Origin of the sequence: Lysobacter sp. 22409 (assembly GCF_052045105.1) — a bacterium.
GTDB classification, from domain to species: Bacteria; Pseudomonadota; Gammaproteobacteria; order Xanthomonadales; family Xanthomonadaceae; genus Lysobacter; species Lysobacter antibioticus_B.
The window spans coordinates 1-113950 of the sequence record NZ_JBQEOE010000012.1 but is presented as its reverse complement, the minus strand read 5'-3'; the positions used below and the strand labels follow the sequence as shown (position 1 = coordinate 113950).

Sequence of the window (113950 nt, the reverse complement as noted above, 5' to 3'; positions counted from 1 at the left end):
GAGCAGAGCGAGGCCGCTCGCCTGGCCGCGGCCATCCTCGACTGGCGCGATGCCGACACCTTGACCCAACCCGCAGGCGGCGCCGAAGACGCCGACTATGCGTCCGCCGGCCGCCCTTACGGCGCCAAGGATGCCGAATTCGAAAGCGTTGCGGAGTTGGAACAAGTGCTGGGCATGACGCCGGCCTTGTATGCCAAGATCGAGCCGCTGGTCACGGTTTACAGCGGTCGCACGCGCCCGGAGCCGGCGTTCGCAGCGAAGGAAGTATTGGATGCTATGGGAATGAACGGCGCCCAGCTCGTAGAGCAACGGCGCAGAACGCCGCCCGGGTCACAGTTGACGGGTGCGCAAGTCGGCGGCGAACTCGCTGGTCTCGTCGGCGAACGCAGCGGCACCTATAGTATCGACAGCCATGCACGGCTAGCGGATGGCCGTGAATCGGTATTGCGAGTGGTTGTGCGTGCAGGGGGGAGTTCCGTTCCAGGAATGGCCTATACACCGCTGCGTTGGGAGGAGGGAGCTTCGTCACGATGAACTCGCAGGTTGCCGAAAGCCGGTTGGGGGAAAACCGGTTCAGACGTTTAAGCGCGCGCTTCGCACCCGGAGCGGGCGGCTTCTTCTCGTGGTGGGGACGCACCCTGGCCTCGTGGTTGCCGTTGCGCATGCGCCAGGCCTTGGGCGTGGATCGCGGCCGTTTACTGTTGCAGGTCGACGGCGACAGCGTGCACCTGCGTCTGCAGCAGGCCAACGAGGTGCGCGACCTGGCCGTGCTGCCGAGCCTGGCCGATTTGAATGCGCCGGCCGGGGCCATCGCCGCCGATCCGCTGGCGCCGTTGCTGCCGCCGCGTGTCGGCGAATTGCCGCGCTGGCTGCTGTTGCCGCCGGCCGCGAGCCTGCGTCGGCGCCTGACCTTGCCGGCCGCCGCGGCCGACCGCCTGCGCGACGTGGTCGGTTTCGAGATCGACCGCCAGACCCCTTTCACCGCCGACGCCGTCGCCTACGACGCGCGCGTGCTGGCCCGCCGCGACGGCGACGGCCAGCTCGACGCCGAATTGGTGGCGGTGCCGCGCCAGTCGCTGGACCCGCAGCTCGTAGCGATCGGGCCGCTGGCCTCGACCCTGTCCGGGATCGAGGTCGCCGGCGCCGACGGCGTGCCGCTCGGGGTCAACCTGCTGGCGCCGTCGCAGCGCCGTACCCGCAGCGACCCCTTCCGTTACTGGAACCTGGCCCTGGCCGCGGTCGCGCTGTTCGCGCTTGCCGCCGCGATGTGGCAGGTGCTCGAAAACCGCCGCGAGGCCACCCAGACCTTGCAGCAGACCATCGCCAAGAACGCCAGCGCCGCGCGTCAGGCAGCGACCCAGCGCCAGTTGCTGGTCGACTTGATCGACGGCCAGGCCTTCCTCGACCGCACCCGCGCCGCGCGCCCGAGCACGGTCGAGGTGATCGACGAGCTCAGTCGCCGTCTGCCCGATTCGACCTATCTGGAGAAGCTCGCGATCGAGGACGAAAGCCTGCTGATGATCGGCCTGAGCCGCGAGGCCTCGTCGCTGATCGGCAAGTTGCAGGGCACCAAGCTGTGGCGCTCGCCGGCCCTGACCGGCGCGGTCCAGCCCGACCCCGCGACCAGCCGCGACCGTTTCACCCTGACCGCCGAGATCGGCCCGCCCAAGCAGCAGACCCCGGAGGCCGCGCGTGAGCAGTAACTGGCGTACCTGGGCCGCCGACCGCGAGCGCTGGCTCGCACTGGGCCTGCTGTTGGCCGCGCTCGCGATCGCCTATGCGGTGTTGGTCCACCCGTGGTGGACGGTGCCGATGATGGAAGCCGGCGAACAGATCGATAATCTGCAAGAGCGCGAACTGCGCCAGCGCATGGAGCTCAAGCAGGCCCCGCAGATCCGCCTGCGCCTGGAGGAAGTGCGCAAGCAGCAGGCCAGCCGTCCCGGCTTCCTGCCCGAGGCCACCGCCGAACTCGCCACCGCCGGCCTGGTCCAGCGTCTGGAGACCGTGGTGCTGGAGGCCAGCCCCGGCAACCGCAGCTGCGGCATCGTCAATCGCTCGCCCTTGGCCGAACCGCGGCGCGACCGATACGCGCGCGTGGTGGTGCAGGTGCGCTTGCGCTGCGGCGCGCCCGAAACCGCGGCGGTGCTGCATTCGCTCGAAAGCGGCTCGCCGCGCTTGTTCGTCGGCAACCTCAACCTGCTGTCGACGCGCGGCTACTTCGTGCCTGGAACGGCCGGTCCGGCCAACGACGGCGGTCTCGACGTCAGCTTCGATCTGTACGGTTACCTGCGCCCGAGCCCGGCGCCGGCCGCCGCATCCAATGCCAACGCACCGGCGGTGACTTCCAATGCGCCTTGACGACGCCAGCCCGCGCACCTGGCTACTGGCCACCGCCGCCGGGTGGGCGCTGTTGACCTGGGTGCTGGCGCTCGCCGGCATGGGCCGCAGCGTCGATCCGCTCGATGAAGACCCGAGCCTGGTCAAGGCCCTGCCGCAGGTGCGCAAGAGCGCGACCGACGCACTCGGCCCTCTGAGCAAGTACGGCGAAATCGCCGCGCGCCCCTTGTTCGTCGACGACCGCCGGCCCAAGCCCTTCTTCATGCAGGGCAAGGGCGAGGGCGAGAACCAGGCGGCCGCGTTCGACTACCTGCTGACCAGCGTGCTGATCACCCCGCAGTTGTCGATGGCCTTCCTGCAGCCGGCCGACGGCAGCGAGTCGGTGCGGGTCAAGCTGGGCGAGGTGCCCGAGTCGCACCCGGCCTGGCGCCTGACTTCGCTGGAGCCGCGCCGGGCCGTGTTCGAAGGGCCGGAAGGCCGCCGCGAACTCGACCTGCGCGTATTCAACGGCCAGGGCGGCGAACCGCCGACCGCGATCGTCCCGCCGCAGCCCGGCAGCGCGCCGCAACCGGGCGTGCGTCCGGTGCCGCCTCCGCCGATGCCGGTGCCTTCGCCGCAACCGCAATCGCAGACGAACCGGGCTTCCACGGTTTCGCAGGTGCCGCCTGCGCCGCCGCCGCCGGTGCAGAACAAGCCCAACGAAGCCGGACAGACCGACAACAACGCATCCGCGCCGCTCACCGAGCAGGCGCAGATGGAAGCCATCCGCAAGCGGATCGAAGCGCGTCGCGCGCAACTGCGGCAGCAACAAGCCGCTCAACCACCGGCCAACACGCCGTAGAGTGAACGCATGAAGCTACGTCCCCAGCAATACGCCTCTCACGCACTGGTTGCGGCGATCATCGCCTCGCAGCTGGCCTCGTGCGCCAGTGTGATGTCGCCGCGGCTGCATCGCGATGGCGATCCGGCCTCTCTCAAGGGACCTCAGGGCGAGGATGCCCGCGCCCGGTTGGTCCGCGACGGCGTCGTCCAGCAGCCGCTGGAGGGGCAGGCCGACGAGGAAGGTCCGAAGGCGCAGATCCGCCGCGGCACCGGCCAAGTCATCAACCGCAGCGCCGCCGCGGCGCCGCCGCCGGGCCTGGGCGCGACCAACGGCACCGCCACCTTCAACTTCGAAGGCGAGTCGGTGCATGCGGTGGCCAAGGCTATCCTCGGCGACATGCTCGGCCAGAACTATGTGATCGCGCCGGGCGTGCAGGGCACCGTGACCCTGGGCACGCCCAAGCCGGTCAGCGCCGCGGAGGCGCTGAACCTGCTCGAGATGGTGCTGAGCTGGAACAATGCGCGCCTGGTCTACACCGGCGGCCGCTACAACATCGTCCCGTCCGACCAGGCCCTGCCCGGCAACGTCGCGCCGCGCACCGGCTCGGCCACGGCCGCGCGCGGCTTCGAAGTGCGCACGGTGCCGCTGAAGTTCATCTCGGCCACCGAGATGGAAAAGATCCTCAAGCCGTATGCGCGCCCGAACGCGATCGTCACCGTCGACAACTCGCGCAACGTGATCAGCGTCGGCGGCACCCGCGCCGAGCTCGAAAACTACCTGCGCACGATCGAAGTGTTCGACGTCGACTGGCTGTCGGGCATGTCGGTCGGCGTGTTCCCGCTGCAGTCGGGCAAGGCCACCAAGGTCGTCGCCGACCTGGAAAAAGTGTTCGGCGAACAGAGCAAGTCGCCGGTCTCGGGCATGTTCCGCTTCATGCCGCTGGAGGGCGCGAACGCGGTCATGGTGATCACCCCGCAGGCCGATTACCTCGACGACATCAAGGACTGGCTCGACCGCATCGACAGCGCCGGCGACAACGTCCAGTTGTTCACCCTGGAACTGAAATACATCAAAGCCAAGGACCTCGCCGACCGCCTTGCCGAAGTGTACGGCTCCAACCGCAGCGGCAACGGCGGCGGCGACAACGGCCCGCCTTCGCTGATGCCCGGCCTGGAATCGGTCGAGCTGCGCGACAGCGACAACGGCTCCAGCGCCGACATCGGCAAGAGCGGCAGTGACTCGGGCTCCAGCGGCGGCGGCCTCGGCAGCGGCGCATCGCTGGGCTCGCGCCAGTCCGGCAACGGCTCGGTCACCCTCGAGGTCGACGGCGCCAAGGTCGGCGTATCGGCGGTCGAGGAAACCAATTCGATCCTGGTGCGCAGCAGCCCGCAGGCCTGGAAATCGATCCGCGACGTCATCCAGAAGCTCGACGTGATGCCGATGCAGGTGCACATCGAGGCCCAGGTGGCCGAGGTCGAACTCGGCGGCGCGCTCGAATACGGTGTGCAGTGGTTCCTCGACCGCGCCACCATCGACAACGGCTTCGGCGACCTCAACCGCAGCACCAATCCGGCGGTGCCGCCGAAGTGGAGCACGGTTGCGGCGAGCATCGGCGGCGTCAGCGGCAACGGCCTGTCGTGGTCGCTGATCAAGAACAACGCCGCGGCCATCCTCAAGGCCCTGGACTCGGTCACCGACGTGCATATGCTGCAGACGCCGTCGCTGTTGGTGCGCAACAACGCCGAGGGTTCGCTCAACGTCGGCACCAAGATCCCGATCGAATCGGTCTCGGTCAATGCCGGCACCGGCAACAACAACACCGTCAGCCAGGTGCAGTACCTGGACACCGGCGTGATCCTCAAGGTGCGCCCGCGGGTGAGCCGCGACGGCATGGTGTTCATGGACATCGTCCAGGAAGTCAGCTCGGTCGGTCCACGGCTTAACAACAACAGCCCCAACGTCACCGTCAACACCCGCAAGCTCAAGACCGAGGCAGCGGTGCAGAGCGGCGAGACGGTCATGCTGGCCGGCTTGATCAACGACGAAACCCGGCGCAGCTCGGGCGGGCTGCCGGGTCTGAGCCGCATTCCGATAATCGGCGCGGTGTTCGGCTCGCAGAAGTCGGCGACCACGCGTCGCGAAACCATCATCCTGTTGACCCCGACCCTGGTGCGCAACCCGCAGGAGTCGCGCGACCTGACCGACGAATACAGCCGCCGCTTCCGCGCCATGGAGCCTTTGCAGCCCAAGAAGAAGTAAGCCTCGCGCTGCGCAGTGTTTGCATGGGGTCGGCTTGCCGGCCTCATTGCTTTACAGGCCATCGTCGGCTTGCCGGCCCCATTGCTTTGCGGGCCGTCGCCAGCTCGCCGGCCCCATCGCTTTACAGGCCGTCGCCGGCTGCCGGCTCCGGTGTTCTGCAGGCTAGCGCCGCGACCACGCCGTCGTGACCCGGCTTCGGGTCGAATGCATCACACTATGTCCGCCGTCCACGGCCGCCCCGACCAACGCTCCCTGGCCATGCCGGCTGTGGGACCATGCGGCTTCGTGATAGAACCCCGCCATGACTGAATTGCCCATCGTCGTAGTGCCGGTCGGTGCCGACGACGACGCACTCGATGCCTGCCTCGCCGCGCTGGAGCTGTGCACGCCGCCGGGTGCGCGGGTGTGGCTGGCCGACGACGCCCGCGCCGGGCCGCGCGGCTACGCCATCGTCGAGCGCTGGCTCAAGCGCACCGCGCTCAAGGCCGACTACAGCCGCCGTCAGCGCAGCCTGGGCGAGGTCGCGCACCTGGACGAAGTGCTGAGCGTGTGCGGCGACGCCGACGTGGCCGTGCTCGCGCCGGACGCGGTGCCTGCGCCGGGCTGGCTGTCGCGCCTGAGCGCCTGCCTGGCCGCCGACGGCGCCATCGCCTCGGCCACGCCCTGGTGCAACGCCGGCGAAGCCGCGGCCTGGCCGCGGATCGGCGAAATCGCCCCCATGCCGGATGCCGAGGACGCCGAACGCCTGTCGCGGGCCTTGCAGCAGATGCCAGCCCTGCATCCGGAACTGCCGGCCGCGATCGGCCATACCGTGCTGTTGCGCGGCAGCGCCCGCCGCCGCGCCGGCGGCCTCGACGCGGCGAGCTACGGCTCTTGGTATGCGGCCCTGACCGATCTGTCCCTGCGCCTGTCCGGACTGGGCTGGCGCAACGTGTTGTGCGATACCGCCTATGTCGCGCGCGGCGGCGAAGGCCGGCCCAGCGACGGCGACATGGACGCGCTGGCCGCGCGCTGGCCGGACTGGCATGCGCGTCTGGCGAATTTCCTCATGGACGACCCTCTGCGCGAGCTGCGCCAACAACTCGCCGAACGCCTCGAGCGCGTCGGCCCACCGGAACCGCAACGTGATCTCTTTCTCTGACCCCGGCCAGGCGCGCACCGACGCCGGCGAGCGCGCGCCGGCTGTCAACGAGCCTGCTCTCAAGGCGATCGTGGTCACCTACCGCAGCGCGGCGACGATCGACGAATGCCTGAGCCGGCTGCGCAACAGTCTCGGCGTCCGGGCGATCCGCGTCGTCGACAACCAGTCCGACGACGGCACTCTCGACATCGTCCAGCGCCACGCCTCCGCCGACCCGCGCCTGCGCTTCATCGCCAACCCGGACAACCCAGGCTTCTCGGTCGGTTGCAACCAGGGCGCGGCCGACCTGGAGCCGTCGGCGGACGAGGACGACTGGCTGGTATTCGTCAACCCCGACTGCATGGTCGAGCGCGACACCCTGCTGCAACTGCACGCCCTGGCGGCGCCGCTCGGCGAGGCCCTGGTCAGCGCCGACCTGATCAACGAACAGGGCGAGCGCGATGTCGCCGTGCGCCGCCGCGACCCCGATTTCGGCGCGATGCTGGCCGGCCTGCTGCGTCCGTCGGCGGCGCCGAAGATGGCGGTCGCGCCCGACGATGCGCAGCCGTTGCAGTTGGTCGAGGCGACCTCGGGCGCGCTGATGCTGATGCCCAGGCGCCTGTTCGCGCGCATCGGCGGCTTCGACGAAGGCTATCGCCTGCACGCCGAAGACCTCGACCTGTGCCGGCGCGTGCGCGAAGCCGGTGCGATCGTGGCGGTGGCCAATCGCGTCCGCGTCGTGCACGTGCGCGGCGTGTCGAGCCGTTCGCGGCCGTTCTTCGTCGAGTGGCACAAGCATCGCGGCCTGTGGCGCTATTTCCGCAAGTTCGAGGCCTCGCGCCGCAGCGCACTGGTGCGCGCCGGCGTGTTCGCGGCGATCTGGGGGCGCTTTCCGATTGCGGCCTTGCGGGCGTGGTGGCGTTGAGCTGCGGCGCTGTACCTCGCCGTCGTCCACGTTCTGCTTAGCTCCTCTTCAGCACACGCGCGAGGGATGGCGCGACGGCTCTTGAGGCTGCATGTGCCAGGCGAATTCCGTCGCGTGCGCCCTCATCCGCGCGCCGCGCACCTTCTCCCGCAGGCGGGAGGAGGGCAAGGCGAAGCCACAGATCGTGTTCTAGCCCCTCTCCCGCTTGCGGGGTGAGGGGGCGCGTCTGCGAGCCACTGGCTCGCACGGCTCCGAACGCCCGAGCGCTATGCGTCCGGGCCGGGACGGAAGCGCAGTCTGCACGGCCTGCGATGCAACCGTGTCCTCATCCGCGCTGCACACCTTCGACAAGCAGGAGAAGGGAAGGCTGTACCCTCACAACTCCATCAAATCGCGTCCGATCACCAAGCGCCCGGCGAAATACGGCGCGACCGCTGCGCGCCAGACTTCGTCGGTGAGCGATGCATCGCCGCCCGGCACGAAATGGCTCAATACCAGGGTGTTCACGCCGGCTTCGGTTGCGAGGCGGCCGACCTGTTCGGTGGTGGTGTGGCTGTCGAGCAGATGCTGGCGCAGGCGCCCGGCCTGGGCTTCGCTGGCGATCAGGCGTTCCAGCGCGGGCAGGTACATGACCTCGTGCACCAGCATGTCGGCGCCGCGCGCCAGCTCGACCAGGGCCGGCGACGGCCGGGTGTCGCCGGAGAAGACGATCGAGCGGTCCGGGCAGTCGAAGCGGTAGGCGAAGGCCGGCGCCATCGGCGGGTGATCGACCAGGGCCGCGGTCACTTTGACCCGCTCGTCGCGCATCACTACGCCGCCGCGGCGCAGTTCGTGCGGACGAATCAGCGGCGCCAGCGGCGGGCGGCCTTCGTCGGCGATGCGGGTGCGGATGTCCTCGGCGTTGAGCTGCAGGAAGCGCCGGGTCATGCGCACGAGCGGCGGCGGGCCCCAGGTGCCGACCGGCCGGCGCAGGTCGGCGGCCCAGGCCAGCAACAATAGATTGCCGTAGTCGGCGTTGTGGTCGGAATGGTGATGGGTGAGGAAGACCTCGCGGATCGCGCCGAGCGCCAACCCGGCCAGGGCCATCTGGCGGGCGACGCCGTTGCCGCAGTCGACGATGTAGACCGCGTCGTCGACGACCACCGCCTGTGCTGGCGCCGCGCGAAGCGCCTTCGGGGTGGGGCCACCGGCGGTGCCGAGCAGGATCAGGCGCGAGCGTGCGGTCGTGTCCACGGGCGCGGCCAATGCGGCGCGCTGCTTCGGCGCGGCGAGCGCGGAGCGCCAGTTCGGCGCAGCGAGTGCGGAGTGCCAGCTCGGCGCAGCGAGTGCGCCGAGACCCAAGGCGCCGGCGGCGGCAAGAAAGCGTCTGCGGGAGAGGGTGTCGATGGCGGCCATGGCGTCAGCCTAATGCCTGCGGCCCGGGCTCGATCACATCGGCCGGGACGTATCTGGAGCGGCGCTCGCTAGCGGCCTGTGCCGCCAGTCGGAAAATGCAGCGCCGCGCCGCTGCGGGCTTGAACCCGGCCGTATAGTCGGTCGGGCGACCACAGGGGGTCGGTCAGTCGACAGGGAGTCGGTGATGTCTATCTTCAGCAGGTGGTTCGGTACTAAGCCAGACGGTTCGGAAAATGCGGCACCGATGGACCTGGTGACCTTCGCCGAGCGCTACGCCGCGGCGGTGCGCGCGGCCTGGCCCGAGGCCCGGGTCGAGATCGGGCACGGCGCGGCGACCGCCGATACCCGGGTCGACTGGAGCCTGCCGGACGGCTTCAAGGCCACCCATTTCCTCGGCAACAGTTATCTGCGTTATCTCGGCGCGCCGCAGGAGCTCGAAGCGATCTTCGCCGAGCAACTGGCCGGCGCGCGCGCGATCCAACGCGATTTCGTCAGCGGCCCCGAGGCCGCGAATGCGGTGATCCTGCCGGTGCTGAAGACGCGCGGCTGGCACGAGACCGCGCTGCAGCAGGCGCGGTCGTTCGGCAGCGAATCGATGCTGCCCTTCATCGTCGAGCCCTTGGCCGGCGATCTGGTCCTGACCTATGTCGAGGACACGCCGGATTCGATGAGTTTCCTGTCGCCGTCCGAGGCCGAGCGCCGCGGTTTCGACCGCGAGACCTTGTACACCCAGGCGCTCGACAACCTGACCCGTTTCCTGCCCGAACTCGACGTGCAGGGCGGCGGCGGGCGTTATGTCGCCCGGCTCGACCGCAACTACGACGCCAGCATGGTGCTGCTGTTCGACCGCTGGCGCGACCGCATCGAGATCAAGGGCGATCCGGTGTTCGCGATCGCCGCGCGCGACGAGCTGATGCTGTGCGGCAGCGAGGACGACGACAGCGTCGCCTCGTTGCGCGACATCGCCGACGAGATCGCGCTGTCGTCGAGCTACAACCTGTCGCGCGCCTTGTTCATCCACCGCGACGGCGGCCTGCAAGTGTTCGCCAGCTAAGCTCGGTGGCGTAGACGCAGGTTCGGCGCCGGCTCAGCGGTAGCGGTTGATTTCGTCGCGCAGGGATTTCGCCGCCGCAGCCGAGGCGGCGGCATAGTCGTCGCCGTTGGAGGCGTAGAGGATCGCGCGCGAGCTGCTGACCATCAGGCCGGTGCCGTCTGCGGTCTTGGCATTGCTCACCACCGCCTCGACGTCGCCGCCTTGCGCGCCGACGCCGGGTACCAGGAACGGCACCTCGCCGACGATCGCGCGTACTTCGCGCAGCTGCGACGGCCAGGTCGCGCCGACCACGAGCGCGCAATTGCCGTGGCCGTTCCATTCGCGTGCGACCTTCTCGGCGACGTGCTGGTAGAGCGGGCGGCCGGCGACTTCGAGGTCCTGCAGGTCGCCGGCGCCGGGATTGGAGGTGCGGCACAGCACGACCACGCCGCGGTCGGCGCGGTCGAGGAAGGGCTGGACCGAATCGCGGCCGAGATAGGGGTTGGCGGTGACCGCATCGGCGCCGTAGCGGTCGAAGGCTTCGGTGACGTAGTGCTGGGCGGTGCTGCCGATGTCGCCGCGCTTGCTGTCGAGGATCACCGGGATGCCGGGATGGTTCGCGTGCGCGTAGGCGATCAGGCGGGCGAGCGCGTCTTCGGCGCGCAGTGCGGCGAAATGCGCGATCTGCGGCTTGAATGCGCAGGCGTATTCGGCGGTGGCGTCGATGATGTCGCGGTTGAAGGCGAACACCGCATCGGCGTCGCCGGCGAAACGCGCCGGAAACTTCGCCGGCTCGGGATCGAGGCCGACGCAGACGAGAGTGCCGGCCTGTTGCCAGCGTTGACGCAATGCCTGCATGAAGCTCATCGATGCGATTCCTCGTGGTGATGCCGTGCTTGGGTTGGTTGCAAACCCGGCTGTTTCGTTTCTATGTCTGTGCCGGGATTAGCGTCCCGACGCCGCTGTACGCTTATCGATTCCCGATTCCCGATTCCCGATTCCCGGCCCTCAAGTCACGATGATCGGCGCGCCGTGGGTGACCACGACGGTGTGTTCGAACTGCGCGGCATAACCGCGGCGGCAACGCATCGCCCAGCCGTCGTCGCTTTCGTCGACCTGGGTGCAATGGGTGGCCAGGAAGGGTTCGATCGTGATCACCATGCCGTCGTGCAGCCGGCGGGTATCGCGCGGGTCGTAGTAGCCGGGAATGCTGCCGGGCGCCTCGTGCAGCGAACGGCCCACGCCGTGGCTGCCGAGGTTGCGGATTACCCGGAAACCGCGCCGTGCGGCGATGCCTTCGACGGTGCGGCCGATGCTGTTGATCAGGTTGCCGGCGCGCAACTGCGCGATCGCCGCGTCGCGGGCCTCGCGCGTGGCATCGAGCAGGCGCTGTTGCGCTTCGCTGGCGGTACCGACCACGAAGCTGCCGCCGGTATCGGCGAAGTAGCCGTCGAGCTCGGCCGAAACGTCGATGTTGACCAGGTCGCCGTCGCGCAGCACGGTGTCGTCGGGAATGCCGTGGGCGGCGACCGCGTTGATGCTGATGCAGGTCGCGCCGGGGAAATCGTAGGTCAGTGCCGGCGCCGAGCGCGCGCCGGCCGCGCGCATCATCTGCGCGCCGATCGCATCGAGGTCGCGCGACACCGCGCCGGCCACCGCGGCTTCGCGCATGGTCGCCAGAATGCCCGACACCAGCGCGCCCGCGCGGCGCAGCCCTTCGAGTTCGTAAGCTTGTTCGACGGTCATGATGCGCTCCTCGGTCGGTGGGGGAGGCAGGGCGGCGGCGATCGGTCGGTGCGCATCGTTCGTATCGGGCCTCGGCCTCAGGCCAGCGCGCGGACCAGCATCGCCATCGCCGCGCTGGCGACGGTGGTGATCGAGGCGATGATCGCACTGTCCTTGAGGCTGGTGTGCAAAGCCAGCATGAAGGCGGCGACGAACGAGCCCGACAACATGACGAGGATCGCGATCGCAGCGAGACCTTCGAACTGGGTGATGCCGGTGGACAGGCCGAAACTGAGCAGGCCGAAGATCGCCAGCAGCGGCAGCGCTGCGGCCCAGATCACCGCCTTGGCCGCCTCGCTCCAACCTGTTTCCAGGCCGACGGCCTTATCGGCCGCGACCCGCACCACCGCGGTGGTGACCAGGAACCAAGCCGCGAATTTCATCGCCGCCTCGGGCGCGAAGGCGAGAAAGGCGATGAAGCACAGCAGTGGAAGCAGGACGGCAGGCATGTGCGGACCGGTGGGCGTAGTGGCGATGGCGGGTCTGGCCCGGGTTCGCATCGGGCGATAGGTGGGCAAGGCCCGGTCGTCGCGGCGAGAGCGCGAACCCGCGTCCCGTCGTTCCGGCGAATGCCGGCGCCGATCTCGATCTGCGCTGCGCGGGTTTTGCCGCGCAGGCTCGGGACGGGCGAAAACGACGGACGCCCCGTCGTCGGGATCGATGCGGCCAAGCCGCCCGCGCGCTGAGCGCGGGCGGCCCGGAGCCTTACTTCAGCGCCTTGAAGCGCAGGCGGTGCGGACGTGCGCCTTCTTCGCCGAGGCGACGCTTCTTGTCGTCCTCGTATTCGCGGTAGTTGCCCTGGAAGAACTCCACGTGCGAATCGCCTTCGAAGGCGAGGATGTGGGTGGCGATGCGGTCGAGGAACCAGCGGTCATGCGAGATGACCACCGCGCAACCCGGGAACTCCAGCAAGGCGTCTTCGAGCGCGCGCAGGGTTTCGACGTCGAGGTCGTTGGACGGTTCGTCGAGCAGCAGCACGTTGCCGCCCTGCAGCAGGGTCTTGGCCAGGTGCAGACGGCCGCGTTCGCCGCCCGACAGCGAGCCGACCATCTTCTGCTGGTCCTGGCCCTTGAAGTTGAAGCGGCCGATGTAGGCGCGCGACTGGATCTCGACGCCGTTGATGTTGAGGATGTCGGCGCCGCCGGAGACTTCCTGGAAGACGTTGTGGTTGCCTTCGAGCTTGTCGCGGCTCTGGTCGACGTAGGCGATCTTGGTGCTCGGGCCCTTGACGATCTCGCCGGTGTCCGGGGTTTCCTGGCCGGTGATCATCTTGAACAGGGTCGACTTGCCGGCGCCGTTGGGGCCGATGATGCCGACGATCGCGCCCGGCGGAATGATGAAGCTCAAGTCGTCGATGAGCAGGCGGTCGCCGAACGACTTGGAGACGTTCTTGAACTCGATCACCGAATTGCCGAGACGCTCGCCCGGCGGGATGAAGATTTCGTTGGTCTCGTTGCGGCGCTGGTACTCGACCGAGTTGAGTTCCTCGAAGCGGGCCAGACGGGCCTTGCCCTTGCTGCGGCCGCCCTTGGCGTTGCTGCGCACCCACTCGAGTTCCTTGGCCAGCGCCTTCTGGCGCGCCTTCTCGGTGTTTTCTTCCTGCTTCAGGCGCTCGGACTTCTGCTCCAGCCACGCGGTGTAGTTGCCCTTCCACGGAATGCCGCGGCCGCGGTCGAGTTCGAGAATCCACTCGGCGGCGTTTTCGAGGAAGTAGCGATCGTGGGTCACCGCCACCACGGTGCCGGTGTAGCGCGCCAGGAACTGCTCCAGCCATTCGACCGATTCGGCGTCGAGGTGGTTGGTCGGTTCGTCGAGCAGCAGCATGTCGGGCTTTTGCAGCAGCAGCTGGCACAGCGCGACGCGGCGCTTCTCGCCGCCCGACAGCTTGCCGATGATCGCGTCCCACGGCGGCAGGCGCAGCGCGTCGGCGGCGACTTCCAACTGATGCTCGAGCGTGTGCGCGTCGCCCGAGGCGAGGATCGCTTCCAGGCGCTGCTGCTCGGCGGCGAGCTTGTCGAAGTCGGCGCCTTCTTCGGCGTAGGCCTCGTAGATCTTGTCGAGCGCGGCCTGCGCGCTGAGCACGTCGCCGACGCCCACTTCGACCGCTTCGCGCACGGTCTGGGTCGGATCGAGCTGCGGTTCCTGGGCCAGGTAACCGACCTTGATGCCGGTGGCCGGGCGCGCTTCGCCGCTGAAATCGGTATCGACGCCGGCCATGATCTTCAGCACCGTCGACTTGCCCGCGCCGTTGAGGCCGAGCAGACCGATCTTGGCGCCGGGGAAGAACGACAGCGAGATGTCCTTGATGATCTGACGCTTCGGCGGCACGGTCTTGCTGACGCCGTTCATGGTGTAGATGTATTGCATGCGGGCTCCGAAGCATGGACGCGCCGAGCCGGGCCGAGGGATGGCCTGGGGCGGGGCGGGAAACCGCGATTATCCCGCAGGCGCTGGCTGCGTTCCAGCGCGAGGGCCGGCGGGATAGGGCGGGTGTAGCGGGACGGGGAGCCGCCGAGAGCCCGCAGACGAGGCCCGGAAAGGGCCGCTGGGGCTGTACGGCGGCCGGATCGGCGCCTCAGGCGGCCGGCGCCTCGTTGCGGACAGGGCTGGAGAGATCAAAAGCCTTGCCGTGCCTGGGTTCAGCTTCGCCGACGGGGTTACAGCCAGACGATCAGCGCGATGACGCCGGCGACCAGGGCGTACTTGAGCGCGTAATACGTGCCCTTGCTGCGCGCCCGCAAGGCCTTGGTCTTCAGGCGCAGGGCATAGAAATACTTGAACAGGCGGTTGATGCCGCCGGTCTTGTCGCCTTCCATGTTCGGCGATGCGCCCGCGGCGATCAGGTTCTTGGCGATGAACCGGTTCAGGCCGCGCGCCCAGCCCCAGCGCATCGGCCGCTCGATGTCGCAGAACAGGATGATGCGGTTCTGCTCGGAACCGTTCTGGGCCCAGTGGATATAGGTCTCGTCGAACATGGTCCATTCGCCGTCGCGCCAGCTGTAGCGGGTGCCGTCGACGTCGATGAAGCAGGCGTCGTCGTTGGGCGTGTCCAGGCCCAGGTGCAGGCGCAGCGAGCCGGCATAGGGGTCGCGGTGCGGGCGCAGCTCGCCGCCGGGCGGCAGCTCGGTGAACATCGCCGCCTTGACCCCGGGGATCTGCCGCAGCAGCTCGGTGGTGACCGGGCACAGCTCGGCCGCCGAGGGGTGGGCGTCGTCGTACCACTTCAGGTAAAAGCGCTTCCAGCCGCGGCGGAAGAACGAGTTGAAGCCGACGTCGTTGTAGCCGTCGGCGGCCTTGATCTGCTGGATCGCGCGCAGATGCAGGGCTTCGGCGCGGATGTCGCGCCAGCGCGCGCGCAGCGGTTCGAGCTCGGGGAAATGCTGGTCCGGGCTCAGGAAAGCGGTGGTCGGCACGCGCGAGCAGGCGTACATCAGCACGTTGACCGGCGCCATGAAGGTCGAGTGGTCGAGCAATTGGCGGCCAAGACGGTGGCGTACGCGGCCGCGCAGGTGCACGTACACCGCGCTGGCGAGGAACAGGAAAACGAAGACCCATTTCACGATCGGGACATCCAGAAGCAAGGCAGGGGAGGCGGCGGAGCGCGCAGGCTGTATTGTCCGTCGGCGCCGGGGCCGGCGGCAGCCCCGCTTTGGCGGTTGGCCGCCATACGCCCCTAGGCTAACATTTCAAGTCTTACGTCAAGCCCGCCCGCGGATCCACACGGCCCGGCCTGATGCGAGGTTCCCCCTCCCTCCCGTCCGTACTCTCCCCTCCCGAGGCCGCGTAATGTTCCCGAGCCACACCCGTATTGCCGGATTTGACGATGAACTCGCCCAGGCCATCGCCGCCGAGGTCCGTCGCCAGGAAGACCACGTCGAGCTGATCGCCTCGGAAAACTACGCCAGCCCGCGCGTCCTCGAAGCCCAGGGCAGTGTCCTGACCAACAAGTACGCCGAGGGCTATCCGGGCAAGCGCTATTACGGCGGTTGCGAATTCGTCGACATCGCCGAGCAGTTGGCGATCGACCGCGTCAAGGAACTGTTCGGCGCCGACTACGCCAACGTCCAGCCGCATTCGGGCTCGCAGGCCAATCAGGCGGTGTATTTCGCCCTGCTCAACCCGGGCGACACCATCCTCGGCATGAGCCTGGCCCACGGCGGCCACCTCACCCACGGCGCCAAGGTCAATGCCAGCGGCAAGCTGTTCAACGCCGTGCAGTACGGCGTCAACGACCAGGGCCTGATCGATTACGACGAAGTCGAGCGCCTGGCGGTCGAGCACAAGCCGAAGATGGTCGTGGCCGGCTTCAGCGCCTATTCGCAGGTCGTCGACTGGGCGCGTTTCCGCGCCATCGCCGACAAGATCGGCGCCATCCTGTTCGTCGACATGGCCCACGTCGCCGGCCTGATCGCCGCGGGCGTCTACCCGAGCCCGGTGCCGCACGCCCACGTCGTCACCTCGACCACCCACAAGACCCTGCGCGGCCCGCGCGGCGGCATCATCGTTGCGAAGGACCCGTCCGAGGACCTGGTCAAGAAGCTGCAGAGCATCGTCTTCCCGGGCATCCAGGGCGGTCCGCTGATGCACGTGATCGCGGCCAAGGCGGTCGCCTTCAAGGAAGCGCTGGAGCCGGAATTCAAGGAATACCAGGCGCAGGTGGTCAAGAACGCCCAGGCCATGGCCAAGACCATCACCGCGCGCGGCTACAAGATCGTCTCCGGCGGCACCCAGAACCACCTGATGCTGGTCGACATGATCGGCAAGGGCATCACCGGCAAGGACGCGGAAGCCGCGCTCGGCCTGGCCCACATCACGGTCAACAAGAACGCCGTGCCGAACGACCCGCAGAAGCCCTTCGTGACCTCGGGCCTGCGCATCGGCACCCCGGCGGTCACCACCCGCGGCTACAAGGAAGCCGATTGCGTCGCCCTGGCCGAATGGATCTGCGACGTGCTCGATAACCCGAAGGACGAAAAGGTCATTGCCGGGGTACGCGAGAACGTGACCAAGCAGTGCGCCCAGTTCCCGGTGTACGGTTGAAAGCGAGTAACGAGTGATGAAGAGTGAGGAACGAGTAAGAACAACTGCCTCGTGGCTTGTTCTTATCGCAGGTTCAGAGGACAGTGGTCAAACCTTCGGCTTTTCCACTCGTTTCTCACTCCTTTCAACTCATTCCTAGCCCATGCATTGCCCCTTCTGCCAGCACCAGGACACCCGCGTCATCGATTCGCGGGTGTCCGACGACGGCGCGACGATCCGCCGCCGTCGCGTCTGCGAGGCTTGCGGGGAGCGTTTCAGCACGATCGAGACGATCGAACTCAAGCTGCCGGTCATCATCAAGGGCGACGGCCGCCGCGAGGCCTTCGACGCGCGCAAGCTGCGCGCCGGTTTCGACCGCGCCCTGCAGAAGCGGCCGGTCTCGGAAGAACAGATCGAATCGGCGGTACGAGCGGTAGTCCACCAACTGCGCATGACCGCCGAGCGCGAACTCGCTTCGCGCCGGGTCGGCGAGTTCGTCATGGCCGAGCTGCGCAAGCTCGATCACGTCGGCTACGTGCGTTTCGCCTCGGTGTATCGCTCGTTCGAGGACGTCGCCGATTTCCGCGAAGAGCTCGACCGGCTCGAACGCGACATACCGGGCGAGGGGCAACTGCCCTTGCTCGGCGAGGACGAGCCGCGTCCGGACAAGAAGAGGCGCTGAGCGCATCGGCCGACGCGGGCCATTGTTACGCGGCGAAGGGAGTTCGCGCATGTTGAAGGCATACCGATCCGCACTGCCGATGCTCGCCTTGTCGATGCTGGCCTTGCTGCCATGCTGGGCTTTGGCGACCGATCCGATCGAGGAGCGGCAGCGCGCGGCGCTGGCCGGCCACTATTACCTGGAAGGCGCCGACGACGCCGGTTCGGAGCTGGTGCTCGAGCCCGACGGACGTTTCCAATGGAGCCTCAGCTACGGCTTGATGGTCGAGTCGGCCAGCGGCCAGTGGAACGTCGGCGGCAACGGCATCGTGCTGAGCGTGCAAGCGCCCGTGCGCGAGCAGACGGTGTTCTCGCTCGACCAGGTCGTGGCCTGGACGCCGGACGCGCAAAAGCGCCTGGACGAGTTCGCGGTAGAACGGCAAGACGCTTTGATCGAGGAAGCCTGCGGTTACTTGAAGACCTACCGGTCCGGTTCGGAATATGCCGAGTTGCTTGCGGCCAGCTTGCCCGAGGCCGATCCGGCCGATCGCGCGGGCCGCAGCGCCGCCGAAGCCTCGCTGGCGCCGGCGCTGGCGGCGCTCGAACAATCGCGGCTGGCGCTGGAAGCGACGGCTGCGCAGACGAAGCCGAAAGCCTGGCAAGCGCCGCCGCCGAGCAATGCGGCCTCGGCTGCAGCGGCTGCGGCGGGCGCTGAAGAAGACGGCGCAGAACAAGACGGTGCGCTTGAAGACGGCACGCTCGAAGACAGTCAGGTCGCGGCGGATATCGCGGTGCGCACCTATCTGCAGCGGCTCGAGCAAGTCGGCGCACTGCACGCGGCCGCGGGCCGCGCCATGCCGAAGCAGCCCGCTCCGCGATTCGACCGCGAACGCTGCCTCGACCCGGCGGCCAAGGCCGATGGGCGCGGCGGCTATGCGCTCGTGATCGGCGACCCGCAGCGCGGCTACCGGGCCCAGGGGATCGGCGTCGAGTTCGTGTATTCCGACGGCCGCAGCGAGCGCACCGAAACCAGCCCGGGCGGTTGGGCCCTGGCGGTGCGGCGTCCCGGCGTGCGACTCGTCCAGGCGATCCTGCAACCCGCCGACCGTCCGCGCGAAACCCTGGCGCTGGACGAAAGCAAAGGCCGCATTTTCGCGATACGCCTGGACACCGCCGCGGCGATGCCCGCCTCGTTCGAACAACTCATCCTGACCCAGGACGGCGGCGATCTGATCGCACCCCGAATACCCGGCCGTTATGTGCGGCATTGAGTGTCTGCAGGAGGATGCGATGAACGATGGGACCGCCACGCGAGATGGCATCAGGGCCGCGGTCGTGCAGACCGGCGCCGATCGATCCACGCGACGCCGAAGCCCTGCGGGTTACGCCAATGCGCTCGCCGTGATCGCGTGCTTCGCGCTTCCGGCGAGCTCCGCCGTCGCCGCTTGCGAACCGGCCGACGCGGCGCTGGCGGGGGCTTATGCCGGTATCGAAGCGAAGACGGCGCCGCGCCTGCAGTTGAACCGGGACGGCAGCTTCCGCATGCGCGAGGTGCCGATGCCCGGCATGGACGTGGCCGGCTGCTGGCAACGCAGCGAGCAAACCGTCGTGCTGGTGGAGCGCGCGCCCGACAGCGAGAACGGACTCCGGCGCAAGCTGCCGCCGCCGTTGACCGAAGCCGATCTGAACGAGGTGCGAGGCGACGGCATCGGCACCCTGCAGCAGGCCGTCGACGCGGGTCTGCTGCCGCCGGGGGCTTGGTGGGCGCATCGGCCGCGTAGGCCCGGCGAAACGCTGCGGCTGAAGGTTTACGAGCCGCGCTATGGTCTGGCGGTGGGCGATGCCAAGGCCATGCTGCGATTGGCCGATGGCCGAGTGGTCGAGCAAAGCGCAGTGCAGGGCGCCGATGGCGAGTTCGAGTTCGACGCCTTGCCCGCCGACGCCGCGGTGAAGGCGATCGGCGTACGCTTCCCCGAGCAGCCCGATACGCCACGCTGGCTGACGGTGGACGACCCGACCAAGCTGCTGTACCTGATCGAGTTCGACGCGCAGGCCACCGGCGCGGCCGAAGGCGGCGTGATGACGCTGACCGTGCAGGCCGACCGCAGTCTGATCTCCGATTTCCCCGACGCCACCCACTTCAAGCGCGCACCATGACCCCAGCATTCACCGCCATCGATCACCTCCACATGGCCCGCGCGTTGCGTCTGGCCGAGAAAGGCGCCTACACCACCAAGCCCAATCCCATGGTCGGTTGCGTGATCGCGCATGGCGACGAGGTGGTCGGCGAAGGCTGGCACGAGCGCGCCGGCGAGCCGCATGCGGAAGTGCATGCGCTGCGCGCGGCGGGCGAGCGTGCCCGCGGCGCGACCGCCTACGTGACCTTGGAACCCTGCGCCCACACCGGACGCACCGGGCCGTGCAGCGAGGCCTTGATCGGCGCCGGTGTCGCCCGCGTGGTCGCGGCGATGCGCGACCCGTTCCCGCAGGTCGACGGCGCCGGTTTCGCGAAACTGCAGGCGGCCGGCATCGAAGTCGCAAGCGGTTTGATGGAAGCGCAGGCGCGAGCGCTCAATCGCGGCTTCCTGTCGCGCATCGAGCGCGGCCGGCCGTGGTTGCGGGTCAAGCTGGCGACCAGCCTGGATGGGCGCAGCGCGCTCGCCAGCGGCGAATCCAAGTGGATCAGCGGCGAGGCCTCGCGCCTGGACGTGCAGCATTGGCGTGCGCGCGCCGGTGCGATCGTGACCGGCGCCGGTACCGTGCTCGCCGACGATCCCTCGCTGACCGTGCGCCTCGGCGACGACACCGCCTTCGTCGCGCCCTTGCGGGTGGTGCTCGATCCGGGCCTGGCCACGGTCGCGCGCGGCCGTGTGCGCGAAGGCGATGCGCCGACCCTGTACCTGCATGCGCCCGACGCCAAGCCGCCGCGCGGCTTCGCCGCCCAGCATGCGGCGGTGCCGATGCGCGAGGGGCGGATCGACCTGGAAGCGGTGCTCAAGCTGCTCGCCGAGCGCGGCGTCAACGAGATCCAGCTCGAAGCCGGCGCGACCCTGGCCGGCGCCTTCCTCGCCGGCGGTTGGGTCGACGAGGTCCTGCTGTACGTCGCACCGGTCTTGCTCGGCGAGAGCGCACGGCCCTTGTTCGACGGGCTCGGCATCGAGGCGATGAAGGACAAACTGCGCCTCGACCTGGTCGACGTGCGCCGCATCGGCGAGGACACTCGCGTGCTGTTGCAGCCGCGGCAGGGGGGAGCTAGGAACCAGGAGTGAGTAGTGAGGAGTGAGCGCAAGCCCGGGGGCGTCCGTTTTACTCACTTCTGACTTTTCCCTCCTCACTTCCTGCTTCTCTTGGGTGATGCAAGCTCGACGGCGGAAGCCGGGACCGGGCGAAAAGCTCGCCGCGTTTCGGCTCTGCTCACTCCTCATTCCTCACTCCTCACCTCCCATGAATCAAAACGCCTTCAAGGATCATTTCTCCGCGCTCGCCGGCGCCTATGCGGCGGCGCGGCCCGAGTATCCCGAGGCCTTGTTCGACCTGATCGCGGCCCAAGTGCCGGCGACGGCGCGGGTCTGGGAAGCCGGTTGCGGCAGCGGCCAGGCTACGCGCGGCCTGGCCGCGCGCTTCGCCCAGGTCCACGCGACCGAGCCGAGCGCGCAACAGATCGAACAACACTGGGCGCACGACGCGTCCCTGCGCGGCAGCGGCAACGTCAGCCTGGCGATCGAACCGGCCGAGCGCACCGACCAGGCCGACGCCAGCGTGCAGCTGGTCGCGGTCGCGCAGGCGCTGCACTGGTTCGAGCGCGAGCGTTTTTTCGCCGAGTGCGAGCGGGTGTTGGCGCCCGGCGGCGTGCTCGCGGCCTGGGGCTACTGCGATTTCCTGGCTCCGGAAGGCATGGTCGGTGCGGTCGCCGACTTCCGCGAGCAGATCGAGGAGTACTGGCCGCCCGAGCGGGTCCAGATCGAACAGCGTTATGCCGGCTACGAATGGCCGTTCCCGGCCTTGCCGGCGCCGGCGCTGTGGCTGGAGGCGGAGTGGGGGCTGCGGCGGTTTCTCGGTTATTTGAACAGCATGTCGGCGACGGCGCGCTGCCGCGCGGCCACCGGCGAGGACCCGGTCGCGCGTCACGGGCCGGCGCTGTCGGCGGCCTGGGGCGCTTCGGGCGATATACGGACCCTGCAATGGCCGCTGTTCCTGCATTTGCGCCGCAAGCCGGGCTGAACGCCGGGGCGGGAGCGAGGCGGGGAGGCGTGGCGGGCTGCCGAGGCCGGCGCGGTCTGGCGGATGCCGCGGGCAGGGCCGGAAATCCGAGCGTTTCTTACGAGTATGCCTGAAGCCCATGTCGTCCAGGTCCGGCCAGGTCGGGCATGGCCGCAGCGCCATGGGCGGAACACTGCATCCGCAGCCGACCGCGGCGGACAACCGGCCCGGCGCGACCCGGGTGCTAAACTGCGCCCGCCGGTTCGCCGGCGCTTCATTACGTAACGTCTTCAGGGCGGGGCGAAACTCCCCACCGGCGGTAGGCGCGGTTACGCGCGAGCCCGCGAGCGCCTTCGGGCCGCGGTTCCGATTCGGGACCCGGCGCGGAGGGTCAGCAGATCCGGTCCGATGCCGGAGCCGACGGTCACAGTCCGGATGAAAGAAGACGGCTACGCGCGACTCCTCTCGCAAGAGCAGGGAGACCGAACCCGCGGCGACGCCGCGGGTCGTGCGTTGGCCATGCCTTGAGGCGTTTTTCGCTCACCATCATGCGGGAAACGTTTCATGACCCACTTCCATCGCGACACCGCAGCGGCGCTCCGCCAGGAGATCCGCTGATGTTCACCGGCATCATCGAAGGCGTCGGCTCGCTCGCCGCCAGCCAAGACCTCGGCGGCGACGTGCGCCTGCGCATCGCCACCGGCAGCCTCGATTTCAGCGCGCCCAAGCTCGGCGAGAGCATCGCCGTCAACGGCGTCTGCCTGACCGTGATTTCGTTCGACGAACGCTCGTTCGAGGCCGATGCCTCCACCGAGACTTTGTCGCTGACCACGCTCGGCGCGCTCAAGCACGGCGCCATCGTCAACCTCGAGCGGGCGATGCGCCCGACCGATCGCCTCGGCGGGCACATGGTCAGCGGCCACGTCGACGGCGTCGGTGCGGTGCTGAGCGTGCACGAAGACGCACGCGCCCAGCGCTGGCGCTTCCGCGCGCCGGCATCGCTGCTGCGCTACATCGCCAAGAAGGGTTCGATCTGCGTCGACGGCGTCAGCCTGACCGTCAACGGAGTCGACGACGAAGGCTTCGAGGTCGCCTTGATCCCGCACACCGTCGAGCACACCGCGTTCGCGCAGACCGCGGTCGGCGATGCGGTCAACCTGGAAATCGACCTGGTCGCGCGTTACGTCGAGCGCCTGCTCGGCGCCCGCGTCGACACTTCTGCCGCAGGAGCCGCTGCATGAATTTCGCGACCGTCCCCGAATTGCTCGAGGAAATCCGCGCCGGCCGCATGGTCGTGATCGTCGACGACGAAGACCGCGAGAACGAAGGCGACCTGATCATGGCCGCCGAACTGGTGCGCCCGGCCGACATCAACTTCATGGTCACGCATGCGCGCGGGCTGGTGTGTCTGTCGCTGATGCGCGAGCGCTGTCTGCAACTCGGCCTGGGGCCGATGGTGCGCGACAACACTTCCTCGCACCACACCAATTTCACCGTCAGCATCGAGGCCGCCGAAGGCGTGACCACCGGCATCTCGGCCTACGACCGCGCCCACACCGTGCGCACCGCGGTGCGCCCCGATGCCAAGCCCTCCGACCTGGCCCAGCCCGGTCACATCTTTCCGCTGATGTCGCAGCCCGGCGGCGTGCTCAGCCGCGCCGGCCACACCGAGGCGGCGAGCGATCTGGCCCTGCTCGCGGGCCTGGAACCGGCCGGCGTGCTGGTCGAGGTGCTCAACGCCGACGGCAGCATGGCGCGGCGCCCGCAGCTGGAGGCGTTCGCCGCCGAGCACGGGCTCAAGATCGGTTCGATCGAAGAGTTGATTCGCTATCGCCTCGCCACCGAGCACACGGTCGAGCGCGTCGATGCGCGCACCATAGACACCGAGCACGGGCCGTTCCGCCTGCTGAGCTATCGCGACCGCCTGACCCATGCCTTGCACTTCGCCCTGCAGCGCGGCGAGCCCGATGCCGACGTGCCGACGCTGGTGCGCGTGCACATCCAGAACCCGCTCGCCGATGCGCTGCATTGGCGCCGGCCGGACTTCGGTCCGGCGGTCGGCGACGTGCTGGCGGCGATCGCGCGCGAGGGCAGCGGCGCGTTGGTGGTGTTGGCCGATCACGCCGACGCCGACAGCCTGCTGGCGCGGGTGCGCGAGGCCGCACCCGAAGCCGCGCACGATGGCGCCGGCGGCGACGAGGCGGCCCACACCGTCGTGCTGGTGCCGACCCGCGGCCATGCATTAGCCGAGTGGCGCCGCAACGGCGCCGGCGGGCAGATCCTGGCCGACCTCGGCCTGGGCAAGCTGCGTGTGCTCGGCACCCCGCGCCGGCAGATCGGCCTGGCCGGCTTCGGCCTGGAAGTCGTCGAGTACGTCGACATCGCCAAGCTGGGCTGAGGCTTCAGGCCTGGGGCCGGCGGCCGCTCGCGGCGGCCGGCCCATCGCAGGCGTGGATTCCGTGCCGCGCCGGCCCGAGGCAACGGACTTGAGCGTTCCGTCCTCCGGCACCGGCGGCCCCCAGCCGTTAAACTACCCCTTTCGTCCAGCCGATTTCCCCTCATGCCCCATTACGAAGGCGACCTGCGCAGCCCCGAGGGCGCGCGCTACGCCATCATCGCCAGCCGCTGGAACCCGCGCATCACCGACACCCTGGTCGCCGGCGCCCGCAAGACCTTCGCCGAGCACGGCGTCGCCGAGGACGCCATCGACGTGGTCCGCGTCCCCGGCGCCTGGGAATTGCCGGTGGTCGCCGCCCGCTTGGCCGTCGCCGGCCGGCACGCCGCCGTGGTCGCGCTCGGCTGCGTCGTGCGCGGCGATACCCGTCACTACGAACAAGTCGCCGACGGTTGTTCCGACGGCCTGATGCGCGTGTCGCTCGACTACGGCCTGCCGATCGCCAATGGCGTGCTGGCGGTCGAACGTCACGAGGATGCCGAGGCCCGCGCCGGCGGCAATCACGGCAACAAGGGCGAGGAAGCGGCGCTGGCCGCCCTCGAAATGAGCCATCTGCTGGGGCAATTGCCATGAACCGCCGTCGTCAGGATGGAATAGATCCGGTCGCGCGTTCGCGCGCCCGCCGCCGCGCCTTGCAGGCCGTGTACGCCTGGCAGCTGTCGGGTTCCCGGGTCAACGACGTGATCGGCCAGTTCGCCCACGAGCAGGCCCACGAAGTCGCCGACCTCGATTACTTCGAGGACCTGGTGCGCGGCGTCGACAAGCACCAGGAGGAGTTGGACGTCGCCCTGGCGCCGTTCCTCGACCGCGATGTCGAACAGGTCGACCCGATCGAGCGCGCCGCGCTGCGCATCGCTGCTTACGAGCTGCGCCATCGTCTCGATGTGCCGTACCGCGTGGTGATCAACGAGGCGATCGAAACGGTCAAGCGCTTCGGCGCCGAGCACGGCCACACCTACGTCAACGGCGTGCTCGATCATGCCGCCGCCGATTGGCGCGCGACCGAATTCGGGGCGTCGAAGAAGCGCTGATTCCGCACCCATCCGGGCGTCGCCCAGGCGACGCCCGCGCCCGGACGAGAGCGCGATGAGACCGCGATGAGCGCAGCCGAGTTCGACCTGATCGCCCGCATTCGCGCCCGCATCGGCGCCGGCCAGGCGCCGCGCGACGATGTGGTGCTGGGCATCGGCGACGATGCCGCCTTGTTGCAGCCGCCTGCCGGCCAACAATTGGTCGTCGCTACCGATACCCTCAACCGTGGCGTGCATTTCGCCGACGATGCGGCGCCGGCCGGCATCGGCTGGAAGTCGCTGGCGGTGAATCTGTCCGACCTCGCCGCGATGGGCGCGAGCCCGGCCTGGTGCACCTTGTCGCTGTCCTTGCCGGCCGAGCCCGGCTTCGCGACGGAGGCCTTCGTCGATGGTTTTCTCGATGGCTTCGTCGAACTCGCCGCCCGACACCGGGTCGCCCTGGTCGGCGGCGACACTACCCGCGGCCCCTTGTCGGTGTGCGTGACCGTGCTCGGTTTCGTCGAGCCCGGCGCGGCTTTGCGCCGCGATGGTGCGCAGGCCGGCGACGAGGTCTGGGTCACCGGCACGCTCGGCGATGCCGCCGCGGCGCTGGCCTTGGCCGGCATCGCGCCGTACTGCGAATACGAAGTGCGCCGCAACGACGGCGACGCGCACACCGATGCCGAGCGATTGTTCGAACGCCTGCACAGGCCCACACCGCGGGTGAGCGCAGGCCGTGCCTTGTGCGGCCTGGCCCATGCCGGTATCGATGTTTCCGACGGTTTGCTCGCCGACCTCGGCCATGTTTGCGCGGCGTCCGGCGTGGACGCTTGCATCGACGCCGATGCGTTGCCGGTGTCGCGCGCTTTGGCCGCGGCCTGCGCCGGCGACGCCCGCAGGGCCTTGCAACTGAGCGGCGGCGACGATTACGAGCTGTGTTTCACCGCGCCGCCGGCTCGACGCGCGGCGATAGAACAGGCCTTGAGCCGGGTCGATTCGGCGGCGCGGGTGATCGGCCGGATCGAAGCGCGGCAAGCGGGTGCGGAGTGCGCGGTGCGTGTGCACACGAGCGATGGCTCGGTGTGGACACCGGCCCGGAAGGGATACCAACACTTCGCTTGATCGTTCTTCGTTTCTGCGCCGCAGCCGCTGCGCGCCGGGCTGATCATGAGGCGAGTGTGTGACATCGCTCAGGTCGCATTACTAAAAAGTTCAGACCCGCTTAATCGCCCGAGTGCGAGGGTGGCGCACCTTCTCAACCGAGCCTTCGCTCATGCGCCACTCCGCTCCGGAACGCGATCTGCTCACCCTGGAATCGGAGCGAACCGGCGGTGTCGCGACCGGCTTCAATATCGCGTTGGCCCTGGCGATCGGCGCCGTGGCGAGCGGCTGCGGCGCGGTACGTTCGATCGCCGGCATCAACACGATCCAGTTGCAGGACGCCCAGGTCAGCGCGATGGAAACCGACATCGGCCCCGGCGTGAGCACGATCTGCCCGCGCCAGCCGGTGCAGATGCACGTGGCCGTCACCGCACGGCTGGCGCGCGAGCCGGCGCCGGCCGGTTACGAAACCTGGCATGGCGGCACCGGTACCCGCCGCAACGGCATGTTGGATTTCCGCAACTTCGCTTTCTCGAGCGCGCATGGCCGGTTCGACGAGATGGGGTGGTTCACGCCCAATCCCGACGTGCTGGCGAGCGTGGACAGCGGTTTCGCGATATCCACGCGATTGCTGCATCCGCGGGCGCAATTGGCGCAGTCGCGGCATTACCTCGCCGACTACGGTTGCATCGTCAGCGTCGGCACGCCCGGTGGACCGGGTGAGCGAGGTCGCGACGGCAGCAGCGGTTCCGACGGTCGCGACGGCCGCAGCGGCGTCGATGGAGAGCACGGCGATCATGCTCGCGACGGCGACGATGGCGAACACGGCGGTCCGGGCTACGAGGGACCGCAACTGCGCATGTACGCCACCTACGTGAGCACGCGCTCGCATCCGAAGTTGATCGCCGTGCGGGTGACCGGCGATTTCGACGACTTCGTGCTGGCGCCTGCCGACCGTCCGCTGACCTTGGTTGCGGCCGGCGGCCTCGGTGGCGCAGGTGGAAACGGCGGCAGTGGCGGTCGCGGCGGCGATGGCGGCCGGGGCGAAGGCGCGCGGGAGCAAAGCGAGAAGCGCCGCTTCGGTAACAACGGCAACGGCGGTTCCGGTGGCGATGGCGGCGACGGTGGCGATGGCGCACCCGGCGGCATCGGAGGAAGCGGCGGCCGGATCGAGCTGACCTACGATCGGCGTTATCCCGAGCTGGCGCAGTGGCTGCGGTTCGATGTCGCGGGCGGCCCGGGTGGCGAGGGCGGCCGCAGCGGCAGCGCCGGCAGCCAGGGCAGCGGCGGCAGCAGCGGGGCCGGCGGCAGTAGCGGGAGGACCGGCCGCAATGGGTTCTCCGGCCGTTCCGGCCCGGTCGGCGCGCCCGGCAGGCCAGGACAGGTCGAGGCGAATGCAGGCGAGGTCGGCGCGTATTTCAGCGGCTTGCCCGGAGTGCGCAGGCTGTAAGCGGCGAGGCGTGAGCCTCAAGCGCGCCGTCGGCAGTCAATCGACGAAATCTCGCGGCCGCACGCCTTAGCCGCAGCGCTATGCGTCGGGCAGCAGCTTGCCCGGATTAAGGATGCCGTCGGGGTCGAACACGCTTTTCAACTGACGCATCAGTGCCAACGTGGCCGCATCGACGGCCTGCGGCATGAACTCGCGTTTGGCCAGGCCGATGCCGTGCTCGCCGGACAAGGTGCCGCCGAGCGCCAGGGCGAGCGCGAACACCCGCGACATCGCCGCGTGGGCACGCTCGTTCTGCGCATCGTCGGCAGGGTCGTAGAGCAGGTTGACGTGCAGGTTGCCGTTGCCGGCATGGCCGAAGCAGACGATCGGCAGATCGAACTCGCGCGCCAGCGCCTGCACACCGTCGACCAGCTCGGGGATGCGCGACACCGGCACCACCACGTCTTCGTTGATCTTGCCCGGTGCCAGCGTGCGCAGCGACGGCGACAGCGCCTTGCGCGCGGCCCAGAGTTTTTCGCGCGCGGCTTCGTCGCTGGCGTCGTCGAGCGAGATCAGGCCCTCGCCCTGCGCCGCGCGTTTCAAGGCGGCGATCGAATGCGGCAGGGTCTGCGCGTCGCCGTCGGCTTCGATCATCAGCAAGGCGCCGGCCTGCGCGGGCAGATCGGCGCCGCCGACGTCGCGTGCCAGTTGCACCGCACGCGCGTCCATGAATTCGAGCATCGACGGAGTGACCGGCTGCGCCATCAGCCGCGCCACCGCTTGCGCCGCCGCCGAGACGTCGCGGTAGATCGCGCGCAAGGCCGCGCGCGCCGGCGCCGCCGGGGTCAGGCGCAAGCTCGCCTCGACGATCAAGGCCAGGGTGCCTTCGCTGCCGACCAGCAGGCGATGCAGGTCGTAGCCGGTGGAGCCCTTGGTGGTCGCAGTGCCGCAGACGATCAGTTCGCCGGCGCCGGTCACCGCGGTCACCGCGAGCACGTTGTCGCGGCTGGCGCCGTACTTCACCGCGCGCGGCCCGCCGGCATTGCAGGCCAGGTTGCCGCCGACCGTGCTGAAGGCGGCGCTGGTCGGGTCCGGCGGCCAGAACAGGTCGTGCGACTTCAGCGCGGCCTGCAGATCGCCGTTGAGCACGCCGGGCTCGACGATCGCGCAGCGGTCGCCCGGACGGATCTCGAGGATGCGGTTCATGCGCTCGAACGAGACCACCACGCCGCCGGCGACCGGCACCGAGGCGCCGGTGGTGTTGGTGCCGCGCCCGCGCGCGATCACCGGCACGCGGTGGCGACGGCAGGCGCGCACCAACGCGAGCACCTGTTCGCGCGTGCGCGGCAGCGCCACCGCATCGGGCATGGCGTGGCGGCGCGAGTTGTCGTAGGCGTAAGCGAGGCGTTCGCCGGGATCGGTCAACCAGGCTTCGCCGAGCAGGCCCGACAACTCGTGTTGCAGTTCGTCGGGCAGGGCGGTCATTGCGCGCGTTCCGAACGCGGCAACCACTGCCGCATCGTCGCGCCGAGCAGGCCGACCGCGAGCGCGGGCAGGGCGATCCAGCGCGCTTCCGACCACAGTACTTCGAGGCCGCGCGCGCTGAAGAAGCGTGCGCCGATCGGCGAGACCTCGATCGGCCGCCACGGCGCGAAGATGCGTTGGTCCGACCAGGGCCAGTACAGGGCGACGCCGAGGCCGCCGTCGGTCAGCGCATCCAACAACGGATGCGAGACGGTGCAGACGAACAACCACGCGGCCGCGGTCCATGGCGGCGCACGCAACCAACGCGCGGCGAGCGCACCGAGCGCGGCGATCAGCATGGCGAACGCGAAGGAATGACTGGCGCCGCGATGGCCGAAGTCGTCGGCATAGGCGATGCCGAGCTTGAAGGCGACCACGTCGGCGTCCGGCAACATCGCCGCGAGCGCGCCGGCGACCAGCAGGCGGCGGTCGATTACCCGCGACCCGAGCGCCCAACCCAGGGCGAGCGGTACCACGGCATGGGTCATCACGGTCGGCATCGGGCAGTCGTCTCAGAGATCGTCGGCGCGGAAGGCGTCGCGCAACCAGTTCAGGCGCGGCGCGGCGGGATCGCCGTCGGCCTCGACCACGTCGAAGCGGCAGGCGCCGTCGGCGAGGCGGGGATGGGCGGCGAGGAAACTCTGCGCCGCCAACACCAGCTTGCGGCGCTTGCGGGCGTCGACCGAGGCCGCGCCGCCGCCGTAGCGGTCGTCGCGGCGGTAACGCACTTCGACGAACACCAGCACGGCGCCGTCGAGCATCACCAGGTCGAGTTCGCCGAAACGGTAGTTGGCGTTCGCCGCGACTTCGCGCAGGCCGGCGGCGAGCAGATGCGCCCGCGCGGCGGCTTCGACCGCGGCGCCGCGCGCGCGCCGGTCCGACGCCGGCGGCGTCGGGCCTGGGGTGCGATCAGCGGCGCGAGGCATCCGCCAGCGGCACCGCGACGCCGCTGCTGAAGGTCGACCACGCCGGCGTGCGCAGCACGGTGCCGAAGCCGTCGATGCGCAGCACGCCGGTGGCGCCGGAAACGAACGCGTCCGAGCGGGTGGCCAGGCGTTCGAGGTAGGCCGACAGCAACCAGGCGTCGTAACCGAAGGCGAACAGGCGCGCGCCTGGACCGCGCGCGGTCGGCAGGGTCGCGGCGGNAAGCCGCGCACGCCGCCGCTGGTCCAGGACTCGGACGGGAAGGCGATGCCGTCGAGGACGCGGTCCTGCTCCGGCTTGCCGGTGCCCGACAGCAGTTGCGAGGTAGCCACCCGCGGCTTGTCGGCCAAGCCGACCAGGGCGAGCTTCGGAATCAGGGTGCGTGCGGCGCTGCCCTTGGTCGCCAGGAACACGGCATCGACGCCGCCTTCCTTGGCCACGAACGGCGCCAGGTCGGCGGTGCCTTCGCCGACGGTGTCGGTGACCTGGGCGCCGCGTGCGGCCAGGCGTTCCTTGAGTGCGGCGATCGCGCGGCGCTGGCCTTCGTCGCCGCCGCCGATGGCGAGCACGCGCACGACCTTGCGCTCGAGCAGGTAGTCGGCCGCGGCGATGCCTTCGTCCTCGGGCGTCAGCGAGAAGCTGACGTTGCCGCTGGGCGGAGCGACGTTGCCGCGATTGAGCGCGAGCACCGGCACCGGCAGGACGGTCTTGCTGAACAGGGCGCTGACCTCGTCGCGGCCGAGCGGGCCGATCACGAAGTCGTTGCCCGCGGCCGCGGCCTTGTCGTAGGCGGCCAGAGTGCCGCCGGCGGTGCCGGAGGTGTCGTAGAAGACGATTTCGGGGCGACGACGGCTTTCGCCGTAATAGCCGGCGAGCAGACCGTCGCGCACCGGCGCCGAAGCGGTCGCCAGTGCACCGGTCAGCGGCAGCAACACCGCGAGCTTGACCGGCGGACGGTAGCCGTCGCTTTCGGCCGGCGGACGCTGGCCGGCGCCGCTGAAGCTCCAGTTCGAGGTCTGGTCGAACGGGCGCGGCAAGGGCAGGCCGCGCTGCATCAGCTGGCGGCCGAGGTAGTTGTAGAGCGGATCGCCGACCGGCACGGCATCGGCTTCGCGCGCCAGGGCGGCGTTGTCGAGTTGCGATAGCAGGCGTTCGATCTGTTGTTCGTTCTCGGTCCGCGCCGCGCCGCTGAGGCTGGCGTTATTGCGGGCGAGGTGGGCCGCCTGGGCGATCAGCGGATTGGCCGCGTTGATCGCCGCGACCGGACGGGTTTCGACCGTGGCGCAGCCGCCGAGCAGGGCGGTTGCGGCCAGAAGGCTGAACATCCATGTCATCGCGGGCCGGTTTTTCTTTTGATTCATCGGCTTGCATCCGCCGTCCAGCGGCGTTCCTGTGGGACCGGTTAGGATTCTACCCGCCCTTACCGTAACCGTACGATGCAGACCTCCGGCACCCTTCATATTGTGGCAACTCCGATCGGCAACCTCGGCGATTTGTCGCCGCGTGCGCTCGACACCTTGCGCACGGTCGCGGCGATCTGCGCCGAGGACACGCGCCACACCCGTCAGTTGTTGGCGCATTTCGGCCTGGAACGGCCGTTATTGGCGCTGCATCAGCACAACGAGGAACAGCAGGCGGCGCAGTTGGTGGCGCGCTTGCAGGCCGGCGATTCGCTGGCCTTGGTGTCCGATGCGGGCACCCCGTTGGTCAGCGACCCGGGCTTCCGCCTGGTGCGCGCGGCGCGCGCAGCCGGCATCCGCGTCTCGCCGGTACCCGGCGCCTGCGCCGCCATCGCCGCGCTCAGCGTCGCCGGCCTGGCCTCGGATCGGTTCAGTTTCGAAGGTTTCCTGCCGGCCAAGGGTGCGGCCCGGCGCGAACGCCTGACCCGGCTCGCCGCCGAACCGCAGACCTTGTTGTTCTACGAATCCTCGCATCGCATCGAGGAAACGCTCGACGACATGGTCAACGTGTTCGGCTTCGAGCGGCCGGCGGTGCTGGCGCGTGAGTTGACCAAGTTGTTCGAGACCGTGCTCGACGGCTCGCTCGGCGAACTGGCCGCGCGGGTCAAGGCCGACCCGAACCAGCGCAAGGGCGAGTTCGTGGTGATGGTTGAGGGCGCCGGCGACGATGCCGACGCCAAGGTGGTCGAAGGTTTGCGCCTGTACGCCAAACTGAAAGAGCACCTGCCGCCGTCGACGGCGGCGAAAGTGGCCGCGGAACTCAGCGGCGCGCCGCGCAAAGCCCTGTACGGCAGCGGCGACTAAGGCGCCGCTGTGTCTGACGACGCCGCGCGCTGACGTTCGAGCGCGGCCACCAGTGCATTCATCAGCTCCGGGCCGGCCCGCACCTGGAAGTTCCAGATGTCTTCCGAGACGAAGATCGGCTGGCCGTTGAGCTGCAGGACGCGTTCGCCGCCGTCGATGCCGAAGCAGCGCTCCAACTCGGCTTCGGTTTCACGAATCGAGCGATAGGCCGGCCAGAAGGCCGAGCGCAGTTCGCTTTCGCTCCATGCGGGCAGACGCTCGGCCAAATCCTCAGCGCCGGTCAGCCCATGGCGGCGCAGCATGCCTAATGGATACAGCGGGTAATGATCTTCGGGGTCGTCGCTTTGCATGAGGGCGGCCGATCCTTGCCGTGGGATGACGTGGTTTCTGCCAATTTAACCGCGCGCCGGCGATTCGGCCCGGCGCGTGCGACAATGCCGGCGCGGAGTCGGCCAGGCAGTCGCGTCATCGGATCGCAAGATCCGGTGCCGAGGAAAGTCCGGGCTCCACAGGGCACGGTGCCAGGTAACGCCTGGGCGGCGCAAGCCGACGGAAAGTGCAACAGAGAGTAGACCGCCGAACGGCCCGCAAGGGTGCGTGGTAAGGGTGAAACGGTGCGGTAAGAGCGCACCGCGAGTCTGGCAACAGACCGGCACGGCAAACCCCACCGGGAGCAAAACCAAATAGGGAGACTATGTCGCGGCCCGCGATGTCTCCGGGTAGGTTGCTTGAGCGTAACGGCGACGTTGCGCCTAGAGGAATGACTGTCCACGACAGAACCCGGCTTATCGGCCGGCTTCGCGCTTTTCCAGGCTGCGCCTGGAAAACCCTAAAATTTGCAGGGCAAATTTTGGGCCTCCGCTATGCATCTCCAAATCCCCGCCCCTTCGGGGCGGCGTTCTCCGGGCTACGCCCTGTGAATCCCAAAATTTGCGTTGCAAATTTCGGGCCCCGCTATGTGCACCCAAATCCCCGCCCCTTCGGAGCGCCCCCTTTACTAAAGGGGGCTCTCGGTAACGAGGGTGGACGGGCGTTGTTGCGTCGCTTCTGCGGCTTGGCTCCCTCTCCCGCGTGCGGGAGAGGGCTGGGGTGAGGGGGCGTGCCTCGGATTCGGCTATTGCCCTGCGGACCTTGCTCTTCGGGGCCTGGTGCAGGGGCCTGACGGATGGGCAGGTGGAGGGCCTGGGCGGCCCGTCTCGGCGCGATCGTCTCGCTGATTTGCGGGGGCAGGCGGGTGCCGGAATGCGGCAGCCATTGGCTGTCCATTCGCTTGCGGATGTTCCGATAGTTGCCGCTGATCGTGCACGCAAATCCGACCTTCTGCGCTGATCGGCGCAGCTTGCTGCTTCGCAACAGGACTTTAACAACTGTGACGGCCATCGCGTGAGGGTCACTTTGTGACGTGCTGAGTCTCAAAATGTGAGACGAAACAAAGGTTAGTGGATAAGTCTTGAATAAGACTCTGAAGTCCGCCGCAAGCCATTGATGTGCTTGGTGAAATTTGCCCCGGAAAGTTGTTGACAACCTTGTGCACCCTGCTAATGTGGACATCCGAGGGAAAACCTGGGTTTTTGTGGGTTTTCGAGGCCAGCCGTCCAACCGGGCGAATGAACGAGGTGACCCGTCCGGTAGAGACGGGAACCGCAAAGGTGCGCAATGTTCCAGGGCGAAACCGCCATCACGATCGATGACAAAGGACGGCTGGCGGTACCTACCGCCTACCGCGACGTCGTCGCGCGTGAATGCGACAACCGCCTGGTCATCACCTACAACCCGTTCGAGTCGGGCTCTCTCTATCTGTATCCGCTGTCGATCTGGGAACGCGTCCGCGACCAGGTCAACAAGCTGCCCAAGGCCAAGAAGGTCAACCGCAACATGCAGCTCAAGCTGGTCGGCGCGGCCGCGTTCGTCGAACTCGACGGCAACGGCCGTATCACCCTGCCGGGCAGCCATCGCGCCGCGGTCGGCATCGAGAAGAAAGCCGTCTTGCTGGGCATGGGCGACAAATTCGAGTTATGGAGCGAGCAGGCGCATCACGCGCAGATCCGTCAGACGATCACCGACGACGATCTGAGCGACGAGCTGCTCGACCTGCAGCTATGACGGGCGGTGGCATGGAACGCACGCACGCGCGATCCGGCCACCTTCCCGTGATGTACCGGCAGGCGCTGGATGGCCTGCGGGTGCTCGGGAACGGTGCCTATCTCGACGGCACGTTCGGACGCGGCGGGCATGCCCGCGGCGTACTTGAGCTTTTGCAAGCGCGAGGCCGGCTGCTGGTGATGGACAAAGACCCGGAAGCGATCGCCGTGGCCGAACGCGAGTTCGGTGACGACCCGCGCGTGTCGATCTATCGCGGCAGCTTCGCCGACCTGGCCCACTGGGACGAAACCGCCGCCGGCCTCGACGGCGTGCTGCTGGACCTGGGCGTGTCCTCGCCGCAGCTCGACGTCGCCGAGCGCGGCTTCAGCTTCGGCAAGGACGGCCCGCTCGACATGCGCATGGACCCGGACAGCGGCCAGAGCGCGGCGCAGTGGCTGGCCTCGGCGTCGGAGAAAGAGATCGCCGACGTGCTGTGGACCTACGGCGAAGAACGCCAGAGCCGCAAGATCGCCCGCACCATCGTCGCCCGCCGCAGCGAGCAGCCCTTGCTGCGCACCGCCCAGTTGGCCGACCTGATCGCTTCGGTGATGCCGCGCGGCGACAACAAGATCCATCCGGCGACCCGCAGCTTCCAGGCGATCCGCATCTTCATCAACCGCGAACTGGCCGATCTCGAAGCCGGCCTCGACGCCGCGCTGGCCCGCCTCAAGCCCGGCGGCCGCCTCGCGGTGATCAGCTTCCACTCGCTCGAAGACCGCATCGTCAAGCAGTTCATCGCCCGCCACTCGAAGGCGCCGCCGGCCAACCGGCGCATGCCGATCGAGCTGGCGTTCACCCCGACCCTGCTGGCGATCGGCGGTGCGCAGAAGGCCTTCGACGAAGAAACCGCGAGCAACCCGCGCGCGCGCAGCGCAGTGCTGCGGGTGGCCGAAAAGCTGGGAATGGGGAATGGGGAATCGGGAATCGTGCATTCGCCGTCCCGACTCCCGACTCCCGATTCCCGATTCCCGGACCAGGGAGGCGCAGCATGATGCGCCTGCTGCTCGCCCTGCTGATCGTCGCCAACGTGGTTTCGGCCCTGTTGGTGGTGTTCGCGCGCCACGAGCACCGCCAGTTGTTCGTGCAACTCAACAAGCTCCAGCGCGAGCGCGACGAACTCAATATCGAGTTCGGCCGCCTGCAACTGGAACAGGCGACCTGGGCGGAGAGCAACCGCATCGACCAGGTCGCGCGCGAGCGCATCGGGATGAAGTTCCCGGAAGGCGCCGAAACCGTGGTGATCCGGCCATGAACGGTCGCAAGCCGCAGCGCCCCACCCGCAGCGGGCCGCTCGATCGCGTGCTCGGCGACCGCGGCCGCGGCGGCGGCTTCGACCGTCTCGTCGAAGGCATCGGCGAACGCTTCGCACGCGCCCGCGAAGACCGCGGCTCGCGCGGCAACAAGCCGCGCGGTCGCGTCGCCCAGTTCAACCTGCGCAACCGCCTGATCCTAGTCGGCGGCTCGCTCGGCCTGTGCGCGGTCGCCCTGGTCGGGCGCGCGCTGGACCTGCAAGTCATCAGCAACGATTTCTATCGCCAGCAGGGCGATGCGCGTTCGCTGCGCGAGATCCCGATCCCGACCTCGCGCGGCATGATCACCGACCGCAACGGCGAGCCGCTGGCGGTGTCGACGCCGGTCGAGTCGATCTGGGGCAACCCCAAGGAACTGGCCAAGAACCCCGAGCGCCTGCCGGAACTGGCCAAGGCGCTGGGCGTGTCGCGCGACGAGCTGACCCGCAAGCTGGCCCAGCGCGCCGGCAAGGAATTCATGTACCTCAAGCGCCGGATCAATCCGGACGAGGCGCGCAAGATCCTCGCGCACAAGGTGCCGGGCGTGTTCTCGCAGCGCGAGTTCCGCCGCTTCTACCCGCAGGGCGAAGCGATGGCGCACGTGTTGGGCTTCACCAACATCGACGACCGCGGCCAGGAAGGCCTGGAGCTGGCGTTCGACCACGAGCTGCGCGGCAAGCCGGGCACCAAGCGGGTGATCCGCGACGGCGCCGGCCGCATCGTCGAGAACGTCGACCTGGTGCAGTCGGCCGAGCCGGGCAAGGACCTGACCCTGACCCTCGACCGCCGCATCCAGTACCTGACCTACCGCGAGCTGCGCCGCGCCCTGATCGAGACCGGCGCCAGCAGCGCTTCGGCGGTGGTGCTCGACATCGAGACCGGCGAAGTGTTGGCGATGGCGAATCTGCCGACTTACAACCCGAACCTGCTCAGCGCCGGCAACCGCGACACCCACCGCAACCGCGCGGTCACCGACGTGGTCGAGCCGGGTTCGACGATGAAGCCGATCACCGTCGCCGCGGCGCTCAACGCCGGCGCGGTCAAGCCGACGACCCTGGTCAACACCACGCCGGGCTGGATGCCCAATGGCCGTTACCGCATTACCGACACCCACAACAACGGCGTGTTGACCGTTACCGGCGTGATCACCAAGAGCTCCAACGTCGGCGCGGCCAAGCTCGCCCTGCCGTTGCCGAACGACTATTACTACAACTTCATTCGCGGCTTCGGTTACGGGCAGAAGCCCAACAGCGGCTTCCCGGGCGAGTCCTCGGGTCTGCTGGCGCCGCCGTCGCGCTGGAGCGGCACCACCAAGGCGACCATGTCCTACGGCTACGGCCTGTCGGCCACACCGGTGCAGATCGCCATGGCCTATGCGGCGATGGCCAACGGCGGCCGCCTGATCCAGCCGACCTTCGTCAAGGGCCAGCGCAACGAAGCGCGGCAGGTGCTGGAGCCGGCGGTGGCCGGCGAGATCATGCGCATGATGCAGACCGTGACCGAGCCGGGCGGCACCGCCAAGCAGGCGGCGATCCTCGGTTATCACGTCGCCGGCAAGACCGGCACCACCCGTAAATTCAGCGCCACCGGCGGCTATTCGCGCAAGTACGTGTCCTTGTTCGCCGGCGTGGTGCCGGTGGAGAAGCCGCGCTTCTCGATGGTGGTGGTGGTCAGCGAGCCCGACCCGACCAAGCGCGGCTACTACGGCGGTTCGGTGTCGGGCCCGGTGTTCCGCAACGTCATGGACGGCGCCCTGCGCCTGATGGACGTGGCGCCCGACGACATCGAAACCTGGCTGGCGGTGCAGGCCGCGGCCGAAGCCAAGCGCCTCAAGCAGAACGGCGGCAAGCCGAGCGGCCCGGTGGTTCCGGTGGCGACGCAGACCGTCGCTTCGCCACCGCCGATCGCCGCGAGTGCGTTGGTCCAGGGAGGCGCGCGATGAGCCGCTTGATGCCCTTGGCCGAACTGTTGCCCGACATCGCCGGCATCCCCGGCGATCTGCGTATCACCGGCCTGGTGATGGACAGCCGCGCGGTGCGCCCCGGCAATGCCTTCGTCGCGATCGCCGGCTTCGGCGCGCACGGCCTGGGTTTCGTCGAGCAGGCGCGCGCCAACGGCGCCAGCGCGATCCTGTTCGAGCCGCCCGCGCCGGACGAGCTGCCGGCCCCGGCCGATGCGATCGCCGTGCCCGGACTGCGTGCGCGCCTGGGGGAAATGGGCGACCGCTTCCACGGCCGCGCCACCGAAGCGATGACCGTGGTCGGCGTGACCGGCACCAACGGCAAGACCTCGACCGTGCAATTGATCGCGCAGGCCTGGGCCTTGCGCGGTATCCGCTGCGGCACCGTCGGCACCCTCGGCGCCGGCCTGTACGGCGAGATCGTGCCGACCGGTTTCACCACCCCGCTGGTGCTGCAGTTGCACGAACTGCTCGCCGACATGCACGAGGCCGGCGCCAGCGCGATCGCGATGGAAGTCAGTTCGCACGCGCTCGACCAGGGCCGCGTCGCCGGCGTGCATTTCGACGTCGGCGTGTTCACCAATCTGACCCGCGATCATCTCGACTATCACGGCGACATGGCGAGCTACGGCGCAGCCAAGGCGCGTCTGTTCGCCTGGCCCGGACTCAAGGCCGCGGCGATCAATCTCGACGACGAGTTCGGCCGCGAACTGATCGCCAAGCTGCCCAAGTCGGTGCGCGCGGTGGGCCTGAGCTCGCGCGATCGCGACAACGCCGTCGTCCGTGCCGAGACCCTGAGCTTCGACAACCGCGGCATCGGCTTCGACCTGGTCGTCGACGGCCAGACCCACGCGGTGGTGTCGCCCTTGCTGGGCCGCTTCAACGTCGACAACCTGCTGGCGGTGGCCGGCACCTTGTACGCGCTCGGCGACAAGCCGGTGCAGATCGCCGAAACCCTGTCGCAGTTGCAGCCCATCCACGGACGCATGAACCGCCTCGGCGGCGACGGCGTCGCGCCGTTGGTGGTGATCGACTACGCGCATACGCCCGACGCGCTGGAACAGGCGCTGGCCTCGCTGCGCTCGCATGCCGGCGCGCGCCTGATCTGCGTGTTCGGCTGCGGCGGCGAGCGCGATCGCGGCAAGCGCCCGCAGATGGCGGCGATCGCCGAGTACGGCGCCGACCTGGTCATCGTCACCGACGACAATCCGCGCGGCGAAGACGGCGACGTCATCGTCGCGGACATCATGGCCGGCTTGCGCGATCCGCAGCGGGCGCTGGTCCTGCGCGACCGCCGCGCGGCGATCGACTACGCCATCGCCCAGGCCGACGCCGACGACATCGTGCTGATCGCCGGCAAGGGGCACGAGCCTTATCAGGAGATCCAGGGCGTGCGCCATGCCTTCGACGACACCGACGTAGCCCGAGCGGCGCTGGAGGCCCGCGCGCCGCACATGGATGCGCAAGTGTCGCGGGCCCAGGATGGGCAGGAGCGGCCATGAAGAGCCTGCGGCTGTCCGAGATCGCGCGCATGACCGGCGGCCGCCTGCACGGCGCCGATGCGGCCATCGAACTGGTCGTCACCGACACCCGTGCGCTGCCCGAGGCGGGCGCAGCGCTGTTCGTCGCGCTCAAGGGCGAGCGTTTCGACGGCCACGACCATGTCGCCAAGCTCGCCGGCAGCGCTGTCGTCGGTGTTCTGGTCGCGCGCGAGATCGATGCCCCGATCGCCCAGGTGGTGGTCGCCGACAGCGAGCGCGCGCTCGCCGACCTCGCCGCCGCGGTGCAGGCGCAGCGCAGCGGCAACACCGTCGTCGCCATCACCGGCAGCAACGGCAAGACCAGCGTCAAGACCCTGACCGCGACGATCCTCGAACGCGCCGGCCGCACCTATGCGACGCCGGGCAACCGCAATAACGAGATCGGCCTGCCGTTGGCGGTGCTCGACGCACCGGAAGACGCTCAGTTCGCGATCTACGAAATGGGCGCCGGCAAGCCCGGCGACATCGCCTATCTGGTGCGGGTGGCGCGCCCGCAGGTGGCCCTGGTCAACAACATCGCGCCGGCGCATCTGGAGCGCATGGGCAGCCTGCTCGGCATCGCCGACACCAAGGCGGCGATCTACGACGCCTTGCCGGCGGACGGCGTGGCGGTGATCAACGCCGACGACGCTTTCGCCCCGTACTTCGGCGAGCGTGCGGCCGGGCGCCGGATGATCCGCTTCGGCCTGGACGCCAGCGCCGAGGTCACCGCCCACGACGTCCGCCTAGGCACCGAAGGCTCGACCTTCGTGCTCGTCGCGCCGCAGGGGCGGGCCGAGATCGCGCTGCAATTGGTCGGCCGGCACAACGTGCGCAACGCGCTCGCCGCGGCCTCGCTGGCGCTCGCCGCCGGCGCCGGCTTCGACGCGGTCGTCGCCGGCCTGAACGCTGCGCGCCCGGTCGAAGGGCGCCTGATCACCCACCGCCTCGACAACGGCGCGGTGCTGATCGACGACAGTTACAACGCCAACCCCGGCTCGACCGCGGCGGCGATCGACGCGCTGGCCGAGATCGGCGGCGAGAACTGGCTGGTGCTCGGCGACATGCGCGAGATCGGCCAGGACGAGATCGCGATGCACGTCGAGATCGGCCGCCGTGCCAAGGCTTCCGGTATCCGCCGCCTGTACGCGCTCGGCGCGCTCAGCAGCGCAGCGGCGAAGGCCTTCGGCGAAGGCGGCAGCGTGCACGAGAGCCACGCCGCGCTCGCTCAGACGCTGGCCGCGGACTTGCGCGACGGCGTACGGGTGTTGGTCAAAGGTTCGCACAGCAGTGCGATGGATCGGATCGTGACGGCGTTGCTGTCCGCGCAGAAGCCCGAACAGGGGAAGGGGACGTCGCATGTTGCTTGAATTGACTCGCTGGCTCGAACAACTGCAGAGCCTGTTCGGCTTGTTCGGCTATCTCACCTTCCGCGGCATCCTCAGCGCGCTGACTGCGCTGGCGCTGTCGTTGTGGTGGGGCCCGGCGGTGATCCGCAAGCTCGCCCAGTACAAGGGCGGCCAGCCGATCCGCCAGGACGGCCCGCAGACGCATTTCTCCAAGGCCGGCACGCCGACCATGGGCGGCGCGCTGATCCTGGTCACGGTGCTGGCTTCGGTGCTGCTGTGGGGCGACCTGCGCAACCGTTATGTCTGGCTGGTGCTGGCGGTGATGTTGGCGTTCGGCGCGATCGGCTGGTACGACGACTGGATCAAGATCGTCCACCGCGATCCCAACGGCCTGAAGTCGCGCTGGAAGTACCTGCTGCAGTCGATCTTCGGCCTGGCCGCGGGCGCTTTCCTGTATTTCACCGCCGATCCGTCGACCGCGGCCAGCACGACCTTCTACGTGCCGCTGATCAAGGCCATCGCGATCCCGCTCGGCGCCGGCCTGATCGTGGTCGCCTATTTCTGGATCGTCGGCTTCTCCAACGCGGTCAATCTGACCGACGGCCTCGACGGCCTGGCGATCATGCCGACCGTGCTGGTCGCTTGCGCGCTGGGCGTGTTCGCCTATGCCTCCGGCCACGCCGAGTTCTCCAAGTACCTGCAGATCCCGCAGGTGCCCGGGGCCGGCGAGCTGGTGATCATTTGCGCGGCGATCGCCGGCGCGGGGCTCGGCTTCCTGTGGTTCAACACCTATCCGGCCATGGTGTTCATGGGCGACATCGGCGCGCTCGCGCTCGGCGCGGTGCTCGGCACCATCGCCGTGATCGTCCGCCAGGAACTGGTGCTGGTGATCATGGGCGGCGTGTTCGTCATCGAAACCCTGTCGGTGATGATCCAGGTCGCCTCGTTCAAGCTCACCGGCAAGCGTGTGTTCCGCATGGCGCCGATCCATCACCACTTCGAACTCAAGGGCTGGCCCGAGCCGCGCGTGATCGTGCGCTTCTGGATCATCTCGGTGGTGTTGGTGCTGGTCGGTCTGGCAACGCTCAAGGTCCGTTGATGGAAAATTCCGCACGCCAGGCAACGCGACTCGACGCCATCCACGGGCGCTACGACCCGTGGTTGCTCGCCGTGTCCGCGGCGCTGGCTTGTGCGGGCGTGATCATGGTCGGCTCGGCCTCGCTCGGCGTCGCCGCGACCCATGCCGTCGATCCGTTCTACTTCCTGACCCGCCACCTGATCTTCCTGTCGGTCGGCCTGGGCCTGGGCTTCTGGTTGATGCGCACCGAGCTCAAGACCATCGAGCAGCACAACCAGTGGCTGCTGCTGGTCTGCGTGGTGTTGCTGTTGCTGGTGTTCGTGCCGGTGATCGGCAAGCAGGTCAACGGCGCCAAGCGCTGGATCAACCTCGGCCCGGCCAGCTTCCAGGCGGTCGAGGCGGTCAAGCTGCTCTACATCGTCTGGCTGGCGAGCTATCTCAAGCGTTTCAGCGAAGACATCTCGGCGACCTGGGGCGCGATGCTCAAGCCGATCGGCGTAGCCGTGGTGTTGGTCGCGCTGTTGCTGATGCAGCCCGACTTCGGTTCGTCCTCGCTGCTGCTGGCGATCACCGCCGGCATGCTGGTGCTCGGCGGCGTCAACATGCCGCGCATGTTCGGGCCGGTGCTGATCGGTCTGCCGGTGCTGGCGATCATCGCCATCGCCGAGCCCTACCGCGTTACCCGCCTGACCTCGTTCTTGAACCCCTGGGTCGACCCGTTCGGCACCGGCTATCAGCTGACCAACGCTTTGATGGCGGTCGGCCGCGGCGAATGGACCGGGGTCGGCCTCGGCGCGTCGGTGCAGAAGCTGTCCTACCTGCCCGAAGCGCACACCGACTTCATCATGGCGGTGATCGGCGAGGAATTCGGTTTCGCCGGCGTCTGCACCGTGGTCGGTTTGTACGTGCTGCTGGCCGGGCGCGCGCTGTGGATCGGCCTGAAGTGCGTCGAGATGCGTCGCCATTTCTCCGGCTACGTCGCCTTCGGCATCGCCCTGTGGATGGGGCTGCAGAGCTTCGTTTCGATCGGCGTGAATCTGGGGCTGTTGCCGACCAAGGGCCTGACCTTGCCGATGATTTCCTACGGCGGCTCCAGCGTGCTGATGAGCTGCGCCGCGCTCGGCGTGCTGTTGCGCGTGTCTTACGAACTCGACCGGGCCCAGCGCCAGGTCGCGCGTCTGCGCGGTGAAGCCGGGCAGGGGCAGGGCGTGGCGTCGCCGGCAGCGGCTGCGTCGAATGCCGGTCCGGCAGCGCCGTCCAATACGCGCAACCACGACAACGCGCGCGGCACCAGCCGTCTGCGTCAGCGCGTCGAGCCATCGCTCGGGAGGTCCGCATGAGCGAGCTTCGTTCGAGCGAACGCCCGGTGATGATTCTTGCTGGCGGCACCGGCGGCCATATCTTCCCGGGGCTTGCGGTGGCCAAGGCATTGCGTGGCCGCAATGTTCCGGTCTGTTGGCTCGGCGCCGACGGCGGCATGGAAACGCGCCTGGTGCCGCAGCACGACGTCGCCATCGACACCATCGCGATCAGCGCCGTGCGCGGCAAGGGCCTGGCCACGTTGCTGCGCGCACCGTTCCGCCTGCTGTCCTCGGTGCGCGCGGCGCAGCGCGTGCTGCGCCAGCGCCAGCCGCGCGCGGTGGTGAGTTTCGGCGGTTACGCGGCCGGCCCCGGCGGCCTGGCCGCGCGCCTGGCTGGTGTGCCGCTGATCGTGCACGAACAGAACCGCGCCCCGGGCATGACCAACCGCGTGTTGTCGCGTTTCGCGCGCCGCGTGCTGACCGGCTTCCCGGATACCTTCCCGGGCGGCCGCGAAGAAGTGGTCGGCAACCCGGTGCGCGCCGAGATCGCGGCTATCGAGGTGCCGGCGCAACGTTTCGCCGAACGCAGCGGCCCGTTGCGCCTGCTCGTGCTCGGCGGCAGCCAGGGCGCGCGCGCGCTCAACACCGGCGTGCCGGCGGCGATCGCCGGTCTGCGCGGCCGCGTGCCGTGCCAGGTGCGGCACCAGTGCGGCGAGAAGCTGCGCGAGGAAGCCGAGCGCGCTTATGCCGCGGCCGGCGTGGTCGCTTCGGTCGAACCTTTCATCGCCGACATGGCCGCGGCTTACGCCTGGGCCGACCTGGTGGTCTGCCGCGCCGGTGCGCTGACCCTGGCCGAGCTGTGCGCGGCCGGCGTCGGCAGCGTGCTGGTGCCGTTCCCGCAGGCGGTCGACGACCACCAGACCAAGAACGCGCGTTTCCTGGTCGATCGCGGCGCGGCGCAGTTGCTGCCGCAGGCCGGCGACCTCGCCGAACGCCTGTCGGCGACCATCGAAATCCTGGCCGAACGCGGCGTGCTGTTGCAGATGGCCAACGCCGCGCGCGCCCTGGCCAAACCCGACGCCGCCGAACGCGTCGCCGATGCGGTGCTGGAGGCGGGGCGATGACGGCCGTGAATCGGGAATGGGGAATGGGGAATCGGTGCGCGAGCGTCGTCCGTTCGCCGTCGATGCCGGGTTGTTTCTTCACTCGTATTTGTAACCGTGGTTGTAGCTGCTTGAACCGATTCCCGATTCCCCATTCCCGATTCCCGGCGAGAGACACAGTATGAGCACCGCACTTCGCCGCCGCCTGCAACACACCGGCGACCTGGCCAAGGCCTTCCCGCGCGTGCACTTCGTCGGCATCGGCGGCACCGGCATGAGCGGGATAGCGGAAGTCATGTGCACGCTCGGCTATCAGGTGTCCGGCTCGGACATGGCCGACAACGCGGTGACCCGCCGGCTCGAGGCGATGGGCGTCAGCGTCCATCGCGGTCACGCCGCGGCCAACGTGCTGGGCACCGACTGCGTGGTGGTGTCGAGCGCGATCAAGCGCGACAACCCCGAACTGATGGAAGCGCGCGCCCAGCGCATTCCGGTGGTGCCGCGCGCCGAAATGCTGGCCGAGCTGATGCGCTTCCGCCGCGGCATCGCCGTGGCCGGCACGCACGGCAAGACCACCACCACTTCGCTGACCGCCAGCGTGCTGGCCGAAGGCGGGATCGACCCGACCTTCGTGATCGGCGGCAAGCTGCTCGCCGCCGGCGCCAATGCCGGCCTCGGCGGCGGCCAGTGGCTGGTCGCCGAAGCCGACGAAAGCGACGGCAGCTTCCTGCGCCTGAACCCGCAGATCGCCATCGTCACCAACATCGACGCCGATCACCTGGAAAACTACGGCGGCGATTTCGCCAAGGTCCAGGCCGCGTTCGAGGAATTCCTGCACCGCCTGCCGTTCTACGGCCTGGCCGTGCTGTGCATCGACGACGCCAACGTCGCCCGGCTCGCCGCCGAGACGCCGCGTCACGTGATGACCTACGGTTTCGACGAGACCGCCGACGTGCGCGCCGAAGACGTCACTCAGCGCGGCGGGGCGATGTACTTCACCCTGTGCCTGCCGGACGCTTCGCGCACCGCGGTGACCCTGGCGCTGCCGGGCCGTCACAATGTGCTCAATTCGCTCGCCGCCGCTTCGGTGGCCTGGCAGCTCGGTGTGCAGGCCGACGCGATCGCGCGCGCGCTGGAGAAATTCGAAGGCATCGGCCGCCGCTTCAACCTGCTTGCCGAACTGCGCACCGACAAGGGCGCCGTGGTGCAACTGGTCGACGACTACGGCCATCACCCGAAAGAGCTCGAAGCGGTGTTCGCCGCGGCGCGCGGCGGCTGGCCGGACAAGCGCCTGGTGGTGGCCTTCCAGCCGCATCGTTACAGCCGCACCCGCGACCTGTTCGACGACTTCGCCGCGGTGCTGTCCTCGGTCGATGCGCTGGTGCTGACCGAGGTTTATCCGGCCGGCGAGGCGCCGATCGCCGGCGCCGACGCCAAGTCGCTGGCGCGCGCGATCCGCGCGCGCGGCCGCATCGATCCAGTCGTGGTCAGCGGTGCCGGCGATCTCGCCGGCGTGCTGCCCGACGTACTCAACGACGGGGATCTGTTGTTGCTGATGGGCGCCGGCGACATCGGCGCGGCCGCGCAGCAGCTCGCCAGCCATGGTTTCCAGGGAGAATCGAAGTGAGCGTGGTAAGTCCGCAGTTCGCGCCGTTGCGCGTCACCGACCCGGCCGTGTTCGGCCGCGTCGCCGTGCTCATGGGCGGCACCAGCGCCGAGCGCGAAGTGTCGCTGGATTCCGGGCGCGGCGTGCTGGAAGCGCTGCGTTCGCGCGGGGTCGATGCGTTCGCGGTCGACGGCATCCCGGCGTTGATGGACACCATCCGCGCCGGCGGCGTCGACCGCGTCTTCAACATCCTGCACGGCAACAAGGGCGGCGGCGAAGACGGCGTGCTGCAGGGCGTGCTGGAAGCGCTCGGCGTGCCGTACACGGGTTCGGACGTGCTCGGCTCGGCGTTGGCGATGGACAAGATCCGCACCAAGCAGGTGTGGATGTCGACCGGCCTGCCGACGCCGCGCTACAAGCGCATCGCCAAGGGCGACGACGTCCACGCGGCGGCGCGCGAGATCGGTCTGCCGGTGATCATCAAGCCCTCCAGCGAAGGCTCCAGCGTCGGCGTGTCGCGCGTGCTCAAGGACGCCGACATCGACGAGGCCGTGGCGCTCGCCGCGCGCTATCCGGGAGAGATGCTGATGGAGCAGATGGTGATCGGCGACGAGCTGACCGTGGCCGTGCTGGTCAACGGCGAGGGCTATACCGCGCTGCCGTCGATCCGCATCGTGCCCAAGGGCGAGTGGTACGACTACCACGCCAAGTACATCGCCGACGACACCCAGTACCTGTGTCCGGGCCTGGACGGCGCCGACGAAGCCGAGATCCGCCGGCTGGCGATGGAAGCCTTCGTCGCCGCGGGTTGCAAGGGCTGGGGCCGGGTCGACGTGATGCGCGACCGCAACAGCGGCCAGCTGTATCTGATCGAGGTCAACACCGCGCCGGGCATGACCAGTCATTCGCTGGTGCCGAAGGCCGCGCGCCAGGTCGGTATCGAGTACGACGAGCTGTGCTGGCGCGTGCTCGAAGCCACCGTGGTCGCGCCGCCTGCCGTAGGAGGTGACGCGGCGTGAACGCCATGCTCCGCCTCGTCGGATGGTTGCTTGCGCTGGCCTTGGTCGCGCTGCCGGTCGTCGCCGTGCTCAACGGCTGGGTCGGCGCGAACCAGTGGCCGCTCAAGCGCCTGCGCGTGACCGGCGAGTTCGAGCGGGTGGATGCGGCGTCGTTGCGCAAGACCTTGTTGCCGTATGCGCAGCGCGGTTTCTTCGCGGTGGATCTGGCGGCCGCGCAGGACTCGGTGGCCAAGCTGCCGTGGGTCGAGCATGCCGAAGTGCGCAAGCGCTGGCCCGACGTGCTGGAAGTCAGCGTGATCGAACACAAGCCGTTCGCGCGCTGGGGCAAGGACCAGTTGCTGTCGGAGCAGGGACGCCTGTTCCCGGTCGACGGCATCCAGGTGCCGGACGGTCTGCCGCAGTTCGGCGGGCCCGACGCGCGGGTCGCCGACGTAGTCGCGCTCTACAACGAGTCGCGCGAGCTGTTCGCCCCGGTCGGCATGGACGTAAGGCAGGTCGAGGTGGACCAGCGCGGCAGTTGGACGCTCGGTCTGGGCAACGGCGCGCAGATCGTGGTCGGACGCAGCGAAGCGCGCGCCCGCCTGGGCCGCTTCGTCAGGTTGTTGCCGCAGTTGTTGGCCCAGCGCGTGCAAGTGCTCGCGCGCGCCGATCTTCGTTACACCAATGGTTTTTCGCTGTCCTGGGCGCCCGTGCAGGCACCCGAGGCGGCACCGAAACAGCAGCAAGGACAGTCATGAACCGCAAAGGCGACAAGTCGCTGATCGTAGGCCTCGACATCGGCACCTCCAAGGTGGTGGCGCTGGTGGGCGAGTACACGCCTTCCGACGGCCGGCCCGGCACTCCGATCGAAGTCATCGGCATCGGCTCGCACGAATCGCGCGGTCTCAAGCGCGGCGTGGTGGTCGACATCGAATCGACGGTGCAGTCGATCCAGCGCGCGATCGAGGAAGCCGAGCTGATGGCCGGCTGCGAGATCCGCTCGGTCTACGCCTCGATCTCCGGCAACCACATCCAGTGCCGCAACTCGCAGGGCATCGCGCCGATCCGCGACGGCGAGGTCACTTACGGCGATCTCGACCGCGTGCTCGAAGCGGCCAAGGCGGTGGCGATTCCGGCCGACCAGAAGATCCTGCATGCGATCCCGCGCGACTACGTGCTCGACGATTCGCAGGAAGGCATCCGCAACCCGGTCGGCATGACCGGCGTGCGCCTGGAAGTGCACGCGCATCTGGTCGTGTGCGCGCAGTCGGCCGCGGCCAACATCAGCAAGTGCGTGCAGCGCTGCGGACTGCAGGTCGACGACCTGATCCTCGGCGTGCTCGCTTCGAGCAATGCCGTGCTGACCAGCGACGAGCGCGAGCTCGGCGTGGTCCTGGTCGACATCGGCGCCGGCACCACCGACATCGCGGTGTTCGTGCAGGGCGCGATCGCCCACAGCGCGAGCCTGCCGATCGCCGGCGACAAGGTCACCGAAGACATCGCCCACATGCTGCGCACGCCGACCCCGGAAGCCGAGCAGATCAAGGTCCGCTACGCCTGCGCTTTGGCGCAGATGGCGACGGCCGAGGAATCGATCCAGGTGCCGAGCGTCGGCGACCGCCCGCCGCGGCGCATGCCGCGTCACTCGCTGGCGCAAGCGGTGCAGGCGCGTTACGAGGAAATCTTCGAAATGATCCAGGCCGAACTGCGCCGCTCGGGTTTCGAGCATCACGTGCGCGCCGGCATGGTCCTGACCGGCGGCGCCTCGAAGATGGAAGGCGTGGTCGAGCTGGCCGAGGAAATGCTGCAGATGCCAGTGCGAGTGGGCATTCCGCAGCACGTCACCGGCCTGGGCGAAGTGGTCGGCAACCCGGTCCACGCGACCGGCGTCGGGCTGCTGCTGATGGGCAGCCAGATTGAGAACCCGCGCCGTCCGGTGATCTCCACCGGTCGCGCCGGCAGCTTCTTCAACAAGATCAAGAACTGGTATCGCGGCGAGTTCTGACGGCCGGGAATCGGGAATTGGGATTCGAGAATCGAGAATCGTAAAGGCAACAGCAATAAGCACGAGCAACAGCACTGGCAGGTTGTGGCAACGGCAGTAGCGGTAAACGAGTAGCGAAACGTCGGAGAGGACGGCATCGAGACCAAGGCTTCGCTTTTTGCGAATCCCGATTCCCGAATCCCGATTCTCGGCAGAAAAAAACCAAAAACGTCGGAGAGGACGGCATCGAGACCAGGGCTTCGCTTTTGCGAATCCCGAATCCCGACTCCCGAATCCCGGCACTAATAAGAGGACGAGGACATGGCACATTTCGAACTGGTTGAAAAAATGGCCCCGAACGCGGTCATCAAGGTCGTTGGCGTGGGCGGCGGCGGCGGTAACGCCGTGGCGCACATGGTCAGCGGCAACGTCGACGGCGTGGAGTTCATCACCGCCAACACCGACGCGCAGGCGATCAAGAACTGCGGCGCCAAGCTGCAGCTGCAGCTCGGCAGCAACGTCACCAAGGGCCTGGGCGCAGGCGCGAATCCGGAGGTCGGCCGTCAAGCCGCCTTGGAAGATCGCGAACGCATCATGGACGCGCTGACCGGCGCCGACATGGTCTTCATCACCGCCGGCATGGGCGGCGGCACCGGCACCGGCGCGGCGCCGGTCGTGGCCCAGCTCGCCAAGGAGATGGGCATCCTGACCGTCGCGGTCGTCACCAAGCCGTTCCCGTTCGAAGGCCGCCGCCGCATGCAGGTCGCGCTGAAGGGCATCGAGGAGCTGTCGCACCACTGCGATTCGCTGATCACCATCCCGAACGAGAAGCTGATCACCGTGCTCGGCCGCAACGCGACCATGATCCAGGCCTTCCGTGCCGCAAACGACGTGCTGCTCGGCGCCGTGCAGGGCATCGCCGACCTGATCGTGCGTCCGGGCCTGATCAACGTCGACTTCGCCGACGTGCGCACGGTCATGAGCGAGATGGGTCTGGCGATGATGGGCACCGGCGCCGCACGCGGCGACGACCGCGCCCAGGCCGCGGCCGAATCGGCGATCCAGAACCCGCTGCTCGACGACGTCAACCTGGCCGGCGCCAACGGCATCCTGGTCAACATCACCGCCGGTCCGGACTTCACCATGGCCGAGTTCGACGAAGTCGGCCGCACCATCGAGAACTTCGCTTCCGAAGACGCGACGGTGGTCATCGGCACCGTGCTCGACCCGGACATGCAGGACGAGGTCAAGGTCACCGTGGTCGCCACCGGCCTCAACCGCGTCGCCGCCAAGCAGTCGGTGCGCGGTCACGGTCACGACCGCGAATCGCAGCGCGCGCCGATCCAACTGGTGCGCAACGCGACCACCGGCCAGCCGGAGTTCTCGGCGATGGACGATGTCGGCCATGCGCCGATGCCGAGCTTCGGCGGCAGCCTGCGCGGCAGCTCGCGCCAGGAACCGACCGGCCCGGCCGTGGCGGACTTCGGCAGCGACAACAGCTACCTGGACATCCCGGCGTTCCTGCGCCGCCAGGCGGATTGAAGCGTTGGAGCCAGGAATGAGTGGGCAGGAGTGAGAAACGAGTAGGGCGGCTTTCGCTCACTCTTCACTGTTCTCGACTCGTTCCTGCTTCAAGGAACACCCTCGGGCCGGACTCGTCCCCGGCCTCAGGCATCTTGCCCCCGCGCCCCGGCGCAGGGGGCTTTTGGGCCGGTCGGCCCTACCCCTCGGGGCGGTCGACCGGTCAGTTTGACGAACGCTGTTGACAACGGCGGGACAGTGTGTCCTTTCCGTTCAGGTTCAGGGTTGCGCGTGCTAATCTTGCGCGGCTTCGTTTCACCCCCATCCAGTGGTCGGTCCCCTTCGCGTCCGCAGGCTTTGCGGACCGATGCCGACACCAACACTCCATGTCCGCGGAAAGTCTCCCCACGACCATGCTGCGTCAGCGCACCCTCAAGAATGTGATCCGCGCCACCGGCGTGGGCCTGCACAGCGGCGAGAAGGTTTTTCTCACCCTGCGCCCGGCGCCGACCGATACCGGCATCGTGTTCCGCCGCGTCGATCTCGACCCGGTGGTGGAGCTGCCTGCGCGCGCCGACCTGGTCACCGAGACCACCCTGTGCACGGGCCTGACCTACGGCGCCGGCAAGGTCATGACGGTCGAACACTTGCTGTCGGCGATGGCCGGGCTCGGCATCGACAATTGCTATGTCGAACTGTCGGCACCGGAAGTGCCGATCATGGACGGCTCGGCCGGTCCGTTCGTGTTCCTGCTGCAGTCGGCGGGCATCGCCGAGCAGGACGCGCCCAAGCGCTTCATCCGCATCAAGCATCCGGTCGAGGTGCGCGACGGCGACAAGGTCGCCCGTTTCGAGCCCTTCGACGGTTTCCGCCTGGGTTTCACCGTGGTCTTCGACCATCCGGCGATTCCGGCGGCGCAGTCGCGCGCGCAGGTCGAGTTCTCGACCGAGAACTACATCCGCGAAGTCAGCCGCGCTCGCACCTTCGGCTTCATGCGCGACCTGGAATACATGCGCGAGCGCAACCTCGGCCTTGGCGGCTCGATGGACAATGCGATCGTGCTCGACGAGTTCCGCGTGCTCAACGACGACGGCCTGCGTTACGCCGACGAATTCGTCCGCCACAAGATCCTCGACGCGGTCGGCGATCTCTACCTCGCAGGCCACGCGATCATCGGCGCCTACGAGGGCTACAAGTCCGGCCACGCGCTCAACAATAAGCTCGTGCGCGCCCTGCTGGCCGAACGCTCGGCTTGGGAGCAGGTCACCTATACCGGCTCGGAGCCGACTCCGGTGGCCTACGGCGAGCCCATTCCGGCCTGATTCGGCTTGATTGGGCCTGTTCGGGCCCGATCGGGAACCCGCGCCGGCCTGATCGGGCCGGGGTGCGGAGGCCGGTAAACGGCGCCCGAAACTGAATGCGCGACCGGCGCCCGGCCCGGAAAATCAAGAACGTTAACGCGATCACACTCGTGAACGGCGCGTGACGTCTTAACTAATTTCTAACGAAACCTTTCTGAAATGCTTCCGGCTCTTTAACAAAGCCGAGGGGTAGGGCCAGTAGGATTCTCCGACCCCGGCTCTCGGACCCCCGCCGGTTTGCGTCGACGACGCGGACCGCCCCGAGTGTCAGCCGGCGTCGCTGGGCCCTGACGGATCAGGTTTCTTCAGCGATGCCAGCGCGGCTTGCAGCGCTTCTTGCGTCGCAGCCGACATGGGTTTGGCCTTCCTCACCGGCGCTGCCGCCGGCATGGGAATCGTCGTCTTGACGACGAATTCGGCCGCTTCCAGCCCGACGGATCGGGCTGCGTCGAGCAGTTCCGGAGCTGCGAGCCTCAATTTGGCGCGCCACACCGGAGCATCGACGACATACACGAGCCTGCCGCGTTCGAAATTGGCCAACCGCGCGTGCGCGGCGAGCGAAGGCGGCAGGTAGGGGCGTAACCGACGGTCCAGTTCGTCGAGCCATAGGGCTCGGCGGATCGGGTTGCCGGCGGGGTCTTCTAGCAGTGCATCCAAGGCGATGCGCGGCTTAGAGGGGCCGCGCGACGGCGGCTTGGGCTTGGAATAAGACATCGGACACATGACCTATAAAACCATCGTAGACAACACACGAGCCAGGCTGGGCGAGTTCTTCCAGCAGGCCGGACGGATCGGCTCCCGCCGTCCGGCGCTCGCCATCGCATTGCTGCTCGGCACCGGCGTCAGCATCGGTGCCGGTGCGGGCATCGCCGACAACCGCATGCTACGCGCGCAGTTGACCCAGCAGCAGGCCCAGATCACCGCGACGCGCCGCGACGCGCAGCGCGAGATCAACGCCCTCGCCGCACGCATGGGCGAATTGCAGGCCGAAGCCAACCGTCTCAACGCGCTCGGCGAGCGCCTGACCCGGATCGGCCAACTGCAGGACGGCGAGTTCGATTTCGAAAAGCCGGTCGGCGTCGGTGGCGCCGGTCCGGTGCGCGACATGGCCAAGCCCGAGCTCGACGCCGGCATGGACCTGCTCGATCGCCAGTTCAAGGCCTCCGGCGAACAGCTCTCGGTGCTCGAGTCGCTGTTGTTCAATCGCCAGGTCGACATGAATGCGGTGCCCTCGCGTGCGCCGATCGCCAACAGCTATATCACCTCCGGCTTCGGCGGCCGTGCCGACCCGTTCAACGGCGGCGCCGCGTTCCACAAGGGCATCGATTTCGAGGCCGACGTGGGCGACCCGGTGCTGGCCGTGGCCGACGGCGTGGTCAGCTACTCCGGCGTGCGTTCGGGCTACGGCAACGTGATCGAGATCGACCACGGCAACGGCTACGTGACGCGTTATGCGCACAACTCCAGCCTGCTGCTCAAAGTCGGCGAACTCGTCCGTGCCGGCCAGGAGATCGCCAAGGCCGGCTCCAGCGGCCGTTCCACCGGCGCCCACGTGCATTTCGAAGTCTGGGAAGGCGGCCGGGTCGTGAACCCGCTCAAGTTCCTCAACCAGCAATCCCCGCTGAGGGGGTGAACCAAGCCCGCTCGCGAGCCACTGGCTCGCGGGCTTGGTGAACGCCCGCCGCGCTGCGGCGGGCTGGGCGAGGAAAACCAAGCGGGAGCATTCGCTCATCGCTGGCCGATCACCTGCCGAATAGCGATCCCCTCGCGAGCCATTGGCTCGCGGGCTTGGTGAACGCCCGCCGCGCTGCGGCGGGTCAACCGAGCGGGAGAGGCATCGTCCTGGTCGATGCCCGCTGGCTCGCATACCGACCTGATACGGCTCCACAGCCATCCAAGTCGAAATGCTTCCCGCGCCGGGCGGTCAATAGCCGGCTGCCGAGTCCGTCCAAACCCGCCGAGCACCGGGCTCGCCCGAGCCCCGGGAATCCGCCGAACTGTGGAATTGAGCAAAGTCCCACATTCGATCGGCGCACATCCCCCTTGATACCGTTCAGGTCGCCCCCCACGCTAGAATGCGTGTGGCCAAAGACCAGGCTCGATTCGATCGGGGGCGCACGGCGCCTCCGATTGCGTTTTCGGGATGCCGAAACGCAAGAACAGGCTGGTCGTCTGGATTCCTGGGGAACTTGCCGGCGGCGGCGCGCTCTTAAACCGTCCCGCCTGTGCCACCCCGTTCGCTTTACACGGACCCGTTCATGCTCAACAGCTTGCTTACCCGCGTTTTCGGCAGCCGCAACGATCGTCTGCTGCGTCAACTGCAACGATCCGTCGTCAGGATCAATGCGCTCGAGCCGGAGATGCAGAAGCTCTCCGACGCACAGCTGCAGGCCAAGACGCCGGAGTTCCAGAAGCGCATCGCCGACGGCGAGTCGCTCGACAAGCTGCTGCCGGAGGCGTTCGCGGTCTGCCGCGAGGCGTCCAGGCGTGTGCTCGGCATGCGTCACTACGACGTCCAGCTGATCGGCGGCATGGTCCTGCATCTGGGCAAGATCGCCGAGATGCGCACCGGCGAAGGCAAGACCCTGGTCGGCACGCTGCCGGTCTACCTCAACGCGCTCGAAGGCCAGGGCGTGCACGTGGTCACGGTCAACGATTACCTGGCACGCCGCGACTCGGCGTGGATGGGCAAGCTCTACAACTGGCTCGGCCTGAGCGTCGGCGTGGTCTATCCGGGCATGCAGCACAGCGACAAGCATGCCGCCTACGCCAGCGACATCACCTACGGCACCAACAACGAATTCGGCTTCGACTACCTGCGCGACAACATGGCGCTGTCGAAGGAAGACCGCTATCAGCGCGGCCTGCATTACGCGATCGTCGACGAAGTCGACTCGATCCTGATCGACGAGGCGCGCACGCCGTTGATCATCTCCGGCCCGGCCGACGAATCGCCGGAGCTGTACATCAAGGTCAACCGCATCGTGCCGTCGCTGATCCGCCAGGAGAAGGAAGACGGCGAGGGCGATTACTGGGTCGACGAGAAGGGCAAGCAGGTGCACTTGTCCGAAGCCGGCCAGGAACACGCCGAAGACCTGCTGCGCAAGGCCGGCATCCTGCAGGAAGACGAGGACTCGCTGTACGCTGGCCACAACATCAGCGTGGTCCATCACCTCAATGCCGCGCTGCGCGCGCATGCCATCTACCAGCGCGACGTGGACTACATCGTGCGCGACGGCGAGGTGGTGATCGTCGACGAGTTCACCGGCCGCACCCTGCAGGGCCGACGCTGGTCGGACGGCCTGCACCAGGCGGTCGAGGCGAAGGAAGGCGTGCCGGTCCAGCGCGAGAACCAGACGCTGGCCTCGATCACCTTCCAGAACCTGTTCCGCATGTACAAGAAGCTGGCCGGCATGACCGGTACGGCGGACACTGAGGCCTACGAATTTCAGAGCATCTACGGCCTGGAAGTGATCGTGATCCCGACCAACCGGCCGATGCAGCGCAAGGATCACTCCGACCAGGTGTTCCTCAATCGCACCGGCAAGTACCGCGCGGTGCTCGGCGAAATCAAGGCGGCGCACGAGCGCGGCCAGCCGGTGCTGGTCGGTACGACCTCGATCGAAGTCTCGGAGATGCTGAGCCAGCAACTCACCGAGGCCGGCGTCGCGCACGAAGTGCTCAACGCCAAGCAGCACGAACGCGAAGCGAACATCATCGCCCAGGCCGGTCGCCCCGGTGCGATCACCATCGCCACCAACATGGCCGGCCGCGGTACCGACATCGTGCTCGGCGGTTCGCTCGAAGCCGAGCTCGCCGACCTGGCCGCGCAGAACGGCGGCGAGCCGGTCGACGAAGTGACCCACCAGCGCCTCAAGGCGGCTTGGCAGGAGCGCCACGACCAGGTCAAGGCGTCCGGCGGCCTGCACATCGTCGGCACCGAGCGCCACGAGTCGCGTCGTATCGATAACCAGCTGCGCGGCCGCGCCGGTCGCCAGGGCGACCCGGGCTCCTCGCGCTTCTACCTGTCGCTCGAAGACAACCTGATGCGCATCTTCGCCGCCGATTGGGTCCAGCGCGTGATGGCGCGCATGGGCCTGAAGGAAGACGACATCATCGAAAGCCCGCTGGTGACCAAGCAGATCGCCAACGCGCAGCGCAAGGTCGAGGCCCACAACTTCGACATCCGCAAGAACCTGCTCGACTTCGACGACGTCAACAACGACCAGCGCAAGGTCATCTACGGCCAGCGCGACGAGCTGCTGGAAGCCGAGAGCGTGCAGGACAACGTGGTGGGCATCCGCGGCGACGTGGTCGCCGACATGGTCCAGCGCTACGTGCCGGCCAATTCGGTCGACGAGCAATGGGACCTGCCGGGTCTGGAAGCGACGATCGCGCAGGAGTTCAACGTGCAGGTGCCGCTGGTCGAGACCGCGCGCACGGCCGAAGAGCTCGATGCCGAGACGGTCGCCCAGAACGTGCAGGACGCAGTCGAGGCGCATTTCACGACCCGCGAGAGCCAGGTCGGTGCCGAGACCATGCGTATGCTCGAGAAGCACATCATGCTCAACGTGCTCGACCAGAACTGGAAGGAGCATCTGGCGCGCATGGACTATCTGCGCCAGGGCATCCATCTGCGCGGTTACGCGCAGAAGCAGCCCAAACAGGAATACAAGAAGGAAGCCTTCGAGCTGTTCTCGGAGATGCTCGACAAGGTCAAGCGCGAGGTGGTGACGATCCTGGCCCGCGTGCGCATCCAGAGCGAGCAGGAAGTCGCCGAGATGGAAGCGCTCGAACGCGCCCAGGCCGAAGCGCAGGCGCGGCAGATGCAGTTCCAGCACGCTTCCGCCGGTGGCTTCGGCGCCGACGAGGAAGCCGCGCAGGTGTCCGAGGAAGCCTTCGCCAACGCCGGTCGCAACGATCCTTGCCCCTGCGGCAGCGGCAAGAAGTTCAAGCACTGCCATGGGCAGTTGGGCTGAGGACGGCGGGAGTCGGGAGTCGGGAATCGGGAATCGCAAGGCGGAATCCGAATCCGTTCCCGGCGACGCGGCCGCTGCAGCAGCGTTGGCCGCCTCCGAATCCCGAATCCCGAATCCCCGCTCCCGGCTGGTAGAAGTCGTCGCGGGGGTGATCCGCGACGCGCGCGGGCGAGTCCTGCTCGCGCGCCGGACCGAAGGCCGCGATCTGGCCGGCCTGTGGGAGTTCCCCGGCGGCAAACGCGAGCCCGGCGAGACGCCCGAGGCGGCGCTTGCACGCGAGCTGCACGAAGAGCTGGGCATCGAGGCCGACGTCGGCGCAGCGGTGATCCGCGTGCCGCAGGCCTACCCGGACAAGCGCCTGGTCCTGGACGTGCGCGAGATCCGTCAATGGCGCGGCAGCGCGCGCGGCCGCGAAGGCCAGGCCCTGGTCTGGGTGCCGCCGCACAAACTGGCCAGCTATGCGATGCCGCCGGCGGATCGCCCGGTGGTCGCCGCATTGCAGCAATCCGAACACTATCTGGTCACGCCCGAGCCGGGCGAGAGCGACGTCGCCTGGCTCGATGCGCTGTCGCGCTCGCTGCAGGCCGGGGTACGCCGCGTGCAGCTGCGCCTGCGCACGGTCGAGGCCGAACGCAGCCAGCGGCTGGCCGCGGCCGCCGCGGCCCGCTGCCGGGCCGTGCAGGCCGAAGTGCTGGTCAACGGCGACATCGCCATGGCGAACGCATTAGGTGTCGGCCTGCATCTGCGTGCCGTGCAACTGCGTGAGCTGGGCGAACGGCCGGTCCCGGCCGGGATGCCCTTGGCGGCCTCCTGCCACGACGCCGACGAGCTGAAAGCGGCCCAGGCCTTGGGCTGCGACTTCGCCGTGGTCGGCTCGATCAAGCCGACGCCGAGCCACCCCGGCGTGTTGGGCATCGGCTGGGAGGCGTTCTCGGTCTTGCGTGAGTCGGTCTCGCTGCCGATCTATGCGATCGGCGGCCTGGTCCCAGACGAAGTGGCCGAAGCGCGTCGCTACGGCGCGCAGGGCATCGCCGCCATTCGGGGCCTTTGGGTCGCGAGTTAGTTACCGGCCGCCGGTCCGGATCGATCCGGATCGTCCGCACCGCAGCGGATTCAACCGGCCGCGCGGCTCGAAGCTAAGGCCCGATAGCGGCGGTCCAAGGCCGCGACCTGGGCCGCCAAGGCCTCGATCGGGCCATCATTGACGATGACGTCGTCGGCAATCGCGAGCCGCTCGCCGCGGCTGGCCTGGGCCGCGATCATGCGCGCGGCGAGTTCGCCGTCGATGCGGTCGCGCTGCATCACCCGGGCTTGCTGGATATCGACCGGCACGTCGACCACCAGCACGCGGTCCAACCACGGATAGGCGTCGCGTCCGCCGCCTTCGGCCAGCAGAGGAATCGCCGCGATGGCGTAGGCGCCGGGCGCGTCCGCACAGTGGTCGCGCAGCATCGAGCGCACACGCGGGTGGACGATGGCTTCGAGGCGGCGCCGTGCGCCGTCGTCGCCGAATACGAGTTTGCGCATGGCGGCGCGGTCGAGCGCGCCTTGAGCATCCAGGACGGCCGCGCCGAACTCGGCGACTACTTCAGCCAGCCCGGCGCTGCCGGCTGCGACTGCCGCACGCGCGGCCAGATCGGCATCGGCCACGACGATGCCCAGTGCTTCGAAATGCCGGGTGACTTCGCTTTTCCCCGAAGCCACGCCGCCGGTGACGCCGACGCAGAACGCCGCCATGGCTCAGGCGAGGCCGGAGAACTGCAGATAGGCCTGGAGCAGGGACTCGCCCCAGAAGAAGGTCAGCCAGCCGGCAATGGCCAGGTACGGGCCGAACGGGATCGGAATGCCCATGTCGCGACCCTTGACCGCCAGCCAGATCGAACCGATCACGGCGCCGACGAAGGACGACAACAGGATCGTCGGCAGGACGCCCTTGAGGCCGACCCAGGCGCCGATCGCGGCGAGCAGCTTGAAGTCGCCGTGGCCCATGCCCTCGTGCGGGTCTTTGACCCTTCTGACCACCACCTGGTACTGCTTATAGACCCAATTGACCAGCCACAGGCTCATATAGCCGGCGATCGCGCCGAGCACCGCCGGCTTGGTCTGGAAATACAGGTTGTCGCTGCTGGCGACGATGCCCAGCCACATCAGCGGCAGGGTCAGTTGGTCGGGCAGCAGCTGGGTCTTGAAGTCGATGCCCGACATCGCGATCAGGAAGCCGGTGAAGACCATCGCGCCGAAGCCCTGCCAGCCGAAGCCGAAGCGCCAGACGCAGGCCACCATCAGCAGCATGGTCAGCAGCTCGACCGCCGGGTACTGGATCGAGATCGGGGTCTTGCAGCTGCGGCAGCGCCCGCGCAGGACCAGGTAGCTGAACAGCGGAATGTTCTCGTACCAGGACAGCTGATGCTTGCAGTGCGGGCAATGCGAGCGCTCGACCACGATCCCGGGCGGCGGCGGGTCGTAGACCTCCGGCAGCTCCAGGATTTCGCGCGCGTCTTTCTTCCACTGCCACATCAGCCGCTTGGGCAGGCGCAGGATGACGACGTTGAGGAAACTGCCGAGCAGCAGCCCGAAACCGGCCGCGAGCGGATACCCGAGGCCGGGGTTCTGATCTAGGAATGCCATGCGGAAAGGATACTTCCCCGATCAGACCGTCGCAGCAAGTTTGAAGATCGGCAGGTACATCGCGACCACCATGCCGCCGACGATGACGCCCAGGATGATCATGATCAGCGGTTCCAACAGGCTCGACAGCGCGTCGACGGCGTTGTTGACCTCCTGCTCGTAGAACTCGGCGACCTTGACCAGCATGGTGTCGAGCGCGCCGGCCTCTTCGCCGATGGCGGTCATCTGCACCACCATGTGCGGGAACAGGTTGACCTGCTTCATCGCCATGTTGACCTGATAGCCGACTGAGACGTCGTCGCGGATCCGGTACACGGCCTTTTCATAGACCACGTTGCCGGTCGCGCCCGCGACCGTGTCGAGGGCCTCGACCAGCGGCACGCCGGCGCGGAAGGTCACGGCGAGGGTGCGGGCGAAGCGGGCGATCGCGGCGTTGTGCAGGATCTGCCCGACCACCGGGATCTTGAGCATGGCCCGGTCGAGGAAGTGAGCGAATGCCGGCGAGCGGTTCTTGGTCATGATGAAGGCGATGGCGGCGCCGACCACGAGGAGCAGGATCGCCCACCACCACTTGATCATGAAGTCGCTCATGCCGATGACCATCAAGGTGAACGCCGGCAGATCGGCGCCGAAGCTCTTGAAGGTGGCCTGGAACTGCGGCACCACGAAGATCAGCAGGATCGCGCTGACCAGGATCGCGACGGCGACGACGGTCGCGGGATAGAACAGGGCCTTCTTGATCTTGCCCTTGAGGGTCTCGATGTTTTCCTTGTAGCTCGCGATCGTGTCCAGCACGGTCTCGAGCACACCGGCCGATTCGCCGGCCTTGACCAAGTTTCGGTACAGTTCGTCGAACTGGACCGGATGCTTGGACAACGATTCATTCAACGACGAGCCGCTTTCGATATCGGCGCGGATGGTGTTGAGCAAGGTCTTCATGCGTGGGTTCTTGTGCCCTTCGCCGATGATTTCCAGCGAGGTCACGATCGGCACGCCCGATTTCATCATCGTGGCGATCTGACGGCTAAAGATCGCGATCTCGCCCGGCGTGATGCGCTTGCCGCTCGCGCCGAACAGGGGTTTGCCCTTCAGCTTCACCACCGTCGGGGTGATGCCTTGGCGGCGCAGTTCGGCACGCAGCAGGTTGGCGTTCTTCGCCGCTTGCTCGCCCTTCATGACGATGCCGCGCTTGTCGGTGCCCTGCCAGACAAACATGTCCAGCGGGTTGGCGCGGCGTACCGCGGGGGCTTGCTTGGCTGCGGTACGGGTGGCGGGTCGGGTCGCGGACATGATTTAGTCCTTGGTTACGCGGTTGATTTCGGCCAGGCCGGTGACGCCGTTCATCACCTTGATCAGTGCGGAGCGGCGCAAGTCGTTCACGCCGGACTTGATGGCGGCGGCCGCGATCTGCATCGCGTTGCCGCCCTCCAGCACGATGGCCTGGATTTCGTCGGTCATGGGCATGACCTGGTAGATGCCGGTACGTCCCTTGTAGCCTTCGGTGCAGTCCGGGCATCCCGCCGGCTCGTACAGCTTGAATCCGGACGCGATCTCTTCCGCACTGAAGCCTTCGGCGAGCAGGGCGTGTTCCGGCAGATGCACCTCGCGCTTGCAGTCATGCAGACGGCGGGCGAGGCGCTGGGCGATGACCAGGGTCACCGACGAGGTGATGTTATAGGGCGCGACGCCCATATTCATGAGGCGGGCGATGGTCTGCGGTGCGTCGTTGGTGTGCAGGGTCGACAGCACCATGTGGCCGGTCTGGGCGGCCTTGATCGCGATCTCGGCGGTCTCCAGGTCGCGGATTTCGCCCACCATGATCACGTCCGGATCCTGGCGCAAGAAGCTGCGCAGCGCGGCGGCGAAGGTCATGCCGCGTTTGACGTTCATCTGCACCTGGTTGATGCCGGGCACGCGGATTTCGACCGGGTCTTCGACCGTGGAGATGTTGCGTTGCTCGTCGTTGAGAATGTTCAGCGCGGTGTACAACGAGACTGTCTTGCCCGAGCCGGTCGGGCCGGTCACGAGCACCATGCCGTAGGGCTTGACCACGGCATTGATGAACAATTCTTTCTGGTAATCCTCGTAGCCGAGCTTCTCGATGCCGAGGCGGGCGGCGCTGCCGTCGAGGATACGCAGCACGATCTTCTCGCCGAACAGCGTCGGCAAGGTGCTCATACGGAAGTCGATCTGCTTGGTCTTGGACAGATTGAGCTTGATGCGTCCATCTTGCGGCACGCGCTTCTCGGCGATGTCGAGCTGCGCCATGACCTTCAGGCGCGCGGCGATGCGCGAGTGCAGCTTGTTCGGGACCTTGGCGACCTGCTTGAGCAGGCCGTCGATGCGCAGGCGCACCCGGTAGTCGGTCTCGTAGGGCTCGAAGTGGATGTCCGAAGCGCCGCGGCGGATCGCATCGACCAGGACCTTGTTGATGAACTTGACGACCGGGGTGTCGTCGCCCTTGGCGTCGATGCCGGTGTCGCTGGTCGTGCTGAGATCGTCGTCCTTGCCGATCTCCAGAGTGTCGAGCCCATCGCTGTCGCCGACCGCGTTGGCGAGGGCGTCGGAGTTCTCGAGCCAACGGTCCAGGGTCCGTCGGATCAGCTCCTCATCGACCAGGATCGCTTCAACCGCGGCATTGGTCTGGAACTTGATCTCGTCCAGGGCGGCGGTATTGGTCGGGTCGGCCAGGCCGATGAACAATTTGTTGCCGCGCTTGAACAGCGGCAGTGCGCTGTGTTTGCGAATCAGCTCCTCACTGATCGCCCGCACTGCCGATTGACTCGGGTCCAGGGTGCTGGGATCGAACAGCGGCACGCCGAACTCGATCGAGTTGGCGGCGGCCAATTGAGCGGAGGTGGCAAGCCGATGCTCGGCCAGGTAGGTGGCCAGCGGTTTGCGCTCGGCGCTGGCCGCGGCCATGGCTTCGCGTGCCTTGACCTCGTCCAAAGCTCCATCCAAGACCAAACGCCGGGCAATGCCGGTGATACCCACCAAGTTGGCGGTCGCGACGCTGGACATTTCAGCCCTCAGTTTTCCCCACCCTGACTTTACCTCAATCTCAGACCTTGGCGAGCTGACCGCTGTCGCTTTTCTGGAGTCGGACGGTTCTAGCTCCAGTGCGGACAGGCTATCCTGCGCCTTCGGGGAGAGAACATGCACGTATCTGTAGTTTTGCCGGCCAAAAACGAGTCGGAAGGGCTTCGCCGCACCCTGCCAGCCCTGCGCCAGGCCCTGCCCGGCGCCGAAATCATCGTAGTCGACGATGGTTCGACCGACGACACCGCCGCGGTCGCGACGGGCCTGGGTGCCCAAGTATTGTCTTCGCCCTATTCGATGGGCAACGGCGCCGCGATCAAGCGTGGCGCCAGAGCCGCCAGCGGCGAGGTCATCGTGTTCATGGATGCCGACGGCCAGCACGACCCGGCCCATATCCGGCTACTGCTGGAGCGGCTCGAGGCGGGCTATGACATGGCCGTGGGCGCGCGCAATTCCGGCGGTCAGGCCAGCGTCGGCCGCGGCGCCGCGAATGCCCTGTACAACCGCCTGGCCAGTTGGATGACCGGGCACAAGATCCAGGACCTGACCTCGGGTTTCCGGGCCGTGCGCGCGGCCAAGTTCCGCGAATTCCTGCATCTGCTGCCTAACGGTTTCAGCTACCCGACCACGAGCACGATGGCATTTTTCCGCAGCGCCTATCCGGTCACCTACGTGCCGATCGAGGTTGCGCGCCGGGTCGGCACCCAAAGTCATATCCGCCCCTTGCGCGACGGCGTCCGCTTCTTGCTCATCATTTTCAAGATCGCCACGCTGTATTCGCCGCTTAAGTTGTTCGCGCCCGCCGCAGTGAGCTTTGCCATGCTCGGGCTGGGGCATTACGCCTGGACCTTCGCTACCCAGGGGAGATTTACCAACATGAGCGCTTTGATGCTCAGTGCGTCGGTGATCGTCTTCCTGATCGGTCTGGTGTCGGAGCAGATTACCTCGCTTACCTATACCCGCGCCGACAGGCCATGAGCCGTCGGCGAGCTGTCAGCGAATCATGAGCGGCGCCGATGTCGCCCTGTTGATCACCACTTCCTATGCGCGCGCAGGCGACGGAAGCGAGGCGGCCGGTGCCTTCGTATCCGATCTTGCGCAAGAGCTCGCCGGCCTGATGCCGGTCAGAGTCGTAGCGCCCGGGCGCTCGGAAGAGGTCGGCATGCATGGGGCCGTCGAGGTATGGTCGTTCGAAGCTCCCGATAAGCCCCTGTCGTTGTTGTCGCCGGGCGATCCGCGTAATTGGCTGGCAATCGTGCGGACCTTGCGCTCGCTGCGGCGAACGGTGTTGGCCGCGAACGGCGACGCGCGTATTCGGCATGCGCTCGCATTCTGGGTGTTGCCCTCGGGATGGGCCGCGCGTGCGTTAAAGCGCAAGAGCGGGATCCCGTACAGTGTGTGGGCCTTAGGCAGCGACATCTGGTCGCTCGGTCGCATCCCCCTGATTCGAGGGTTCTTGCGAGGCGTATCGCGTGATGCAGCCCAGGCTTACGCCGACGGTATGCGCTTGGGGCAGGATGCCGAACGGGTTACGGGGCGCCGGTTCGACTTTCTTCCTAGTACGCGGAAATTGACTGCGGTGCGGTTGCGTCCGGTGTCGAGGGCCGCGCCGTATCGTTTGCTGTTTCTCGGCCGCTGGCATCCGAACAAGGGGGTCGACCTCTTGATCGCCGCCTTGGCGCTCCTCGGCGACGAAGATTGGGCGCGCATCGACGAAGTTCACCTCGCCGGTGGTGGGCCGCTGAAGGACGAGGTCACTGAGGGCGTCGCGGCGCTGCGGGCCGCCGGCCGGCCGGTCCGTCTCAGCGGATATCTCGATCGCGAACAAGCTTCGCGAGCGTTCGGCGAGGCGGATCGCCTGCTTTTGCCCTCGCGCATCGAAAGCATTCCGGTGGTGTTCTCCGATGCGATGAAGTTCGCGCTTCCCGTGGTTTCGATGCCGGTCGGCGATTTGCCGAGTCTGATCAGGGAAGGAACCGGATGGCTGGCACTAAGCGTCGATGCCGATGCCTTTGCCGATGCGATTCGCGCCTGCCTTCATTCCGGTCACGACGATGGCGCCCTGGGCAGCATGAACGAACGCTTCTCGCTAGAGAGGATCGCCCAGCGGATCGCCAGCCATGATTGACCTGGACTCGGATCATTGGATGGATGCGCTTCGCGACGGGCTCGGTGCGCAGATACGCCGGCTGCCCGGACAGCAAGGCGGCTCGGTCGCGTGTTTTCGCGCCGGCCCTTTCCGGGTCGCCTATCCGGACTTCCTGATCGGCGCACAGGACATCGGCGCAGAGGCCTTGGCCGCAAGAGTCGATGCCGCCCGCGGTTTGCGCGCGGACTTGATACGGGTCCAGGCGGAGCGTGTGTGCGAAGATGCGCGGGTTTTCGCCCGACATGATCTCGGCAGCATCGTCATCCCGGCTCTGGGCGAATGGAACGAGCGCAGTTGGGAGAAAGCGCGTCGGGCAGCGAATCGTCTGGTCAGGTCGGAGCTCGAGATCCGGGCAGGGCGCCGGGGCGACGGCGTCCATCTGCATCGTTTGTATCTTTCGACGCTGCATCGCCATAGCGGCGCGGCGCGCTACACCGAAGCCTACTTCGAGTCCATTGCGCCGCATGCCGCGCTGGTGGCGGTGTTGGACGGGACGATATCCGGCTTCGTCTGCACCGGATTTCGCGGCAAGCGAGCGTGCTACATGCATGGCGCGCATCTGCCGGAAGCCCGCGGGCACTATCCCTCCGATCAATTGTTCCTGACGATGTTGCGCTGCGCGCGCGATGCCGGGATGAGCAGTTTCGATTTCCTGCCATCGCCGGCCGGCCAAGGTAGTCTTGGGGCCTACAAGCGCGCATGGGGCGGCAGCGACGCCCCGCTGTTGGTCAGCGATCTCGCGCTGAATCCCCTGCGTGCGCGGGCTTTCGCCGCGGCATTGCGCTTGTCGAACAAGCTGGGCTCAATCCGCCGGGGTTCGACGGGCGGCTAGCACCTTCGCCAGCCGCGCCGCGTCGAAGCGGATTCCCCGTAGATAGCGGCTGCGATGGTCGTAGAGATTGTCGAAGCCCAGCAGATACACGCCGGGCAGGCTCTGCACTTCGAATCGGCTGTTGAGTGGCACGTCGAATCCGTTGCGAGTGACGGGGCGGGGCAATAGATCGAGTAGCGCGCGATACCCGGTCGCCATGATCACCGCAGCGGCGTGCGCCCGTCGGCCATCGTCGAGGACGATTTCGCCGTTCTCGATTCGCTTGAGCGTGGGCCACACCTCGACCTTTCCGCTTTCGACCAACCCCCGATTGCGTCCTCCGTCCATAACCGGGTAGGAGGGGCGTTTGATTCCGGGCCTCAATCGAGCCTGCAGCTCTTCCCAGAAGAAATAGACGGTTTCGCGAATGCTGGCTATGAAGCCGTGACGTCGGAATTCGATCGGCGAGCGCAAGCTCAACGCGCAAGGAATGCCGCGATCATGCAGCTCCAGCATCAGTTGCCCCGCGGTGACCCGCCTGCCGACCACCACCACCGGCCGGTCGCCCGAACGCAATTGCTCCAGTTGGGCGTAGTCGCTGATCTCCGAGGCGTGGAGAATGCGAACGGAACCGTCTTCGATCAGGGGCGGGGACGGCCACGACGGCGAAAAGAAATAGCCGGTTGCCATCGCGACCGACGAATAACCCGGCGAGATGCCGTGTGCCGTGCGGACGTTCCAGTTGCCGTTGCCGTCCTCTTCGATCCCGAGGACTTCGTTGTTCTCATGGATTGTTCCGCGTAGCCGCTTTGCGATGCGCAACAGGTGATCCAGGTATTCGCCCGCATGCGGCTTGCGAAACGGATTCCCACGCAGCACGTCGCCGAACGACAGCACGTTCGTCCACCACGGACTGAGGACGCGCAGGTCGGGCGGCGCGGCCCGCCAGGTCGCCCCCAACTCGCGAGCCTCGAACAATTCGTAGTTCAGGCCCAGCCGGTCGAGCGCTGTCGCAAGCGCGATGCCGGCCGGTCCGCCGCCTATGATCGCGATCATGCCCGAGCCTCGAACAGCACCTCTGCGTAATCCCACGGCCAGACGCCGGTGACCGCCGCGATGCCGGCCTCTGCAGCGCGCAGCATCGGCCATAGCGCGCGAGGGACCAGACCCATGGCGATCAGCGGAGTGCTCGGAAAACGCCCGTGCCGAAGCACGGAGGATCGCTCCGCGCTAAACCCGGCCGAGCGCAGCAGTGCCTGCCACTCCTCTCGGGTCCGTTGTACTTTCAGCCCCTTCTCGGTGACGCATCGGCGCGTACGCGCCTGCTCTATCATGATCAGCGATCCGCCCGGCTTCATCGCGTTTCGAACGGATACGAGCAAGGCCCTGGCCTGATCGTCGTCGACGAGGTAGCTCAGGACCACATAGACCATGACCCCATCGACCGTGCCCGGGGCCAGCGGCAGTTGTTTGCCGTCGATGGCTACGAAAAGGCAGTTCTGATCGCCACATCGTGCCCGGGCATGCCGCAACAGGTCCGCGGCGATATCGACACCGAGCATGGTGTAGCCGGCATCGAGCAAGGGCCGGGTGGAACTGCCGGTTCCGCAGCCGAGGTCGAGCAGACAACCCGATTCGATGCCGCGGCGTTTCAATGCGGCTAGAAATGCGCTGTTGCGGATGGCCGCCAGATATTTGTTCTTGTGGCCGCGGCTGTCCAGGGGATCGATGATCGCCGCATCGGGATCGATTGAGGCCAACGAGTTCCAGTAGGCGCGCTGCTCTCGATCAGCCTGGCTCACGTCGGGCTCCGAGCATCCACGCGCTGGACAGTGCGGCGGCCGCGATTTCCGCACCGAGAAACACCAGCCTGGCCAGGGTCGCGGTGACGGCCAGGGTCGCCGCATCCGCCCCGGTCAATCCGGGCGCCGCGACGAAAATCGCCTCGCGCACGGCGATGCCGGCGGGAACAACGAAAGCGGCCAAGGCGAGGATCGAGGCGCCGCCGTACCAGGTTCCGAGCAGCAGCCGCTCGGGCCAGTCCGCCAGGCCATGCAGCATGATCGCAAACGACGCGAAATAGAAAATCCATTCCGAACAGAGCAGCGCGGTGCCTTTCCAGGGCATCGGCGGCAACGGCCGGCTGCTCGTCAGCGGCGCCAGGCGAGGCAGAAAGCGGGACAGCTGTTTCAGCATCCAGGACTCGATGGCCGGATGACGATGCATCCATTCCACCGAAGCGATCACCGGAACGAGCAGCAACAGCCAGGCATGGGAGTAGCGAAAAGCGAGCATCAGCGCGACGACCAGTCCCGCGGCGAGCGCATTGGTCGTGGCCATTTGCCATAAATTGGCGATCACCACCTCGCTCGCGCGATGGGTGCCCGACATGCGCTGGCTTTGGTAGACAATACCCCAGACTTTGCCGGGCAGGTAGCGCACGATCTGGGCCTGCAGATAGATCGGCAACCCGGTCCGGCGGGAACTGCGCTCCCCGGCGACGCGGTCGAGCAGGCCGAGGTGGTAGCAACCCTTGATCGCATACATCGGGACGGCGACCAGCACGGCCAGCAGCACCTGCTGCCAACCGATCGCGGCCATGGACTTGCCGACCACCGAGACTTCCGGTTCGAGCGCGTGAGCCAGGAAGGCCAGCGCTCCCAGCACGAGCAGCCAGGTCAAGGCCTTGCGGACCGGGCCCGAGGGGCGACCCGGGCGCGTCGTCGTCGCTGCGCCTACGGGCTCGTCGGTGCTAAGGGGCGGGGTGGTCATAAAGCAGGCAATCGCGACTCGTTTGTCAGCTCGTCAGCGCGCGGGTCGCCGCATCGACCACCCGCTCCAGGTCCGAGTCGCTGAGCTTGGGCGAAAGCGGCAGGCTCACGGTCTGCTGTCCGATCCTTCTGGCATTCGGCCACTGGTCTGGGTCCCAACCGAAACGCTCGCGATAGTAAGGGTGCTCGGCAACGGACAGATAATGCACCCCGGTACCAACGCCGTGGGCATTCATGCGATTCAGGAAGGTGTCGCGTTCGATCCCTGCGCGGGCAGGATCGATCATCACCGTGTAGAGGTGGAACGCATGCCGGGTATGGCTTTCCGGATCGGCAGGCAAGCCCAGCGGCAGCTCCGCAAGCGCGTGGCCGTAGCCCGCCCACAACTCCTGTCTCCGCTGCCAGCTCTGTTCCACCCGTGCGAGTTGGTGCAGTCCGATCGAGGCTTGCAGATCCATCATGTTGTATTTGAAGCCGCACTCGACGACTTGATAGTGTTTGTAACCCTTGTCGCTGAAACGGTGCCAGGCGTCCTGGCTCATTCCGTGCAGGGCCAGCATTCGCGCGCGGGCGATCAATTCGGCATTGCGGCCGACGATGAGGCCGCCTTCGCCGGTTACGACGTTCTTGGTGACGTAGAAGCTGAAGCAGCCGAAGTCGCCGAACGTACCTGTCCTCTGGCCGCGGTATTCGCTTTCGATGGAATGCGCGCAGTCTTCGATCACCATCAGGTTGTGTTTGTTCGCAATCGCCATGATGCGATCCATGTTGCAAGGGCGCCCGGCGAAATGCACCGGCAGAATGGCTCGCGTGCGCGGCGTGATCGCCGCTTCGATCGCATCCGGATCGATGTTCTGGGTGACCGGATCGACATCGGCGAGGACCGGCGCCAGGCCGGCATGGATGATCGAGTTGACGGTCGCACAGAAAGTCAGCGGTGTGGTGATGACTTCACTGCCCGGCTCCAGGCCCGCTGCGACCATGCTGACGTGCATCGCGGCGGTGCAGGAGTTCACGCCTGCGACCAGCTGCGGCTCGATGCCCTTATAGCGGGCGAAATCGGACTCGAAACGAGCGACCCTCGGACCGGTTCCCAGCCAACCCGAACGTAGGCAGGCCTCCACCTCCGCAATCTCGGGTTCCTGGATGTCCGGAGCGGCAAAAACCAGAAAGGGGGGCTTGGTTTCGGTCGAATTCATGGCGGATCGGTGTCCTGAGTGGGTGACGCTCTATTGGGGCTTGTTCGAGAGCAGGCGCCGGCAGCATCTGGCCGGCCGGGCTGAGCTCTCGTCTCGCGGATCGAGATGCTCCTTCTCGCGTTCGCGACCTGTTACAGCCGTCCGGCCTGCATCAGACGCAGACTCCGTCGACGGCGGCGCAAGAAGCATGGCGGGGCATCGGTCTGACCGCCGCCGCGATTTCGTCGTTAGCCCGTTTCGACTTCATTGCTGACCCAGCAGGGCTTTCGTCTTCGCGAGTTCCGCGCGTCCTTGCGTGTCGTAGGGGCCCATGCGTTGATCCAATACCGCCAGCAACCGCTCGGCTTCCGGGCGCATCTTTCGGACCGCATAGATATTCGCGAGCAGGGCGCCGGTCGGCAGGTCGCCGCTCGCCTTCCAGGCGAGTTCCGCCTGCCGCTGGGCTTCTGCCGTACGGCCGGCATGCAGGAACATTTCCGCAGCCAGGAACCGGGTCAGCCATTTGGAGCGCGAGTAGTCCGGCTGAGTCTTTGCTTTTTCGAGCATGACCGAAATGCCGTCGGCGATCGCCGAGTCGGTCAGCCTGCCGCAGCCTTGTTCCTTGACGACGCGGGCGAGCAAGCGCAGGGCCGGAACCTCGGCCATGCTGAGCTTGGGGCGAGCCTCGATCAGAGCGCGCTGCAGATCCGTGGGGGGAACATCGATGCCCCGCATGCAGTCCAGCGTCACCCAGCTGATCCTGCCAATGACCCGGTTGCGCGGGTTCTTGCTGGCGAGCAGATCGGCGAAGGCATCGTAGGAGGCTTGGGTCTCGCCTTTTCTCAGGGCGATCGTGGCGCGGACCAGTTGGGCGCGCATCGAGTCCGGATGATGCTTGAGGCCCTGTTCCAGGATCAGATCCTCGGCTTGCCAGACATGCGCGCGTCCGCCGGTCGCAAAGGCGAACGACAGGGCAAATCCAGCGGCGATGACCAGACCCAATTGGCGGGGAGTGAAGACATTCGTGGGCAGGTCTTTAGGGACCAATGAAGCCAGGCCCACGACGGCCAGGATCAGGCCGAACGCGGGGAGGTAGTTGCGATGTTCGAAGTAAAGTTCCAGGGCAAGAATGCTGGATTCAACGCCGTGGGCCACGAGGAAGAAGAACCAGCCGGCAAATACGCTGGGCGCGCGCTTGCGCAGCGCGATGGAGCCCGCGCTGATCGCCAGCAAAGCGAGCAGAGAGAACAGAGTCGTCGGTGGGGAGAGCAAGCCGGTGGAGGGCTGGAAATCGTCGGTATACAGGCCGAGCAACGGTGTGCGGGGGACGAGTACCGTCCCGATGTAGTCCATCAGCACTCGCGACTGCGACAGCAGCCGTTCGACCAGGGTGAAGTCTCGCTCGGCATAACCGCTCAGCAGGCGATCGGGCGTTGCGATCAACAGGCCGACGACGGCCAGTCCCGGAAGCAACAGGAGCAGCCCGAAGAAGGCTTGGACGGCCCGATCGGGCTTGGGCCGCGAGACGAAATACGCCAGTTCGATCACCAGGCATAGCGCAGGCGCTACGGCCGCGTTCTCCTTGCTCATCAAGCCGGCGAAGACCAGCAAGGGAAACAGTAAAAACAGGCCGAGCAAGGCTCTGCGGGTCTTGCCGTCGATCAGTTGGCGGCGGGCGGCGAGGTAAGCCCACAACGATGCCAACACGAACAGAGTGCTCAGCTGCGCCATGCGTTGCACCGAGTAGAGCACGGTGCTGACGTTGATCGGATGCAGCAGCCACAGGGCGACGACGATGCTCGCGAACAGATCGGAATTCGTGGACAGCCGCTGATCCTGGGCGAGAAGCCGTCGGATGACCTGCCAGCCGAGGAATCCGCAGGCCAGGTGGATGACGAGGTTGCCCAGCTTGTAGGCGTAGGGGCTGTGACCGCTCAGTTCGGCGCTGAGCAGAAAGCTCGCCATCGACAACGGTCGTCCAAGCATGCCGGACTGGTTGCCGAACACCACCGATTGCCAGCTCAGCTCGCCAGTCAGCCAACTCTGGACCGGATTGAGATTCGGCAGGTCGTCGAACAGGAACGGGCCCGAAAGACCCGGCCAGTAAATCAAGCAGGTCAGAGCCATCGCAACCAACAGCACGATACGAGCGGGCATAGTCCGTTCCGCAGAAAGATTGGCGCTGACTATACGGGCCGGCCAGGGTTCTGCCGAGTACTGCTCGCGCGCGCAGTGACCGAGCGCGCGATTTAGAGCGCGCGCAGGGTTGCGATCGTTCTCAACGACACTCGGCGGGCACTCGGGTCAAGTCGGTGCCGCTGGGGACGCTGCAATCCCATTCCACGCGGCCGGCCGCCAAGGTCGGGCGCAGGGTAAAAGTTATCGGGACCCCCGAGTTCGGCGACGTCGTCGCGGTCACCACGCCGTTCGCGCCGATCGCCACGCTGGCGCAGTAGCTCGAAGCCGCGAAACTGTAGCCGGTATTGGTTGCAGTGACTTGATTCAGCGCTCCCCGGTCCTGTGCCGTCTCGGAGACGGACAGCTTGGCCGCTGCGGCGACATTGAGGCATTCTGCGTTCTTGGTCCGGCTGACGTAGTCGAGGTAACCGGGGAGTGCGATTGCGATCAGGATCCCTAGGATCGCAACGACGATCATCAGCTCGATCAAGGTAAAGCCTTTTTGCCGCTTCATAGCGTATCCCCCCTGGATATTTGCTGTTCGCGTGGGCTGGCTGTCGTCGCCTTCGGCGAGACGTTTTGCCACCTGATCAAGTACAAGCACAGGCTGTGCCAAGTTTCGTAATCGGCACCGTAAAATGTGATAGACAACTCGATTTATCGTTGTCGCGTGCAATTGTTCGAGCAAAAGTACGAAGCGCCCCGCTCAAACGCCGCTCGGCAATTGGTTTTTAGCTAGGCGCGATCGGCTGATACCGCAGAAATTTGCCCACTCGGATGCAGCGGGCGCATGCGGGCAGAGCCGCTGTCCGCCGGCTGAAGCCCAAAAAGAAAGGGCCCCGGTAAACCGGGGCCCTCGCTCGAAGCTATGACAATCGGTCGACTATTAGCGGCACTCGGCCGGCAGCTGCGACTTCTTGGCACCGCCGGTTTCGTTGCAATCCCACTCAACGCGGCCGGCGTCCAGGGTCGGAACCAGCTCGAACTTGGCGAGCGTGGTGGCGCCGGTGGCCTGGGTGGTCGCGGTGATGGTGCCGCCCGAAGCGATGGTCACGCTGGCGCAGTAGCTCGAAGCAACGAAGCTGTAGCCGGTGATGGCCTGGCTCGTGATCGCAGCGAGGTTGCCACGGTCCTGCGCGGTTTCCGACACGGCCAGCTTGGCGGCGGCGGCAACGTTGATGCACTCGGCGTTCTTGGTGCGGACGGTGTAGTCCTGGTACGCCGGCAGAGCGATGGCGATCAGGATGCCGAGGATGGCGATGACGATCATCAGTTCGATGAGGGTAAAGCCTTGCTGCTTCTTCATGGTATTTCCCCTAGGAGTGATTGAGTTGCTTCACGTGCCTGCAGGCTCGATTGCTCGGTCCTTCGGCAGCCGTGCGTGCCGCACGTGCATAAAGGAATACGCACATCCCATGCCAACCTCCGTAGTTATGAACCGGGGGATCGAAAGTGATAGTCAGGTCACGTAAAGCGAGTTCGAGGCGGCGGTTGGGGTGACGCAAAAGGTCAGTCGGAGGTCTGTGGTGGTGACCTAATGCGTCATGTTGCACATTGATCGGCCGGAACTGAGGCGCTCGTCACGCAAGGCTTGGCCGGTGCCGGAGCCACGGCAGATGAGCAGGAAAAGCGAATCGGCGGTGCGTTTCGCGGTGCCCGCAACGGCCTGGTTCGGGGCGGCGGCCGCGTCCAGCAGCGAGCGGTAGCGGTCGCCGTGTGCATGTAGATGTCCGGTGCGTACATGCGTGGCGCGGCATGGATGGGCGAGGCGCTTCGGCTGCGTCTGCGCGAGCGGCGATGAGGTTTCGTTTCGACGAGGAGGCGAGTCGCGTCGCTGGGGCGCGCCGAAAGCCGCGTGCCCGATAACCGAGGAATCTGTTGCGGGCCATCGATAGCCGACGACGCGGCAGGTGCGCCGGCCGCGTTGCGTTCGCGACGGTGCTGTCGATGGTGCGGCAGGCTCGACAGAACGGAAACGTCGTTCGGCCGAGCGTTCGCGGATCAGTCGATCCCGAGTTTCTTGAGCTTGTAGCGCAGCGCGCGGAAGGTGATGCCGAGGGCGGCTGCGGTGCGGGTCTTGTTGTAGCGGTTTTCCTGCAGGGCCTGCTGGATCGCGGCGCGCTCGATCTCTTCTATATAAGAGGGCAGGGCGCTGGTCGCGGTGTCGCGCGGGTTGAGGGTGCGCGGGTCGACGGCGCCGGCCGCTTGCTGCGGCGCTGCGCCTGCGTTCTGCAGTTCGCTCAGAGGGGCCTGGGTGGCCAGGCGCGGCAGGCGCAGGTCGCTGGCGTTGAGGACTTCGCCTTCGGCCAGGGCGAGCGCGCGCTCAAGAATGTTCTCGAGCTCGCGCACGTTGCCAGGGAAGCCGTAGGCGCGCAGCGCTTCCTGGGCGTCCTCGCCGAGGCGCGGCACCGGACGGCCCTGGCTACCGGCGAGCCGGTGCAGGATCTTCGCGGCCAGGCCGGGCAGGTCGTCGAGGCGTTCGCGCAACGGCGGCACGCGCAGCTCGATCACGTTGATGCGGTAGTACAAGTCTTGGCGGAAGCGGCCTTCGGCGACGAGCGCGGCCAGGTCCTTATGGGTCGCCGACAGGATGCGCACGTCGACGACGAGCTCGGCCTGGGCGCCGACCGGACGAATGGATTTTTCCTGGATCGCGCGCAGCAGCTTGACCTGCATCGGCAGCGGCAGCTCGGCGACTTCGTCCAGGAACAAGGTGCCGCCGTCGGCGGCCTGGAACAGGCCGGGTTTGTCGACGTGGGCGCCGGTGAAGCTGCCCTTCTTGTGGCCGAAGAATTCGCTCTCCATCAGCTCGGCGGGAATCGCGCCGCAGTTGACCGGAACGAACGGGCCGTCGGCGCGGCCGCCTTCGGAATGGATGGTGCGCGCGACCAGTTCCTTGCCGACGCCGGACTCGCCGGCGATATACACCGGGGCCTGGCTGCGGGCGACCTTGCCGATGGTCTGGCGCAGTTTGATCATCGCCGGCGATTCGCCGTACAGGCGCGAACCGACCGCTTCGCTGGCGCTGCGGCGGGTGTCGTTGAGTTCGAGGGCGTGGCGCACGAGATCGCGCAACACCGCCAGGTCGACCGGCTTTGCGACGAAATCGAAGGCGCCGGCCTTGAGCGCGTCGACCGCGGCTTCGACGTTGCCGAAGGCGGTGATCATCGCGACCGGGGTGTTGGGGTATTTCTGGCTGATCTCGGCGATCAGGTCCATGCCCGAGCCGTCGGGCAGGCGCATGTCGGTCAGGCACAGGTCGTAACGATTGCGCAGCAGTTGGCTGCGCGCCTCGCCGAGGCCCGATGCGGTATCGCAACGCAGGCCCATGCGGCCCAAGGTCATGACGAGGAGCTCGCGAATATCGCGCTCGTCATCGACCACCAATGCACTACGAGTTTCTGCCATTGCGCCCTCCACCGCCCACGATAGCTTAACGAGGCCGTCGCGGCCAAGACGCACATGATCGGGAATCCCAGACCGGGAATCCGCTCACGCAAGTATGGCTCAGACCAGGGACAACGCGCTCGCTCCGGCGAGCCGGATGCGGAAACAGCCGCCGCCGCCGGGCACCGGCACGAAGTCGAGCGAGGCCTGGTTCGCCCGGCAAAGCTCGCGTGCGATGTACAGGCCGAGGCCGGTGCCGTGGCTGGAGGTGGTGAAGAACGGGCGGAACAGGCGTTCGGCGACCGACTCGGGAATGCCGGGGCCGCGGTCGAGCACGTCGATCGCCGGCAGGCCGACTTCATCGAAATACACGTGCACGGTGACCCGCGCCGGCTGGCCGGGAATGCGGCCGTAGGTCAGGGCGTTGTGCACCAGCACGGTCAGGGCCTGGTGCAACTGCCTCGGGTCGACCAGGGCTTCGACCTGGCTGCGCGGACCGGTCGCGCGCAGCGTGTCCTGTTCGATCGGGTGGCTGGTGCGGTATTCGTCGACGAACTGGCGCACGAACCCCATCAGCTCGACATGCTCGGGCTTGGCCGGCTCGCGTCGCGCCATGCCGAGGACGTTCTCGACGATGCCGTTCATGCGCGAACCCTGCTGGCGCACGATCTCGAGCAGGCGGCGGTCGGAGATGGCGATGTCGTGCGACTCCTCCAGCAATTGCACTGCGTAGTTGATCGCGGCGAGCGGGTTGCGGATCTCGTGGGCGAGGCTGGCCGAGAAGCGGCCGAGCGCGGCGAGGGTGATCGACTCGGCATGGCGCGACACCAGCGAGGTGTCGTCGAGGAAGATCAGGGTCTGGTCGCTGCCGGCGAGCAGGCGGGTGAAGCGCGGCACCACTTCGGGCAGGTCCGGGGCCAGCTGCAGCGGGCTTTCGTCGGGCCGGCCTTCGGTGCGCCAGCGGCTCAGGCGGCGCGCCAGTTCCGGCGAGGCGATCGCCAGCACGCGATGGCCGTGGCGCTGGCCGTCGTATTCGCCGGAGTCGCCGAGCAGCAACATGGCCGCCTCGTTGGCCAGGCGCAGACGGCCTTCGCCGTCGACCAGCAGCACGCCGGTGCGCATGCGGCGGATGATGAGTTCGTTGATCTCGGCGTAGTTGGCGGCCTCGGCGCCGCGGCGCTCGGCCAGGTCCTGGGTTTCGCGCATCTGCCGGCCGAGAGCGTTGGTCAGCAGGGCGATCGAGAGGTAGCCCAGGGCGAACATGATCGGCTCGGCGACGGTCCGGCCGAGGCTTTCGCCGCCGATCTCGTTCCAGATCCATTCGCCGATCAGGCCGATGCAGGCCACGACCGCGGCGCCGATGCCGTAGCGGGCGCGCAGCAACAGGGCCGCGGCGCCGACGTTGAACATCAGCATCAGGGCGATGCCGGTGCCGGCGCGCGGCAGGGCGTGGATCGCAAGGATGCCGAAAAACAGGTCGCTGGCGATGCCGGCGAAGACCTGGCTGCGCAGCTCGCCGCGACGGCTGAACAGGAACAGCAGGCTGGCGATGAACAGATAGGCCAGGGCCAGCGAGCGAGCGAACAGGTCGTGGCGCGGCGCTCCGATCAGGTCCGCGACCGGGCCGAACAGGAAGAACACTAGCAAGGCGGCTTCGAGCAGGCGGTACAGGGTGAAGAAATAGAGTTCGCGGCGCAGCGCGAGGTCGGCATCGGCCGGACTGACGGGGGCGAGACCTGACGGCAAGCGGGTTTTCCCTGCGCGGGCGGAGTGTCGATCAGTATAGGGCGACTGGCTTGTCTCGGCCTGCGCCGATTGCGCGGCTGGGGCCGAACCGGGCGGGAAGGGGGTGGGGGACGCTCAGGCCGGCCTGGGCGGCCGGAATGGCGGGTTTTGCTTCGGCCCGCCCCGATCGGCGACAATGCGGCCCCCTCGCGCGTGCTCCGGCTTCCGGCCGCATGCACCTGCGGGACGTCTTTCACTCCCCTCGGTGACGCATGAATTTTCACGAATATCAGGCAAAGCAGCTGTTTGCCGACTACGGCATCGCAGTGCCGGCCGGGCGCGTTGCGCGCACTCCCGATGAGGCCGTTGCGGCCGCCAAGGCCATTCCCGGCGACCTGTGGGTGGTCAAGGCCCAGATCCACGCAGGCGGCCGCGGCAAGGCCGGCGGCGTCAAGCTGGCGAAGAACTTCGACGAAGTGAAGCAGTACGCCCAGGCCATGCTCGGCACCAAGATGGAGACCTACCAGTCGGCCGGCGTCGCTTTGCCGATCGATTCGGTGCTGATCTCCGAAGGCACCGACATCGACAAGGAACTGTACCTGTCGATCTTGGTCGACCGCTCGACCCAGTCGGTCACCTTCATCGCTTCGGCCGAAGGCGGCGTGGACATCGAGAAGGTCGCGGAGGAAACCCCGGACGCGATCAAGACCGTGCACGTCAACTACGTGCAGGGCCTGCAGGCCTACCAGTGCCGTGAGCTCGCCTTCGACCTCGGCCTCACCGCCAAGCAGGCCGGCCAGCTGACCACGATCATGCTGGGCCTGTACAAGCTGTTCAACGAGAAGGACCTGGCGCTGGTCGAACTCAACCCGCTGGCGATTCTTACCAACGGCAACCTGGCCGTGCTCGACGGCAAGGTCAACAGCGACGACAACGCGACCTTCCGCCACAAGGATCTCGCCGCGATGCGCGATATCCGTCAGGAAGACGAGACCGAGGTGCTGGCCAGCCAGCACGATCTCAACTACGTCACCATGGACGGCAACATCGGTTGCATGGTCAACGGCGCCGGTCTGGCGATGGCGACCATGGACGTGATCCAGTTGGAAGGCGGCTCGCCGGCCAACTTCCTCGACGTCGGCGGCGGCGCCACCAAGGAGCGCGTGACCGAGGCGTTCAAGCTGATTCTCAGCTCGGACAAGGTCGAGGCGATCTTCGTCAACATCTTCGGCGGCATCGTCCGCTGCGACATGATCGCCGAGGGCATCATTGCCGCGGTCAAGGAAGTCGACGTCAAGGTGCCGGTGATCGTGCGCCTTGAAGGCACCAACGTGGAAGCCGGCAAGGAACTGCTGAAGAATTCGGGTCTGGCCATTACCCCGGCCGACAACATCAACGATGGCGCGAAGAAGGCGGTTGCCGCCGTCGCTGGCAAGTAAGGGGCTAATGACATGTCCGTTTTGATCAACAAGAACACGAAAGTGATCGTGCAGGGCTTCACCGGCTCGCAGGGCACCTTCCACGCCGAACAGATGCTCGAGTACGGCACCAAGGTCGTCGGTGGCGTGACCCCGGGCAAGGGCGGCACTCAGCACCTCGGCCTGCCGGTTTTCAACACCGTGCGCGACGCGGTCAATGAAACCGGCGCCGACGCCTCGGTCATCTACGTGCCGCCGCCGTTCGCGGCCGACGCGATCCTGGAAGCGGCCGCCGCCGGCATCAAGGTCATCGTGTGCATCACCGAAGGCATTCCGGTGCTCGACATGCTGCGCGTCAAGAACACGCTCAACGGTTTCGACGACGTGGTCCTGGTCGGTCCGAACTGCCCCGGCGTCATCACCCCGGGTGAGTGCAAGATCGGCATCATGCCGGGCCACATCCACAAGCCGGGCAAGATCGGCATCGTCTCGCGTTCGGGCACGCTGACCTATGAAGCGGTCAAGCAGACCACCGACGTGGGCCTGGGCCAGTCGACCTGCATCGGCATCGGCGGCGACCCGATCAACGGCACCAACTTCATCGACGCGCTGAAGTGGTTCCAGGACGACCCGCAGACCGAAGGCATCATCATGGTCGGCGAGATCGGCGGTTCGGCCGAGGAAGAAGCGGCCGAGTTCATCGCCCAGTACGTGACCAAGCCGGTGGTCGGCTTCATCGCCGGCGCTTCGGCGCCGAAGGGCAAGCGCATGGGCCACGCCGGTGCGATCGCCTCGGGCGGTTCGGGCACGGCCGAAGGCAAGTTCGCGGCGATGGAAAAGGCTGGCGTCACCACGGTGAAGTCGCCGGGCGACCTCGGCGCGGCGATCGCCAAGCGTCTGGCCAAGTAAGCGGCCAGGCAGGCCGGCAGACGAGTTCGTCTCGCCGGTCGGAACGCAAAAAAGCCGCCTTAGGGCGGCTTTTTTGTATGTAGCACTCATGTGCTACATTGGTCTTCGCCACCTCCCGTCCGGCGTAGACGCCCATGTCCACCACCACCATCCGCTTGACCGAAGAACTCAAGGCGCGCATCGCCCGCGCCGCCGAGCGCAGCGGCACCACGCCGCATGGCTTCATCCTCGGAGCGCTCGAGGAGAAGGTCGACGAAGCCGAGCGTCGGCGCGACTTCATCGGCGAGGCCGAGCGTCGTTGGCAGAGCTTCGTTGCGGACGGGCAGGTGATCGCCTGGGACGACATGCGCGACTACCTCTCGCGCCGCGCACGCGGCGAAAGTCCGGTAACGCCGGCCAAGAAGACCTTCGGGCGCGAATCGTGACCCGAATCGTCCTCTCGCCAGGCTCGGCGGAGGACTTCGCTCGGATTCTCGATCATCTGGACCGGCACGAGGTCGCCCAGCGCGAACCGCGCATCGAGGGCATCCTGCACGCCATCGACGTATTGGCCGACAATCCTCTGATCGGGCGTGTGCTCGAGCAGGATCTGCGCGAACTGGTCATCGGACGCGACGCGCAGGGATACGTCGCTCTGTATCGCTACCTCGGCGAGTTCGATACCGTTTTAATCATCGCCATTCGCGCCCAGCGCGAGGCTGGCTACACCCACGACTGACTGGTCGTTACGAGAATCGCCGCATGTCCAAGACCCTGCGCATCGCCCTGGCCCAGTTCGACTTCCCGGTCGGTGCGGTCGAAAAGAACGCCGAACGCATCGCGGCGATGATCGTCGAGGCCCGCGACCGGCACGGCGCCGACGTGGTGCTGTTTCCCGAGCTCGCGGTCAGCGGCTATCCGCCGGAAGACCTGCTGCTGCGGCCGAGTTTCCTCGCCGAATGCGAGGGTGCGCTGGAGCGGATCGCCCAGGCCGCGCGCGGCATCGTCGCCGTCGTCGGCTGGCCGCAGGCCGCCGGCGCGGTGGTCTACAACGCCGCCAGCGTGCTGCGCGACGGGCGCATTGAAACCACGTATCGCAAGCGCGAGCTGCCGAATTACGCGGTGTTCGACGAGCGCCGCTACTTCGACGTCGATCCCGACGGCGAGGCCTGCGTGTTCGAGGTCGAGGGCGTCGCGGTCGGCCTGGTGATCTGCGAAGACCTGTGGTTCGCCGAGCCGCTCGCCGCGACCGCGGCCGCCGGCGCCAGTCTGGTGCTGGTGCCGAACGCCTCGCCGTTCGAGCGCGACAAGCACGCCCAGCGCGATGCATTGCTGGAGGTGCGGGCCAAGGAAACCGGCGTCGCGCTGGCCTATCTCAACGTCGTCGGCGGCCAGGACGCCCTGGTGTTCGATGGCGCCTCGGTGCTCGCCGACGGCAACGGCCATGTGCATCCGGCCGCGACCGCGTTCGAGGACCACTGGCTGCTCGCCGACTATCGCGACGAAGACCGCAGCTTCGTGCCGGTGGCTTGGCCGGCCGAGCAGGACGAGGGCCGCGACTCGCTGGCCTGGCGTGCGGTGGTGCGCGGCACCCGCGACTACTGCCGTAAGAACGGCTTCGACAAGGTCTGGCTGGGGCTGTCGGGCGGCATCGATTCCTCGCTGGTGATGGCGGTCGCGGTGGATGCGCTCGGCGCCGAGAACGTAGTCGCGGTGCGCATGCCCTCGCGCTACACCGCCGATCTGTCCAACGACCTGGCCGCCGAACAATGCGCGAGCCAGGGCGTACGCCTGTTGGCGCTGCCGATCGAAAAGCCGTTCCAGGGCTATCTGGACACCCTGGCCGAGGTGTTCGCCGACAAGGCGGTCGACGTCACCGAGGAAAACCTGCAATCGCGCACCCGCGGCGCGCTGTTGATGGCGATGAGCAACAAGTTCGGCGGCCTGCTGCTGACCACCGGCAACAAGAGCGAGTACGCGGTCGGCTACGCCACCATCTATGGCGACATGTGCGGCGGTTACGCGCCGATCAAGGACTTGTACAAGACCGAGGTGTTCGCGCTGGCGCGCTGGCGCAACGCGATCGCCGGCGCGCCGGTGATTCCGTGGGCGGTGATCGATCGTCCGCCCTCGGCCGAGTTGCGCGAGAACCAGAAGGACCAGGATTCCTTGCCGCCTTATGACGTGCTCGACGCGATCCTGCTGCGTCATGTCGACCAGGAGCAGTCGCGCGACGAGATCGTCGCGGTCGGCTTCGACCCGGCGACGGTCGACAAGGTGCTGCGCCTGGTGCGCATCAGCGAATGGAAGCGGCACCAGGCTGCGCCGGGTCCGAAGGTCTCGCGGCGGGCGTTCGGCCGCGAGCGTCGTTATCCGATCACCAATGGCTACGTCGGTTGAGCGCGTAGCGTTCTAGTAGGAGCGGCGTGAGCCGCGACCAACCGAAGCAATCGATACCACGCTCCGACCCGAAGCCCGGTTCCCCCGCGCGAAACCGGGTTTGCGTCGTTGCTGCGGTAGCGCGGTCGCGGCTCGCGCCGCTCCTACAGGGGCAGCGGCGGCGCCCGGGAAGCGATCGATACCACGCCCCCGAAGCCCGGTCCTCCGCCGCGCGAAACCGCGCTTGCGTCGTTGCCGCGTTAGCGCGGTCGCGGCTCACGCCGCTCCTACAGGGGCAGCGGCGACGCGCAGGCGGCAGTATCCAACCCACAAAAAACGCCGCCCGAGGGCGGCGTTTTCTTTGGTGCTGTGCGGCGAAGCGGGCGCTTACTGCTTGCGCTTCTCTTCGTCGCGGTCGCGGTTGTCGACTGCCGACTTCTCGCCCGCGAACGGGTTGAGCTTGCGCAGGTTGCTCGGGTAGTCCGGCCAGTCTTCCGACAGCGCCGGGTGGGTGGCGTCGTTCTGCTGCAGCACGCGCTTGGCGTCGGCGGCGAGGGTCTGGTTGCCCAGGCCTTCGTAGGCCTTCATCAGCACCGCGACCGCATCGTTCTGGTAGCGGCTCTGCGGATAGGTCTCGAGCAGGTACTTGGCCCGGTCGGCCGAGGCCACGAAGGCGGTGCGGCGCAGGTAGTACAGGGACACGTCGAGCTCGTGGCGGGCGAAGGTGTCGCGCAGGGCGAGCATGCGCTTGCGCGCGTCCTCGGCGTAGCGGCTGTTCGGATAACGCTCGACCACGATCAGGAAGTCGTTGTAGGCCTGCATCGGCGTCGACAGGTCGCGGCGGCTGACGTCCAGGCGCCAGACGCGCTGCAGGAACACCGTGTCGCGGCTGGAGTTCACCAACCCGCGCAGGTAGTACAGGTAGGCGACGTTGCGGTGGGTCGGGTAGGTGCGGATAAAGCGGTCGATGCTGCTGATCGCGTCGTCGTGCTTGCCCGACTTGTACTGGGCGTAGGCCGTCTCGACCAGGGCCTGCTCGGTGTAGGGGCCATAGGGGTACTGCGCGACCAGGCGCTTGAAGCTCGCCTCGCCCGAGGCCCAGTTGCCGTTGACCATCGAGCCGTGGGCCTTCTTATAGATGGCCTCGACCGGCTGGCCTTCGTCCGCGTCTTTGTCCTTTTTGAACATCTTGCCGACGCGGCTGCAGCCGGAGGCAGCGAAAACCACGATCAGCAGCAGGCAAAACAGGCGAACAAGTCCGCGGGAAGGGGCAAAACGTACAGTCATGGCAGGCATCGACGGGCGCCGGAGGCACGAAGCGCCGATAATAGCAGTCCGCGGGTCGTGCCCCTTAACCGATCCCGTCTCCCCGCCGCCGTATAGACCCCTCCGATGACCGAGCCCCGCCAGACCCTCACCGCCACCGTGCCCGACAGCGCCGCCGGGCGCCGCTTCGATGCGGTTCTGGCCGAACTGTTCCCCGATTACTCGCGCTCGCGCCTGGCCACCTGGATCAAATCCGGCGACGCGCGCCTGAACGGCCGCGAGGTGCGGCCGCGCGATCCGGTCCAGGGCGGGGAGTCGGTCGAGCTGACCGTCGTCCTCGACATCCAGACCCGCGCCGAGGCCGAAGACATCGCCCTGGACGTGCTCTACGAGGACGCCGACGTGATCGTCCTCGACAAGCCGGCCGGGCTGGTCGTCCACCCGGGCGCCGGCAACCACGCCGGCACCCTGGTCAATGCCTTGCTGCACCGCGATCCCGGCCTGGCGACCCTGCCGCGGGCGGGCATCGTCCACCGCCTCGACAAGGACACCTCCGGGGTCATGGTCGTGGCCCGCACCCTGCCGGCGCATACCTCGCTGGTCGAACAGCTGTCGGCGCGCGAAGTGCACCGCCAATACCTCGCGGTCGTGGTCGGGGCGCTGGTCTCCGGCGGCACCGCCAACGCGCCGATCGACCGCCACCCGCGCGATCGCCTGCGCATGGCGGTGCGCGAGGACGGCCGCGATGCGGTCACCCATTACCGCCTGCGCGAGCGCTTCCGCGCCCACACCCTGCTCGAATGCCGCCTGGAAACCGGGCGCACCCACCAGATTCGCGTGCACATGGCGCATCTCAAGCACCCGATCGTCGGCGACCCCTTGTACGGCGGCCCGCTCAAGCTGCCCAAGGGCGCCACAGACGGGTTGGTCGAGGCTCTGCGCGGCTTCAAGCGCCAGGCCCTGCATGCCGAGACCCTGGAGTTCGTCCATCCGGTCAGTGGCGAACCGATTCGCTGCACCGCGCCGGTGCCGGCCGACCTGCGCCATCTGGTCGCCGAACTGAGCGCCGACACCCGCGCCGCCGCCGAGGCCGGCCGATGACCTCGGACGCCGCGCCGTGGATCGATGCGCAGTGGCCGATGGCCGCGTCCGTGCACGGGTTCACCACGGTGCGCGGCGGTCTGGGCGTGTCGCAGGCGCCGTTCGATCGCTTCAATCTCGGCACGCGTTACGGCAGCGATCGCGACGATCCGGCCGCGGTGACGCGTAATCGCGAGCTGCTGGTCGAACGTGCGGGCTTGCCGTCGCCGCCGCGTTGGCTGCATCAGGTGCATGGCGTCGACGTGGTGCGTTTCGACGGCCGCAGCGACGGCGACGAGGAACCGGTCGGCGATGCTTCGGTGACCTCCAGCCCCGGCACGGTGTTGGCGATCCTCACCGCCGATTGCCTGCCGGTGCTGTTCGCCGCCGAAGACGGCAGCGAGGTCGGCGCCGCCCATGCGGGCTGGCGCGGCCTGGCCGCCGGCGTGCTCGAAGCGACGGTCGCGGCCATGCGCACCACGCCCGGCCGCCTGCGCGCCTGGCTCGGGCCGGCGGCGGGTCCGCAGCACTACGAAATCGGCGCCGAAGTGCGCGAGGCCTTCGTCGCCGGCGATGCCGAGGCGGCCTCGGCCTTCGTCGCCACGCGGCCGCAGCATTGGCGCGTCGATCTGTATGCCCTGGCGCGGATGCGTCTGGCGCAGGCCGGCCTGGCGGCCGATCATATCCACGGCGGCGGGTTGTGCACGATTTCCGAACCCGGCCGCTTCTACTCCCATCGTCGCGACCGCCGCACCGGCCGCATGGCGACCCTCATCTGGATGCAATGATGACTCTCTTGGCCCAACGGACGGTCCTGTCCCTTTCTTTATCCCTCACCGCGCTACTGTGCACCGACGCCATGGCGGCGGATTGCGAGGCGCGCGTTTACGACTTGCTGCGGGCCGCCTATCCCGGCAGCACCGGCGAAACCGGCGACGAGGGCGAGCTGCTGCGCACCGCCGGCTCGCCCACGCGTTGGATCAATCTCGGCGAAGTGGCCTGCAAGGTCTGGCCGGCTTCGCCGGACAAGACTCTGCTGGCGGTGCGGCTGCGTCATCAGGCCGCGACCGGCATGGACAGCGACACCGCCGACCTGGAAGTGCTGGTCGCCGATTCGGCGCGCCCGCGCATCCTGCAGCGTTACCGCGAGGATGATGCGCTGCAGTCGGATGCGGTGCGGATCAGTTCGGTGACCCTGGACACCGCGCGATATCGCCTCAACGAAAGCACCACCGCCTTCGGCGTGCGCATTGGCTACACCGGCTCCTCGCGCGCCAACCCCTACGGCAGCACGGTGATGAACCTGTACGTCGGCGACGGCGCCAAGCTGCGGCCGGTGCTGAGCAAGCTGGAAGTGTCGAAAGAGCGCGGCGAGTGGGACACCAATTGCGCCGGCGAATTCGAGAACGTGCAGCGCACCGTCGCGATCGACGCCAAGCGCGACCGCGGCTATGCCGGCCTACGCATCAACAGCGTCGAGGAAAGCACCCGCAACGAGCTCGACGACAAGGACTGCAACGAAGTGCCCGGCCCGACCAGGAAGAGCAGCGTGCGCCTGGCCTATGACGGCCGCGAGTACACGGTGCCGGACGATCTGCGCGGGCTGTAAATGCGAAACCAGGCAGTGAACCGGGCGCCGACCCGGGACGAGGCGCGGCTGGGCGCGCGCGAGGGGTTGTATCCGCGCGCGCTCGGTGTGCGCTTCGTGTACCTGCCGCGGACCCTGCGGCTGCTGCATGGCCGCGGCGGGCGCCGGACCTATCGTGGGGAAGCCCAAGTCGAACGCGGCCGCGGGCTGTGCTCGCGGTTGTTCGCGCGCATTGCCCGCCTGCCCAAGGCGCATGCCGGGCCGATCGAGGTCGAGATCGACGCCAACGCGCGCGGCGAGACCTGGACCCGGCGTTTCGGCAAGTCGGCGATGCGCTCGCGCCTGGTCGAACGCGATGGCCTGGTGTTCGAACGCCTGGGGCCGATGCGGTTCGCGTTCGCGTTGGACCTGGCCGGCGAGCTGCCCGATGCGGCCGCGTCGGGCGTGCTGTCGCTCGGCACCGGCGCGCAGGTGACGGTGTCGTCGGCGGTGATGCCGGCCCAGCTCGCCGACGGGCCGGTGGATCCGGCGGAGGGCGACAGCGGGGCGGACGACCCCGGCCTGTCGTGGCGGCTGGTGCGGGTGCGTGCGCTAGGGCTGCCCCTGCCGTCGGGCTGGTTCGCCGGCGTGCGCGCGCGCGAGTTCGAGCGCGACGGGCGCTATCACTTCGACGTCGCCGCGCAGTTGCCGGTCGTGGGCTTGTTGGTGCGCTATCGCGGCTGGCTGGACGTCGAGGGCTGAGCGCTCGCGGCGGGCGGCCATGCCGCCATTTGGACCGCTGCGTTTCCCCAGCCCGGGCCCCAAAGGGTCTGCGGCGTTCTATGCTCCGGACGGACCGGGTCTGCCGGCGAAATCCGCGGGTTTCCGGGAGGGACGTCGCGCTTACGGTTCATGGTCGCGGCTTTTGACCGTAGGAAATCCCTGTGGGACGCCGCTCCTACTCTTAAAGCGCGTCGTCCCGACGGGATGGATTTCCCGTCATTGCCATCATCGCAATCCACCCGCACACGGAGCGCGGGTTCCACCGGGCAGGGATGCGTCGACCTTTCGCGTTTCGAGTACCCACATGACGCCATCGAGTTTTCGCGTTGCACCCGCCGCTTCCGTCACCGCCGGCCGCGTGGAGTGCGTTCGATGAGCGCCGCCGCGCCGCGCCGCTGGCTGGTAGCAGGCGATCTCAACGGCTTCTTCGGCCTGGTCGTCGACAACCTGTCGATCCTCGGCTTCATCTCCGCGGCCCTGATCGGCATCTTCGGTTTTCCGGCCGAGGTCATCTATACGCGCATGTTCCCCGGTACCGCCTTCGGCGTGCTGGTCGGCAACCTGATCTACACCTTCATGGCGCGGCGCCTGGCGGCCAAGAGCGGTCGCGACGACGTCACCGCGATGCCGCTGGGCCTGGATGCGCCGACCAGCATCGGCATGGCCTTGCTGGTGCTCGGCCCGGCCTTCGTCGGGTTCAAGCAGCAGGGCATGGACGAACAGGCCGCGGCCCTCGCCACCTGGCAGCTCGGCATGGCCTCGTTGGTGGTGATGGGCGTGCTGAAGTTCGTGTTGTCGTTCGCCGGCGACACTGTCACCCGGCTGATTCCGCGCGCCGGTCTGCTCGGTTCGATCGCCGGCGTGGCGCTGGTGTTGATGGGCTTCCTGCCGCTGATCGAGACCTTGCGCTCGCCGATGGTGGGTTTCATCACCTTGGGTTTGCTGTTGTATGTGTTGATCGCCAAGGGGCGATTGCCGGTGAAGCTGCCGGGGGTGTTTCTGGCGTTCGTGTTTGGCACGGTGCTGTATTACGGCTTCGGGGCGCTGGGGTTGGGAGCGCCGGGCTTCGCTTGGCCGGAGCCTTCGCCGCTGCGTTTCGTGCTGCCATGGCCGAGCCTGGGCTTCATCGACGGCCTGGCCTACACCAAACCTTATCTGCCGCTGCTGTTGCCGTTCGGCCTGCTGATGGTGGTCGGCGGCATCAACGTCAGCGAAAGCGCGCGCGCCGCCGGCGACGATTACCGCACCCGCGACATCCTGCTGGCCGAGGCCTTCTCGACCCTGGTCGCCGGGTTTTGCGGCGGCGTCGCCCAGACCACGCCCTACATCGGCCAGCCCGCCTACAAGCACATGGGCGCGCGCAGCGGCTACACCTTGTTGACCGGCTTGTTCATCGGCCTCGGCGGCATCCTCGGCATCGTTTCCGGCCTGGTGCAGTGGCTGCCGCTGGCGGTGCTCGCGCCGATCATCGTCTACGTCGCCCTCGACATCACCACCCAGGCCTTCCAGGCCACGCCGAGCAAGCATGCGACCGCGATGGTGTTCGGCTTCCTGCCGTCGGTGGCCTATATGCTGGCGATCAAGACCGGCAACCCGGGCTGGATCGCCCCGGACCACCATGCGCAGCTCATGAACGCGCTCGACGGCCACGGCCTGCCCGAGCTCGCGGTGATCGTGACCCTCGGCAACGGCTTCATCATGACCTCGATGATCTGGACCTCGGCGGTTGCGGCGATGGTCGACGGCCGCCTGCGTCGCGCCTCGGTATTCCTGCTGGCCGGCGCGGCGTTGAGCCTGTTCGGCATCATCCACTCGGTCGACCCGCGCGGCGGCATCTACCTGCCGTGGGCCCTGGAGGGGCTGCAGCGCACGATCGCCCTGCAATTCATCGGCGCCTACGTCGGTCTGGCGGTTTTGCTGGGCTTGCTGTCTTTGCAGCGCAATGCCGTGCCGGCCGAGCCGCAGGCTTGAGAGCGGCCGGGTTTGCCCGCAGATCGTCTGTTCCCCTTTGAACCGGCCCACGCCATGTCCTTGCAGAACGAACTCGACGCCGTCCCCGGCGTGACCGCGCGCCCGGAAGCCGCCACCCGCGACTTCGTCTTCAACCACACCATGCTGCGGGTGAAAGATCCGCGCCAGTCGCTGGACTTCTACACCCGCGTGCTCGGCTTCACCCTGGTGCGCAAGCGCGACTTCGCCGAAGCCAAGTTCAGCCTGTACTTCCTGGTGTTGGTGGCCGACCCCGCGCAGATCCCGGCCGAAGAACCCGCGCGCGGCGAATGGCTGCTGAGCCAGCGCGGCGTGCTCGAACTGACCCACAACCACGGCACCGAGGACGACGCGGACTTCGCCTACCACGACGGCAACAGCGATCCGCGCGGCTTCGGTCACATCTGCGTGTCGGTGCCCGACATCGAAGCCGCCTGCGCGCGCTTCGAGCAACTCGGCGTCGCCTTCCAGAAACGCCTCAGCGACGGTCGCATGAAGAACATCGCCTTCATCAAGGACCCGGACGGTTACTGGGTCGAGATCCTGCAGCCGAACAGCCTGGTCTGATCCGCGGTTCCAGATCGCTTTCTTTCGAATTTCCCCACCCGAACACCGCGCAGGCAGTCCCCGCCCCCTTTGAAAAAGGGGGCAGGGGGGATTTGCTCTTGCTGTGTTGAGTCGCCATAGCGCGCGAGCGAAGCAAATCCCCCGCGCTATTGCGTCGATCAGGCCTCAGACCAATGCCGGGCGCTCGCCCCCTTTGCAAAGGGGGCGTCGGGCAGCGGCGCGTTGCTGGACGAGATCACCGCTAGCGCCTGCAGTTCCCCCCTTTGGAAAAGGGGGCTAGGGGGATTTGCTCTGCAGTCAGTTGCCGAACCGGCCAACTGGCCGTCCCGGGCCCCCCATCCCGCCTTGAATCGCCCCCTCCAGCCCGCATTAACAGGTCATTCGCGGCCGCGGCGCGACACTCGCGCCCCGGGCCGCCATACCTTCGGAGAGACCACTCATGCGGATGGACAAGCTTACTTCGCGCTTCCAGCAGGCGCTGTCGGACGCGCAATCGCTCGCGGTCGGGCGCGACCACAGCGTCATCGAGCCGGCGCATTTGCTGACCGCTCTGCTCGAGCAGAGCGGCGGCAGCACGCGTCCGTTGCTGGCCCAGGCCGGCGTCAACGTGCCGCTGTTGCGTGAGCGCCTCGGCGAAGCGTTGGAGAAACTGCCCAAGGTGTCGGGCCAAGCCGGGCAAGTCTCGGTCGGCAACGACCTGGCGCGCCTGCTCAACGTCACCGACAAGCTGGCGCAGCAGCGCAACGATGCCTTCATCGCCAGCGAATTGTTCCTGCTCGCCGCGCTCGACGACGGCGGCGAAGTCGGCCGCGCGCTGAAGGCGGCCGGAGCGACCAAGGCCAAGCTCGAACCGGCCATCGACAAACTGCGCGGGGGCGAAAGCGTGCAATCCGAAAACGCCGAAGAACAGCGGCAGGCGCTGGAAAAATACTGCATCGACCTGACCGCGCGCGCCGAGTCGGGCAAGCTCGACCCGGTGGTCGGCCGCGACGAAGAAATCCGTCGCACCATCCAGGTGCTGCAACGCCGCACCAAGAACAACCCGGTGCTGATCGGCGAACCCGGCGTCGGCAAGACCGCCATCGTCGAAGGCCTGGCCCAGCGCATCATCAACAACGAAGTGCCCGAAGGCCTGCGCGGCAAGCGCGTGCTGTCGCTCGACATGGGCGCGCTGATCGCCGGCGCCAAGTTCCGCGGCGAGTTCGAAGAGCGCCTCAAGGCCGTGCTCAACGACCTGGCCAAGAACGAAGGCCAGGTGATCTTGTTCATCGACGAGCTGCACACCATGGTCGGCGCCGGCAAGGCCGAGGGTGCGATGGACGCCGGCAACATGCTCAAGCCCGCGCTCGCGCGCGGCGAGCTGCATTGCATCGGCGCGACCACGCTCGACGAGTACCGCAAATACGTCGAGAAAGACGCCGCGCTGGAGCGCCGCTTCCAGAAAGTGTTCGTCGGCGAGCCGACGGTCGAGGACACCATCGCGATCCTGCGCGGCCTCAAGGAGCGCTACGCCGTGCACCACGGCGTCGAGATCACCGACCCGGCGATCGTCGCCGCGGCGACCCTGTCGCATCGCTACATCGCCGACCGCCAGCTGCCCGACAAGGCCATCGACCTGATGGACGAAGCCGCCTCGCGCATCCGCATGGAGATCGACTCCAAGCCCGAGGAACTCGACCGCAAGGAACGCCGCCTGATCCAGCTAAAGATCCAGCGCGAGGCGCTGAAGAAGGAGAAGGACGCCGAGTCCAAGCAGCGTCTGGCCGATCTCGAAGCCGAGATCGCCACGCTCGAGCGCGAGTTCAACGACCTCGAGGAAATCTGGAAGGCCGAGAAGGCGACCTTGCAGGGCGCGACCAAGATCAAGGAGCAGATCGAGCAGGCCAAGCTCGACCTGGAAGCCGCGCAACGCACCCAGGATTACGCGCGCATGAGCGAGATCCAGTACGGCAAGCTGCCCGAGCTGGAGAAGCAGCTCAAGGCCGCGCAGGAAGCCGAGACCCAGGGCTTCAAGCTGCTGCAGGACAAGGTCACCGCCGAAGAGATCGCCGAAGTCGTGGCGCGCTGGACCGGCATCCCGGTGGCGAAGATGCTCGAAGGCGAGCGCGACAAGCTGCTGAAGATGGAGCAGGCCCTACACGCGCGCGTGGTCGGCCAGGACGAAGCCGTGCGGGTTGTGTCCGACGCGGTGCGGCGTTCGCGCGCCGGCCTGTCGGACCCGAACCGTCCGAGTGGTTCGTTCCTGTTCCTAGGCCCGACCGGCGTGGGCAAGACCGAGTTGTGCAAGGCGCTGGCCGAGTTCCTGTTCGACTCGGCCGACGCGATGATCCGCATCGACATGAGCGAGTTCATGGAGAAGCACGCGGTCAGCCGCCTGGTCGGCGCGCCTCCGGGCTATGTCGGCTACGAAGAGGGCGGCTATCTGACCGAGGCCGTGCGTCGCCGTCCCTACAGCGTGATCCTGCTCGACGAGGTCGAGAAGGCGCATCCGGACGTGTTCAACATCCTGTTGCAGGTGCTCGACGACGGCCGCCTGACCGACGGCCAGGGCCGCACCGTCGATTTCCGCAACACGGTGATCGTGATGACCTCGAACCTGGGCTCGCAGATGATCCAGGAGATGAATTCCGACGACACGCCCGAGGGCTATACGCAGATGAAGGCGGCGGTGATGGGCGTGGTGCAGGCGCACTTCCGTCCCGAGTTCATCAATCGCCTCGACGACATCGTCGTGTTCCATCCGCTCGACAAGAGCCAGATCCGCGAGATCGCCAAGATCCAGCTGCATGGTCTGGAAAAGCGCCTCGCCGAGCGCGGTCTGAAACTGGCGCTGTCGGATGCCGGCCTGGCCCTGATCGGCAACGTCGGTTTCGACCCGGTCTACGGTGCGCGACCGCTCAAGCGTGCGGTGCAGCAGCAGTTGGAGAACCCGCTCGCGCAGAAGATCCTCAGCGGCGAGTTCGTCAGCGGCGACACCATCCGCGTGGATGCGCAGGGTGGGCATCTGGTGTTCGGCAAGGATTGATCGGCGCAACGGTTGCCGCATGATCAACAAAGGCCCGCGATTCGCGGGTCTTTGTTTTTTTGCTGTGACCTTGTCTGTTCGTGGTCGCGGCTTGCGCCGCTCCTACCCAAGAGCGGCAGCATTGCTGTTGCTGTGAAAAGCTTGGCGCAGCGACGAGCTTGCGAGAACACCTGGAGACCCGGAGGGCGCCGCACAGGACGTGCGGCGTTTTCCGATAAGACAGGGACGTCTTATCGGAAAATCCCGGCGCAGGCTGCGAACTCGTGGCCTGTGCCCTTGCAAGGAGAGCCCTTTTCTTTGGTTACTTTTCTTTTGGGCTTAGCAAAAGAAAGTAACCCGGCCGCGTCAGCGGACGGAAGCTCTGCTCTTGCTTGTGGCTTCTCGATCAGCAAGATCAAGATCAAGATCAAACGCCAAAAGCTTCCGCCACTAAAGCGGCGGGTTACTTTCTTTTGTCTAAAGCAACAAAAGTCCGTCTGGATTCCCTTTGGTCAAAAGTCACCAAAGAAAAATGCTTTTCTTTGAATCAAGGGCCCGCACGAGCGTTGCATCCGCGAGGATTTTTCATACGGGACATCCCTGTTCCGATGAAAAACGGCGCGCATCCCTGCGCGCCGCCCTCCGGGTCGTCTATGGCCTTCGCGAGCGCGTAGCTGCGCACAGCAACAGCAAAATCTTCGCGGCAACGGCAACGGCAACGGCAACGGCAACGGCAACGATAGTGGGGTCGTGCGGGACGTGTTTCTCAGCAGCCTGCCATGACCCTGGACACCATTCAATTCGCCGCCATCGGCGCTGCCTTGCGCGGCACGATCCCCAACGCCTTCTCGATCTGCGCCGGGTCGTAGCGCTTGCCGCCCTTGAATACGGCGTCGACTTTGCGGATGTCGTTCATGTCCTGGATCGGGTCGCCGTCGATCAGCACGAGGTCGGCGAGTTTGCCCGGGGCGATCACGCCGCGGTCTTTGTCGACGCCGAGCACTTGCGCCGGGGTCAGCGTCGCCAGACGCAGTACTTCGGCGTTGGCGATGCCGGCGCGGGCGTACAGGATCAACTCGGAGTGCAGCATGTAGCCGGCCAGGGCGTCGGTGCCGGGCAGGATCGTCACGCCGGCGTCGTGCAATGCCTTGAGCACCCGCAGCATGGTCGGGAAGGATTGTGCATAGGCGTGTTCCTCGCCTTTGGGTACCTTCAACGAGCCCCAGCTCAGGTTGCGTTGCGCTTGCGGCGGCAGTCGCGGCGCGACCGTCTTCAAACCGGGCGGGATCTTGCTCTGCGGGTCGCCGGCGAACAGGTCTTCGGCGATGCCCATGGTCGGGTCGAGCACGGTATGCGTGCGCTTGAGAAAGGCGATGAAATCGCGGACCTCGGCGCGTTCCGGCGGAAACTCGGCGGCGTGCGCGGCCGGCTCGGTCAGCCGCGCCATGGTGCGGGTTTCCTGCACGCGCGGGTAAAGGAAGTTGAGTTCGACGAACAGGATGTGCTGCAGTTCGTCGGCGCCGGCCTCGATGAATTGGCGCGCCGACATGAAGGCGGGCACGTGGCCGCTGTAACGCAGGCCGCGGGCATGGGCGCGGTCGGCGATCACCGGCACCAGTTCGGGTTTCAGCGAGGAATAGCTCTTGATCTGCATGTAACCGTGGTCGGCGTACCAGTCGACCGCCTTGATCGCTTCCTCGGGCGTGTCGACCAACATCTTGGTGGGGCCGGCGTAAGGCCCGGGGCCGTCGATGAAGCCGGCGGCGAGCACGCGCGGGCCGATCTCGGTGCCTGCGTCGAAGCGCTTGACCTTGTCCAGGAAGGCGTCGGTGTTGTTGGCGACGTCGCGGCTGCTGGTGACGCCGTTCGCGATGTCCATCGCGCCGTCGGAGTCGCCGTAATGCTTGTGTGCGTCCCACAGGCCGGGCATCAGGAAACGGCCGCCGGCATCGAGGATCTCGGCGTTCGCCGGTGGCTTGAGCGCGGCGTCGGCGGCGACGCGGACGATGCGCTCGCCCTCGACCAGGACGCTGGTGTTCGGCGTCACCGACAGGTCGCGTGGGTCGTAGAGGCGCGCGTTGCGGATCAACAACGGGCCTTTCGGCGTGTGGGTCAGCTCGCGCGCCAACTTCAGCGACCACTCGGCGCCGGCGCGTTCCTGGAATTCGATCAGTTTGGCGAGCGAATCCTTGTATTCGGGGGAAAGGATCGAGACCCAGCCCGAGGCCATGATCAGCGCGGCGGTGTTGCCTTCGGCGTCCAGCCAGACCGAGCCGGGCGTGTAGTCGAGCCCTGACACGCGATACAAGGACAAGATCGCCGGACCCTTGGCGGTGGGCACTTCGAGCGTCCCGGCGCTGTCGAGCCGGGCTTCGCCGGCCGGCAGCAGGGCGAGCTTGCGCTCGGGCGCTTTCAGCAACGCGCGCACCAGTACGCCCTGGATTTCCGGGGTGGCGTTGAGCGGCAGGAAAAAGGCCGGCGCGGTCAGGGCTTTCTCGCCTTGCTCGCTGTCGTTCTTCCAGCGCGCCTTGCCGTCGCGCACGCTGAAGCTCTCTTCGACCGGAACTTTCAGATAGTTGTGGCCGCTGCCGCGGTACTCGACCGGAATGCCGGCCGCATCGAGCGTCCATTCGGTCTTGAGGTGGTCGCCGCGGCCGCGGTCGCTGTACTGATATTCGACGCGCGTGCTGCCGTCGCTCGCGGTTTCGACGATCTGCTGCCCGGCGGGTTTGCCTTGCAGCAGCATGATCTGTTCGCGCTTGGCGGGCGCGGCGATGACGTTCGAAATCGCCAGGGACAGCAACAGCGCAACGGTCGAGCGCATGGCGGACACCTCGGGCAGTCGCAGCGGGGCCGCTGGGGCCGATCGCAGGCGCCCGCAGCGGCGAGGCCCTCTTTATAGCCGATTCGCTTATAGCGGGAATGTACTGCGGTCGATGAAAAACGACGGCCCGGGAGGTCCGGGCCGTCGCGGTGCATGTTTCTAGCAAGGGCAGAGTTCCATCTCTGTAGGAGCGACGCAAGTCGCGACCAAGGAACGCGCAGAAGCGGCACCGCCGATGCTATTCATCGAAGCGGCGTGCCGTCGCGAAGGTAGGAGCGGCGCAAGCCGCGACCGCGCCCTGCCGGCCTCCGGCGTCTCCTTCTATCATGAGCGAGGCTTCCGTCCGCTGACGCGGCCGGGTTACTTTCTTTTGCTAAGCCCAAAAGTCCGTCTGGATTCCCTTCGGTCAAAGGTAACTAAAGGGAGGGCTCTCCTTGCAAGGGCACAGGCCGCGAGTGCGATGCTAGCGCCGGGATTTCGATAAGACGTCCCTGTCTTATCGAGTCATTCCTTTTTAAAGGCTGGGCGCACGTCCTGTGCGCCGTCCTCCGGGTCTACGGTTGAGCGGTAAAGCAGAAAAGAAAATCAAAATCACTGCGACAGCGCTGCCAGCGTAGGAGCCGCGTGCTTACCACTTATAGCCGACCTTGATGTAGCCGAAGGCGCCGTTGAAGCCGAACGGCGAGGCGGTGTTGTACGGCAGGTAGTTGCGGGTGCCGCGCACCAGCTTGGACTCGTCGGGATAAGCGTCGAGGACGTTGTCGCCGCCGACGGTGAAGTCCCAGTTGTTGAGGCGGTAGGTCGCGGCCAGGTCCAGGGTCCATTCGTCGCCGAAGGTCTGGTCCTGCCTCGGGTCGGTCGCGTGCAACTCGGTGAACTCGCCGTAGCGGGTGGCGGTGGCGGTGAAGTTCCAGTTGCCGGTCTTCCAGTCGCCTGCGAGGAAGAACTTGTCGCGCGGCGCGCCCTTGGTGATGCGTCCGATTTCGGTGCGGCCGATGCGCACCGCGGCCGGGTCGATCGCCGCCAGGCGCGGCGGGTTCGGGGCGATCTTGTCGATCTCGGTCTTGGAGTAGTTGTAGCCCGCGGTGAGGTTGAGCTTGCCCGAGCCGACGTCCCAACCGTAGGTGGCGATGATGTCCACGCCCTTGGTGTCGGTGTCGACGGCATTGGTGAAGTAGCGGCCGCCGCCGATGCCGGGATAGCCGTTGGCGTTGAGGTAGTTGCGCACCGCCGCGCTGGTCAGGTTTTCCGACAGCAGGATGCGGTCCTTCACCTGGATGTTGTAGGCGTCGATGGTGATGTAGAGCTGGTCGGCCGGCTGCAGCACCAGGCCCAGGCTGTAGTTGGTCGACTCTTCCGCCTTCAGCGCTTCCGAGCCCAGGGCGATGGCGGCCGGGTTGTCGACGCGGAAGGTGCCGATCTCGTACGGGATGCCGCTGATGAAGTTGGTGGCGATCGACTGGAAGAACTGCTGCTGCAGCGACGGCGCGCGGAAGCCGGTCGAGGCGGTGGCGCGCAGGGCGACCTTGTCGGTGAAGGCGTAGCGGCCGGACAGCTTGCCCGAGGTAGTTTCGCCGAAATCGCTGTAGGTCTCGTAACGCGCGGCGGCGCCGAGCGAGAACTTGTCGGTCAGGTCGGCTTCGGCGTCGATGTAGACCGAATAGCTGTGACGGTCGAAGTCGCCGGCATCGCTGGCGCGGAAGCCGGAGAACACCTGCGCGCCCGGGATGATCTGGCCGTTCGGCGCGGCCACGCCGCCGTTGGCGTAGGACAGCGGCTCGCCGGCGCGTTCGGAGAACTCTTCGCCGCGCCATTCCGCGCCCCAGGCGAAGGTCACCGGGTACTGCCAGCCGAAGTCGACCGACTTGGTGAAGTCCAGGTTGAGCACGTGCTGGGTGACTTCCAGCGCGCCGGCGTAGAACTGCGTCGGCGAGGTCGGGCCCAGGCTGCGGTTTAGGGTGTTTTCGATATCGAAGGTCAGGCCGTTGTGGCCGTAGTTGTAGCTCAGGTCGATCTGGGTGCCGCCGGCGGTTTCGCTGCGCAGGCCGAACACCGCGGCGCGGTCCTTGCTGACGTTGTGGATCTGCGGCAGGAAGCCGTTCGGGTAGATCGCCGGGATGTTGCGCGGGTCGCCGGCGAAGCGGAAGTAACCGTTGGAGAGCACGTCGCGTTCGCTGTAGCTGCCGAACGAATAGAAGCTCAGGTAATCGGTCGGGCTGTATTCGCCGTTGTAGGCGAACGCGCCCTGGTCGATCTCGGGATCGCCGTAGCGCTGCTCGACGCGGCCCTGGAACGGCCGCGCACGATTGGTCTGGTCCTGGTGCCCGCCTTGCGCGGCCAGGTGCAGCCAGCCGTTCTCGCCGAGCTTGATGCCGGTGTCGCCGGACAACTGGTACTGCTTGCCGTCGCCGGCGCTGTACTGGCCGTAGCGCGCGGCGATGCTGCCGCCTTCGCCGCTTCCTTTAAGGACGACGTTGATGACGCCGGCGATGGCGTCGGAGCCGTACTGGGCCGAGGCGCCGTCGCGCAGCACTTCGACGCGTTCGATCGCGGCGATCGGAATGGCGTTGAGGTCGACCGGCGAGGAGCCGCGGCCCTGGCTGCCGTTGAGGTTGATCAGGGCGGTGGTGTGGCGGCGCTTGCCGTTGACCAGCACCAGCACCTGGTCGGGGGCGAGGCCGCGCAGCTGCGCCGGGCGCACCGCGTCGGTGCCGTCGGTGATGGCGGGGCGCGGGAAGTTCAGCGAGGGCAGGGCGCGCGACAGTGCGGTGGCCAGCTCGACGGTGCCGGTGGCTTCCAGGGTCTCCGGGGTGATGATGTCGATCGGCGCGGTGGACTCGGCGACGGTGCGGTCGCTGACGCGGGTGCCGGTGACGATGACCTGGTCCAGGGTCTTGGGATCGCTTTGCGGCGCGTCCTGCGCGTGGACCGGCGCGGCGAGCGCTACCAGGAGGCCGAGGGCCAGAGGGTGACGTGAACCGGCGAAGGTGCGGCGGACGGGCATGACGACTCCTTGATGGGGATGACAGCGATGTCATTCGGATTTAACACGAACGTAACAACCGGTCAATGAAGCGGCCAAATTCTGCCTAACGCAAGTAGTAGAAAAGTGGTAATGGCACACTCTTTGCGGAATCTGGGGGCGGGCCGGTGGCCGCTGTGCCTGGCCCGCTTGGGGCTTTCCGGCCCTCATCCCCGTTAAGCCCCTCATCTCCGCAAGCCGTCATTCCCCCAAGTCGTCATCCCCGCCTGCGCGGAGATGACGAAGGCCTCCCGCGAGGGGCGCCCTGGCCGCGGTCCAGAGACTTCAAGCGCGCTCGCACGAATTCCGGTGGCGTCCCGACCTCGCTCGACTGCTAAGATGCGCGCGCTCAAGGTGATCGCCGACACACAATCGGCGATTGAAACGGGAATCCGGTCCCCGCTTCTGGCGTTCGCCAGGTCGGTCAATCCGGAGCTGCCCCCGCAACGGTAAGCGAGTACACGTACCGCACGACGCCACTGTGTTCCGACACGGGAAGGCGCGGTACGGGAGACCCGGTCCGATCTCGGACCGCCTCCGCTCGCAAGCCCGGAGACCGGCCCGGAGCGCGAACCGACAGGCGGAGGGCCATGTCTCGGGGCATCGGCGCGCGCGCCGTCTCTCCGTTCCGCCATCCCCCTGTCACGACCTGGTCTAGACCGCGCGGGTGAGGCGCGGCCATGGAGAGCCGACTGTGACGTTCCGTTTTTCCGCTGTTCCGCGCTTTGCGCGCATCCCCGCGCGCTGCGCTTTCGTATTCGCCGGTTCCGCATTCGCCGCCTCCGCACTGGCCGCGCCCGCGGTCGATCTCGACCAGGTCGTGGTCACCGCGAGCCGCACCGCCCAGACCCAGGACGCCACGCTCGCCGCGGTAACCGTGATCGACCGCGCCCAGATCGAACGCCTGCAGCCCTCGTCGCTGCCGGACCTGTTGCGCGGCACGCCGGGCGCTTCGCTGGCCAATAACGGCGGCCCGGGCAAGGCGACGTCGCTGTTTCTGCGCGGCAGCGAGTCCGACCACGTGCTGGTGCTGATCGACGGGGTCAAGATCGGTTCGGCGACCAGCGGCGGCGCCTCGCTGCAGGACATTCCGGTCGAACAGATCGAACGCGTCGAAATCGTGCGCGGCCCGTTCTCCAGCCTGTACGGCTCCGAGGCCATCGGCGGCGTCATCCAGATCTTCACCCGGCGTCCGCAGGGCGCGTTCGTGCCGAGCTTCAGCGCCTCGATCGGCAGCTACGCCACCCATCGCGCCACCGCCGGCGTCGCCGGCAAGGGCGAGCGCGGCTGGTATTCGATCAACGCGGCCCACGAAGACACCGACGGCATCAACGCCTGCCGCGGCAAGCCCTCGCCGGGCGGTGCCGGTTGCTTCACTTATTCGCCCGACCGCGACGGCTATCGCAACGATTCGCTGACCCTGCAGGGCGGCTACCGCTTCAACGAGCAATGGGACGCCGAAGCGCGCTTGTTCCGCACCGAAAACCATAACGAGTACGACGGCAGCCAGAACAACGAGGCCGACGGCGTGCAGCAGGTCGCCGGCGCCAAGCTGCGCTACCGGCCCAGCGACCGCGTCAGCCTCAGCGCCAGCGCCGGCCGCAGCGAAGACCTCAGCGACACCTACAAGAACGGCAAGTACTCCAGCACCTTCGAGACCCGGCGTCAGCTCGGCTCGGTGCAGGGCGACATCGGCATCGGCAGCGGCCTGCTCACGCTCGGTTTCGACTGGCAGCGCGACCGCATCGACAGCAATACCCGCTATGCCCGCGACGCCCGCATCCTGCGCGGCGCCTTCGGCCAGTGGCAGCAGAGTTTCGGCGCGCACGCGCTGCAGGCCAGCCTGCGCCGCGACGACGACAGCCAGTTCGGCGGCGAGACCACCGGCAGCCTGCTGTGGGGCTGGAACCTCAGCGAGGCGCTGCGTTTGACCGCGAGCTACGGCACCGCGTTCAAGGCACCGACCTTCAACGAGTTGTACTACCCGGGTTACGGCAATGCCGGCCTGTCGCCGGAAACCTCGCGCAGCGTCGAAATCGGCCTGCGCGGCATCCACGGCGAGCGCCGCCAGCATGTATGGTCGCTCAACGCCTACGAGAGCGACATCGACGACCTGATCGCGTTCGATTCCTCGATCGGCTTGCCCGGCAACGTCGATCGCGCGCGCATCCGCGGCCTGGAAGCGGCGTTCGACACCCGTCTGGCCGACTGGGACCTGCGCGCCAGCGCGACCTGGCTGGACCCGCGCAACGACAGCCGCAGCGCAAGCCGCGACAAATTCCTGCCGCGGCGTGCGCGGCAGAGCGCGCGCATCGATGCCGACCGCCGCATCGCGGTCGGCAACGGTGCCTGGTCGTTCGGTGCCAGCGTCTATGCCGCGGGCGATCGTTATGATGACTTGGCCAATACGCGTCGCCTGGCCGGCTACGCGCTCACCGATCTGCGCCTGGGCTACGCCTTCAACGAGGCCTGGAGCGTGCAGTTGGCGGCGAACAACGTGTTCGATCGCCGTTACGAAACCGCCGCTTTCTACAATCAGCCCGGCCGCAATTATCTGTTGACCTTGCGTTACCGGCCTTCCCGCTGACGGATCAGCAACCTCGGCCCGCATCCGCGGACTTTGCCGGCAACCACCGCGTTGCCGGCGCCTATCGAGAGTCGCCGATGAAGAATTTGCCCGGTCCCATTCAATTAAGCCTGTCGTGCCTGTTGTTGATGGTGATGATCGCCACGCGCTTCCATCACTTCGGCGATCTGCTGCATCTGCCCGATGCCTCGATGGCGGTGTTCTTTCTCGGCGGCCTGTATCTGCGCCGGCACTTGGGCTACGCGGTGTTTCTGCTCGCGGCGGTCGCCATCGACTACTTCGCGATCACCGGGCGCGGCCTGAATTTCTTCGACCATTACTGCGTGACCCCGTCGTATGCCTTCCTGCTGCTGGCCTATGCCGTGCTCTGGTATGCCGGACGCTGGGTTGCGCCGCGCATGCAGGCCGGTTGGCGCGGACTCGCGCAGGCCTTCGGCGTGGCCTTCGTCGCCGCCAGCCTGTCGTTCCTGATTTCCAACGGCGCCTTCTACTGGTTCGGCGGCCGTTACGCCGAGCCGAACTTCGCCGAGTACCTGAGCCGGGTCTGGCGTTGGGGCCCGCTGTTCGTGCGTACCACCATGAGTTACATCGCGGTCGCGTTCGTCGCACACGCGGCGATCGCCCGCATCGCACGTCCGCCGGCCTCGCAGCCGAGCACGAGCCGTTGATCGTCGCCGCACCGTTTCGAGTCGTCGCCCCTTCGCACTCCGGAGCTTGATCATGTCGAACCCACTTCCCGTCGTCTCCACCGCGGTGCTGCCGCTGGAATCGCGGCAGGCGCTGATCGCGACCGCCGCGGTACTGGCGCTGCTGATGATCTGTACCCGCGGCCAACATTTCGCCAGCGTCGACGCTTTGCCCAGCGCGTCGTGGGCGGTGTTTTTCCTGGTCGGCGCCTTGCTGCGTCCGGTCTGGGCGTTCCCGGCATTTTTCGTGTTGTCCTCGGCGCTCGACCTGGGCAGCCTGGCGCTCGGCCGCATCACCGACTGGTGCTTGTCGCCGGCCTATTGGGCGCTGGCCCTGGCCTACGGCGCGCTGTGGTTCGGCGGCCGCGTCTATGCGCGCGTGCATCGCGACCATTGGGGCACGGTGCCGCGCCTGGTATTGGTGTTGCTGGCGACCTCGGTGGTGACCTACCTGATTTCCAAGGGCGGGTTTTATTTCCTGTCCGGCCGCTACCCCGATGCGAGCCTGGCCGGCTTCATCGACCGCATCCCGCAGTACTACCCGCGCGCTCTGGGCACTTTGGCTGGTTATGTCGGCCTGGCCTTCGTGGTGTATGCGGTCGCGCGCGGCCTGGTCCTGCGCCAGCGCAGCGGAGCGCCGGCATGAGCGCGGATAACAACAACGGCGGCAAGAACGACGGCATGGGCGACCGCGCCGGTTTCGCGGCGAGCAGCGAAGAGCGCCACCGCGAACGCATGCAGCGCAAGAAGGAACTGATCGACCGCAAGATCGCCCAGGCGACCATCGAACGCGGCGTGCTGGTGGTCAATACCGGCAACGGCAAGGGCAAGAGCTCCTCGGGCTTCGGCATGCTCGCGCGTTCGCTCGGGCACGGTTTCAAGTGCGGGGTGGTGCAGTTCATCAAGGGCAGCTTCTCGACCGGCGAAGAGGCTTTCTTCCGGCGTTTCGAAGAACTCGACTATCACGTGATGGGCGAGGGCTTCACCTGGGAAACCCAGGACAAGGAGCGCGACATCCGCGCCGCGCAATCGGCCTGGGCGATCGCGGCGAAGATGATGGCCGACCCCGGCTACGACTTCGTCCTGCTCGACGAATTGAACATCGCCTTGGCGCACCGCTACGTCGCCCTCGACGACGTGCTGGCCGCGGTCGCGGCGCGGCCGGAGCGGCAGCACGTGGTCATCACCGGCCGCGGCGCCCCCGATGCCCTGATCGAAGCGGCCGACACCGTCACCGAGATGCGCGTGGTCAAGCATGCGTTCAAGGCGGGGATCAAGGCGCAGAAGGGGATCGAACTTTAGAGCGGGAGTCGGGAATGGGGAATCGGGAATCGTAAAAGCGGGATTCGTAGACACTGACGGGACGAGCGATATGTCTTCTGGCAACGAAAAATTGGGCGAAATCTCCGACGCATGCGTGGGCACGATTGACGCTGCGGCTTCGACCGATTCCCGATTCCCCATTCCCGATTCCCGGCATCACTGTCCCGCCTTGCTTGTCTCCGCCCCCGCCTCCGGCCAGGGCAAGACCAGCGTCACCGCGGCGATCGCTCGCTGGCATGCGCGTCAGGGCCGACGGGTGCGGGTGTTCAAGACCGGGCCGGACTTTCTCGATCCGATGGTGCTCGAACGCGCCAGCGGGCATCCCGCTGGCTGTCATCCGGCTTACCAGCTCGACCTGTGGATGTGCGGCGAGCAGGACGTGCGCGCGCGTTTGCATGCGGCCGCGGGCGAAGCCGACCTGATCCTGATCGAAGGCGTGATGGGCCTGTTCGACGGCACGCCGTCGAGCGCCGACCTCGCCGAGCGGTTGGGTGTGCCGGTGCTCGCGGTCATCGACGGTTCGGCGATGGCGCAGACCTTCGGCGCCCTGGCGACCGGGCTCGCGCGCTATCGCGACGGCCTGCGGGTGTACGGCGTCGCCGCCAACCGCATCGGCAGCGCTTATCACGCGCAGTTGTTGCGCGAGAGTCTGCCGGCCGATCTGCGCTGGCTCGGCGCCTTGCCGCGCGACCCCGGCCTGGCCTTGCCCGAGCGTCATCTCGGCCTGGTCGCCGCCGGCGAGCTCGGCGATCTGGACGCGCGGCTCGATGCGTTGGCCGATGCCTGGGGCCAACACGCCGACGCCGAACTGCCGCCGCCGGTCGCGTTCGCGGCGGACGAGGCCGAACCGGTGCCCGCGCAATTGCAAGGCGTACGCATCGCCATCGCCCGCGATGCCGCGTTCTGTTTCCTGTATCCGGCCAATCTCGATCTGCTGCGTGCGGCCGGCGCCGAACTCAAGTTCTTCTCGCCGCTGGCCGGCGACGGCTTGCCCGACTGCGATGCGGCGTGGTTGCCCGGTGGCTATCCGGAACTGCATCTGTCGGCCCTGGCCGGCAACCACGCTTTGCACGAGGACCTGCACGCACATCGCGACGCCGGCAAACCGCTGCTGGCCGAGTGCGGCGGTCTGCTGTATGCGCTCGACTCGTTGACCGATCGCGACGGCGAGCGCGCCGCCATGGCCGGCTTGCTGCCAGGGCATGCCGTCATGCAGACGCGCATGGCCGCGCTCGGTCTGCAATCGGTCGAGCTGCCCGAGGGCCGCTTGCGCGGGCATACCTTCCATTACGCGCGTGCCGAGATCGGGGCCGCGGCGATCGCCGAATCGGTCAACCCGAACGGCGGGCCGAGCCGCGAAGCGGTGTATCGCGACCGCCGCATGAGCGCGAGTTTCGTCCACTTCTATTTCCCCTCGAACCCGGTTGCGGCGCTCAAGCTCCTGCAGCCATGAGCCCGGCGACGCTCGCCATCGCGATGCTGAGCGGGGTGGCGCTGGATCGTCTGCTCGGCGAACCGCGGCGCGCGCATCCGCTGGTCGCGTTCGGGCGCATGGCGCGGGCGATCGAAGCCCGCTTGCATGGCGACGGGCGCGGACGCGGCGTGCTGGCCTGGGCCGTGGCGGTGCTGCCGGCGAGCCTGCTCGCAGCCTGGCTGCAGTTCGAGTTGCTGGCACGCTCGCCTTGGTTGGCCGGCGCCTATGCGGCCGGCATGCTGTATCTCACCCTCGGTCTGCGCAGCCTCGACGAACACGCCGCGCCGGTCGCGCGCGCCTTGCGCGACGGCGACCTGGACGCGGCGCGCGCGGCGGTCGGCCGCATCGTCAGCCGCGACACCGCGGCGCTCGATGCCGAGCGCGTCGCCGCCGCGGCCACCGAGTCGGTGCTCGAGAACGGCAACGACGCGGTGTTCGGTGCGCTGTTCTGGTTCGCCCTGCTCGGGCCGGCCGGGGCGGTGCTGTATCGGCTGGCCAACACGCTCGATGCGATGTGGGGTTACCGCACGCCGCGCTACGAACGCTTCGGTTGGGCCGCGGCGCGCATCGACGATGTGCTGAACTGGGTGCCGGCGCGCCTGACCGCGGCGACCTATGCCGTGTTCGGCGACACCGCCGCGGCGCTGCGTTGCTGGCGCCGGCAAGCGCCGCTGTGGGACAGCCCAAATGCGGGCCCGGTGATGGCGGCGGGGGCGGGCGCGCTGCGCGTGCGCCTCGGCGGCGCCGCGCCGTACCACGGCGTGTGGGAGCAAAGGCCGGCGCTCGGCGAAGGGCAGGCGCCGGATGCGCGCTCGATCGTGCGAGCGCAAGGCTTGGTCGGGCGCGGCGTCGCGCTGTGGTTGTTGACGGTGGCGGCATTCGCGGCGGCGCATACCGTGATTCGCATGCCTGCACCGGCCGCGCACGCATTCATGCGGCCTGCCGATATGGATGGCGATATTTATTGTGCTACGAGGCATTCATCGGCCGCGACGAAGTCGAAATCAGCGTGTTTGGCTGAAGACGCGTTGCAATGTGCCATTGCGTTCGACGTTTCCGTCATCACGCAATCGCTGCATTTTTACAGGCACGATGCGGTGCCACCGAACGGTAGGAGACCAGCGCATGCTTGAGCACGGAGGCCGTCTGCTACGTGCCGCGCAGCGTTACGGCATCGCGCCGGAACGCTGGCTGGATCTGTCCACCGGCATCAACCCGATCGCCTGGCCGGTGCCGGAGATTCCCGCGCGCGCCTGGCATCGCCTGCCCGAGGACGACGACGGCTTGGTCGAAGCGGCTTGCGATTACTACGGCGCGCCGGCGTTGCTGCCGGTCGCCGGTTCCCAGGCCGCGATCCAGGCCTTGCCTGAATTACGTGAAGCCTCGCAGGTCGGCGTGTTGGCGCCGGGTTACGCCGAACATGCGCATGCCTGGCGCCGCTGCGGCCATCGGGTCGAGTTGCGCGCGGCGGACGAGTTGATCGCCGGCGTCGACGATTTCGACGTGGTCGTGCTGATCCACCCCAACAACCCCGGCGGCGATCGCTTCGGTCGCGAAGCCCTGCTCGGCCTGCACCAGCGCCTCGCCGCACGCGGTGGCTGGCTGCTGATCGACGAGGCCTTCATGGACGCCACGCCCGAGCACAGCCTGTGCGCGCACAGCGAGCGCGAAGGGCTGATCGTGCTGCGTTCGGCTGGCAAGTTTTTCGGCCTGGCCGGCGCGCGCGCCGGCTTCGTCTGCGCCGCGCCGGCCTTGCTGGAACGCTTGCGCGATCGCCTCGGCCCGTGGGCCGTGGCCGGCCCGGCGCGTTACGTGTTGCGCCAGGCCTTCGCCGACCGCGACTGGCAGGCGGCGATGCGTGTGCAATTACGGAATCAAGGCGAGCGTTTGGCCGCGTTACTGCGCAATCATGGCCTCGCACCGAGCGGCGGCAGTGCCTTCTTCCAGTGGCATCGCAGCGACGAGGCCGCCCACTTGCACGAGGCCCTGGCGCGGCGCGGCATCCTCACCCGTTTGTTCGAGACGCCGGCCAGCCTGCGCTTCGGCCTGCCCGGCGATGCCGCGCAATGGGCGCGACTGGATGCGGCCCTGGCCGAAACGTTAAGCGAAAGGAGTCCGTCGTGAGCGCACGCGTGCTGATGGTGCAGGGCTGCACCTCCGACGCCGGCAAGAGCGCCCTGGTCACCGCGTTGTGCCGCTGGCTGCACCGTCGCGGCGTCGCGGTGGCGCCGTTCAAGCCGCAGAACATGGCGCTGAACTCGGCGGTCACTGCCGACGGCGGCGAGATCGGCCGCGCCCAGGCGGTGCAGGCGCAGGCCGCCGGGGTGGCCGCGCATACCGACTTCAACCCGGTGCTGCTCAAGCCCAACAGCGATACCGGGGCGCAGGTGATCCTGCACGGCCATGCCGTCTGCAACATGGATGCGCGCGGCTATCACGACTACAAGCGCGTCGCCCGCGAGGCCGTGCTCGCCTCGCACGGGCGCCTGGTCGAAGGCTTCGATGCGGTCGTGGTCGAAGGCGCCGGCAGCCCGGCCGAGATCAACCTGCGCGCTAACGACATCGCCAACATGGGCTATGCCGAGGCGGTCGATTGCCCGGTGGTGCTGATCGCCGACATCGACCGCGGCGGCGTGTTCGCGCACCTGGTCGGGACCTTGGCGCTGCTCTCGGAGAGCGAACGCGCGCGCGTGGTCGGCTTCGTCATCAACCGTTTCCGCGGCGACATCGCCTTGCTGCAACCCGGGCTCGACTGGCTCGAACGAGAGACCGGCAAACCGGTGCTCGGCGTGTTGCCGTATCTGCACGGCCTGCATCTGGAAGCCGAGGATGCCTTGCCGCGCGAGCGTGCCGGCAAAGCCGAAGCGCGTTTGCGCGTGGCCGTGCCGGCTTTGCCGCGGATCAGCAACCACAACGATTTCGACCCGCTGCGCGCGCATCCGCAGGTCGATTGCGTGTTCGTCGGTCCCGGCGAAATCCCGCCGGCCTGCGACCTGATCGTGCTGCCGGGCTCGAAGTCGACGCGCGCCGACCTGGCCTGGCTGCGGCGCAATGGTTGGGCCGAGGCGATCGCCCGGCATCTGCGTTACGGCGGCAAGCTGATCGGTATTTGCGGCGGCCTGCAGATGCTCGGCCGCGCCGTCCACGATCCGCTCGGCATCGAAGGCGAGCCCGGTTCCAGCGACGGCCTGGGCTGGCTGGATCTGGAAACCGAGCTCGACTCGCACAAGCAATTGCGCAACGTGCGCGGCCGCCTCGCCATCGACGGCAGCGACGGCGAAGCGGCGGTGGCCGGTTACGAAATTCACTGCGGCATCAGTCGCGGCCCGGCGCTGGCGTCGCCGGCCCTGCGCCTGGCCGACGGCCGCGACGACGGCGCGGTCTCCGCCGATGGCCAGATTCTCGCCAGCTATCTGCACGGGCTGTTCGACGAGCCGGCGGCGCTGGCGGCCTTGCTGCGCTGGGCCGGCCTGGCCGATGCCGAGCCGCTCGACATGCGCGGCCTGCGCGAAGCCAGCATCGATCGCCTCGCCGATGCGGTCGAGACCTGTCTCGACACCGCCCGGCTCGCGCAATGGTTCGGCCTGGAGGAGACGCTATGCACAGCCTGATCCTCGGCGGCGCGCGCTCGGGCAAGAGTGCCTTGGCCGAACGTCTGGCGGCCGAGTCCGACGACGTCGTCTACCTCGCCACCGGCCGGGCCGGGGACGAAGAGATGCGAGACCGCATCGCCCACCATCGCGCACGCCGGCCGGCGCACTGGGGCTGCGTCGAGGAGCCGATCGCCCTGGCGGCGGCGTTGCGCCGCCATGCCGCGCCGGATCGTTGCGTGCTGGTCGATTGCCTGACCCTGTGGCTCAGCAACCTGCTCGGCGCGCAAGACGAGACCGTGTTCGCACGCGAACGCGAGGCCTTGCTGTCGGCGCTCGCGGAGCTGCCGGGCCGGGTGGTGTTGGTCAGCAACGAGGTCGGCCTGGGCGTGGTGCCGATGGGCGCGTTGACGCGACGCTACGTCGACGAGGCCGGGCGCTTGCACCAGGCGCTCGCTGCGCTGTGCGGGCGGGTGGTGTTCGTGGCGGCCGGTTTGCCGCTGGTATTGAAAGGCGCTCCGCTCGCTGCGGAGCCGAGTACGCGAGGAACCCGAACTTGAACGACGAAAGCAAATGGTGGCTGCGCGGTTGCGCACGCCCGGACACCGCCATCGAAACCCAGGCGCGCATGCGCCAATCGCAGCTGACCAAACCGCCGGGCTCGCTCGGCGCGCTCGAAGAACTCGCGGTGCGCCTGGCGGCCTTGCAGCGCACCCCGACGCCGAAGGTGGACCGGGTCTGGATCAGCGTGTTCGCCGCCGATCATGGCGTCGCCGCCGAAGGCGTGTCGGCGTTCCCGCAGGCGGTCACCGGCGAGATGGTGCGCAACTTCGCCCATGGCGGCGCGGCGATCAGCGTGCTCGCGCGCAGCCTCGGCGCGACCCTCGATGTGGTCAACCTCGGCACGGTCAACGACCCCGGCCCGATCCGCGGCGTGCATCGCGCGATCATCGCCGAGAGCACGGCCAACTTCTGCGAGGCGCCGGCGATGAGCGAACCGCAACTGCGCGCGGCCCTGAGCGCCGGCGCCGCCAGTGTGCGCGCCGCGCTCGACGGCGCAGCGCAGTTGTTCATCGGCGGCGAGATGGGCATCGCCAACACCACCTCGGCCTCGGCCTTGGCGAGCGCCTTGCTCGATCGTTCGCCGGCCGAATTGAGCGGCGCAGGCACCGGCCTGGATGCCGACGGCATCGCCCACAAGGTCCGCGTGATCGAACGCGCGCTGGCCCTTCATGCGGGCGCCGGCGACGCCTGGGAGCGCTTGCGTTGCCTGGGCGGTTTCGAGATCGCCGCGCTGGCGGGCGCCTACATCGCCGCGGCCCAGGCCGGGTTGCCGGTGCTGGTCGACGGTTTCATCGCCAGCGTGTCCGCGCTCGTCGCCCAGGCCATCAACCCGAGCTGCCGCGAGTGGTTCCTGTATGCGCACCGCTCGCACGAACGCGGTCACGCCGCGGTGTTGCAGGCGCTCGGCGCGCAGCCCTTGCTCGACCTCGGCATGCGCCTGGGCGAAGCCAGCGGCGCCGCGGTCGCTGTGCCGTTGTTGCGCTCGGCCTGTGCCCTGCACAACGGCATGGCCACCTTCGCCCAGGCGGGAGTGTCCGAGGCGGCCTCGCAACAGGCATGATGTGGGCCCCGACGAACGCATGCCGCGCACAAGGACCGGAGCCGATGCGATGAGTTCCAGCGCCACCCCTATCGACCTGCTGCGCCACGGCGACACCGGCCACCGCAGCTACCGCGGACAGCTCGACGACAGCCTGTTGGAACTCGGCTGGCGGCAGATGCGCGATGCGGTGCGTGGGCGCGAGTGGGATGCGGTCGTGAGTTCGCCCTTGCAGCGTTGCGCCGCGTTCGCGCGCGACCTGTCGCAGTCGCGCGGGTTGCCGCTGGCGCTGGAGCCGCGCCTGCGCGAGTACCACTTCGGCGATTGGCAGGGGCGGCCGGTCGACGCCATCGCCAACCACGAGGGCGAAGCGCTGGCGCGGTTCTGGGCCGACCCGGTCGCGTATCCGCCGCCGGGCGCGGAGACCTTCGCCGATTTCGCCGCGCGCCTGACCGGCGCGGTCGGCGAGATCCTGCGCGAGTATCCCGGCCGGCGCGTGCTGGTGATCACCCACGGCGGCGTGATCCGCTTGTTGCGCTGCCTGGCCGCGGGCCGGCGCTACAACGAAATGCTCAACATCGACGTCGCCCACGCCTCGCTGCATCCCTTGTCGTGGCCGCCGACTTCGAGCCACGTCACCGAGTTCGCGCAACCGCAAGCGGACCCGGTCGACGGTTGATGCGCGCGCTGCTCGCCGCGATCGGATTCCTGACCCGGGTTCCGGTGCCGGCGCGCGTGTTCGAGGATCCGCGCGCGCAATCGCGTTCGCTGGCCTGGTATCCGGCCGCAGGGCTGTTGATCGGCGCCCTGCTGTGCGCACTGGCCTGGGCCCTGCAAACGCGGCCGCCGCTGCTGTCGGCGGCGTTGGTGCTCGCGGCCTGGGTGGTACTGACCGGCGCCCTGCACCTGGACGGCCTGGCCGACAGCGCCGATGCCTGGGTCGGCGGCCTCGCCGCCACGCCCGAGCAGACTCGCGAACGCACCCTGACCATCATGAAAGACCCGCGCAGCGGCCCGGTCGGCGTGGTCGCGGTGGTGCTGGTGCTGCTGCTGAAATTCGCCGCGCTGGCGAGCCTGCCGGCGCCGGCCTGGGTCGCCTTGCTGATCGCACCGGTGCTGGCGCGCGCGGCCCTGACCTTGGCCTTCGTCAGCCTGCCCTATGTACGCAGCGGCGGTCTCGGCCAGCGTCTGGTCGAAGCGCCGCGCGCGGCGTGCATCGCCGCGTTGGTGCTCAGCGCCGGGTTCTGCGCACTCGGCGGCTGGCGAGGGGCGGTGGCGCTCGCGGTCGCCGCGCTCGTGTTCGCGTGCTGGCGCCGCGCCTGCCTGCGGCGGTTGCAGGGCATGACCGGCGACGCCTGCGGCGCGTTGACCGAACTGATCGAAGCGGCGGTCCTGGTCGCGCTGGCCCTGTCCTACTGAAGCGTTTCCGGCCGGCGCCGCCCGAGGCCGATCTGCGGCGGCGGGCCCGGCCTGGCCGCTTGCGAAAGCGCAAGATGTGAACCGCCGCGGCGGGGCCGACCTGCCAGGCTGGGTACCGATCCCACACCGTCCGCGAGGAGCACGGCCATGCCATCGGTCAAGGAACACCCGGCGTCGGAACGCAGCGGTCCCGCCTTGAAGTCCGTTACCCGCGACGCCCACCAGCGCCGCATCGACCGCGCCGTCGCCCTGATCGAACAGGCGATCGCGCGCGGCGAGGAGCCGCCCGAGTTGCATCGGCTCGCCGAGGCGGCCTCGTTCTCGCCGTTCCACTTTCACCGCGTTTATCGGGCCATGACCGGCGAAACCACCGGCCAGACCGTGGCGCGCCTGCGTCTGCTGCAGGGGCTGCGCCTGCTGGCCAGCGCCGAGCGCAGCATCACCGAAGCCGCGCTCGCGGTCGGTTACCAGACCCCGCAAGCGTTCACGCGTGCGTTCCGCCAGAGCGTCGGCGGCACCCCGAGCGAACTGCGCGCCGAGCCCGAACGGCTGTGGCGCGAGATCGAGCGGCTGTCGCTGCCGGCCGAGAGCCCATCCGAGGAATCGCCGCCGCTGCGGGTCGAGGTGGTCAGTGTCGACCCCTTCCAGGTGCTCGCCTTGCGCGTCATCGGTGCTTACCGCGAGCAGAACGACGGCTTCGGCCGCTTGTTCGGCTGGGCCGCCGAGCGCGGCCTGCTGGATACCTTGAGCGGTCTGTACGGCGTGCCCTGGGACGACCGCCGCGACGTCCCGCCGCAGGCCTGCGCCTTCGATTGCATGATCGCCCTGGGTGCGCCGGTGCAGCCCGATGCCGGCGACGGGCTGCACACGGTGCGGTTGGGCGGCGGACGCTACGCGCGCGTTCGCCATGTCGGCGCCTTCGATGGATTGGAGGCGCTGACCGACGCGCTGCTGGCGCGCTGGCTGCCCGACAGCGGCGAATCGCTGCGCGATGCGCCGCTGCACCACGAATACCTCGACGACCCCGACGAAGTCCCGGAACCGCTGCTGCGCACCGACATCTATCTGCCGTTGCAGGATCGGGATTGATCGCCCCAACGGCGCCGCGGCTTTAAGGGTAGGAGCGGCGTCCCACGGGGATTTCCTGCGGTCACGAGCCGCGACCGCGCTATTGCGCGTAACAGCGAACTTGGGGCTCAGGCCCCCGCCGCTTCCAGCCGCGCTTCCAGCTCGGCGACTTTCGCTTCCAGCGCGGCGATGCGTTCGAGCACGGCGGAGGAGGGGGCCGATGCGCCGCCGCCTTCCTCGCCCGACCAACCGCCGCTGCCGACATAGACCGGTTCGCCGCTGAGCAAATGCCCGTAACGGTCTTCGCGCTGCCCGCTCTGACGCGGGATCACCCGCACGATGCTCGGCGTGTGCTGGGCCAGGCGCTCCAGGGCGTATTGGACGTCGCCGACCGAATCGAACTTGGCCATGCGTTCGCTGCGCGCCAGCAGCTCGTGCGTGGTCTGCGGCCCGCGCAACAGCAGCAGGCCGAGCAGGGCGGTCTGCGGACGGGTCAGGTCGAGCACGGTGCCGGCGCGGTGCGAATAGCGCTCGGCGCGCGAGCTGTGTTGCGACTTCACCCAGCCGCGCGTCTCCAGCCGGCGCAGGGCGTTGGCGACCTCGCCCTGTTCCAGCTGCATCGTCGGTTCGCGCGCGGTCTTCTGGTTGCAGGCGGTGACGATGGCGTTGAGGGTCAACGGATAGACGTCCGGGGTGGTCGCTTCCTTCTCGATCAGGCTGCCGATGATGCGCGCCTCGGCGACGCTCAGTTGCGGCGCGGCGTCGGCGGAATCGGTCGGGGCGTCGGTGTTGGAGTTGTCGAGTTCGCTCATGGTCGTTCTGGACTCGTGTTCGTGTCTTTGAGCAGGAAGGTCGCGCTCAGGTGAGCGCGGTCGAAGGCGGCAACTGGCGCGCGCCGCGGTAGACCGGCGCGGCCATGACCATTTCGGCCAGGCTGTGGGCCAGCTCGCGCTCGGCCATCACCGCGCCGTCGGCGCCGTGTTCGAGCAGGTGCTTGACCTCGTTGTCGCTGTGGGCGCGGGCGACGATGCTCAGGGCCGGGTTGATCTCGCGCAGGCGGGCGATGATCTCGCCGGCTTCGAGCGCGTTCGGAATCGCCACCATCACCGTGGTCGCGCGCTCCGGCATCGCTTCGCGCAGCACGCGTTCGTTGACCGCATTGCCGAACACCGCCGGCAGGCCGGCGGCGCGTGCCTTGTCGACCAGGCTGTCCTCGCCGTCGATGACCACCAGCGGCACCTTATGTTCGGTCAACAGGCGGCCCAGCTCGCTGCCGACCCGGCCGTAGCCGATCAGGATCACGTGCTTGTCGATGTCGGCCGGCACCGGCGGCGCGATCGGGTCGATCTTCGCCTCGATCGCGGCCGCGGCCTCGCGCGCCTGCTTGCGGTCGAGCCAGGCGAACAGCAGCGGGTTGACGATGATCGACAGCAGGGCACCGGCGAGGATCAGGTCCTGGCCTTCCTTCGGCAGGATCTCCAGTTCCACGCCGAGGGTGGCGAGGATGAAGGAGAACTCGCCGATCTGCGCCAGGCTGGCCGAGATCATGATCGCGGTCGAGTTGGGTTTGCCGAAGGCGCGCACGATGGCGTAGGCGGCCACCGACTTGCCGATCACGATGATCGCGAACGTGGCGACCACTTCCAGCGGCCGTTCGACCAGGATCATCGGGTTGAACAGCATGCCGACCGAGACGAAGAACAACACCGCGAACGCATCGCGCAGCGGCAGGGTCTCGGCGGCGGCCTGATGGCTGAACTCGGACTCGTTGAGCATCATCCCGGCGAAGAAGGCGCCGAGCGCAAAGGAGACCCCGAACAGTTCGGCCGAACCGAAGGCGACGCCGAGGGCGATCGCCAGCACGCACAGGGTGAACAACTCGCGCGAACCGGTGCCGGCCACGCGTTCGAGAATCCAGGGGATGACCCGGCGGCCGACGATCAGCATCACCGCGATGAAGGCGCCGACCTTGGCCAGGGTGATGAAGAGTTGGCTCCACACCTCCGAGCCTTCGGTGACTTCGCCCTTGAGCAGGCCTGACAACGCGGGCAGCAACACCAGCGCCAGCACCATCGCCAGGTCCTCGACGATCAGCCAGCCGACCGCGATGCGTCCCTTGGCGGTCTCGACCAGGCGCCGTTCTTCCAGCGCGCGCAGCAGCACTACGGTACTGGCGACCGACAGGGCCAGGCCGAACACGAGGCCGGCGCCGTGCGACCAGCCGAGCAGCCAGGCCATGACCCAGCCCAGGGCGGTGGCGGCGACGATCTGCACGACCGCGCCGGGCAGGGCGATGTTCTTGACCTCGAGCAGGTCGCGCAGAGAGAAATGCAGGCCGACGCCGAACATCAGCAGGATCACGCCGATTTCGGCCAATTGCGGCGCAAGGGTCTGGTCGCCGACGAAGCCCGGCGTGAAGGGTCCGGCGATGATACCGGCGATGAGGTAGCCCACCAGCGGCGACAGCCGCAGGCGTTGCGCGATGGCGCCGAAGATGAAGGCGAGTACGAAACCGGCTACCAGGATGGCGATCAGGGACGTGTGATGCATCGGCTCTCCTGTGATGTCGTCCTTTTAGGATGTGTGGTGAGGCCGCTGGATGCAAGTCTTTACTCGTTTGTGCGGCGCTTGCAAATGATTGTTTCTGAAACATTTTTGCCCCGGGGCGTGCGGGCGCCGCAGGGGCGGATGCGTGTTGGAGACTTGCGCGCAAGGGGTGGCGTGGGCGTGATGGTTTGGCGGTCGTGCGGAATCGGTTCGTGCCGGTGAGGGGCGTGGGGATGAATGCGAATTCAGCTGTGCGCCGGGCTTTGGAGTGGTTGGGGGCAGATTTGCGCGGAATGGGCTGATTGATGCCTGGCGATTAGGGCTGGCGACGGGGCAATCGGATAGTCGTTGTCGCAGGACCGGGGCGATTGCGGTTGTCTCTAGCTCTAGCTCTAGCTCTAGCTATGCCGTTGCCGTTGCCGTTGCCGTTGCCCCTGTTGCTGTTGCTGTGCGCGGCTTCGCACTCGCGAAGGCTATAGAAGACCCGGAGGGCGGCCCGCATGGATGCGGGCCGTTTTTCATCGGGACAGGGATGTCCCGTATGAA

Annotated in this window: 93 protein-coding genes, 1 other RNA gene, 4 pseudogenes and 2 riboswitches (1 of these 100 cut by a window edge); of the genes and pseudogenes, 68 read left to right on the top strand and 30 right to left on the bottom strand. The window is 67.6% G+C overall.

Annotation, left to right across the window (positions count from 1 at the left end; all coding sequences use genetic code 11):
- From ACTJJK_RS08675 to ACTJJK_RS08645, 7 genes are all read left to right on the top strand, one after another.
- On the top strand, nucleotides 1-534 hold the 3' portion of the coding sequence (locus ACTJJK_RS08675; protein ID WP_440729987.1) for a general secretion pathway protein GspK. Its footprint begins 453 nt before the window's first position; the window shows 534 of its 987 coding nt (coding positions 454-987); the start codon falls outside the window, past its left edge; it ends in the stop codon at nucleotides 532-534.
- On the top strand, nucleotides 531-1703 hold the full coding sequence (locus ACTJJK_RS08670; RefSeq protein ID WP_440729986.1) for a PilN domain-containing protein: 1173 nt from the start codon (nucleotides 531-533) through the stop codon (nucleotides 1701-1703). The genes ACTJJK_RS08675 and ACTJJK_RS08670 overlap by 4 nt, the downstream gene beginning before the upstream one ends.
- A complete protein-coding gene (gene gspM / locus ACTJJK_RS08665; RefSeq protein ID WP_223619711.1) occupies nucleotides 1693-2358 on the top strand; it encodes a type II secretion system protein GspM in 666 nt (221 codons plus the stop codon). The genes ACTJJK_RS08670 and gspM overlap by 11 nt, the downstream gene beginning before the upstream one ends.
- Nucleotides 2348-3178 (top strand): type II secretion system protein XpsN, encoded by an 831-nt coding sequence (locus tag ACTJJK_RS08660; RefSeq protein ID WP_440729985.1) that lies wholly within the window; start codon nucleotides 2348-2350, stop codon nucleotides 3176-3178. The genes gspM and ACTJJK_RS08660 overlap by 11 nt, the downstream gene beginning before the upstream one ends.
- 9 nt (nucleotides 3179-3187) lie before the next feature.
- Nucleotides 3188-5419, top strand: coding sequence for a type II secretion system secretin GspD (gene gspD, locus ACTJJK_RS08655; RefSeq protein WP_440729984.1), 2232 nt, complete (start codon nucleotides 3188-3190; stop codon nucleotides 5417-5419).
- Nucleotides 5420-5720: 301 nt separating this feature from the next.
- Complete coding sequence (locus ACTJJK_RS08650; RefSeq protein ID WP_440729983.1) at nucleotides 5721-6560, top strand: glycosyltransferase family 2 protein; 840 nt, start codon at nucleotides 5721-5723, stop codon at nucleotides 6558-6560.
- Entirely contained in the window at nucleotides 6544-7464 is a 921-nt protein-coding gene (locus ACTJJK_RS08645) for a glycosyltransferase (RefSeq protein WP_440729982.1), read from the top strand. The genes ACTJJK_RS08650 and ACTJJK_RS08645 overlap by 17 nt, the downstream gene beginning before the upstream one ends.
- Before the next feature lie 375 nt (nucleotides 7465-7839).
- On the opposite strand, the gene ACTJJK_RS08640 is transcribed toward ACTJJK_RS08645, so the two are convergent.
- A complete protein-coding gene (locus tag ACTJJK_RS08640; RefSeq protein WP_440729981.1) occupies nucleotides 7840-8859 on the bottom strand; it encodes an MBL fold metallo-hydrolase in 1020 nt (339 codons plus the stop codon).
- 184 nt (nucleotides 8860-9043) lie between these two features.
- Between ACTJJK_RS08640 and ACTJJK_RS08635 the strand changes: the two genes are divergently transcribed.
- Nucleotides 9044-9913 carry a hypothetical protein gene (locus ACTJJK_RS08635; protein ID WP_223619714.1) on the top strand — a complete coding sequence of 290 codons (870 nt, stop codon included), beginning with the start codon at nucleotides 9044-9046 and terminating at the stop codon, nucleotides 9911-9913.
- A 33-nt stretch (nucleotides 9914-9946) separates the two neighbouring features.
- On the opposite strand, the gene pyrF is transcribed toward ACTJJK_RS08635, so the two are convergent.
- The 5 genes from pyrF to lpxO all read right to left on the bottom strand — a co-directional run bounded on the left by pyrF (nucleotide 9947) and on the right by lpxO (nucleotide 15240).
- Nucleotides 9947-10759 carry an orotidine-5'-phosphate decarboxylase gene (pyrF, locus tag ACTJJK_RS08630; RefSeq protein ID WP_031371568.1) on the bottom strand — a complete coding sequence of 271 codons (813 nt, stop codon included), beginning with the start codon at nucleotides 10757-10759 and terminating at the stop codon, nucleotides 9947-9949.
- 141 nt (nucleotides 10760-10900) lie between these two features.
- Nucleotides 10901-11638: a type I methionyl aminopeptidase gene (gene map, locus ACTJJK_RS08625; RefSeq protein WP_223619716.1), complete on the bottom strand. Its 738-nt coding sequence runs from the start codon at nucleotides 11636-11638 to the stop codon at nucleotides 10901-10903.
- Between the two features lie 77 nt (nucleotides 11639-11715).
- The gene (locus tag ACTJJK_RS08620) at nucleotides 11716-12126 is read right to left on the bottom strand and encodes a hypothetical protein (protein WP_031371570.1); all 411 of its coding nucleotides are present in this window, start codon (nucleotides 12124-12126) and stop codon (nucleotides 11716-11718) included.
- A 256-nt stretch (nucleotides 12127-12382) separates the two neighbouring features.
- Nucleotides 12383-14044 carry an energy-dependent translational throttle protein EttA gene (gene ettA / locus ACTJJK_RS08615; protein WP_031371571.1) on the bottom strand — a complete coding sequence of 554 codons (1662 nt, stop codon included), beginning with the start codon at nucleotides 14042-14044 and terminating at the stop codon, nucleotides 12383-12385.
- A 290-nt stretch (nucleotides 14045-14334) separates the two neighbouring features.
- A complete protein-coding gene (gene lpxO, locus ACTJJK_RS08610; RefSeq protein ID WP_031371572.1) occupies nucleotides 14335-15240 on the bottom strand; it encodes a lipid A hydroxylase LpxO in 906 nt (301 codons plus the stop codon).
- A 223-nt stretch (nucleotides 15241-15463) separates the two neighbouring features.
- Between lpxO and glyA the strand changes: the two genes are divergently transcribed.
- The 12 genes from glyA to ACTJJK_RS08550 all read left to right on the top strand — a co-directional run bounded on the left by glyA (nucleotide 15464) and on the right by ACTJJK_RS08550 (nucleotide 27572).
- A complete protein-coding gene (glyA, locus tag ACTJJK_RS08605; protein WP_031371573.1) occupies nucleotides 15464-16717 on the top strand; it encodes a serine hydroxymethyltransferase in 1254 nt (417 codons plus the stop codon).
- A gap of 142 nt (nucleotides 16718-16859) precedes the next feature.
- Nucleotides 16860-17378, top strand: coding sequence for a transcriptional regulator NrdR (nrdR, locus tag ACTJJK_RS08600; RefSeq protein ID WP_031371574.1), 519 nt, complete (start codon nucleotides 16860-16862; stop codon nucleotides 17376-17378).
- 49 nt (nucleotides 17379-17427) lie between these two features.
- Nucleotides 17428-18627, top strand: a complete 1200-nt coding sequence (locus ACTJJK_RS08595; RefSeq protein ID WP_440729980.1) for a hypothetical protein — start codon at nucleotides 17428-17430, stop codon at nucleotides 18625-18627.
- 19 nt (nucleotides 18628-18646) lie between these two features.
- Nucleotides 18647-19513, top strand: coding sequence for a hypothetical protein (locus tag ACTJJK_RS08590; protein WP_440729979.1), 867 nt, complete (start codon nucleotides 18647-18649; stop codon nucleotides 19511-19513).
- Complete coding sequence (gene ribD / locus ACTJJK_RS08585) at nucleotides 19510-20625, top strand: bifunctional diaminohydroxyphosphoribosylaminopyrimidine deaminase/5-amino-6-(5-phosphoribosylamino)uracil reductase RibD (RefSeq protein ID WP_440729978.1); 1116 nt, start codon at nucleotides 19510-19512, stop codon at nucleotides 20623-20625. The genes ACTJJK_RS08590 and ribD overlap by 4 nt, the downstream gene beginning before the upstream one ends.
- A gap of 175 nt (nucleotides 20626-20800) precedes the next feature.
- Nucleotides 20801-21577 (top strand): class I SAM-dependent methyltransferase, encoded by a 777-nt coding sequence (locus ACTJJK_RS08580; RefSeq protein ID WP_440729977.1) that lies wholly within the window; start codon nucleotides 20801-20803, stop codon nucleotides 21575-21577.
- A gap of 261 nt (nucleotides 21578-21838) precedes the next feature.
- Nucleotides 21839-22007, top strand: a riboswitch (FMN riboswitch).
- Nucleotides 22008-22173: 166 nt separating this feature from the next.
- The gene (locus ACTJJK_RS08575; RefSeq protein WP_440729976.1) at nucleotides 22174-22797 is read left to right on the top strand and encodes a riboflavin synthase; all 624 of its coding nucleotides are present in this window, start codon (nucleotides 22174-22176) and stop codon (nucleotides 22795-22797) included.
- A complete protein-coding gene (gene ribB, locus ACTJJK_RS08570; protein WP_440729975.1) occupies nucleotides 22794-23954 on the top strand; it encodes a 3,4-dihydroxy-2-butanone-4-phosphate synthase in 1161 nt (386 codons plus the stop codon). The genes ACTJJK_RS08575 and ribB overlap by 4 nt, the downstream gene beginning before the upstream one ends.
- A gap of 162 nt (nucleotides 23955-24116) precedes the next feature.
- Entirely contained in the window at nucleotides 24117-24584 is a 468-nt protein-coding gene (gene ribH, locus ACTJJK_RS08565; protein ID WP_031371581.1) for a 6,7-dimethyl-8-ribityllumazine synthase, read from the top strand.
- Entirely contained in the window at nucleotides 24581-25042 is a 462-nt protein-coding gene (nusB, locus tag ACTJJK_RS08560) for a transcription antitermination factor NusB (protein WP_031371582.1), read from the top strand. Before ribH ends, nusB begins: the two co-directional genes overlap by 4 nt.
- A 66-nt stretch (nucleotides 25043-25108) precedes the next feature.
- Complete coding sequence (gene thiL, locus ACTJJK_RS08555; RefSeq protein ID WP_031371583.1) at nucleotides 25109-26143, top strand: thiamine-phosphate kinase; 1035 nt, start codon at nucleotides 25109-25111, stop codon at nucleotides 26141-26143.
- A gap of 151 nt (nucleotides 26144-26294) precedes the next feature.
- On the top strand, nucleotides 26295-27572 hold the full coding sequence (locus ACTJJK_RS08550) for a hypothetical protein (RefSeq protein ID WP_440729974.1): 1278 nt from the start codon (nucleotides 26295-26297) through the stop codon (nucleotides 27570-27572).
- 78 nt (nucleotides 27573-27650) lie between these two features.
- Here ACTJJK_RS08550 and ACTJJK_RS08545 read toward each other — a convergent pair whose 3' ends face one another.
- The 4 genes and pseudogenes from ACTJJK_RS08545 to ACTJJK_RS08530 form a co-directional block, all read right to left on the bottom strand.
- Nucleotides 27651-29036: an FAD-binding oxidoreductase gene (locus ACTJJK_RS08545; protein WP_031371585.1), complete on the bottom strand. Its 1386-nt coding sequence runs from the start codon at nucleotides 29034-29036 to the stop codon at nucleotides 27651-27653.
- A complete protein-coding gene (locus ACTJJK_RS08540; protein ID WP_031371586.1) occupies nucleotides 29033-29575 on the bottom strand; it encodes a metal-dependent hydrolase in 543 nt (180 codons plus the stop codon). The genes ACTJJK_RS08545 and ACTJJK_RS08540 overlap by 4 nt, the downstream gene beginning before the upstream one ends.
- A 12-nt stretch (nucleotides 29576-29587) precedes the next feature.
- Entirely contained in the window at nucleotides 29588-30001 is a 414-nt protein-coding gene (locus ACTJJK_RS08535; RefSeq protein WP_031371587.1) for a YraN family protein, read from the bottom strand.
- 378 nt (nucleotides 30002-30379) lie between these two features.
- Nucleotides 30380-31054 (bottom strand): annotated as a pseudogene (locus tag ACTJJK_RS08530) (penicillin-binding protein activator); the annotation flags it as partial.
- Between the two features lie 381 nt (nucleotides 31055-31435).
- Between ACTJJK_RS08530 and rsmI the strand changes: the two are divergent.
- Nucleotides 31436-32263, top strand: a complete 828-nt coding sequence (rsmI, locus tag ACTJJK_RS08525) for a 16S rRNA (cytidine(1402)-2'-O)-methyltransferase (protein WP_031371589.1) — start codon at nucleotides 31436-31438, stop codon at nucleotides 32261-32263.
- On the opposite strand, the gene ACTJJK_RS08520 is transcribed toward rsmI, so the two are convergent.
- The gene (locus ACTJJK_RS08520) at nucleotides 32260-32613 is read right to left on the bottom strand and encodes a hypothetical protein (protein WP_440729973.1); all 354 of its coding nucleotides are present in this window, start codon (nucleotides 32611-32613) and stop codon (nucleotides 32260-32262) included. The genes rsmI and ACTJJK_RS08520 overlap by 4 nt on opposite strands.
- A gap of 94 nt (nucleotides 32614-32707) precedes the next feature.
- On the opposite strand from ACTJJK_RS08520, the gene rnpB reads away from it, so the two are divergent.
- The 16 genes and pseudogenes from rnpB (at nucleotide 32708) to lpxC (ending at nucleotide 51436) form a co-directional block, all read left to right on the top strand.
- An RNA gene (gene rnpB / locus ACTJJK_RS08515) (RNase P RNA component class A) lies at nucleotides 32708-33067 on the top strand.
- A gap of 852 nt (nucleotides 33068-33919) precedes the next feature.
- Nucleotides 33920-34366 (top strand): division/cell wall cluster transcriptional repressor MraZ, encoded by a 447-nt coding sequence (gene mraZ / locus ACTJJK_RS08510; protein WP_031371591.1) that lies wholly within the window; start codon nucleotides 33920-33922, stop codon nucleotides 34364-34366.
- Between the two features lie 11 nt (nucleotides 34367-34377).
- Nucleotides 34378-35397 carry a 16S rRNA (cytosine(1402)-N(4))-methyltransferase RsmH gene (gene rsmH, locus ACTJJK_RS08505; RefSeq protein WP_031371592.1) on the top strand — a complete coding sequence of 340 codons (1020 nt, stop codon included), beginning with the start codon at nucleotides 34378-34380 and terminating at the stop codon, nucleotides 35395-35397.
- Entirely contained in the window at nucleotides 35394-35657 is a 264-nt protein-coding gene (gene ftsL, locus ACTJJK_RS08500) for a cell division protein FtsL (protein ID WP_031371593.1), read from the top strand. Before rsmH ends, ftsL begins: the two co-directional genes overlap by 4 nt.
- Nucleotides 35654-37636 carry a peptidoglycan D,D-transpeptidase FtsI family protein gene (locus ACTJJK_RS08495; protein WP_440729972.1) on the top strand — a complete coding sequence of 661 codons (1983 nt, stop codon included), beginning with the start codon at nucleotides 35654-35656 and terminating at the stop codon, nucleotides 37634-37636. The genes ftsL and ACTJJK_RS08495 overlap by 4 nt, the downstream gene beginning before the upstream one ends.
- Nucleotides 37633-39156, top strand: coding sequence for a UDP-N-acetylmuramoyl-L-alanyl-D-glutamate--2,6-diaminopimelate ligase (locus ACTJJK_RS08490; protein WP_036148358.1), 1524 nt, complete (start codon nucleotides 37633-37635; stop codon nucleotides 39154-39156). The genes ACTJJK_RS08495 and ACTJJK_RS08490 overlap by 4 nt, the downstream gene beginning before the upstream one ends.
- Nucleotides 39153-40544, top strand: a complete 1392-nt coding sequence (locus ACTJJK_RS08485) for a UDP-N-acetylmuramoyl-tripeptide--D-alanyl-D-alanine ligase (RefSeq protein WP_440729971.1) — start codon at nucleotides 39153-39155, stop codon at nucleotides 40542-40544. Before ACTJJK_RS08490 ends, ACTJJK_RS08485 begins: the two co-directional genes overlap by 4 nt.
- Entirely contained in the window at nucleotides 40534-41622 is a 1089-nt protein-coding gene (gene mraY, locus ACTJJK_RS08480) for a phospho-N-acetylmuramoyl-pentapeptide-transferase (protein WP_223619731.1), read from the top strand. The genes ACTJJK_RS08485 and mraY overlap by 11 nt, the downstream gene beginning before the upstream one ends.
- A complete protein-coding gene (gene ftsW / locus ACTJJK_RS08475) occupies nucleotides 41622-42941 on the top strand; it encodes a putative lipid II flippase FtsW (RefSeq protein ID WP_223619732.1) in 1320 nt (439 codons plus the stop codon). Before mraY ends, ftsW begins: the two co-directional genes overlap by 1 nt.
- Nucleotides 42938-44120: pseudogene (murG, locus tag ACTJJK_RS08470) on the top strand (undecaprenyldiphospho-muramoylpentapeptide beta-N-acetylglucosaminyltransferase). Before ftsW ends, murG begins: the two are co-directional and overlap by 4 nt.
- Nucleotides 44121-44186: 66 nt before the next feature.
- Nucleotides 44187-45632 carry a UDP-N-acetylmuramate--L-alanine ligase gene (gene murC / locus ACTJJK_RS08465; RefSeq protein ID WP_031371600.1) on the top strand — a complete coding sequence of 482 codons (1446 nt, stop codon included), beginning with the start codon at nucleotides 44187-44189 and terminating at the stop codon, nucleotides 45630-45632.
- A gap of 2 nt (nucleotides 45633-45634) precedes the next feature.
- Complete coding sequence (locus tag ACTJJK_RS08460) at nucleotides 45635-46630, top strand: D-alanine--D-alanine ligase (RefSeq protein WP_440729989.1); 996 nt, start codon at nucleotides 45635-45637, stop codon at nucleotides 46628-46630.
- Nucleotides 46627-47355: pseudogene (locus tag ACTJJK_RS08455) on the top strand (cell division protein FtsQ/DivIB); the annotation flags it as partial. The gene ACTJJK_RS08460 and the pseudogene ACTJJK_RS08455, both read left to right, overlap by 4 nt.
- An 8-nt stretch (nucleotides 47356-47363) precedes the next feature.
- Complete coding sequence (gene ftsA, locus ACTJJK_RS08450) at nucleotides 47364-48614, top strand: cell division protein FtsA (protein ID WP_031371603.1); 1251 nt, start codon at nucleotides 47364-47366, stop codon at nucleotides 48612-48614.
- Between the two features lie 300 nt (nucleotides 48615-48914).
- Nucleotides 48915-50135 carry a cell division protein FtsZ gene (ftsZ, locus tag ACTJJK_RS08445; protein ID WP_031371604.1) on the top strand — a complete coding sequence of 407 codons (1221 nt, stop codon included), beginning with the start codon at nucleotides 48915-48917 and terminating at the stop codon, nucleotides 50133-50135.
- 392 nt (nucleotides 50136-50527) lie between these two features.
- Complete coding sequence (lpxC, locus tag ACTJJK_RS08440) at nucleotides 50528-51436, top strand: UDP-3-O-acyl-N-acetylglucosamine deacetylase (protein WP_031371605.1); 909 nt, start codon at nucleotides 50528-50530, stop codon at nucleotides 51434-51436.
- A gap of 306 nt (nucleotides 51437-51742) precedes the next feature.
- On the opposite strand, the gene ACTJJK_RS08435 is transcribed toward lpxC, so the two are convergent.
- A complete protein-coding gene (locus ACTJJK_RS08435) occupies nucleotides 51743-52189 on the bottom strand; it encodes a DUF721 domain-containing protein (RefSeq protein WP_031371606.1) in 447 nt (148 codons plus the stop codon).
- 7 nt (nucleotides 52190-52196) lie between these two features.
- On the opposite strand from ACTJJK_RS08435, the gene ACTJJK_RS08430 reads away from it, so the two are divergent.
- The 3 genes from ACTJJK_RS08430 to ACTJJK_RS08420 all read left to right on the top strand — a co-directional run bounded on the left by ACTJJK_RS08430 (nucleotide 52197) and on the right by ACTJJK_RS08420 (nucleotide 57517).
- Nucleotides 52197-53108 carry a M23 family metallopeptidase gene (locus ACTJJK_RS08430; protein WP_031371607.1) on the top strand — a complete coding sequence of 304 codons (912 nt, stop codon included), beginning with the start codon at nucleotides 52197-52199 and terminating at the stop codon, nucleotides 53106-53108.
- Between the two features lie 625 nt (nucleotides 53109-53733).
- A complete protein-coding gene (gene secA, locus ACTJJK_RS08425) occupies nucleotides 53734-56454 on the top strand; it encodes a preprotein translocase subunit SecA (RefSeq protein ID WP_031371608.1) in 2721 nt (906 codons plus the stop codon).
- Nucleotides 56455-56560: 106 nt separating this feature from the next.
- A complete protein-coding gene (locus ACTJJK_RS08420; protein WP_031371609.1) occupies nucleotides 56561-57517 on the top strand; it encodes a Nudix family hydrolase in 957 nt (318 codons plus the stop codon).
- Nucleotides 57518-57567: 50 nt separating this feature from the next.
- On the opposite strand, the gene coaE is transcribed toward ACTJJK_RS08420, so the two are convergent.
- From coaE to pilB, 4 genes are read right to left on the bottom strand one after another with little or no spacing between them, the layout of a single operon-like run.
- On the bottom strand, nucleotides 57568-58191 hold the full coding sequence (gene coaE / locus ACTJJK_RS08415; protein WP_031371610.1) for a dephospho-CoA kinase: 624 nt from the start codon (nucleotides 58189-58191) through the stop codon (nucleotides 57568-57570).
- A gap of 3 nt (nucleotides 58192-58194) precedes the next feature.
- Nucleotides 58195-59082, bottom strand: a complete 888-nt coding sequence (locus ACTJJK_RS08410; RefSeq protein WP_031371611.1) for a prepilin peptidase — start codon at nucleotides 59080-59082, stop codon at nucleotides 58195-58197.
- 21 nt (nucleotides 59083-59103) lie between these two features.
- Nucleotides 59104-60372: a type II secretion system F family protein gene (locus tag ACTJJK_RS08405; RefSeq protein ID WP_031371612.1), complete on the bottom strand. Its 1269-nt coding sequence runs from the start codon at nucleotides 60370-60372 to the stop codon at nucleotides 59104-59106.
- 3 nt (nucleotides 60373-60375) lie between these two features.
- Entirely contained in the window at nucleotides 60376-62103 is a 1728-nt protein-coding gene (gene pilB, locus ACTJJK_RS08400) for a type IV-A pilus assembly ATPase PilB (protein ID WP_031371613.1), read from the bottom strand.
- A gap of 135 nt (nucleotides 62104-62238) precedes the next feature.
- On the opposite strand from pilB, the gene ACTJJK_RS08395 reads away from it, so the two are divergent.
- From ACTJJK_RS08395 to ACTJJK_RS08385, 3 genes are read left to right on the top strand one after another with little or no spacing between them, the layout of a single operon-like run.
- Nucleotides 62239-63099, top strand: a complete 861-nt coding sequence (locus tag ACTJJK_RS08395) for a glycosyltransferase family 2 protein (protein ID WP_031371614.1) — start codon at nucleotides 62239-62241, stop codon at nucleotides 63097-63099.
- A gap of 25 nt (nucleotides 63100-63124) precedes the next feature.
- On the top strand, nucleotides 63125-64249 hold the full coding sequence (locus tag ACTJJK_RS08390) for a glycosyltransferase (RefSeq protein WP_031371615.1): 1125 nt from the start codon (nucleotides 63125-63127) through the stop codon (nucleotides 64247-64249).
- Nucleotides 64242-65102, top strand: coding sequence for a GNAT family N-acetyltransferase (locus ACTJJK_RS08385; protein WP_081930758.1), 861 nt, complete (start codon nucleotides 64242-64244; stop codon nucleotides 65100-65102). The genes ACTJJK_RS08390 and ACTJJK_RS08385 overlap by 8 nt, the downstream gene beginning before the upstream one ends.
- On the opposite strand, the gene ACTJJK_RS08380 is transcribed toward ACTJJK_RS08385, so the two are convergent.
- The 9 genes from ACTJJK_RS08380 to ACTJJK_RS08340 form a co-directional block, all read right to left on the bottom strand.
- On the bottom strand, nucleotides 65073-66137 hold the full coding sequence (locus tag ACTJJK_RS08380; protein ID WP_440729970.1) for an NAD(P)-binding domain-containing protein: 1065 nt from the start codon (nucleotides 66135-66137) through the stop codon (nucleotides 65073-65075). The genes ACTJJK_RS08385 and ACTJJK_RS08380 overlap by 30 nt on opposite strands.
- On the bottom strand, nucleotides 66134-66883 hold the full coding sequence (locus ACTJJK_RS08375) for a class I SAM-dependent methyltransferase (protein ID WP_051884763.1): 750 nt from the start codon (nucleotides 66881-66883) through the stop codon (nucleotides 66134-66136). The genes ACTJJK_RS08380 and ACTJJK_RS08375 overlap by 4 nt, the downstream gene beginning before the upstream one ends.
- Nucleotides 66870-67763 (bottom strand): lysylphosphatidylglycerol synthase domain-containing protein, encoded by an 894-nt coding sequence (locus tag ACTJJK_RS08370; protein ID WP_031371619.1) that lies wholly within the window; start codon nucleotides 67761-67763, stop codon nucleotides 66870-66872. Before ACTJJK_RS08370 ends, ACTJJK_RS08375 begins: the two co-directional genes overlap by 14 nt.
- A 115-nt stretch (nucleotides 67764-67878) precedes the next feature.
- Nucleotides 67879-69051, bottom strand: a complete 1173-nt coding sequence (locus tag ACTJJK_RS08365; RefSeq protein WP_031371620.1) for a DegT/DnrJ/EryC1/StrS family aminotransferase — start codon at nucleotides 69049-69051, stop codon at nucleotides 67879-67881.
- A 243-nt stretch (nucleotides 69052-69294) separates the two neighbouring features.
- Nucleotides 69295-71187 (bottom strand): hypothetical protein, encoded by a 1893-nt coding sequence (locus ACTJJK_RS08360; protein ID WP_152566173.1) that lies wholly within the window; start codon nucleotides 71185-71187, stop codon nucleotides 69295-69297.
- A gap of 121 nt (nucleotides 71188-71308) precedes the next feature.
- The gene (locus ACTJJK_RS08355; RefSeq protein WP_440729969.1) at nucleotides 71309-71824 is read right to left on the bottom strand and encodes a pilin; all 516 of its coding nucleotides are present in this window, start codon (nucleotides 71822-71824) and stop codon (nucleotides 71309-71311) included.
- A 270-nt stretch (nucleotides 71825-72094) separates the two neighbouring features.
- Entirely contained in the window at nucleotides 72095-72514 is a 420-nt protein-coding gene (locus ACTJJK_RS08350) for a pilin (RefSeq protein WP_031371623.1), read from the bottom strand.
- Between the two features lie 695 nt (nucleotides 72515-73209).
- Nucleotides 73210-74616, bottom strand: coding sequence for a sigma-54-dependent transcriptional regulator (locus ACTJJK_RS08345; protein WP_031371624.1), 1407 nt, complete (start codon nucleotides 74614-74616; stop codon nucleotides 73210-73212).
- Between the two features lie 99 nt (nucleotides 74617-74715).
- Nucleotides 74716-76341 (bottom strand): sensor histidine kinase, encoded by a 1626-nt coding sequence (locus tag ACTJJK_RS08340; protein WP_031371625.1) that lies wholly within the window; start codon nucleotides 76339-76341, stop codon nucleotides 74716-74718.
- 251 nt (nucleotides 76342-76592) lie between these two features.
- Between ACTJJK_RS08340 and sucC the strand changes: the two genes are divergently transcribed.
- From sucC to ACTJJK_RS08315, 5 genes are all read left to right on the top strand, one after another.
- Nucleotides 76593-77759 carry an ADP-forming succinate--CoA ligase subunit beta gene (gene sucC / locus ACTJJK_RS08335; protein WP_223619744.1) on the top strand — a complete coding sequence of 389 codons (1167 nt, stop codon included), beginning with the start codon at nucleotides 76593-76595 and terminating at the stop codon, nucleotides 77757-77759.
- Between the two features lie 12 nt (nucleotides 77760-77771).
- Nucleotides 77772-78647: a succinate--CoA ligase subunit alpha gene (sucD, locus tag ACTJJK_RS08330; RefSeq protein WP_031371627.1), complete on the top strand. Its 876-nt coding sequence runs from the start codon at nucleotides 77772-77774 to the stop codon at nucleotides 78645-78647.
- 134 nt (nucleotides 78648-78781) lie between these two features.
- Nucleotides 78782-79072: a type II toxin -antitoxin system TacA 1-like antitoxin gene (locus ACTJJK_RS08325; RefSeq protein WP_440729968.1), complete on the top strand. Its 291-nt coding sequence runs from the start codon at nucleotides 78782-78784 to the stop codon at nucleotides 79070-79072.
- The gene (locus ACTJJK_RS08320) at nucleotides 79069-79365 is read left to right on the top strand and encodes a type II toxin-antitoxin system RelE/ParE family toxin (protein ID WP_223619745.1); all 297 of its coding nucleotides are present in this window, start codon (nucleotides 79069-79071) and stop codon (nucleotides 79363-79365) included. Before ACTJJK_RS08325 ends, ACTJJK_RS08320 begins: the two co-directional genes overlap by 4 nt.
- 23 nt (nucleotides 79366-79388) lie before the next feature.
- Nucleotides 79389-81026: an NAD+ synthase gene (locus ACTJJK_RS08315; RefSeq protein ID WP_031371630.1), complete on the top strand. Its 1638-nt coding sequence runs from the start codon at nucleotides 79389-79391 to the stop codon at nucleotides 81024-81026.
- Nucleotides 81027-81392: 366 nt separating this feature from the next.
- Here ACTJJK_RS08315 and ACTJJK_RS08310 read toward each other — a convergent pair whose 3' ends face one another.
- Complete coding sequence (locus ACTJJK_RS08310; protein WP_031371631.1) at nucleotides 81393-82292, bottom strand: outer membrane protein assembly factor BamD; 900 nt, start codon at nucleotides 82290-82292, stop codon at nucleotides 81393-81395.
- A 105-nt stretch (nucleotides 82293-82397) separates the two neighbouring features.
- Between ACTJJK_RS08310 and rluD the strand changes: the two genes are divergently transcribed.
- The 7 genes from rluD (at nucleotide 82398) to clpB (ending at nucleotide 91282) form a co-directional block, all read left to right on the top strand.
- On the top strand, nucleotides 82398-83372 hold the full coding sequence (gene rluD / locus ACTJJK_RS08305; protein WP_031371632.1) for a 23S rRNA pseudouridine(1911/1915/1917) synthase RluD: 975 nt from the start codon (nucleotides 82398-82400) through the stop codon (nucleotides 83370-83372).
- The gene (pgeF, locus tag ACTJJK_RS08300) at nucleotides 83369-84139 is read left to right on the top strand and encodes a peptidoglycan editing factor PgeF (RefSeq protein WP_031371633.1); all 771 of its coding nucleotides are present in this window, start codon (nucleotides 83369-83371) and stop codon (nucleotides 84137-84139) included. The genes rluD and pgeF overlap by 4 nt, the downstream gene beginning before the upstream one ends.
- Nucleotides 84139-84960 carry a hypothetical protein gene (locus ACTJJK_RS08295; protein WP_440729967.1) on the top strand — a complete coding sequence of 274 codons (822 nt, stop codon included), beginning with the start codon at nucleotides 84139-84141 and terminating at the stop codon, nucleotides 84958-84960. Before pgeF ends, ACTJJK_RS08295 begins: the two co-directional genes overlap by 1 nt.
- Nucleotides 84961-85680 (top strand): DUF4166 domain-containing protein, encoded by a 720-nt coding sequence (locus ACTJJK_RS08290; protein WP_255610693.1) that lies wholly within the window; start codon nucleotides 84961-84963, stop codon nucleotides 85678-85680.
- Between the two features lie 393 nt (nucleotides 85681-86073).
- Nucleotides 86074-87672 (top strand): hypothetical protein, encoded by a 1599-nt coding sequence (locus tag ACTJJK_RS08285; protein WP_255610694.1) that lies wholly within the window; start codon nucleotides 86074-86076, stop codon nucleotides 87670-87672.
- A 54-nt stretch (nucleotides 87673-87726) separates the two neighbouring features.
- Nucleotides 87727-88257: a lactoylglutathione lyase gene (gene gloA, locus ACTJJK_RS08280; protein WP_031371636.1), complete on the top strand. Its 531-nt coding sequence runs from the start codon at nucleotides 87727-87729 to the stop codon at nucleotides 88255-88257.
- Between the two features lie 439 nt (nucleotides 88258-88696).
- A complete protein-coding gene (gene clpB / locus ACTJJK_RS08275) occupies nucleotides 88697-91282 on the top strand; it encodes an ATP-dependent chaperone ClpB (RefSeq protein WP_031371637.1) in 2586 nt (861 codons plus the stop codon).
- 775 nt (nucleotides 91283-92057) lie between these two features.
- Here the strand turns inward: clpB and ACTJJK_RS08270 are convergent.
- Complete coding sequence (locus tag ACTJJK_RS08270) at nucleotides 92058-94085, bottom strand: amidohydrolase family protein (protein WP_440729966.1); 2028 nt, start codon at nucleotides 94083-94085, stop codon at nucleotides 92058-92060.
- A 628-nt stretch (nucleotides 94086-94713) separates the two neighbouring features.
- Entirely contained in the window at nucleotides 94714-97089 is a 2376-nt protein-coding gene (locus ACTJJK_RS08265; RefSeq protein ID WP_440729965.1) for a TonB-dependent receptor plug domain-containing protein, read from the bottom strand.
- Nucleotides 97090-97442: 353 nt separating this feature from the next.
- Nucleotides 97443-97686: riboswitch (cobalamin riboswitch) on the top strand.
- A 154-nt stretch (nucleotides 97687-97840) separates the two neighbouring features.
- Here ACTJJK_RS08265 and btuB point away from each other — a divergent pair.
- From btuB to ACTJJK_RS08200, 13 genes and pseudogenes are all read left to right on the top strand, one after another.
- Nucleotides 97841-99694: a TonB-dependent vitamin B12 receptor gene (gene btuB, locus ACTJJK_RS08260; protein WP_440729988.1), complete on the top strand. Its 1854-nt coding sequence runs from the start codon at nucleotides 97841-97843 to the stop codon at nucleotides 99692-99694.
- Between the two features lie 77 nt (nucleotides 99695-99771).
- Nucleotides 99772-100362, top strand: a complete 591-nt coding sequence (locus ACTJJK_RS08255; RefSeq protein WP_440729964.1) for a hypothetical protein — start codon at nucleotides 99772-99774, stop codon at nucleotides 100360-100362.
- A gap of 52 nt (nucleotides 100363-100414) precedes the next feature.
- Nucleotides 100415-101026 carry a hypothetical protein gene (locus tag ACTJJK_RS08250; protein WP_440729963.1) on the top strand — a complete coding sequence of 204 codons (612 nt, stop codon included), beginning with the start codon at nucleotides 100415-100417 and terminating at the stop codon, nucleotides 101024-101026.
- A gap of 35 nt (nucleotides 101027-101061) precedes the next feature.
- A complete protein-coding gene (cobO, locus tag ACTJJK_RS08245) occupies nucleotides 101062-101682 on the top strand; it encodes a cob(I)yrinic acid a,c-diamide adenosyltransferase (RefSeq protein ID WP_031373905.1) in 621 nt (206 codons plus the stop codon).
- A 190-nt stretch (nucleotides 101683-101872) separates the two neighbouring features.
- Nucleotides 101873-103156: a cobyrinate a,c-diamide synthase gene (locus tag ACTJJK_RS08240; protein ID WP_440729962.1), complete on the top strand. Its 1284-nt coding sequence runs from the start codon at nucleotides 101873-101875 to the stop codon at nucleotides 103154-103156.
- Nucleotides 103153-104064, top strand: a pseudogene (cbiB, locus tag ACTJJK_RS08235) (adenosylcobinamide-phosphate synthase CbiB); the annotation flags it as partial. The gene ACTJJK_RS08240 and the pseudogene cbiB, both read left to right, overlap by 4 nt.
- Nucleotides 104065-104302: 238 nt before the next feature.
- Nucleotides 104303-105301 carry a threonine-phosphate decarboxylase CobD gene (cobD, locus tag ACTJJK_RS08230; RefSeq protein ID WP_440729961.1) on the top strand — a complete coding sequence of 333 codons (999 nt, stop codon included), beginning with the start codon at nucleotides 104303-104305 and terminating at the stop codon, nucleotides 105299-105301.
- A complete protein-coding gene (locus ACTJJK_RS08225; RefSeq protein WP_440729960.1) occupies nucleotides 105298-106788 on the top strand; it encodes a cobyric acid synthase in 1491 nt (496 codons plus the stop codon). Before cobD ends, ACTJJK_RS08225 begins: the two co-directional genes overlap by 4 nt.
- Nucleotides 106776-107327, top strand: coding sequence for a bifunctional adenosylcobinamide kinase/adenosylcobinamide-phosphate guanylyltransferase (gene cobU / locus ACTJJK_RS08220; RefSeq protein ID WP_440729959.1), 552 nt, complete (start codon nucleotides 106776-106778; stop codon nucleotides 107325-107327). Before ACTJJK_RS08225 ends, cobU begins: the two co-directional genes overlap by 13 nt.
- Nucleotides 107324-108391 (top strand): nicotinate-nucleotide--dimethylbenzimidazole phosphoribosyltransferase, encoded by a 1068-nt coding sequence (gene cobT, locus ACTJJK_RS08215; protein WP_440729958.1) that lies wholly within the window; start codon nucleotides 107324-107326, stop codon nucleotides 108389-108391. Before cobU ends, cobT begins: the two co-directional genes overlap by 4 nt.
- A 49-nt stretch (nucleotides 108392-108440) precedes the next feature.
- Complete coding sequence (locus ACTJJK_RS08210; RefSeq protein WP_051885373.1) at nucleotides 108441-109049, top strand: histidine phosphatase family protein; 609 nt, start codon at nucleotides 108441-108443, stop codon at nucleotides 109047-109049.
- The gene (locus tag ACTJJK_RS08205) at nucleotides 109046-109789 is read left to right on the top strand and encodes an adenosylcobinamide-GDP ribazoletransferase (protein ID WP_031373897.1); all 744 of its coding nucleotides are present in this window, start codon (nucleotides 109046-109048) and stop codon (nucleotides 109787-109789) included. The genes ACTJJK_RS08210 and ACTJJK_RS08205 overlap by 4 nt, the downstream gene beginning before the upstream one ends.
- A 147-nt stretch (nucleotides 109790-109936) precedes the next feature.
- Nucleotides 109937-110878: an AraC family transcriptional regulator gene (locus ACTJJK_RS08200; protein WP_051885372.1), complete on the top strand. Its 942-nt coding sequence runs from the start codon at nucleotides 109937-109939 to the stop codon at nucleotides 110876-110878.
- 107 nt (nucleotides 110879-110985) lie between these two features.
- Here ACTJJK_RS08200 and ACTJJK_RS08195 read toward each other — a convergent pair whose 3' ends face one another.
- Both ACTJJK_RS08195 and ybaL read right to left on the bottom strand, forming a co-directional pair.
- Nucleotides 110986-111669 carry a YceH family protein gene (locus tag ACTJJK_RS08195; RefSeq protein WP_440729957.1) on the bottom strand — a complete coding sequence of 228 codons (684 nt, stop codon included), beginning with the start codon at nucleotides 111667-111669 and terminating at the stop codon, nucleotides 110986-110988.
- Between the two features lie 46 nt (nucleotides 111670-111715).
- Nucleotides 111716-113407, bottom strand: a complete 1692-nt coding sequence (gene ybaL / locus ACTJJK_RS08190; protein WP_031373894.1) for a YbaL family putative K(+) efflux transporter — start codon at nucleotides 113405-113407, stop codon at nucleotides 111716-111718.
- Nucleotides 113408-113950 lie beyond the last annotated feature (543 nt).

What these genes read in the sequence shown, in the direction of transcription:
- ACTJJK_RS08670 (WP_440729986.1), top strand. Translation starts at nt 531, where the DNA reads ATGAACTCGCAGGTTGCCGAAAGCCGGTTGGGGGAAAACCGGTTCAGA.
- ACTJJK_RS08660 (WP_440729985.1), top strand. Translation starts at nt 2,348, where the DNA reads ATGCGCCTTGACGACGCCAGCCCGCGCACCTGGCTACTGGCCACCGCC.
- gspD (WP_440729984.1), top strand. Translation starts at nt 3,188, where the DNA reads ATGAAGCTACGTCCCCAGCAATACGCCTCTCACGCACTGGTTGCGGCG.
- ACTJJK_RS08650 (WP_440729983.1), top strand. Translation starts at nt 5,721, where the DNA reads ATGACTGAATTGCCCATCGTCGTAGTGCCGGTCGGTGCCGACGACGAC.
- ACTJJK_RS08640 (WP_440729981.1), bottom strand. Translation starts at nt 8,859, where the DNA reads ATGGCCGCCATCGACACCCTCTCCCGCAGACGCTTTCTTGCCGCCGCC.
- ACTJJK_RS08635 (WP_223619714.1), top strand. Translation starts at nt 9,044, where the DNA reads ATGTCTATCTTCAGCAGGTGGTTCGGTACTAAGCCAGACGGTTCGGAA.
- pyrF (WP_031371568.1), bottom strand. Translation starts at nt 10,759, where the DNA reads ATGAGCTTCATGCAGGCATTGCGTCAACGCTGGCAACAGGCCGGCACT.
- map (WP_223619716.1), bottom strand. Translation starts at nt 11,638, where the DNA reads ATGACCGTCGAACAAGCTTACGAACTCGAAGGGCTGCGCCGCGCGGGC.
- ACTJJK_RS08620 (WP_031371570.1), bottom strand. Translation starts at nt 12,126, where the DNA reads ATGCCTGCCGTCCTGCTTCCACTGCTGTGCTTCATCGCCTTTCTCGCC.
- ettA (WP_031371571.1), bottom strand. Translation starts at nt 14,044, where the DNA reads ATGCAATACATCTACACCATGAACGGCGTCAGCAAGACCGTGCCGCCG.
- glyA (WP_031371573.1), top strand. Translation starts at nt 15,464, where the DNA reads ATGTTCCCGAGCCACACCCGTATTGCCGGATTTGACGATGAACTCGCC.
- nrdR (WP_031371574.1), top strand. Translation starts at nt 16,860, where the DNA reads ATGCATTGCCCCTTCTGCCAGCACCAGGACACCCGCGTCATCGATTCG.
- ACTJJK_RS08595 (WP_440729980.1), top strand. Translation starts at nt 17,428, where the DNA reads ATGTTGAAGGCATACCGATCCGCACTGCCGATGCTCGCCTTGTCGATG.
- ACTJJK_RS08590 (WP_440729979.1), top strand. Translation starts at nt 18,647, where the DNA reads ATGAACGATGGGACCGCCACGCGAGATGGCATCAGGGCCGCGGTCGTG.
- ribD (WP_440729978.1), top strand. Translation starts at nt 19,510, where the DNA reads ATGACCCCAGCATTCACCGCCATCGATCACCTCCACATGGCCCGCGCG.
- ACTJJK_RS08580 (WP_440729977.1), top strand. Translation starts at nt 20,801, where the DNA reads ATGAATCAAAACGCCTTCAAGGATCATTTCTCCGCGCTCGCCGGCGCC.
- ACTJJK_RS08575 (WP_440729976.1), top strand. Translation starts at nt 22,174, where the DNA reads ATGTTCACCGGCATCATCGAAGGCGTCGGCTCGCTCGCCGCCAGCCAA.
- ribB (WP_440729975.1), top strand. Translation starts at nt 22,794, where the DNA reads ATGAATTTCGCGACCGTCCCCGAATTGCTCGAGGAAATCCGCGCCGGC.
- ribH (WP_031371581.1), top strand. Translation starts at nt 24,117, where the DNA reads ATGCCCCATTACGAAGGCGACCTGCGCAGCCCCGAGGGCGCGCGCTAC.
- nusB (WP_031371582.1), top strand. Translation starts at nt 24,581, where the DNA reads ATGAACCGCCGTCGTCAGGATGGAATAGATCCGGTCGCGCGTTCGCGC.
- thiL (WP_031371583.1), top strand. Translation starts at nt 25,109, where the DNA reads ATGAGCGCAGCCGAGTTCGACCTGATCGCCCGCATTCGCGCCCGCATC.
- ACTJJK_RS08550 (WP_440729974.1), top strand. Translation starts at nt 26,295, where the DNA reads ATGCGCCACTCCGCTCCGGAACGCGATCTGCTCACCCTGGAATCGGAG.
- ACTJJK_RS08545 (WP_031371585.1), bottom strand. Translation starts at nt 29,036, where the DNA reads ATGACCGCCCTGCCCGACGAACTGCAACACGAGTTGTCGGGCCTGCTC.
- ACTJJK_RS08540 (WP_031371586.1), bottom strand. Translation starts at nt 29,575, where the DNA reads ATGCCGACCGTGATGACCCATGCCGTGGTACCGCTCGCCCTGGGTTGG.
- ACTJJK_RS08535 (WP_031371587.1), bottom strand. Translation starts at nt 30,001, where the DNA reads ATGCCTCGCGCCGCTGATCGCACCCCAGGCCCGACGCCGCCGGCGTCG.
- rsmI (WP_031371589.1), top strand. Translation starts at nt 31,436, where the DNA reads ATGCAGACCTCCGGCACCCTTCATATTGTGGCAACTCCGATCGGCAAC.
- ACTJJK_RS08520 (WP_440729973.1), bottom strand. Translation starts at nt 32,613, where the DNA reads ATGCAAAGCGACGACCCCGAAGATCATTACCCGCTGTATCCATTAGGC.
- mraZ (WP_031371591.1), top strand. Translation starts at nt 33,920, where the DNA reads ATGTTCCAGGGCGAAACCGCCATCACGATCGATGACAAAGGACGGCTG.
- rsmH (WP_031371592.1), top strand. Translation starts at nt 34,378, where the DNA reads ATGGAACGCACGCACGCGCGATCCGGCCACCTTCCCGTGATGTACCGG.
- ftsL (WP_031371593.1), top strand. Translation starts at nt 35,394, where the DNA reads ATGATGCGCCTGCTGCTCGCCCTGCTGATCGTCGCCAACGTGGTTTCG.
- ACTJJK_RS08495 (WP_440729972.1), top strand. Translation starts at nt 35,654, where the DNA reads ATGAACGGTCGCAAGCCGCAGCGCCCCACCCGCAGCGGGCCGCTCGAT.
- ACTJJK_RS08490 (WP_036148358.1), top strand. Translation starts at nt 37,633, where the DNA reads ATGAGCCGCTTGATGCCCTTGGCCGAACTGTTGCCCGACATCGCCGGC.
- ACTJJK_RS08485 (WP_440729971.1), top strand. Translation starts at nt 39,153, where the DNA reads ATGAAGAGCCTGCGGCTGTCCGAGATCGCGCGCATGACCGGCGGCCGC.
- mraY (WP_223619731.1), top strand. Translation starts at nt 40,534, where the DNA reads ATGTTGCTTGAATTGACTCGCTGGCTCGAACAACTGCAGAGCCTGTTC.
- ftsW (WP_223619732.1), top strand. Translation starts at nt 41,622, where the DNA reads ATGGAAAATTCCGCACGCCAGGCAACGCGACTCGACGCCATCCACGGG.
- murC (WP_031371600.1), top strand. Translation starts at nt 44,187, where the DNA reads ATGAGCACCGCACTTCGCCGCCGCCTGCAACACACCGGCGACCTGGCC.
- ftsA (WP_031371603.1), top strand. Translation starts at nt 47,364, where the DNA reads ATGAACCGCAAAGGCGACAAGTCGCTGATCGTAGGCCTCGACATCGGC.
- ftsZ (WP_031371604.1), top strand. Translation starts at nt 48,915, where the DNA reads ATGGCACATTTCGAACTGGTTGAAAAAATGGCCCCGAACGCGGTCATC.
- lpxC (WP_031371605.1), top strand. Translation starts at nt 50,528, where the DNA reads ATGCTGCGTCAGCGCACCCTCAAGAATGTGATCCGCGCCACCGGCGTG.
- ACTJJK_RS08435 (WP_031371606.1), bottom strand. Translation starts at nt 52,189, where the DNA reads ATGTCTTATTCCAAGCCCAAGCCGCCGTCGCGCGGCCCCTCTAAGCCG.
- ACTJJK_RS08430 (WP_031371607.1), top strand. Translation starts at nt 52,197, where the DNA reads ATGACCTATAAAACCATCGTAGACAACACACGAGCCAGGCTGGGCGAG.
- secA (WP_031371608.1), top strand. Translation starts at nt 53,734, where the DNA reads ATGCTCAACAGCTTGCTTACCCGCGTTTTCGGCAGCCGCAACGATCGT.
- coaE (WP_031371610.1), bottom strand. Translation starts at nt 58,191, where the DNA reads ATGGCGGCGTTCTGCGTCGGCGTCACCGGCGGCGTGGCTTCGGGGAAA.
- ACTJJK_RS08410 (WP_031371611.1), bottom strand. Translation starts at nt 59,082, where the DNA reads ATGGCATTCCTAGATCAGAACCCCGGCCTCGGGTATCCGCTCGCGGCC.
- ACTJJK_RS08405 (WP_031371612.1), bottom strand. Translation starts at nt 60,372, where the DNA reads ATGTCCGCGACCCGACCCGCCACCCGTACCGCAGCCAAGCAAGCCCCC.
- pilB (WP_031371613.1), bottom strand. Translation starts at nt 62,103, where the DNA reads ATGTCCAGCGTCGCGACCGCCAACTTGGTGGGTATCACCGGCATTGCC.
- ACTJJK_RS08395 (WP_031371614.1), top strand. Translation starts at nt 62,239, where the DNA reads ATGCACGTATCTGTAGTTTTGCCGGCCAAAAACGAGTCGGAAGGGCTT.
- ACTJJK_RS08390 (WP_031371615.1), top strand. Translation starts at nt 63,125, where the DNA reads ATGAGCGGCGCCGATGTCGCCCTGTTGATCACCACTTCCTATGCGCGC.
- ACTJJK_RS08385 (WP_081930758.1), top strand. Translation starts at nt 64,242, where the DNA reads ATGATTGACCTGGACTCGGATCATTGGATGGATGCGCTTCGCGACGGG.
- ACTJJK_RS08380 (WP_440729970.1), bottom strand. Translation starts at nt 66,137, where the DNA reads ATGATCGCGATCATAGGCGGCGGACCGGCCGGCATCGCGCTTGCGACA.
- ACTJJK_RS08365 (WP_031371620.1), bottom strand. Translation starts at nt 69,051, where the DNA reads ATGAATTCGACCGAAACCAAGCCCCCCTTTCTGGTTTTTGCCGCTCCG.
- ACTJJK_RS08360 (WP_152566173.1), bottom strand. Translation starts at nt 71,187, where the DNA reads ATGCCCGCTCGTATCGTGCTGTTGGTTGCGATGGCTCTGACCTGCTTG.
- ACTJJK_RS08350 (WP_031371623.1), bottom strand. Translation starts at nt 72,514, where the DNA reads ATGAAGAAGCAGCAAGGCTTTACCCTCATCGAACTGATGATCGTCATC.
- ACTJJK_RS08345 (WP_031371624.1), bottom strand. Translation starts at nt 74,616, where the DNA reads ATGGCAGAAACTCGTAGTGCATTGGTGGTCGATGACGAGCGCGATATT.
- sucC (WP_223619744.1), top strand. Translation starts at nt 76,593, where the DNA reads ATGAATTTTCACGAATATCAGGCAAAGCAGCTGTTTGCCGACTACGGC.
- sucD (WP_031371627.1), top strand. Translation starts at nt 77,772, where the DNA reads ATGTCCGTTTTGATCAACAAGAACACGAAAGTGATCGTGCAGGGCTTC.
- ACTJJK_RS08325 (WP_440729968.1), top strand. Translation starts at nt 78,782, where the DNA reads ATGTCCACCACCACCATCCGCTTGACCGAAGAACTCAAGGCGCGCATC.
- ACTJJK_RS08315 (WP_031371630.1), top strand. Translation starts at nt 79,389, where the DNA reads ATGTCCAAGACCCTGCGCATCGCCCTGGCCCAGTTCGACTTCCCGGTC.
- ACTJJK_RS08310 (WP_031371631.1), bottom strand. Translation starts at nt 82,292, where the DNA reads ATGACTGTACGTTTTGCCCCTTCCCGCGGACTTGTTCGCCTGTTTTGC.
- rluD (WP_031371632.1), top strand. Translation starts at nt 82,398, where the DNA reads ATGACCGAGCCCCGCCAGACCCTCACCGCCACCGTGCCCGACAGCGCC.
- pgeF (WP_031371633.1), top strand. Translation starts at nt 83,369, where the DNA reads ATGACCTCGGACGCCGCGCCGTGGATCGATGCGCAGTGGCCGATGGCC.
- ACTJJK_RS08295 (WP_440729967.1), top strand. Translation starts at nt 84,139, where the DNA reads ATGACTCTCTTGGCCCAACGGACGGTCCTGTCCCTTTCTTTATCCCTC.
- ACTJJK_RS08290 (WP_255610693.1), top strand. Translation starts at nt 84,961, where the DNA reads ATGCGAAACCAGGCAGTGAACCGGGCGCCGACCCGGGACGAGGCGCGG.
- ACTJJK_RS08285 (WP_255610694.1), top strand. Translation starts at nt 86,074, where the DNA reads ATGAGCGCCGCCGCGCCGCGCCGCTGGCTGGTAGCAGGCGATCTCAAC.
- gloA (WP_031371636.1), top strand. Translation starts at nt 87,727, where the DNA reads ATGTCCTTGCAGAACGAACTCGACGCCGTCCCCGGCGTGACCGCGCGC.
- clpB (WP_031371637.1), top strand. Translation starts at nt 88,697, where the DNA reads ATGCGGATGGACAAGCTTACTTCGCGCTTCCAGCAGGCGCTGTCGGAC.
- ACTJJK_RS08270 (WP_440729966.1), bottom strand. Translation starts at nt 94,085, where the DNA reads ATGCGCTCGACCGTTGCGCTGTTGCTGTCCCTGGCGATTTCGAACGTC.
- ACTJJK_RS08265 (WP_440729965.1), bottom strand. Translation starts at nt 97,089, where the DNA reads ATGCCCGTCCGCCGCACCTTCGCCGGTTCACGTCACCCTCTGGCCCTC.
- ACTJJK_RS08255 (WP_440729964.1), top strand. Translation starts at nt 99,772, where the DNA reads ATGAAGAATTTGCCCGGTCCCATTCAATTAAGCCTGTCGTGCCTGTTG.
- ACTJJK_RS08250 (WP_440729963.1), top strand. Translation starts at nt 100,415, where the DNA reads ATGTCGAACCCACTTCCCGTCGTCTCCACCGCGGTGCTGCCGCTGGAA.
- cobO (WP_031373905.1), top strand. Translation starts at nt 101,062, where the DNA reads ATGGGCGACCGCGCCGGTTTCGCGGCGAGCAGCGAAGAGCGCCACCGC.
- cobD (WP_440729961.1), top strand. Translation starts at nt 104,303, where the DNA reads ATGCTTGAGCACGGAGGCCGTCTGCTACGTGCCGCGCAGCGTTACGGC.
- cobU (WP_440729959.1), top strand. Translation starts at nt 106,776, where the DNA reads ATGCACAGCCTGATCCTCGGCGGCGCGCGCTCGGGCAAGAGTGCCTTG.
- ACTJJK_RS08210 (WP_051885373.1), top strand. Translation starts at nt 108,441, where the DNA reads ATGAGTTCCAGCGCCACCCCTATCGACCTGCTGCGCCACGGCGACACC.
- ACTJJK_RS08200 (WP_051885372.1), top strand. Translation starts at nt 109,937, where the DNA reads ATGCCATCGGTCAAGGAACACCCGGCGTCGGAACGCAGCGGTCCCGCC.
- ACTJJK_RS08195 (WP_440729957.1), bottom strand. Translation starts at nt 111,669, where the DNA reads ATGAGCGAACTCGACAACTCCAACACCGACGCCCCGACCGATTCCGCC.
- ybaL (WP_031373894.1), bottom strand. Translation starts at nt 113,407, where the DNA reads ATGCATCACACGTCCCTGATCGCCATCCTGGTAGCCGGTTTCGTACTC.